Source organism: Pseudomonas sp. 14P_5.3_Bac1 (genome assembly GCF_025466135.1).
In the GTDB taxonomy this organism is placed as follows: domain Bacteria; phylum Pseudomonadota; class Gammaproteobacteria; order Pseudomonadales; family Pseudomonadaceae; genus Aquipseudomonas.
In genome coordinates this window covers 1-112,768 of sequence record NZ_JANLOF010000066.1, presented here as the reverse complement: position 1 = coordinate 112,768, position 112,768 = coordinate 1, and the positions used below count along the sequence as shown (strand labels likewise).

Below are 112,768 nucleotides of genomic sequence, written 5' to 3'. Positions count from 1 at the left end.
GATGTGTGTGTGGCGTTCCCGACGTTGTCGGCGCTGGCAGAAGGGTTTGAGGTGTTTGTGGTGACGGATGCGTCGGGCACGTTTAATACCACGGTGCAGCAGGCGGCGTGGAGCCGGATGACGCAGGCCGGTGCGCAGTTGATGAATTGGTTTTCGGTGGCGTGTGAGTTGCAGGGCGACTGGCGCAATGACATGGAAGGGTTGGGGAATTTGTTGTCTCAGCGGATTCCTAACTATCGGAATTTGATGAATGGGTATGCGGCGGTGACGGCGCGTCAGGGCTGAGGTTGAGAGCCCCCTCAAAAAACTGTGGGAGCGGGCTTGCCCGCGATGGCGGTGAATCAGTCGATATATTCGGTGACTGATACACCGTCTTCGCGGGCAAGCCCGCTCCCACATTTGATCTTAGCTGCCTTGAGTATTGGTGCAGACCCGCTCACCACAGAGGCGCTGTTTGCCCTTACTCAGTTGAGGATCAGGTGCGGCAAGAACCGGCTTGAGTCCTTGGTGATCAAACTGTTGTCTTCGCGCACGCCGATGCCGGCGGCTTGATCGCCGATCACCCAGGAGCCGATCAGCGTGTAGCTGTCACCAAAGCGCGGCAGCGGCGCAAACTCCTGGAGGATAAACGGCGCATCCGTGTAGGGGCCGTCTTCTTTTACGATCAGGCCGTCGGCGGTGTGCAGTTCGATGTTGGCGCCTTCGCGGGAGAAGAACGGCTTGCGCACCCAGCCCTTTGGCACGGCTTTGCCGGGGTCGGTATCCAGGTGGGACGCGAGCAGGTTGGGGTGGCCTTTGTTGAATTCCCACAGCAGCGGCAGGATGCCTTTGTTGGAGAGGATGGATTTCCAGGCGGGCTCGAAGAACTGGGTATCGCACTGGGCAATCGCGGCGCCGAAGGGCTCGTGGAAGATGAATTCCCAGGCGTGCAGTTTGAACAGGTGCGGGATCCAGCGATCTTCGAGGTCGACGAAACGGCCATCACTGGTCAGGCCGATGTCTTCGATGTCGATGTGGCGTGATTCGATGCCGACTTTTTCTGCGACCAGGCGCAGGTAGTCGGTGGTGCCTTTATCTTCGACCGAGTCTTTCATCGAGGCGAAGTAGAACGGCTGGTTGACCTGCAATTGGGCGAAGGCCTGATGCAGTTTGGTGTCGATGCTGTTGAACTGGTCAGCGTGCTTGGGCAGCAGGCCGCGTTCGATGCATTGTTCCAGCCAGCCCCATTGAAACGCAGCCGCCTCATAGAGGCTGGTCGGTGTGTCGTAGTTGAGTTCCAGCAGCTTGGCGGGCCCGCTGCCGTTGTAGGAAAAGTCCATGCGCCCGTACAGGTGCGGGTGGCCTTCAAGCCATGAGGTTCGAATCATGTCGAAGAACGGCGCGGGAATGCTCAGGCGTTCCAACAGCTCTTCGCTCTGAACCACGCGGGCCACGAGGTCCATGCACATGTCATGGATCTCGGTGGTCGGGTCTTCGAGGTCGCGCTCGATTTGCTTGAGCGTGAATTGGTAGTAGGCGCTTTCGTCCCAGTAGGGTTCGTCGTCGATGGTGTGGAACAGGAAGCCGAGGCTGTCGGCGGTCCGTTTCCAGTCATGACGCTCTGCACAGTGGATCTTTTTCATGGCCCGGTTTCCTTAACTGCTCGACCCGCCACCGCCCCAGCCGCTGCGGGCGCTGGCTTTGCTGCCAAAGCCGCCACGGGAGGTAGAGGACGCCACGGACACCGGCTTGCTGGAGGAGCGCAGCGTGTTGGTGTAATTGCTGCTGCCGTACCTGGCCTGGTTGGACCGGCCGAATGTCGCCCCATTCGAGACCCGCTGGTTGAGCGTCGAAGAGCCGTAATCGCCGCGATCATCGCGGTAGCGGTAGACCGGCTCGGAGCGGTAGCTGTTGCGATTGTTGCTGAGCATGTTGCCGATCAGCAGGCCGGTGAGCAGGCTGCTGGTGGAGAAGCCTGAGCCGCCACTGTTCGCTTGGGCACCGCCGACTTGCGCGTTGGCCGCATCGACCTGGGATTGCGTCACCTGGCCGGCGGCGGTCAGTTCGAAACCGCCCAGTTTGGGGATGAACTTGCCGTTGGAGTCCTGCTGACACCAGTTGGCGACAAAGTCGGCATCGCAATCGGCCTGGCTGTCGTACACCGGTGCAATGCGCCGATGCTCGGCCATGGCCGTCATGTAGGCGTCCGAGCACACGTCCACTGGAAGCTTTTCATCGGCGCATTGCTGAACCGACTGGAAGTTGTACTTCTTTTGCAAATCGTAGGTTTTTTCGGTCGGCCCGCAGCCGGATATCGCCATCGCGACCGACGCTGCCAGCGACAACTGGACGTACTTGCTTCGTTTCATCGGGAGCTCCGTGCGCGATCAGTTCTGGGTAGGCGTCATGCACGCGGCATTCAACATGCCGACGCTGATGGACACGGCGGCCACGTAGATACCGGCGGCGAGTTCGCCATTCTTGATGCGCTCGGACGTGCCTTTGAGCACCAGGCTGGTCAGCAGAAACGCCAACAGTTGGACGACGGCGGCAATCACCGCCCAGACGACGAAGTCGAGGAGGCTGATCGAGTAGGCAATCACGTTGCTGGCCGGAATGGCGAAACCGATGATAGCGCCGCCCAGGGCGACCGCAGCCGACACGTTACCCGCACGGATCAGTTCGAACTCCTTGTGCGGCGTGATGCGGGTGTAGATGAACTGGAACAGTGCAAACAGCACAGCCGCACCGAGGATGTAGGTGACAAAGCCAAACACAGCGGCTTTGTTCAGGGAGATAGAGAGAGCTTCCAGCATGGGAGTTTTCCTTTTTTAAAGCGTAGTCAGGTCGGTTGTGTACAGCGAAATGCCCAGCGACGTACTCAGGCTGACGGTGCCCTCTGCGTCTTCTTCGACGGAAAACAGCAGAAACTCGCGACGATCAGTCAGGCCGGTGTCGCGGGCGTACAGCATCGAACGGTGCTCGACGCTGTAGGCGTCCTCGGGGTTTACAACCTGTTCGGTCATCGCCACCAGCTCTGTCTGGCCTGCCTCGCTGCCCCACACTCGGGTGTACTCCACGCCGTTGTGGGTGTAGGTCGGCAGCCCGATCAGGCTCTGTGGCCCCGCCAGTCGACGCAGTTCCGCTTCACTGCTGATGGTGACGACACTGAGGTAATTGAACAGGATCACCGACTCGACCTGCCCGGCGATCTCGCCGGTGGTGTGCACCTGCAGCCAGTAATCTTCGTCGTTCATGTAGTAGCGCGACAGCCAGGTCGACTGGCCGAGATCAACGGTGCCGTTGGCCCAGATTTCCTGGGAGCCGGGGATCACTACCGTGGTTTTTTCATCGAGCAACAATTTCAGGCGCGCGTCGAACATCACGCCTTTGCCGGGTGCCAGGCCCAGTGGGCCGGTGACCGGCTGGGTGTTGCCGGCTGTCCATTGCGACGCTGTATTCGCTTTCGGGGCCTCAAGCCCCATCAATTGTTTAAACCATCCCATTGGAGATTTCCTTGAGGCGAGCGGAGGCGATGCAGAAGCGGGGAAAGAGGGAGGCGGCGCGCAGGCGCAACAAAAGAAACATCGACATTTGGCCCCTGACTCCCTGGGTATTTGATTGCGGATGACAAGATCGCCTCGGCGTGTGGAGGCTCAAGTGCGTTCACCCGGCATTAAACCTGCTGCGCGGCGAGGATAGAAGTACCTTGGCTGCAATAAACCCGGCGAACGCGCCAAAGAAGTGCCCCTCGAACGAGATCCCCTGACGAGGCAGGAAACCCACGATCAGGCCACCATACAGCACCGCTACAACACCGGCCGTTATCAGGTTGCTCCAGCTTCGGTGGAACCAGGCGCGAGACAAAAGGTAGGCCCATAGGCCGAATACCCAGCCGCTGGCACCGATATGTACGCCGCTGAAACCGAACAGCCAGACAAGCGAACCGCCCAGCAAAATAATGATCGCACTGACGGCAATGAACCGATGGATTCCTTCGACAATGACCAAGGTGCCCAGGACCAAAAAGGCAATCAGGTTTGCGCTCAGATGAGCAAACGACGCGTGCAAAAACGGTGAGGTGAGGATGCCGAGCAGCCCCTGCACCGTTCTCGGGATCAGGCCGAATGCCATGAGGCTGTAACCGGTCGCCACATTGATCAGTTGCAGCGCGACCATCAACAGCGCCACGCCTGCGATTGTCTTAAAACCCTTCAGGGCATCCATCCTGACCTCGATGTAAAAAAAGAAGGGCAGCGCCTGCCCTTCTTGCTTCGGCGCGGCTTACTCGGCCGACTTTTGCTTCAGGCGTTCCAGAATCGCATTGGCGCTGCCTGTGTCCGGCGTGATGCCGGCGTCGCGCAGCTTGCGCTCCAGGTCGGTGCCCGTGGATGCCTCAGCCAGTTCATCCTGAGCTTGCAGTTCAGCGGCACGTTGCTGCTGTTTGGCCTGCAAGCGATTCAGGGTACCGACGGCGGTTTCCAGCTTGCCGTTGGCGCCACCACTGGCGATGGACGCACTGACCTGGGCCTTCTGTACGCTTTCGCGCGCCTTGGCCATGTCCACTTGCTGGCGCAGGCTTTTGATCCGGCTTTCGGCTTTGGTGATGTCTTTGCGCATGCCGTCGGCGTAGCCGCCGAACTCGGTGGCCTGCTTTTGCTCGACGTCACGTTCGTTGGTCAGGGTCGAAATGGCTTCGGCCACTTCCATGGCCAGGTCTTCACGATTGGCCTGGATAGCGGCCATGGCCTTGGACTCCAAGTCCTTGATCTTGGCGTCGTACTCGCCGACGCGATCAGTCGCCAGTTTGTGCTTGGCCATGATGCTCACCAGCTCACGCTTGGCGTTGGCCAGCGCCGTGTCGGCGTCGCGAATTTCCTGGTCGAGGATGCGCAGGGCTTGTTGGTCGACGATCGATTCGCCGACTTCGCTGGCACCGCCACGCAGCGCGGTGAACAATTTGCTCCAGATGGACTGAGTCATTGGATACTCCCGATACTTAATTGAAGAAACGTTCGAAGGCTTCGCTGGCGCGCTGCACGTTGTCGACCAGGGTTTTCACCTCAGTCACGATGTTGGTCAGGCTGGAGTCGGAGCTCAACGCACCGAACATGTTGTAAACAACTTGGCCGTTAGGCATGGACTCGATGCCGATCGACGAAAGCGGGAACATTTCGCGGCTGCGCAGCACCGCGTCATTGAATGCCGTTACGTCATTGATGGACTCGACGTCGACCAGCACGGTGTCCACGATGATCTGTTCGCCGACCACCGCGATGTAAATCGGCAAGCCCCCGAAGTCGTTCATTTCCAGCTTGATGCTGGACTCGGCGCCCTGAACGAGAGAAAGCGTAATGTCGTTGGAAACCACTTCATCCAAGGCCTGAAGCGCTGTGAAGAGGCGATCGATATTCCAGTTAGTACCTGCGCTCATGAAATTCTCCGACATGAATGAGCCAGCCAGAATCGGTTGGCGAAGCTGTTTCTCCATTTGCTTGAGCAGGCTTCGGTTTTCGGGAAGCACCCAAGTCTCGTGTTTCACATAACCGGCGGCCGTCAGGCCCGCGCGCATCTGCTTCATGTAAAAGCTCGATGGTTTTTTCGCGGGCGACTTCAAGCGCTCTCCCTTGCGGCTTGCTGAATCAGGATCGGACCCTGCTGGCGGGCTCGATGGAGAGCTGCTTTTCATGGTGCTGACCTCGTTGTGAAAAACTCACGCGTGAGAAAATCTACAGGCAATGTTGGCGAGGCTCAATAGCTCACGCGTGAGATTTTTCCTGGTTCGTCGCGCCGGTCAAAAAGCACCCTCCGCTTAAGAATGTCTCTGCCGGCATTGAAATCTGATGAACGGTTCTTCAGCGGGAGCGGCGCACCACCACCCAGCTTGCCGCGCTCTACGTTAAGCCCGCGTTGAACGTCAGGCTCTTTTGCCAATACCCGCCCTACTCCATAAATGTTCCGAAATAACCTCGCCGTTGTGAATTGTTGTGAAGGCTTTGCGAATGGGCTAATAGTCCGTGCTAAGTTCCGTGACGTCATCTTTCACAGCAGCAACGCCCAGCGGCCAACCAACTAAGGCCGCCCTCTCGTTATTCAATAAACCGCCTCGGGTAAGTTACCTGGGAAGTTGTGCGGCCCTGCGCGTTTTAAAAGTGGCAGGCGTAATAATTAGATCAGGAGAAGTACCATGGTAGCGAAGGTAGAAACGACCCCAAAGGACGCAGCGGTCACTCAAAAAAGCTCCGTCGCTGCCTGGGAAAAATCCGTCGAAAAAGCATCAGCACCCAAGGACGAGCTGGGTAAAGGCCAGAAACGCCCCGAAGGTGATACCCGCTCGGCCCAGCAAATTATTGATGACACGCCGCTGCTCGCCCAGCTCGGTAATCAAAGCGGAGTGAAGGACAACCTTAAAAAGCAGGTCGGCGATTTTGAGAAAGACGCGGACGCCGCCTATCGCGCCTCCAAGGTGCTGGAGCATGTCGAATACATCGACGAAGACGGCAAGCTGACCGATGGCAAGGATGTGGGCAACAACAGCATCGACGGCTTCACCAGAGATGGCGAGGCGCGGCATGGCACTGAGGCGGGCCGGCTGCAGGATTTCGGCAAGTATGGCTATTCCAGCCTGCGCGGCGAGGTGGTGAAGTCGGATTTGGGCGACCAGCAGAAGCGCCCCGACGGTGACACGCGCTCGGCCAAGGAGATTATCGACGCCACACCGCTGCTGAAAAACCTCGGCAATCAGAGTGACGTGAAGGACAACCTCAAGAAGCAAGTGGGCGATTTCGAGAACGACGCCGACGCCGCGTACCGCGCCACCCAGGTGCTGGAACATGTGGTGAGCATCGATGAAAACGGCCATTTGCTCACTGGCGTCGACGCCAGGAATAAAGACAACGACAGCATCGACGGTTTCACCAAAGACAAGGAAGCCCGCCATGGCACCGAGGCCGGGCGCTTGCAGGATTTCGGCAAGTACGGCTATTCGAGCCTCAAAGGCGACCTGATGCACGTCAAAGACGCGACGCACACCGACAAGGCCGCGCCGCCTGATGAGCCCGAAGACGTGCAGGCCCTGCGCGACAAATACAACATCCCGACCTTCGGCGCCGAAGGCCTGATGGACATGGAGTTGCCCAACGACAAGACCGTGGGCGGCCAGACGGCCGAGAACTTTGTGCAGGGCATTCGCGATGACATCAAGAGCGGCAAGCTGGCCGAAGACTCGGATGAAGCCAAGATCGTCAAGCTGATGGACGCCCAGGCCGCGCTGGACAACGGCTACGACCTGTACGGCTACGCGGAGAGCATCAACCTGGGCAGCGGCACTTACCGTGAGACGGACAAGACGCCGACGCAGTTGAACGGCAAAGACGTCAAAGAGATGGTCGACGAGGACAAACTCGCCAAAGAAATTTCCACGTTGATGGGCAAGGAAGGGATTAAGGACCGCTACGACGCAGAACTACAGAAAAGTGTCGGTAGTTTGTCGCAAGATCGGTTGAATGAAGTGCGCGAACAAGTATTCCCGGCCCTCTTCAAAGACGGCACCCGTGATGCCAACTTGAACTTCGAAGAATATGTGATCGCGATGAATGACTCGGGTGATCCGAAGAAATCGGAAATAGCCGAGTTGGACGTAGATCGCTATTTCGAGTCGCTGCGCATTCTCGAACCGGACAGCTACACCGCGCGCAAACAGACGTTCGACCAGAACATGATGACGCACCAGCTCAACACCTACATGGAAAACCCCGACAAGGTCTCGCCGGAAAATACCGAAAGTGGGCTGAAGGCCTCGTTCACGATGATCAAGGGCGGTATCAACGCCGCCCTGGGTGGCCTGGACAAGGGCGACAAAGCCTACGACATGTACAAAAAGATGAAGGATGAGATCGACATCCTCGACGGCCATATCAAAGGGCTGACACCGGCAGAGAACAAACAGATCGCAGCGGCCATTCGTCTCGCGGCTGCCAGCGGCGACCCGAAAGCCATCGACAAGGTGGTCGACACTCAATTGAAGGGCCTGGGCGCCAATCGCGAAGCGGCCGCTGGCTCCCTGAAGACAGTGCTGCACACCGCCAGCTCCACCGGCGGGCTCAGTGCCATGGCGGGCACCATGAACCTGGTCAGCGGCGCGCTGCAGCTCGCCAATGGCGGCGGCAACATGACCGACGACCAGAAGATCGCCGCCGCGAAAGACCTGGTCGCCGGCTTGAGCTTCACCAACGACTTCCTCAAGTTCGGTTCGAACATTGTGGAAACCCTGGGTGGCACCAAACCCTATGAACCTGATGTGGACAAAGACGGTAAAGGCCCGGCAAAAATCAAGGCCACTGAATGGCTCGGCCTGATCGATGAGAACCTCCCGGACATCTGGGGCAAGAAAACCACAGAAAAATCTGACGCGCTGGCCGCATCCATCAGCACCCGCGTCAAGGAAGCTTCCGACACCCTCAAGAAACTCGACGTAGGCAATCTGTCGGCCGATGAGGTGAAGGAGTACGACAGCGCCGCCAAAACCCTGGGCGAACACATGGGCGTCAAGGACCTCCCCGGCAAAGGTACGCCGGCGTCCAAATCCGAAATTGCGATCGCCTCCGGGCGCTCGTTCCTGCGGTTTATGGGCGGCTCCGGCCTGGACTTGACCGGCGGCGTGATGGACATCGTTTCCGGCGCGCGCAAACTGAAAAACGCCAAGACCGCACTGGAAAAAACTGACGCTGCCTTCACGCTGGGTGGAGGTGCGTCCGGTACGGGTATGGCGATCGCCAATACCATCGCGATGTTCGCCCCCAAAGGTGCTCACCTGGCAGGCAAACTGGCCGGTGATGTTGCCGCGACGGTGATACGCGGGCTCGCCATCGGCGCGCGTGTGGCGGGTCCGGTTTTCGCCGTGGCGGGTGTGATCTTCGGGGTCGCAGGCACCCTGATTGCCGAGGCGGTCGAGCATGCCAAAATGCAAAAACTCACCGACTCCCAAGGCAAGTTCTTCAAAGACCTCGCCGACGCCGGCGTGACCAAGGACGACTGGGGCGACAAGCTCGAATACGCGCGCTATGCCACCTACATGTACGGCGGCCGCGACACGCCGGACGACAAGTCGATGTTCGAGTATCAGTCGGACGAGTGGAAACACTTCCAGGAAACCGAAGACAAAAAAGGCAGCTCGCTGGCGCGACTGGCGCCCTACCTGCACAAAGACAGCGACCCGGACAGCAAAAACCTGTGGGAGAAATTCCTCGCGGGCGGCACCAGCTCCAGCGGGCCGCATGGCAGTGAACGGCACACCGACGATTGGCGGCCTTGGGGCAGCACGGACATGGAGACGGGGAGCAAGCACACGGCTTGATGTTGCGTAGGCATTTATCAGCCAAGCCCATGCTGTTCAATCAAGCGTAAATCCCTGTGGGAACGGGCTTGCCCGCGAAAGCGCTGGTTCAGTCAACATCATTGTTTGCTGGGCCGACGTCTTCGCGGGCAAGCCCGCTCCCACAGTTGATCGTCGCTGCGTGGCGTATTGCGCTCGCCTAACTGAGCGGCCTTGAGGCGCGGCATGGTCCGGCACTTGACTCTCCCCTATACGGCACACCCTACCCTGAAAGCTCCCTTTTCAGGACATCACCCTATGCCCCAGCGCATCCTGGTCATCCTCGGCCATCCTTGCGGCACCAGCTTCTGCTCAGCCTTGGCCGATGCCTACATCCACAGTGCAAAAATCGCCGGCTACCAGGTACGCGTCCTACCCTTGGGCGACCTCACTTTCGACCCCGTGCTTCACCACGGCTACACACAGATCCAACCATTGGAACCTGACTTGCTCAGCGCCCAGTCCGACATCCTCTGGGCCACCCATCTGGCATTCGTTTTTCCGATCTGGTGGGGTGGCATCCCGGCGTTATTGAAAGGGTTTATCGACCGTATTTTCCTACCCGGCTTTGCCTTTAAATACCGCGAAGGCAAGTCGTTTCCTGACAAGCTGCTGCTCGGCCGAACCGCGCACGTGTTGGTGACCCTGGACACGCCGCCGTGGTATTACCGCTGGTTCTACCGCATGCCCGGCATTCATCAGGTGCGCAGCACCACACTGGCGTTTTGCGGCATCAAGCCGACCAAGACGTTGATGTTCGGGCCGGTGTTGGCCTCTACGCCAGCGCAGCGGGCAAAGTGGCTGACTCAGGCGGGCGGACTAATGGGAAAAGGGAGTTTTCATGTACATCGGCAAAGCCGCGCAACTGTCGGGCACGACCATCAAGGCGATTCGTCACTATGAGGCGATAGGCCTGTTGCCAGCGCCGCAGCGGGAGGGGCGTTATCGGGTCTATTCGGCGCAAAGTGTCGAGTTGCTGGCGTTGATCAAGTGCGCCCAGCAGTTGGGGTTCAAGCTCAAGGAGTTGCAGGGAATTCTGCACGGGCACGAGGGCGATGTTTTGACTTGGGAGCGTGCAGACCAGGCCATCGCCAGCAAGAAGCGCGAACTGGCCGAGCAGATTGCCAGGTTGCAGCAGATGCAGGCGGAGTTGATGGCGTTTGAAGCGCAGCTCAAGGACGCGCAGGGGCAGTGCCCGTCAATAAGCATTTTCGCTAGTTGAGGTAGCCGTCAGCCTTGAGTTGACACCGACTTTTTCGCTCTCTGCGCAGTCCCTTTCTGATTTTTCCAGCCGTTCATCCAGGCGCTTTTTCCTGCGGCATGCTCCGACGCCTTGCCCTTTTGCCGAGACGTCACGGATGACCCACGCCGCCCATATTGCCTTTATCGAACATGAGCTCAATGGCTTCCATCAGAGCCTGGATGAGTATCGCCAGCAGATGGGCGCCTGGTATGCGCGGGCGCTGGATTCGGTCAGCCATGCAGCGGACAGCACCAATGAACATGGGAAAGATAATCGGAGAAGGATACAAACGGGACGGCTACGAATATGGAAAACAGAAAAAAGTCAGAGTTTTTTTGAATGAAGACGGAAACCCCATAACAGCCTTTACGGATTTCGAATGAAAATTAAACCAAGCCTTTCAACAATCCAAGGTCTGCTTTTTACATATTGCATCGAAAATGCAAGAAACCCTGACAGAGAGGAGCTTATTGCTTTCACAGATGTTAACAACTCGAAAGAGCTTAAAGACCTGTTTGACAAGCTGACCAGACCAGAATTTATCAGATATAAATATGAAGAAAGACAGCGACACATCCAGACCCTAGAATACTTTCTAAATACTGAGGAAACATTCGAAGCTGTTTTTTACCTTTTCGACACTTACTTCAATGACGAAATCATTGATAGAAGACAGTTCATGAAAGTATTGCTTGAGTGCCTTATACGTTACAACTTAGAAGCAAACGCATAAACCGTAACGTTGTTGGCAAGCTTGCTCGCGTTGGGCTGCGAAGCAGCCCCAATAAACCCTACGCGTTTCCCAAGCCAAACCCCCATCGCCAGTTTTGAGGCTGCGGCGCAGCCCAACCCAGGGCAAGCCTGCTCGCCACAATAAGCCTGCTCATCACAACAAACCTACTCACCAGATACCAAGGTTCACCCTCAAAAAATGAGTGAACCCGGCGCCCCAATCAACTCGTCACCGAATATCGCTACGACTGTCAGCACCGGCTAATTAGCATCACCCAACCCAACGGGCAAACAGCCAGCAACCGCTATGACCCATTTGGTCGGCGCATCAGCAAAACTGTCGACAACATATAGATAACCCTTTGCCGGTCCCGAGTATCAACGGCCCACGCTCACCTCATATTGGCTACAGACTGCCGGAAAGCGCGGTAACGGAGGTGCTAAAAGAGGCCATATCTTGCTGAACCTAACCCCCGTCAACCGCTCCAGGGCTGGTATTGCACAATGAGTTACCTAGAAGCAGAGATCGACGAAAGCTTAGAAAACTTAGGTATTCAGAGTAGAAAACTTGCCCCCGAAGACTTAGATATATTAATCGCATCTCTTGGCAACGTGTTTTTCTGCGAGAGTGCCAACCATCTTATCCAACTCAGTTACGGGTTAACCGCACGGAGTACAACCCTGATTTCTGGCAAGAGGTATCAAAGCACATTCAAAGTGATCAGTTGATTTTCGTTGTGTTCGACACGTCCTATAGAGCATGGGAAATCGCCTCTCCCCAACAACTTGAGCGTATTTTATCTGATACCACTGGATACCCATTCTGGGTGACGGACATGAGCTTTGGATTTTTGATCTACATGGACGACCATGATTGCGTTAGTTGGGCTTATCCCTGGAAAAACAACTTTCCCTCACGCGGCCATCAACAACCCCGACACCGAACAAAACGGCAAATGAAAATACGTATCCAACCGCACCAACCTCCACCCGCCCAGTTTTTTAAACACCTCTCCAGCACCGAATCGCTGATCGCCCAGGCAAACATCACCACTGCTATCGCACGGACCTCCATCGCAGGGTTCATATGAGAACCGGCGAGAAATAAAACCGACCGTATCCCCCTCCGTATGCCAAAAAGACTTCTGAAGGACGACAAATGATTACTCTACTGAAAAAGTCATCAGACCCTATAACAAACCACTATAAAAAAGGAAAAGTGATAGCACTCAATAAGCATGCAAATGATGATGTGATATTTCTCATTGAGGGAACAGCTATAAACTGTTTTGTCAGCCACTGCCCCTACACTATCGAAGTTGGAGAAACCTACGACATAGAACTCACCCTAAACCTTTCCGACGACTACGAGATTGAACGGGTTGAACCGAGAAAAATACTGGTTGAAAAGGCGAATTATGGTTATTGCTACTTCCTCTACGGAGAGCTACTCAATGAGACTTTTCTTACTTTCACTTCGCTGAGCGATGAAGATATCCACTACGAACACCCCGAATGTAACGAGCACTTTATTAAATTAAAAGTTCAAAGAATTGACGCTAGCTTTCGCTGAGCCTGACAGTGAGATCAGCCCCCATCGCCTTTTTGTATTCACAAAAAGGCGTCCAGCGCAAAGCTCTAGATTTTGAAGCATATCCACGCCGAGGCTTGGAGCAAGCGGCTAATGATTCTCTCGAATAGTTTGAAAACAGCACGATGAGCCGAATAGAATGCACAATCGGCTCACTGAATGAGCCGAATAGCCCATTTATTCGGCTCACGCACCTAGGCACGCCTTCATGGATTCTCCTTCCTGGATCTGGCAACACACTGACTGGCCCCACTTCCATTGGCAGCCCGGACGCCTGGCTGTCTTGCTGCGCGAGTGCACGCAAGCCCAAGGCAAGCTGCTAGGCATGCTCGGCTCCGTTAGTCAGGCGGTCAGTGCGCAGAATGAGCTGGATGCTTTGCTGCAAAACATCCTGACATCTTCGGCAATCGAAGGCGAGCAGCTGAATGTCGGCTCCGTGCGATCCTCTTTGGCGCTCCGCTTGGGCCTGGAGGCACTGCAAGATGGCCAGGTGAGCCGCCGCAGTGAAGGCCTCGCCGAATTGATGATGGACGCCACCAAACAATTCGCACAGCCGTTCACCCTTGCGCGCTTATTGAACTGGCATCACTGGTTGTTCCCGACCCCGGAAGCGGGCTTTGCCGCGCGCGCGCTCAATGTCGGCGCTCTGAGGGGAGATGAGCCCATGCAGGTGGTCTCGGGGCGACTGGATCGGCCGAAGGTCCATTTCGAGGCGCCACCGCGCCGGGGACTGGAGCAAGCGCTGGATGACTTCCTCGAATGGTTCGAAACCAGCCGCAACCAGCCAGAGCTGGACCCGTTGGTTCGCGCAGGCGTCGCGCACTTCTGGTTTGTCACGCTGCATCCGTTCGATGACGGCAATGGTCGCCTGACCCGCGCAATCACTGACTTGGCATTGGCACAAGGCGAGCATCAGGCCATCCGTTTTTATGCCATGTCAGCCAGCATTCTTGAGGATCGCGCCGGTTACTACAACGCATTGGAATCCAGCCAGAAGGCCACACTGGATATCACCGATTGGCTGGAATGGTTCCTGAAAACCTTGCTGCGCAGCCTGGAGCAGGCGATGGCGCGAATTGACCGAGTTCTGGCCAAGACCCGGTTTTGGCAGCAGCACCGCGACCTCTCGTTATTTGCCGAACAGATCAAGGTACTCAACGGCCTGCTCGACGGCGGTGAAAAAGGCTTCGAACACGGCATCAACGCCGCGCAGTACCAGGCAGTGGCGAAGGTGTCCAAGGCCACCGCAACCCGGCATCTTACTGATCTGTTGGAAAAAAACTGCCTGGTCCGTTTGCCTGGCGGAGGCCGTAGTACGCGCTATCAAATCAATGCCTGAAGCGACTGAAGCCACCCGCTCATTTGCCCACAATCCCCATGTCTGCTAGTGTCGCGCCGGTTTACCGTCTACCGGAATAGCCGCCATGGCCCGCAAAAAAGTTGCACTCGATTTCGAACAATCCCTCGCTGACCTGCAAACACTGGTCGAGCGTCTGGAGAACGGCGAGTTGTCGCTGGAAGACTCGTTGACGGCGTTCGAGCAAGGCATCGGCCTGACGCGCGACTGCCAGAGCGCGTTGGCGCAGGCGGAGCAGAAGGTCCAGGTTCTGCTGGAACGTGACGGGGAGTTGGCCGAAGAACCTTTCGATGCGGAACAGCCGGAATGATCGACGCGTATCAGGCCAGTAGCCAAGCCCGGGTCAACGCGGCGCTCGAGCCCTTGTTTGTTGCGCCAAGCCCGGAAATGAAACGTCTCTACGATGCCATGCGCTACAGCGTGATGAATGGCGGCAAGCGTGTGCGCCCGTTGCTGGCGTATGCGGCGTGTGAAGCGCTGGGCGCGCCGGCCGAGCAGGCCAATGGCGCGGCGTGTGCGGTGGAGCTGATTCACGCCTATTCCCTGGTGCATGACGATTTGCCGGCGATGGACGACGACGATTTACGTCGCGGCCAGCCGACCACCCACAAAGCCTTTGACGAAGCCTATGCCATCTTGGCCGGCGATGGCCTGCAGAGCCTGGCGTTCAGCGCCCTGCTCGACCCGCGTTTAAATAGCGTGAATGCAGAAAACAGCCTGCGCATGGTGACCGCCCTCGCCCTGGCCGCAGGCCCGGCCGGTATGGTCGGCGGGCAAGCGATCGACATGGGTTCGGTCAGCCTCAAGCTGGATCAACAGGCCCTGGAACATATGCATCGCCACAAGACCGGCGCACTGATCGAAGCCGCCGTGCACTTGGGTGCGTTGGCCAGTGGCCGTGCCGAAGCTGCGCAATTGGCCGCCCTGCAGACCTATTCCCGGGCCGTCGGCCTGGCGTTTCAGGTGCAGGACGACATTCTCGACGTCGAAAGTGACACCGCGACCCTGGGCAAACGCCAAGGCGCGGATGCCGCACGCGATAAACCGACCTATCCAGCCTTGCTTGGCCTTGAAGCGGCCAAGGCGTATGCCCTGGAACTGCGCGACCAAGCCCTGGACGCCCTGCGACCTTTCGACGCGGCGGCCGAGCCTCTGCGCGACCTGGCGCGGTATATCGTCGAACGCCGCCACTGAGAATGGCGGCCATTGCAGCCGCATATCGGCCAAGTTCGGCGCTCTGCGTGGGCAGTTTGCACCGCTTGAGGTAAACTGCCGCCTCTTCTATACCTATAACGATTCGCCTGATGCCCACGACGTTTCAAGAGATTCCCCGCAAACGCCCGTCCACGCCACTGCTCGACCGTGCTGCCACGCCGGACGGCCTGCGTCGACTGGGTGAAGCCGAGCTGGAAACCCTGGCCGATGAGTTGCGCCTGGAATTGCTCTACACGGTCGGTCAGACCGGTGGGCATTTTGGTGCCGGCCTGGGCGTCATCGAGCTGACCATCGCCCTGCATTACGTGTTCGACACCCCGGACGACCGGCTGGTGTGGGACGTGGGCCACCAGGCGTATCCGCATAAAATCCTTACCGGCCGTCGCGAGCGCATGGGCACCCTGCGCCAGAAGGACGGCCTGGCCGCCTTCCCGCGTCGCGCCGAGAGTGAGTACGACACCTTTGGCGTCGGCCACTCCAGCACCTCTATCAGCGCAGCGCTGGGCATGGCCATTGCCGCCCGCCTGCAAGGCAGCGATCGCAAGGCAATCGCGGTGATCGGTGATGGCGCGTTGACCGCCGGCATGGCCTTCGAAGCCCTGAACCATGCGCCGGAAGTGAACGCCAACATGTTGGTGATCCTCAACGACAACGACATGTCGATTTCGCGCAATGTCGGTGGCCTGTCGAATTACCTGGCAAAAATTCTTTCCAGCCGCACTTATGCCAGCATGCGCGAAGGCAGCAAAAAGGTGCTCTCGCGTCTGCCCGGCGCGTGGGAAATTGCCCGCCGCACCGAAGAATACGCCAAGGGCATGCTGGTGCCCGGCACCCTGTTCGAAGAACTGGGCTGGAACTATATCGGCCCCATCGATGGCCATGACCTGCCAACCCTGATCGCCACGCTGCGCAACATGCGTGACCTCAAGGGCCCGCAGTTCCTGCACATCGTCACCAAGAAAGGCAAAGGCTTCGCCCCGGCCGAAGTTGACCCGATCGGCTACCACGCGATCACCAAACTCGAACCGCTCAACGCCCCCGCCGCCGCGCCGAAAAAGGCCAGCGGGCCCAAGTACTCCGGTGTGTTTGGCGAGTGGCTGTGCGACATGGCCGCGGCCGACTCGCGCCTGGTGGGCATCACTCCGGCGATGAAGGAAGGCTCCGACCTGGTGGCGTTCAGCGAGCGTTTCCCGCTGCGCTATTTCGACGTGGCGATTGCCGAGCAGCACGCCGTGACGTTCGCCGCCGGCATGGCCTGTGAAGGCGCCAAGCCGGTGGTCGCGATCTACTCCACCTTCCTGCAGCGCGGTTATGACCAACTGGTTCACGACGTGGCGGTGCAAAACCTCGACGTGCTGTTTGCCATCGACCGCGCCGGCCTGGTCGGCGAAGACGGCCCGACCCACGCCGGCAGTTTCGATTTGTCCTACTTGCGCTGCATCCCCGGCATGCTGGTGATGACGCCGAGTGATGAGAACGAACTGCGCAAGATGCTCAGCACCGGCCACCTGTACAACGGCCCGGCCGCCGTGCGTTATCCGCGCGGCAATGGCCCGAACGCAGTGATCGAGAAAGACCTGGAGCCGATCGAGATCGGTAAAGGGATCGTGCGACGCCAGGGCAGCAAGACGGCGTTCCTGGTGTTCGGCGTGCAATTGGCCGAAGCGCTGAAAGTCGCCGAGAAGATCGACGCCACCGTGGTCGATATGCGGTTCGTCAAACCGTTAGACGAAGCCCTGGTACGCGACATCGCCGCTAGCCATGAGCTGCTGGTGACCGTCGAAGAAAACGCCATCATGGGCGGCGCGGGTGCGGCAGTCAGCGAGTTCCTGGCGCGGGAGAACATCCTCAAGTCGGTGCTGCACCTGGGCTTGCCGGATGTGTACGTCGAACACGCCAAGCCGGCGCAGATGCTGGCAGAGTGTGGGCTGGACGAGGCGGGTATCGAAGCGTCGGTGCGCGCGCGCATGGCACTGCTAGGCCTGTAGAAACCGGCTCAAAAAATGTGGGAGCTGGCTTGCCTGCGATAGCATCACCTCGGTTTTACTGACAAACCGAGGTGCCTGCATTGCAGGCAAGCCAGCTCCCACATTGGTTTTGTATTGCTGATAAATGCTATGGACAGCCCATGAACCGCCTTCGCTTTGCCCTGCCCTTGCTGCTGCTGCCCGCCCCTGACCTGCTGGCCGACAGCTTCGAGCGCGATGACGCACTGAAACTCCCCGACGTGGTGATCAGCGCCAACCGCCAGGTCCAGGCACGCAACGACAGCAGCGCCGCCAACACCGTGTTCACCCGTGATGACATCGACCGCCTGCAACCCACCAGCGTGACCGACCTGCTCAGCCGCGTACCCGGCGTACAAGTGGCACCCACCGGCGGCCGTGGCAGTTTGCCGGGCATCTATATTCGTGGCACCAAATCCGCGCAAAGCCTGGTGCTGGTCGATGGCCAGCGCATCGCCAACACCACCTCCGGCGACAGCGGGCTGCAATACCTGAACGTCGATCAGATTGAACGCGTGGAAGTGCTGCGCGGCTCGCGCTCGGTGATCTACGGCAGTGATGCGATTGGCGGCGTGATCCAGATATTCACTCGGCGTAATGCCGAGCAAGGCCTGCAGCCACGCTTGAAACTGGGGTTTGGCAGCCACCAGACCTGGGAGCGCAGCGTCGGTCTTTCCGGCGGTGATGAACACACGCGTTTCAACCTGGGCGCGAGCCTGGATGACACGGCGGGTATCAACTCAACGCGTGAGTCGTTTCCCAGCGACGGCGACCATGATGCCTATCGCAACCAATCCATCAGCCTCAACCTCAGCCATGCTTTCAGCGACGAACTGGAGGTTGGTTTCAATCTGTTGGATAACCGTGGCAAGTCAGAGTACGACAACAGCTTCGGCCGCTACGACGCGGCTTCCGGGCAAACTGTCGGGCAGAAACCCTACACCGATTACACCGTGAGCAGCGCCAGCGGTTATGTCGACGCCAAGCTCAATGCGCACTGGCAGTCGCGCCTGGAACTGGGCCACAGCGAGAACCTCGATACCAAGCGCGATACGCTCAGCGATGATTTCAGCGTGTTCAATACCTATCGCGACTCGGTCAACTGGCAAAACGACCTGACGCTGAATGACCAGAACAGCTTGATCGTCGGCGGCGACTGGTACGAAGACCGTTTCCACGGTTCAACCACCTTCACCGAAAACAGCCGCTGGAACCGGGCCGCCTTTGTGCAGCATCGCTTCCACGGCGAGTGGTTCTCCACCGAACTGGGCCTGCGCCGCGACCAGAACCAGCAGTTCGGCGGCCAGAACAGCTGGAGCGGCACCCTCACTGTGCCGATCAACCCCGACAATGACGTGCTGCTGAGCTACAGCGAAGGCTTTCGCGCGCCGACCTTCAACGACCTTTATTACCCTGACACGAAGTACAGCAACCCCAACTTGCAGCCCGAAACGTCAAAGAGCTACGAGCTGCAATGGCGCAGCCAACTGAGTGACAGCACGCGCCTGGAAGCCTCGCTGTATCGCACCCAGTTAAGCAACGCGATCATCCTCGACAGCACCGGCAAGCCGCAAAACGTGGCGTCGGCGCGTGTCGATGGGTTTGAAGCGGCGCTCAAGCAGGAGCTGTTTGGTTGGCAGAGTAACCTGGGCGCCGCCTTCATCAACCCGCGCGACCGTGACACGGGCCACACCCTGGCCCGTCGTGCACGCCGCACGTTGAACCTGGATCTGGATCGACAATTTGACAAGTTGGGACTGGGGGCCAGTTGGCAGGTCATCAGCAGCAGCTACGACGACGAAAAAAACCGCAACCGCCTGGGTGGATACGCACTGCTGGGGTTGCGCAGCAGTTGGGCGGTGAGCCGTGAAATCCGTATTTCACTAAAGGTCGACAACCTGCTGGACCGCCAATACGCCCGCGCCCGCTACAGCTATAACGCTTCGGACTTTTCCAATAATCAGGACTACCGCGAAGCGGGAGAGACCTGGATGCTCGGGCTGACCTGGACCCCGAAGCTGTAACCAACGCCCCGGCGCCCCGACCTATCGATTGACCTTTCAGGCAATGGCTCGCTGTCGGAACGAGCATTGCAGTGGCAGGGTCATGTGCGCCGCCCCCCTTGGCGCCTCAACGACGCTCGCGCATGGGCTCATTCGTACTCAGATACCCGGCCTTGATGGCCTCGGCGCAGTCTATAAACCCATAGGCGTTAACACGGCCGGCCTCGGTAAAGCCGACGTAGAAGTCCTTTTTTTTGCCTTGGCTTTCCAGTTCATAGTCAAAACACTGTGAGCTGCCACTACGAATCGGGGTGATGCGCTTGGGCTGCTGGATAGCGAGAATGTCCTGCTTGGAGGTTCTTTCGCCTCGGCCAGCCTTCTCTACCAGCGGATCAGCCCAGAAATTCATCAACGTTGAGACACCTTCCAGCGTCGCGCAGCCGGTCAGCAAAAGGGCAGTAGAAACACCGATGATCAAACGACGCATGGCCACCTCCTGTAGTGGAATAATCGCCATGCGGCACGCATCGCGGGCCATAGAGTAATCCGCTGCTGGCCGAGCCACTCAACGGAAGAATCTTATTAATCGGTAGGACAACACGCCTCTCGCACGCTAGCGTTGTGGGGCAATCAACGCGCAGAGCTCGGCCACCGCCTCGACCATCTGGCCGCTGGGCCGCTCCAGGCCTTTATCCGGCACCAATAACAAACGCCCCTGCGCCACGGCGGTCACCTGCGGCCAGGCCTTCCAGGCGTCCAACTGCGGCTGATCCCCCGCCAGAATCACTTCGGGATTGCGCTGCAACACCGACTCGATGCTGACCTGCGGCGCAGGCAGCTTCAGGTCATCGAACACATTGCGCGCGCCGCACACACTCAGCGCGTCGCTGATGATCTGCCCGCCGCCCACGGTGTACAGCGGCTGGTTCCATACCTGATAAAACACCCGCAGCGGCTCGGCACGCTGATAGCGTTGGCGCAGTTCGGCCAGGCGCAGACGCAACTGCGCGGCTAATTGCCGACCGGCGTCGGCGCGGCCCAATTGCTCGGCGATCGCTTGAACCTGGGTGGTCAGTTGTTCGAGGCTATGGGGTTCGGCGACATACACGGGAATATTCAGACGCTGCAATTGCTCACGCTGCGCCGGGCCGACGCTGCCGGGCCACAACAGGATCAGGTCCGGTTTGAGGCTGAGCAGGCGTTCCATGTTCAGTTGTCCGTAATGCCCAACCGACGGCACTTCGGCCAGCACCGCCGGGCGTTCGCCGCCGTCAAGCACGCCCACCAGCAAATCGGCAGCGCCCAGTTCAACCACGATTTCAGAGAGCGAAGGCGCCAGGCTGACGACGCGCTGGACCGCCAGCGCCTGGGCACTGAATGCCAGCAGCAGCACCGCCAGCCAGTAGCGCATCATCCCAATTGACGCGGGATGCGGTAGAGGTAAAACAGCACCAGGGTGGACAGCGCCAGCAAAAACAGCGGCACCGCTTCCAGGCCGACAAACACCGCCAGCGCGCCGATCCAGGCTGGCAGGGCCGCGACCAGCAAGGCCGTGCGACGACGGGCCGCGAGGGTGATCCAGGCAGCCGGTTCTTCGGCAGTATCGAGGGCTTTGGCGGTGGCGATCAGCGCGTGTTTATAGCCGTTAAAATAACGCAGGCTCAAAAACATCGAGGCCACGCCGGCAATAAAGAACGGCATGGCCAATACGGGAAGCAGGGACTGGGCCTGGCCAAATACCAGGTTGATAACGAATAGCGGCAGCAATGCCAGGGCCAGGTACTGCCACCAGTTGAAGGACAGTCGCCGTTTCACCTGGCCACGGGTCACGCGCGGTCGACCTCGCCCTGGTGCTCGTTGCCCATCATGTGGTCGAGCTTGCTGGCTTTGGTCGCCAGGTAGAGTTTGTTGTGCGGGTTTTGCCCGGTGTGCAGCGGCACGCGCTCGGCCACGGTGATGCCCATCTCGGTCAAGGCTTTGACCTTGCGCGGGTTGTTGGTCATCAGGCGCAGGGATTTCACGCCCAGGTGCTCGAGCATCGGCAGGCAGATCGCATAGTCACGCTGGTCAGCGGCAAAGCCCAAGCGTTCGTTGGCTTCGACGGTATCGGCGCCGCCGTCTTGCAGCTCGTAGGCGCGGATCTTGTTCATCAGGCCGATGCCACGGCCTTCCTGGCGCAGGTACAGCAGCACGCCACGGCCTTCGCGGGCGATGGCGCGCATGGCGGCTTCCAGTTGCGAACCGCAGTCACAGCGTTGGCTGAACAATGCGTCGCCGGTCAGGCACTCGGAGTGCACGCGGCCAAGCACTGGCGCGCCGTCGGCGATGTCACCCAGGCTGAGCACGACGTGCTCGCGGCCAGTGGCCTCTTCGAGAAAGCCGTTCATGGTGAACGTGGCAAAAGGGGTAGGCAGCTTGGAAGCGGCGACGAAAACGACGGGCACCGTGTGCTCCTGATTTCAGATTTCACAGAGGGCGCCATTGTAACAGCAGGTTCCTACAGACGCTTAAGCTGAATTATCGCTGATAAAGATCAATCGGTTCGATTGGCCTTCGTCCCGGTTCTATGCAGGTCAGAACGGGTAAGGCTGCTTCCAGTGTCCGAAAATCGGCTTCAGTTCGCCGCTTTTGACCAAAGCCTCCATGCGCTGGTCATACACCGCCATCAAGGCCCGGCCGCGCTCAGTGTCGGCAAAGCCTATGTAAAGCGGCAGCTCGGCGATAGGCGTGAGCCTGAACTGCGAAGGATCGTCCGCCTGGCCAAGCACGTACCTGGCTTCGGTGAGCGAGTCGATGTAGAAGTCGGCGCGGCCGTGCTGCAGCATCGGCAGGATGCCGTCTCGGCGTTCGATCTGGTTGAAGTGACGCAGGTTGGGCAAGTACTCCTCGTACTTGTAGCCGCGTACCCAGGCCAGGCGGTAATTGCCCAGCGTGGCAAGGCTTGGCGTCGGCGTCGTTGCCAGCCCGAGGGCGTAGATGTGGTCCGAGTCGAAATTCCAGTGCGGGTACAACACGCCGCTGGCTTCATCGCGATAGGCACCGACCCAGCCATCCACCTCGCCGCGCTGGGCCAGGCCGACCGAGCGGGTATAGGGCTCGCTGCGGGTTTGCAGGGTGATGCCGGCGGGCTCGAAGATTTGGCGCAATACGTCCCAGGCCAGGCCGCTGCCATCTTTGTTGGTGTAGTCGTTCCATTCCTCACTGGCCAGCGTGATCTTGCCGGGGACCGGGCCTTCATCTGCTTGGACCAGCGAGGCAAGTGCACACAGCATCACCAGCAGCCAACGGCGTACATCCATAACGACACAACCCCACACACCGAAATATCCGTATAGAGGGTAGCGCAGGTCGCTGGCTTACGGTGTTTCGTGAAAATGCTGATAGCCACGCACGGCCGGTGTGATGTCTTGCCCAGTGGCATCGAGCAAGGTGACGCCCTGCCCCGCCTCGACCCGACCGATCACGTGGATCGGCCAACCAGCAGCCTGCAACGGCGCCAGCTCGGCCGGCGGCAACGTGAACGCCAATACGTAGTCGTCGCCCCCGCTCAGGGCCGCCACGCGCGCCTGGTCATCACCGAGAAACGCCAGCAAGGCCGCGGACAACGGCAATTGCTGACGCTCAATCACCAGGCTGACAGCCGACGCCTTGGCGATATGCCCGCAATCGGCCAACAACCCGTCGGAGATATCCATGGCCGATGTGGCCTTTGCCCGCAGCGCCAGGCCCAACGCCAGTTGCGGTTGTGGCGACCAGTAGTGCGCCAGCAGCGGCTCGGCGACAGCGGCGTCTGCCGTGCGTTGGCCCAGTACCAGCGGCAACGCACCGGCAGCATTGCCCAGCTCACCGCCTACACACAGCAAGTCACCCGGTTGCGCACCGCTGCGCGTCAACGCCTGCCCAGCCGGCACACGGCCAAACACGGTCAGGGTCAGGCTCAGCGGCCCGCGCGTGGTGTCGCCGCCCACCAGGCCCACGCCGCAGCTTTGCGCCATGGCGTTCAAACCCTGGGCATAGCGTTGCAGCCAATCGGCATCGACCGTCGGCGTTGTCAGGGCAAGGGTAAAGGCAAGCGGATGGGCGCCCATGGCGGCCAAGTCGCTCACTGCCACGGCCAGCGAGCGCTGGCCGAGCAGGAACGGGTCACACGGGTCGGCAAAATGCACGCCGGCCACTAACGTATCGGTGGAGATTGCCAGCTGCTCCCCGGCGGGGAGCGCCAGCAAGGCGCAGTCGTCGCCGATCCCAAGGGCAATGCCTTCGCCGCCCTGCGCACAGGGCGCGGCGGCGAAGTAGTTGCGGATCAGCTCGAACTCACCCATTGGGAAGGTCAGCGCGACTTAGCGCTTGTGTTCCTTCACTTCGGCTTCACGCAGGCGCGGGGCCAGCTTGTCGAGCACGCCGTTGACGAACTTGTGGCCGTCGGTCGAACCGTAGACTTTGGCCAGCTCGATCCCTTCGTTGATCACCACCCGGTACGGCACGTCAACGCGCTTGAGCAGTTCCCAGGTGGACAGGCGCATTACGCACAGTTCAACCGGGTCCAGCTCTTCGATCGTCAGGTCCAGGCAAGGCGCCAGCGCCGTGTCGATCTCGGTCAGGTTGGCATGCACACCGTGCAGGATGTCGTGGAAGTAGCTCTGGTCGGCAAACGTGAAGTCGTTGTCGACGCGGAACTGCGCTTCGATTTCGTTCAGCGAAGCGCCGGCCATCAGACGCTGGTACAGCGCCTGGGTCGCGAGTTGACGCGCTTTACGGCGCTTCTCGCTTTTGGACGGCTTGCCGGCATCCGCAGGGCGCGGGTCTTGGGGGTTGAACTGATCGCTCTCGTCGGAAATCACTTGGCCTCCAACTGCGACAGCAGGCTAACCATTTCCAGCGCGGACAGGGCCGCTTCAGCGCCTTTGTTACCGGCCTTGGTGCCGGAACGCTCGATGGCTTGCTCGATGGAATCTACGGTCAGCACGCCGAAAGCGACGGGCACGCCGAACTCCATGGACACTTGGGCCAGGCCCTTGGTGCATTCGCCGGCCACGTATTCGAAATGCGGGGTGCCGCCACGAATGACCGCGCCCAGGGCGATGATCGCCGCGTATTCACCCTGCTGAGCAACTTTTTGCGCAACCAGTGGAATTTCGAAGGCGCCAGGGGCACGGATGAGAGTGATATCGCTCTCGCTCACACCGTGGCGAACCAGGGCGTCAACGGCACCGCTTACCAGGCTTTCAACCACGAAGCTGTTGAAGCGGCCAACCACCAGGGCATAGCGGCCTTTGGGGGCGATGAAGGTACCTTCGATGGTCTTCAGGGTCATTCGACAAATCTCTTAAAGAGCCGGGACGCGAAAAGTGCGTCCCTCAGTGATGATTTAACCGCGAACAAGGGGCAAAAATCGCCGGCCTTTATTCGGAGGGCACGTATTCTACAACTTCCAGGTCGAAACCGGATATCGCATTAAATTTCATTGGCGCGCTCATCAGGCGCATTTTGCGTACGCCCAGGTCACGAAGGATCTGCGAACCGGCACCGACGATGCTGTAGGTGGTCGGTTTTTTCACCGGCACGTGGTCGGCGGTTTCGCGGATATGCGCCAGCAATACATCGCCGTCCAACGGGTGACCGAGCAACAGCACCACACCGCTGCCTGCCTCGGAGACCGCAGCCATGGCGGCGCGCAGGCTCCAGCGGCCGGGCTGCTTGACCATCAGCAGGTCGCGCAGCGGGTCCATGTTGTGCACACGCACCAGGGTCGGTTCTTCGGCGCAAATGTTCCCCAGCGTCAGGGCCATGTGCACGTCACCTTCCACTGAATCACGGTAGGTCACCAAATTGAATTGGCCCAGTTCGCTGTCCAGTGGCTGCTCGGCAATCCGCTGAACGGTACGTTCATGGATCATGCGGTAGTGAATCAGGTCGGCAATCGTGCCGATCTTGAGGTTGTGTTCGGCGGCAAACGCTTCAAGTTCAGTGCGACGGGCCATGGTGCCGTCGTCGTTCATCACTTCGCAGATGACGCCGCTCGGCTCGAAACCGGCCATGCGCGCCAGGTCGCAGGCGGCTTCGGTGTGGCCGGCACGCGCGAGGGTGCCACCCGGCTGGGCCATCAGCGGGAAGATGTGGCCGGGGCTGACGATGTCTTCGGCCTTGGCGTCTTTGGCGGCGGCGGCTTGCACGGTGCGCGCGCGGTCGGCCGCAGAAATACCGGTGGTCACGCCGGTGGTCGCTTCAATCGATACGGTGAACTTGGTGCCGAAACCCGACCCGTTGCGCGGCGCCATCAAGGGCAGCTTGAGCAACTCGCAGCGTTCGCGGCTCATAGGCATGCAGATCAGTCCACGCGCGTGCTTGGCCATGAAGTTGATGTGCTCAGCCTTGCAGGCCTCGGCGGCCATGATGATGTCGCCTTCGTTTTCACGGTCTTCGTCATCCATCAGGATGACCATCTTGCCTTGGCGGATGTCTTCAACCAGTTCTTCGATGCTATTGAGCGCCACGCGGCACCCCCTTGGTCAGGATTTAAGGTAGCCGTTAGCGGCTAAAAAACTTTCAGTGATGTTCCCGGCAGTAGGCTCTGCGGCCTTATCGCCCAACAGCAGGCGCTCCAGGTAACGGGCAAGCAAGTCGACTTCCAGATTCACCCGGCGACCTGGCTGGTACGAGGCCATGATGGTTTCGCTCAGGGTGTGGGGAATGATGGTCAGTTCAAATTCGGCGCCATTCACGGCGTTCACGGTCAGGCTGGTGCCGTCGACGGTGATCGAGCCTTTGTGGGCGATGTACTTGGCCAGCTCTTTGGGTGCGCGGATGCGAAATTCCACGGCCCGCGCGTTTTCGCTGCGGGACACCACTTCGCCGACGCCATCGACATGGCCGCTGACCAGGTGGCCGCCCAGGCGCGTGGTCGGGGTCAGGGCTTTTTCCAGGTTGACCGGGCTGCCGGCCTTGAGGTCGTTCATCGCGGTGCAGTCCAGGGTTTCCCGGCTGACGTCGGCGGCAAAGCCGTTGCCAGGCAGCTCAATGACGGTCAGGCACACGCCGCTGACGGCGATGCTGTCGCCCAGCTTGACGTCGCCCAGGTCCAGCTTGCCGGTTTCAACCAGCAGGCGGATGTCGCCGCCTTTGGGAGTCATTGCACGGATGCTGCCGATGGATTCGATAATGCCGGTGAACATTTCGTTCTCCTGAAAACGAGGGGCTGTCGCTCAAGCGCGGGCCGGGAATTATACGCTCGCTGCTGGCATAGGGATGGCAGTGACTCGCCAGTCGTCGCCTACAGCGCGCATGTCAGTGATCTTGAGTGGGGGGGCATCGGCCAGTTTCTCAAGCGGCCAGTCCAGCAGAGGCCGGGCGGCGGAGCCGAGGAACTTGCCGGCGACGAATATCACGTACTCGTCCACCAGCCCTTGCTGGGCGAACGCACCGGCCAGGCTCGGGCCGGCTTCCACCAGCACGTCGTTGACGCCACGGGCGGCCAGGGCCACCAGGGCCGAGCGCAGGTCAACCTGACCGTCAACGCCCGGCACCACCAGGCATTCGGGGCCACGGGGGAACTGGTTTTCCGCGGTCACGCAGGTGATGACCAACGCCGGGCCGGCCTTGAAGAACGGCGCGTTGAGCGGCACCCGCAGGCGCCCGTCGATCAACACGCGCAAGGGCGGGCGCGACATGGCAAGTGCGGTGGTTTCATCGTCCAGGCCCAACTCGTCGGCGCGTACCGTCAGACGCGCGCCATCGGCCAGCACCGTGTCGGCGCCGGTCAGCACCACACTGGCCTCGGCACGTAGGCGCTGTACGGCGGCGCGGGCAGCCGGGCCGGTGATCCATTGGCTTTCGCCGCTGGCCATCGCGGTGCGGCCGTCGAGGCTCATCGCCAGCTTGACCCGCACAAACGGCAGGCCGTGCTCCATGCGCTTGAGGAAACCCGGGTTCAGCGCGCGCGCTTCGCTTTCCAACACGCCGCTGCGGGTTTCGATACCGGCTTGCGCCAAGCGCTGCATGCCACGCCCGGCCACTTCCGGGTTCGGGTCCTGCATCCCGGCCACCACGCGCGCCACACCGGCAGTCACCAGTGCATCGGCACACGGCGGCGTGCGTCCGTGGTGGCTGCACGGCTCCAGGGTTACATACACCGTGGCACCACGCGCCTTGGCACCGGCGGCGCGCAGGGCATTCGGTTCGGCATGCGGTTCGCCGGTGCGCTCGTGCCAGCCTTCGCCGACAATCTGCCCGTCACGCACAATCACGCAGCCCACACGCGGGTTGGGGTGGGTGGTGTACACGCCCTTGCGCGCCAATTCGAGGGCGCGGGCCATGTAATGGGCGTCGAGGACAGCTTGTTCGGCAGACGGAGGGTTCATTTTTTGGCAGGCTCACGGGCCAGGCGGTCGATTTCTTCGCGGAACTCGTTGAGGTCCTGGAAGCGTCGATACACCGAGGCGAAACGGATATAGGCGACTTCGTCGAGCTTTTGCAGCTCGCCCATCACCAGCTCTCCAACCACCAGGCTCTTGACCTCGCGCTCGCCGGTCGCACGCAGCTTGTGCTTGATATGCACCAGCGCCGCCTCCAGCCGCTCGACACTCACCGGGCGTTTTTCCAGGGCGCGCTGCATACCGGCGCGCAGTTTGTCTTCGTCGAAAGGCTGGCGGCTGCCGTCGGACTTGATCAGACGTGGCAATACCAGTTCGGCGGTTTCGAAGGTGGTGAAACGTTCACCGCAGCCAGAGGCCAGGCATTCGCGCCGGCGACGTACTTGATCGCCCTCGGCGACCAGACGCGAGTCAATGACCTTGGTGTCGTTGGCACCGCAGAAGGGACAGTGCATGGTGGCAGGCAACAAAAAAAGGGAGGGCCATGGTAGCGCATCCCTGTGGCAAGACAAGCCATAGCCTTTACGGTATATAGGCAGGCTTATATGTTTCTTTATTTTAAAGCCACGGATTTTGCCCTTTCTGGAGCCGTACATGCAGTTACGACCACTTGTTTTACTCGCCCTGTTCAGTTTTCTGGTCGCCTGCAGCAGCGAAGCCCCCAAGCCTTCGGCGCCTCAACCGACGCCCGCCCAAGAGAAAAAAGTGCCCGGCATTGAAGACCTCGGCCCGCTGCCGGCTTACCAGCGCGAAATAAACGGCACCCTCAACGGCGTGCCGGCCAACGCCGAAGTCGAACTGGCCCTGCTGGTGATTGACGAGCGCAACCGCCCGCAACAGCTGCTCGCCAGCAGCGTGTTGACCGGCAATGGCAAGCCCCTGGCGTTCCGCCTGCGCTTTAACCCGGAAGCCTTCCCGGCCGGTGCGCGGGTTGAATTGCGCGGTCGCGCCAGCCAGTCCGGCCAGTTGATCCTGCACCTGCCCGCCGTGCGCATCACCCAGGCAATTACCCAGGCCACCGGCCCGCTGCAACTCGTCCCGGCGCCATGACGCCACTGCTGGACCTGCAACGCGCCCTGAGCGAGCTGATCGGCGACGCGCAACTGGTGCCCTGCCCGCTGCCGGGCACCGAGCTGTCGTTGTGGCTGCTGGACGCGGACAATATGGACCGCGCCTTCAGCCCCGAAGAAACCCGGCGCATCCTGCATGAGCCGCCCTATTGGAGTTTCTGCTGGGCCAGCGGTCTGGCGCTGGCGCGTTACCTGGCGGCGCACCCCGAATGGGTTGCCGGCAAGCGCGTGCTGGATTTTGGCGCAGGCTCTGGCGTGGCCGGGATTGCCGCCATCAAGGCGGGCGCGCTGGAAGTGGTCGCGTGTGATTTGGACCCGCTGGCGTTGGCATCCTGCAGGGCGAATGCCGAACTCAACGGTGTGACCCTGGGTTATTCAGCGGATTTTTTCGCCGAAGCCGATCGCTTCGACCTGATCCTGGTGGCCGACGTACTCTACGACCGCGCCAACCTGCCGCTGCTTGATCAATTCCTGACGCGCGGCCGTGAAGCACTGGTAGCAGATTCGCGCGTGCGCGACTTCCAGCACCCGGCTTATCAACGCCTGGAAATCCTTGAGGCACTGACCCTGCCGGACCTGGCCGAGCCTTGGGAGTTTCGCAAGGTGAGCCTGTACCATTCGCGGCGCGCTTGAGGCCATCGCGGGCACGCCCGCTCCCACAAGGGAACGGGCCAAGTGTGGGAGCGGCTTGCCCGCGATAGCGATCTGGACTCCATCACCTTATAGTTGCCCCATTCCCGCTTTATTCGAGACGCCCCATGAGTGAGCCCACGCCGTACATCTTCGATGTCACCACCGCCAACTTCGACCAGGCAGTGATCCAGAACTCCTTCGAGAAACCCGTGCTGGTGGATTTCTGGGCGGAGTGGTGCGCGCCGTGCAAGGCGTTGATGCCAATGTTGGCGAAAATTGCCGAGAGTTATCAGGGCGAGTTGCTGCTGGCCAAGGTCGATTGCGAGGCGGAGCAGGATATCGTCGCGCGTTTTGGCATTCAGAGCCTGCCTACGGTGGTGCTGTTCAAGGACGGCCAGCCGGTGGACGGGTTTGCCGGCGCGCAGCCGGAGTCGGCGGTGCGCGCAATGCTGGAGCCGCACGTGCAGATGCCACCACCGGCGGCGGCTGATCCGCTGGAGCAGGCCCAGGCGCTGTTTGCCGAAGGCCGCATCAGCGATGCCGAAGCGGTCCTGGTGACGATGCTGGGCGAAGACAACACCAACGCCGGCGCGCTGATCCTGTACGCGCGCTGCCTGGCCGAGCGCGGTGAACTGGGCGAAGCCCAGGCCGTGCTCGACGCCGTGAAAAGCGATGACCACAAAGCCGCCCTCGCCGGCGCCAAGGCGCAAATCACCTTCCTGCGCCAGGCCGCCGAGCTGCCGGACGCCGCCGACTTGAAAAGCCGCCTGGCGCAAAACCCGCAGGATGATGAGGCGGCCTATCAGCTGGCGATTCAGCAGCTGGCACGCCAGCAATACGACGCGGCGCTGGAAGGCTTGCTCAAGCTGTTTATCCGCAACCGCAGCTACAGCGAAGGCTTGCCGCACAAGACCTTGCTGCAGGTGTTTGAACTGCTCGGCAATGACCACCCGCTGGTCACCGCGTACCGCCGCAAGTTGTTTGCTGCGCTGTACTAATCGCCGATCCAGCTGTACAGCGGCGTATCCCCGCCGCTGGTCACTTTCACGCTGGCGTTATGGCGCAAGCGCACCAGCAGGCGCTTGCCTGATGCGGCGTCACCGGCCAAGCCTTCCAGCTGATCGAGCAGTTCCAGCCCGTTGAGTTGCCCGGCCTTGCGCAACAGGTCCTGGGCGTTCTGCCACAGATCATCATTGTGTTTGACCGGCGCGGCAGCGGGCGCGCTCGGCGTAGGCGCGGCCTGCAACTGGGCGCCCAAGCGCGCCCAATCGCCGTCATCCAGCTCCAGGGTCAAGTCCACCGGCATGTCGCCGACCGTTCCACGAATTCGCAACATCGTCCCTACTCCTGCACTTTTCTGACGAGCATGCTCCCACGCGGCTTGCGCAACGCCAAGCGGGCGGTCAAACTCTGGCACTATTGTTATAAGATCACATAACAAAACTTTCATGTTCTGGAGCCTTCTCATGCGCCGTCTGCTGCTTGCTTTGCCGTTTGCCCTGCTGCCACTGGCAGTTGCCCACGCTCACGATGATCACGAACATGAGCACGGCAGCCTCGGCGCCCACGAGCATGGCGTCGGCCGTCTCAATGCGGTACTCGACGGTCAGGCGCTTGAGCTGGAATTTGACAGCCCGGCCATGAACCTCGTGGGTTTTGAACACCAGGCCAGCACGCCGGCCGACAAAGCCAAAGTCGCTGCAGTGCGCAAACAGCTGGAAAACCCGTTGGCCCTGTTCAACCTGCCCAAGCCCGCCGGTTGTGTGATCAGCACCCAGGAACTCAACAGCCCGCTGTTCGGCGACAAGCCTGAAGCCGATCATGATGACGACGATGACGACGATGACCACGCCACCGACGGCAAAGGCGCAGCCGCCCACGAACATCATCATGACCACAGTGAAATCCACGCCCACTACCAGTTCACCTGCGCCACGCCGACGGCCTTGAGCAACCTCGACCTGACCCAGGTGTTCAAGACCTTCCCCGCCACTCAGAAGATTCAGGTACAACTGATCGGCCCAAGCGGCCAGCAAGGTGTGGAAGCCACGGCCACCGCAGCCACCCTGAAGTTCTGATTTGAAACACGGTCAATGTAGGAGCTGGCTTGCCTGCGATAGCGGTATAACAGACACATCCATATTGAATGTGCCGCCGTCATCGCAGGCAAGCCAGCTCCCACATTGGATCGGCGCCACGCTCTACAACCAGGCGATATTGATTTCACATGACCCAAGCACTGATCGAACTGTCTGACCTGGGCTTCAACTGGCCCGGTCACCCACAGTTGCTGGACATCCCAGCGTTTAGCCTGCAAGCCGGCGAAACCCTGTTTCTCAAAGGCCCGAGCGGCAGCGGCAAAACCACGCTGCTCGGCCTGCTCGGCGGCGTGCAAAAACCCAGCCGGGGCAGCATCCGCCTGCTCGGCCAGGAGCTGACCGAACTCTCGGCCGGCGCGCGCGACCGCTTTCGCGTGGACCACACCGGCTACATCTTCCAGCAGTTCAACCTGCTGCCGTTTCTGTCGGTGCGCGAGAACGTCGAGCTGCCTTGCCACTTTTCCAAGCTGCGCGCGCAACGCGCGGTTCAGCGCCACGGCAGCGTCGACCAGGCCGCCGCGACCTTGCTCGCGCATTTGGGCCTCAACGACAACAACCTGCTTGAGCGCCGCGCCGACTCACTGTCTATCGGCCAACAACAACGCGTCGCCGCCGCCCGCGCGCTGATCGGCCAACCGGAACTGGTGATCGCCGACGAACCCACCTCGGCGCTGGACTACGACGCCCGCGAAGCTTTCATTCAGTTGTTGTTCGCCGAATGCCGCGACGCTGGCGCCAGCCTGTTGTTTGTCAGCCATGACCAGAGCCTCGCGCCGCTGTTCGACCGCCACCTGTCGCTGGCCGAACTCAATCGCGCCGCCACGCCCGCAGAGGTTTGAGATGTATTTGTTTCGTCTAGCCATGGCCAGCCTGGCTAACCGCCGCTTTACCGCGATCCTCACCGCCTTTGCCATCGCGCTGTCAGTCTGTTTGTTGCTCGCGGTGGAACGCGTGCGCGTTGAGGCGCGCAACAGTTTTGCCAGCACCATCAGCGGCACCGACCTGATCGTCGGCGCGCGTTCGGGCTCGGTCAATTTGCTGCTGTACTCGGTGTTCCGTATCGGCAACGCCACCAACAACATCCGTTGGGACAGCTACGAGCACTTCGCCGCCAGCCCGCAGGTGAAATGGGCGATCCCGATTTCCCTCGGCGACTCGCACCGCGGCTATCGGGTGATGGGCACCAACCAATCCTACTTCGAGCACTACCAGTACGGCCGCAAACAGAACCTCGAACTGGCCAGCGGCCGCGCCTTTGCCACCGACCCGTTTGAGGTGGTGCTCGGTGCCGAAGTCGCCGAGGCGCTGCATTACAAGCTGGGCGACAAGCTGGTGCTGGCCCACGGTGTCGCGGTGGTCAGCCTGGTCAAACACGATGACAAACCGTTCACCGTGGTCGGCATTTTGAAACGCACCGGCACGCCGGTGGACCGCACGCTGCACATCAGCCTCGGTGGCATGGAAGCCATTCACATCGACTGGCACAACGGCGTGCCGGCCCAGGGCAAAGGCCGCATCAGCGCCGATCAGGCGCGCAACATGGACCTCACGCCACAGGCCATAACCGCGTTCATGCTCGGCCTGAACAACAAGATTTCCACCTTCGCCCTGCAACGCGAAATCAATGAATTTCGCGGCGAGCCGATGCTGGCGATATTGCCGGGCGTGGCCCTGCAAGAGTTGTGGAGCATGATGGGCACCGCCGAAAAAGCGCTGTTCGTGATCTCGCTGTTCGTGGTGCTGACCGGTTTGATCGGCATGCTTACGGCGATCCTCACCAGCCTCAACGAGCGCCGCCGTGAAATGGCCATTTTGCGCTCGGTGGGCGCGCGGCCGTGGCATATCGCAACGCTGCTGATCTTTGAAGCCTTCGCCCTGGCGCTGTCTGGCGTGGTGGCGGGCGTTGGTCTGCTGTACCTGTGCATCGCCGCGTCGCGCGGGTATTTGCAGGCCAATTACGGGCTGGACCTGCCGATGTCATGGCCGAGCGAATATGAATGGACCTTGCTCGCCGGCATTCTCGCCGCGGCGCTGTTGATGGGCAGCGTCCCCGCGTGGCGCGCCTATCGACAATCACTGGCCGATGGCCTGTCCATACGTTTATGAGGAAGGCTTCGATGCGTCGTGCCCTGTTTGCAATGTTGCTGTTGGTGGCAGTGCCCATCTGGGCCGAAGACCAGCCGAAGGATCTGTCATGGCAGGAGATGATCCCACCGGACGCGCCGCCGGAAATCCCCAACATGAAACCGCTGCACGACCTGTCGAACATGGCCGACGCGCTGTCGGTCGAGTCGGCGCCGGCCGCCAAGCAAGACTTGCCCAACGCGCCGGTGGTGCAAAGCCTGGACGGTAAGTACATCCGTTTGCCGGGTTACATCGTGCCGCTGGAAGTCAGCGAAGAAGGCCGCACCACCGAGTTTTTGCTGGTGCCGTATTTCGGCGCGTGCATCCACGTACCGCCGCCGCCGTCGAACCAGATCGTGCATGTGAAAAGCGAAGTCGGGGTGAAACTCGATGAGTTGTATCAGCCGTATTGGATCGAAGGCGCGATGCAGGTCAAGCCGTCATCCAGCGAACTGGCCGACGCCGGTTATCAAATGGATGCCGACAAGATTTATGTCTACGAGCTGCAGGAATAGGGGCTGATCGTCCTTTCATTGAGCTGAGTCAAAGGATCGAACGGAACGATCTTTACCATTGGACGTACAACTTTTAACGTCCTTTTGGAGCTCCCATGAACAAGTCTCTGCTCGGCGCGTCCCTCTTCGCGCTCGCCCTCGCCGCCCCGGTCGCACACGCTCACGAAGCGGGCGAAATTCTGATTCGCGCCGGTGCAATTACCGTGAATCCGGAAGCTGAAAGTGGCCATGTGAAGGTTGATCAGGGCCCATTGGCGGGCACCAACCTGGGCGGCAAGGCGACCATGAGCAGCGACACCCAACTGGGGTTGAACTTCGCCTACATGCTGACCAACCACGTCGGTATCGAACTGCTGGCGGCCACGCCGTTCGAGCACGATGTGAAGATAAAGAACACCGCCCTCGGCGCCGCCAACGGCAAGCTCGGCACCCTCAAGCACCTGCCGCCAACCCTGAGCGTTGTGTACTACCCGATGGATAGCAAATCCGCCTTTCAGCCGTACGTGGGCGCCGGTATCAACTACACCTGGATCTACGACGAGCACGTCAGCAGCCGCGCCGAACAAGCCGGTTTCAGCAACTTCAAGGCCGAAAACTCCTGGGGCTGGGCCGCGCAGATCGGCGCCGACTACATGATCAACGACAAGTGGATGATCAACGCCCAGGCGCGCTACATCGACATCAGCACCAAGGCCACCGTGGACAACAATGCGCTGGGCCAGGGCACACGTGCCAAGGTCAATGTGGACGTTGACCCGATGGTTTACATGGTGGGTATCGGCTACAAGTTCTAAGTAACACTGCATAACCCCTGTGGGAGCGGGCTTGTGTGGGAGTCGGGCTTGCCCGCGATGCAGACACCTCGGTGTATCAGTGATACCGAGGTGATGCGATCGCAGGCAAGCCAGCTCCCACACAAAACCCGCTCCCACATTTTGGTTTTGTGCGGTGTCAGCTGTGGCGGTAGAACCGATCCAGCAACGCCGGTAACCCCGCCCGCCATGCCCGAGGCTTGATGCCGAAGGTGTGCAGGATTTTCTTGCAGGCCAGCACCGCGTGTTGCGGTTCATCTGCCGCATCCGGGCGTGCCGCGTGAGCCTGGGCGGTAGGCGATTCGATCGCCAGCGGGTGGAAATTACGCGCTTCGGTAAGGATCGCCTGGCCCAGCGCCAACGGTGTGGTCGCCTCGTGCCCGGCGTAGTGATAGGTGCCCCACAGCGGCGCCGCGCAATCAAGTTGCTTGAGCACCGAGATGATCACCCGCGCGGCATCGTCCACGGGCGTCGGGTTACCCCGGCGATCATCGGCCATCAGCAACTCATCCGGCTTCTCGGCCCGCGCCAAAAAGCGCCCGAGGGTGCCGTCGACGCTGTCATCCAGCAGCCAACCAAAACGCAGCAGCACATGTTGCGGGCAGGTAGCGCGCACGCTTTGCTCGATGCGCCACAACGCCTGGCCACGCAGGCCCAGGGGCACCGGCTCGTCTTTTTCGCTGTAGGCGGTGGCGCGGGAGCCATCGAACACGCGGTAGCTGGACGGTTGCAGCAAGGTAATGTTGTGGTGCTGACACAACTCGGCCAGGCGCTCGATGGCGAATTCCTGAGAGGCCAAACGGGTTTCGCTGACCGCTTCGGCCTGAAACCAGTCGAAATAGTAGGCGAGGTTGATCAACGCATCGGGACGGGTGTCGTCGAGCAATTGGGTAAGGCTCGCGGCATCCCAGCCGTCTTGGGGCGGTTTGGGTGCGAGGAAACCGATGTCTTCCTCTGCACCGAGGCGAATCAGCGCTTGCCCGAGGGCATTCCCGCCGCCCAGTAACATAAGGCGCATTCGCATAGAGTGTGCAGGCCCGGTCTGTTTGGAACGATGGTTATTGTCGGCAGGCGGATGAAGCCGGCCGTAGGTTTATTCCAGAATCGTTGCATTTTGCGGGTTTGTAGCGCAACCGTCACGGATAAAGTGCGGGCTTGCAACTTGGCACCGCCGGTTGCATATAAGGGGTATGAACCTTCCTGAAACCACGGACACGGTCTTGAACGGCTTTCACCCCGCTGTCAGCGCCTGGTTCCGCAACGCTTTCCCCTCGGTGACCAGCGCCCAGGCCCAGGCGTGGCCGCTGATTCGCCAGCGCCGCTCCACCCTGATCGCTGCGCCCACCGGTTCCGGCAAGACCCTGACGGCGTTCCTCGCCGTACTGGATGACCTGGTGCACCAAGGCCTGGCGAATGGCGGGCAACTGCCGGACGAGACGCTGGTGGTGTATGTCTCGCCGCTCAAGGCATTGTCCAACGACATCCAGATCAACCTGCAAAACCCGCTCACCGGCATCACCGCGCAGCTGCAGGCGATGGGCTTGCCGCCCTTGGTGATCCGCACCGCCGTGCGCACCGGCGACACCCCGCAAAAAGACCGCGCACAGATGCGCAAGCGCCCGCCGCATATCCTGGTGACCACCCCGGAATCGCTCTACGTGCTGCTGGGTTCGGACTCCGGCCGGCACATGCTCGCCAGCACGCGCACGGTGATCGTCGATGAAATCCACGCCATCGCCGCCAGCAAGCGCGGCAGCCATATGGCCCTGAGCCTGGAACGCCTGCAGGGCCTGTGCGCCGAACCGCTGACCCGCATTGGCCTGTCTGCCACGCAAAAGCCCATCGAGGCGGTGTCGCGCTTTTTGGTCGGCACCGAGCGCCCCTGCGCAATTGTCGATATCGGCCACGCCCGCCCGCGTGACCTGGATATCGAAGTGCCGCCGGTGCCGCTCTCGGCGGTCATGGCCAACGACGTGTGGGAACTGGTCTACAACCGCCTCGCCGAGTTGGCGCGCGAACACCGCACCACGCTGATTTTCGTCAACACCCGGCGCCTGGCCGAACGCCTGGCACGGCACTTGAGCGAGCGCCTGGGCAAAACCGCCGTGGCCGCGCACCACGGCAGCCTGGCCAAAGAGCTGCGCCTGGACGCCGAACAACGGCTCAAGGCCGGCGAGTTGCAAGTGCTGATCGCCACTGCGTCCCTGGAGCTGGGGATTGATATCGGTGACGTCGACCTGGTGTGTCAGATCGGCTCGCCCGGCTCAATCAATGGTTTCCTGCAACGCGTTGGCCGTTCCGGGCACCAGGTCGGCGGCACGCCCAAGGGGCGCCTGTTCGCCACCACCCGCGACGACTTGATCGAGTGCGCCGCCCTGCTCGACTGCGTGCGCCGGGGTGAGCTGGACACCTTGCAGATTCCGGTCGCGCCGCTGGATGTACTGGCCCAGCAGATCATCGCCGAAGTCAGTGCGCAGGAATGGTCGGAACCCGCATTGCTCGATCTCATTCGCCGCGCCTCGCCCTACGCCGCGCTGGACGAACGCCATTACCAGGCGCTGTTGCAGATGCTCGCCGAGGGCTATAACGGCCGCCAGGGCATCCGTAGCGCCTACCTGCACCGCGACGCCGTGACCCACACCCTGCGCGGCCGCCGTGGCGCCAAGCTGACCGCCGTGACCAGCGGCGGCACCATCCCCGACAACGCCGACTACAGCGTGCTGCTGGAGCCGCAGAGCCTGAACATCGGCAGCGTCAACGAAGACTTCGCGGTGGAAAGCATCGCTGGGGATATCTTCCAGCTCGGTAATACGTCCTACAGAATTTTGCGGGTCGAAGCCGGCAAGGTGCGGGTTGAGGACGCCCACGGCCAGCCGCCGACCATTCCGTTCTGGCTGGGCGAGGCGCCGGGGCGCAGCAACGAATTGTCGGCGGCGGTGGCGCGGTTTCAAGGCCAGCTCGACGCGCTGCTCAGCGCCACGCCCGGCGACTTGCAAGCGGCCCTCGACTGGCTCACCGGCACCCTTGGCCTGAACCACGCCAGCGCCGAGCAGATCCTCGATTACCTGGCCCGCGCACGCCTGGCCCTGAGCGCGCTGCCGTCCCAGGACACGTTGATCATGGAGCGGTTTTTCGACGAGTCCGGCGGCACCCAATTGATCATTCACACACCGTTTGGCAGCCGTATCAATCGCGCCTGGGGCCTGGCGTTGCGCAAGCGTTTTTGCCGCACGTTCAATGTCGAATTGCAGGCGGCGGCCAGTGAAAATGCAATCGTGCTGTCGCTGTCGACCAGCCACAGTTTCGAGCTGGATGACGTGTGGCGGTATCTGAACAGCAACAGTGCCGAGCACGTCCTGATCCAGGCTGTGCTGGACGCGCCGCTGTTCGGCGTGCGCTGGCGCTGGAACGCCGGTGTGGCACTGGCGTTGCCGCGTTATACCGGCGGGCGCAAAGTGGCGCCGCAGATCCAGCGCATGAAAAGCGAAGACCTGATCGCCAACGTGTTTCCCGACCAGATCGCCTGCCTGGAAAACCTCGCCGGCGAGCGCGAAGTGCCCGAGCACCCCTTGGTGGAGCAGACCCTCGACGACTGCTTGCACGACGCCATGGACAGCAACGCCTGGCTGGCGTTGCTGCGGCGCATGGAAAGCGGCGAAGTGCGGCTGATCAGCCGTGACCTGCCGGCGCCCTCGCCCATGGCCGCGGAAATTCTCAGCGCGCGCCCCTACACCTTTCTCGACGACGCCCCCTTGGAAGAACGCCGTACCCAAGCCGTGCTCAATCGGCGCTGGAGCGACCCGCACAGCACCGACGACCTCGGCGCGCTGGATGCCGAGGCCATCGCCGGCGTGCGCGAGGAAGCCTGGCCGGCGCCCAATGGCCTGGACGAAATGCACGAAGCGCTGATGAGCCTGGCCTGCATTGCCACTCACGAGGTCACGCCGCAATGGGCCGAGTGGCTGCAGGCCTTGGCCAAGGGTGGGCGCGCCTATGCATTGAGCAATGGCCTGTGGGTGGCGGTGGAACGCTTGAGCTGTTTGCAGGCTATTTATCCCAACGACTTGCCGTTGCTGCCGGGCTTCGATGAACCCTGGACCACTGATGATGCGCTGGTCGAAGTGCTGCGCGCCCGCCTCGGCGGGTTCGGCCCGCTGAGCCTGATCGAGATCGCCGCGCCGTTGGCCCTGCCGGTGGCAGACGTAACCCAGGCACTCGCTCGCCTGGAGCAGGAAGGCTACGTGCTGCGCGGCCGTTTCAGCCCTGGCGCCAGCGAAGAACAGTGGTGCGAACGGCATTTGCTCGCGCGCATTCATCGCTACACGGTCAAGCGCCTGCGCCGGGAAATCGAGCCCGTGGCGCTGCAGGATTTCATGCGCTTTCTGTTCGATTGGCAGCACCTGTCCGACGGCACACGCGGCCAGGGCAGCGCCATGTTGCCGCAGATTGTCGCGCAGTTTGAGGGCTACGCCGCCGCCACCTCGGCCTGGGACAGTGACCTGCTGAGCGCGCGCCTCAAGGATTACTCATCCACCTGGCTCGATGACTTGTGCCGCAGCGGCAAGCTGGTGTGGACGCGGCTGAGCAACAAGGCTGGCGCAATGGCCCTGCGCAGCACACCGGTGGTGTTGCTGCCGCGCAGCCAAGTGCCGCTGTGGAGCGGGCTGACCGAGATGACCGACAGCACCACGCTGTCGCCCAAGGCGCAGAAAGTCCACGTGGCGCTGCGTGAACATGGCGCGCTATTTTTCGACGAACTGGTGCACGAAGCCCATCTGCTGCGCAGCGAACTGGAGACGGCGCTGCAGGAACTGGTGGGCGCAGGGCTGGTGAATGCCGACAGCTTCGCCGGCCTGCGCGCGCTGACCACACCCGCCAGCAAACGCCAGGCGCGCAGCAGCCGGCGCGGACGCGGGGCGTTTATCGGCGGCATGGACGACGCCGGGCGCTGGGCTTTGTTGCGCCGTTCACCGAGCGCCGCCGGGCCACACTCGGCCGAGACGCTGGAGCATGTGGCGATGACCTTGCTGCGCCGCTATGGCGTGGTGTTCTGGCGGTTGCTGGAGCGTGAGGCGGATTGGCTGCCGAGCTGGCGCGAATTGCTGCGTACTTTCCATCGGCTCGAAGCGCGCGGGGAGATCCGCGGCGGGCGGTTCGTCAGTGGGCTGGCGGGCGAGCAGTTTGCGTTGCCGGAGGCAATTGCGTCATTGCGCGAAGTCCGCCGCCGGCCGCATGACGGCAGTTTGATTGCGGTGTGCGGGGCTGATCCGCTGAACCTGGTGGGCACGCTGCTGCCGGGCAGTAAAGTGCCGGCGGTGAGTGGCAATCGGGTGGTGTACCGCGACGGGCTGCCGGCGGCGGTGATGGTCGGCGGCAAGCAGCAGATATGGGTGGAGGTGGATCAGTTGGCGGTGCAGGAGAAGTTGCTCAGGCATTAAGTCGCAGTGACTTCAAGGGCCTCATCGCAGGCAAGCCAGCTCCCACATTGAACGGGTTCACACGGTCAAAAGGTGGGAGCCGGGCTTGCCCGCGATGGGGCCAGCCCAGACACCTTCCCTCATTGGGTACGCGGCTGCTCGGTTAACACCACCGAAGCCGGCGCTTCCTCATCCGGCTCATCCACCTGCGCCGTGCGCTTGGGCAGCAAGACCTGCTGTGGATAAGTTTGCGCGAAGTGCACCTCATCACAGTTATCCACAAGCTTTTTCAAGCGCTGGTTGAACGCGCGGCTCACCGCGTATTGCCCGCCCGACACCGTGCGGAACTGCGCGGTCAGCACCACGCCGTTGAGGTCCATCTTGTCGACGCCAAACACCTCCAGCGGCCCTTGCAGGTTGTACTTGAGGAACACGTCATCGCGAATCGATTGCCCGGCCTCGCGGATCAGGTCCACGGCCTTGTCCACATCGGTGTCGTAGGTGAACTGCACCGAGAAGAACGCATAGGCAAATTGCCGCGACTGGTTGGTGACCGCCTTGATCTGCCCGAACGGCACCGAGTGCACAAAACCCTTGCCGTCACGCAGGCGCAACGTACGGATGGTCAGGCCTTCGACGGTACCGGCGTGGCCGGAGTCGAGTACGACCCAATCACCGATGGACAGCGTGTCCTCGATGATGATGAACAGGCCAGTGATCACGTCCTGCACCAATTGCTGCGAGCCAAAACCGATGGCCAGACCAACCACACCGGCACCGGCCAGCAGCGGCGCAACGTTTATGCCAAGGTTGGCCATGGTGGTGATCGCGCAGATCACCACCAGGATGATTTTCACCGCGTTACGCAGCAGCGGCAGGATGGTTTTGACCCGCGTACTCGGCTGACGGCTGGAGCGTTTATTGACCGGCGGTTTCAGCGCTTCCTGAATCGCGGTGTCGAGCACCACCCAGAACAGCCAGGTCATCAGCAGGATCAGGCCGATGCTGCTCAGGGAGTCGCTGATCGCGCGGCCCACCGAGTTGCGCTGGGCAAATTCGAACAGCGAAATGCCCCAGATACGCCCCAGAATTTCGATAAACGCGATGGCCATGGCGATGCGCAAGATCGCGTGCAACAGGCTGAGGAAGCGCTCCTTGTAGGCGCTGCTGCGCTGGATCGCCACTTGGCTGCGGGACTTGAACAGGTGTTGCAGCACGGTGCTGAGAAACACCGTGCCGATCAGCAAAATCGTGGTGAACAGCGCACAGCGCAGCGCCTTCTGGTTATCGTCGCCAGCGCCGATCAGGTTGATCGCCGAGACCAGCACCATCAACAGAATCGGCCAGTACCACAGCCCGGAAAACACTCGCAGCGATTGCTGCAGCGCAGGGTGTTTGAGGCGCTGGGCCAGTGGCCGATTACGGATCAAATGCGCCACCGGCCGGCGCAGGCGCACCACCAGTACACCGAAAATCACCGCCGCGAACAGGCCGGTGAAAACCGCGATGCTGCTGGTGATATTGCCACCCAACTGCCGGGCGATCTGCGGGCTGGTCAGCGCGTCGCTGAGGGCGGCCAGGAAGCCGATCAGGAACAGCGGCTTGGGGCAGTAGTTGCGAATGATCTGCACGGCCGGGCGCTTGTGGCCGAGATTGAACATGACGATCACGCACAGCAACATCGACGTGGAAAAGATGCCGCTGCTGGTGGCGTAGGCAAAACACAGCGCCAGCGCGCGGCCCACCGACGAGGCCAGGAAGTGGCTGACGTAGAGGGTCAGCGGCAGACAGATGAGCGCGGGGATCGTGTAGGGCACCACATACCCCAAGACTGCCAGCAAGCGTTCGCGTCGCTCGACAAAATGCCGCCGACTCAAGCGCTGCACAACAAAGTGCCCCAGCAGGGTCAACACCGCAAAGGCGCCAACCCAGACGCCGGACAGCAGCAGGAAGTCGCCGGCCACGCTCCACGGCGAGCGCTCAGCCGTCTGGTCGACCAGGCGCCCCACCTCATCCGCCGCGCGATCGGCACGCAAGCGCCAGGCGTCGATGAGGTTCTGGTTGAGGTCGAGCTTGTCTTGTACATCGTCAATGCTGGAACTGATGGCGCCCAGCAAGCCGCCCTCGACCAACAACTCCGGTTTGGCCGGTTCAGCCGCTGCGGCAGGCGTGGCCGGCGCTGCGGCGGCCGCAGACGTAGCAGCTTGCAGTGCGCCATTGCCACACAGCAGCAGCGCACCAAGCAGTAATGCAGTCTTTAAATTCAGCAAAACACCGGGCTCCATCAGCAGGGTCTGTAAGGAACTGACGGGTTTGAGCCTTGATCGTTCCCCGCCATTGGGCATCTTTGCGTACCGGTCAACTATCAAATGCCGATCCCTGTCTTTTTCCGCACAGGCCAAATCCCGACACTGCGCTCCTGAATCACAGCCATCGGAGTTGCAGCCATGCCCATTGCTCTGCTCGCGCTGACCCTCAGCGCTTTTGCCATCGGGACGACCGAGTTCGTCATCGTTGGCCTGTTACCCACCATCGGCGCCGACCTGGGCGTCGACCTGCCGTCCGCCGGCTTGCTGGTCAGCCTGTACGCCTTGGGCGTTGCCATTGGCGCGCCGGTGCTCACCGCCCTCACCGGCAAGGTGCCGCGCAAACTACTGCTGTTGTCGCTGATGGTGCTGTTCACCCTTGGCAACCTGTTGGCCTGGCAGGCGCCGAGTTATGAATCGCTGGTGATGGCGCGAATCGTCACCGGCCTGGCCCACGGGGTGTTTTTCTCGATTGGCTCGACCATCGCCACCAGCCTGGTGCCCAAGGAGAAAGCCGCCAGCGCGATTGCGATCATGTTTACCGGCTTGACCGTTGCACTGGTCACCGGCGTGCCACTGGGCACGTTTATCGGCCAGCACTTCGGCTGGCGGGAAACGTTTCTCGCTGTTTCGGCCCTGGGGGTGATCGCGTTTATCGGCAGCCTGATCTATGTGCCGAACAGCATCGCCCACAGCAAACCCGCCTCGTTGCTGCAACAACTGCAAGTGCTCAAGCAGCCACGTTTGCTGCTTGTGTACGCCATGACCGCCATCGGCTACGGCGGCTCGTTCATCGCGTTTACCTTTCTGGCGCCGATCCTTCAGGACATTTCCGGCTTCAGCGCCGGCACCGTCAGCCTGGTGCTGCTGGTGTACGGTATCTCGGTGGCGGCGGGGAATATCTGGGGCGGCAAGCTGGCCGATAAACGCGGTCCGATCAGCGCGTTGAAAATCATCTTCGCCCTGCTCGCGGCGGTGCTGTTCATCCTCACCCTGACCGCCAGCAACCCCTGGCTGGCGCTGGCCACCGTGCTGGTGTGGGGCGCGGTCGCCTTCGGCAATGTGCCGGGCCTGCAGGTGTACGTGGTGCGCCAGGCTGAACGTCACACTCCGCAGGCGGTGGATGTGGCGTCGGGCTTGAACATTGCGGCGTTCAACCTCGGAATTGCCGGCGGCGCCTGGGCCGGGGGCTTGATCGTGGCGCACATGGGCTTGATCCACACCGCGTGGATCGGCGGCTCAGTGGTGTTGGTGGCCCTGGCACTGACGGCGTGGAGTGGCCGACTGGACCGGTTGGGACCGGTGTATGCCGACAGGTCGACGCGCACGGTAGTCGGACACTGATTCAGCACGCCACACATCTAATATGGGCGCTGGCTTGCCGCGATTGCGGTACGCCAGCGTCGCATTCATCGCCTGACCTACCGCTATCGCAGGCAGCCCGCGCCCACATTCTTTACCTCGTACCGTCTGTAGGAACGGCGAAACTTTCCGACAAAAACCGCAGTCATCCCAAAACGGAGGTCACTTGACCCTGCATCCACGGGAGCAATTATGGCGGCGATTCACATCGGCATTTCCGGCTGGCGCTACACGCCCTGGCGGGGGGATTTCTACCCCGAGGGCCTGACCCAGAAACGCGAATTGCAATTTGCGTCACGCGCCGTCAACAGCATCGAAATCAACGGCTCGTTTTACGCCCTGCAAACACCCAAGCGTTATGCCGAGTGGTACGCCGACACGCCTGATAATTTCATGTTCAGCGTGAAGGCACCGCGCTATATCACCCACATTCTGCGCTTGCGCGATGTGCACAAACCGATGGCCAATTTCTTTGCTTCCGGGGTGCTGGAACTGAAAGAAAAACTCGGGCCGATCCTCTGGCAGTTCCCGCCCAGCTTCACATTCGACCCGCCGCTGTTTGAAGCCTTTCTTCAGCAACTCCCCACCGACACCCAACAGGCCGCCGCCCTCGCCCGCGAGCACGAGCCGCGCCTGAACGGCAAGGCGAGCATGCAAGCCCATGGCAAAAAGCCGCTGCGCCATGCGGTGGAAATTCGCCACAAGAGTTTTGCAGTACCGGAGTTTGTGCAGATGCTGGACAAGCACGGCGTGGCACTGGTGGTCGCCGATACCGCCGGCAAGTGGCCGTATATCGAAGACGTCACCGCCAACTTCCTGTACCTGCGCCTGCACGGTGACAAGAAGCTCTACGCCAGCGGCTACACCGGCGAGGCGATCAAGCGTTGGGGTGACCGCATCGATCGCTGGCGCCAGGGCAAACAACCGGCGGATGCGCATTTGGTCGACTCTAAACACACGCCACGCGCGCGCAAGCAACGCGATATTTTTTGCTATTTCGACAACGACATCAAAGTGCGCGCGCCCTTCGATGCGCGCCAACTGTTGCAGCGCTTCGAGCTGGATAAGCACTTGGCCACCGAGCCCGGCAAGTTGCCGGAACCCGGAGTGCTGCCATGACTCATCCGGAATTGATCCCCGCCACGCCCACCACCGCCATCACGCGCTTCAAAGTGCTGACGGTGAACATCCACAAGGGTTTCACCGCGCTGAACCGCCGTTTCATCCTGCCCGAGCTGCGTGAAGCGGTGCGCAGCGTGGGCGCCGACATGGTGTTTTTACAGGAAATCCACGGCACTCACGAACGCCATCCCCAGCGCTACCAGGACTGGCCGAAAATGCCGCAATACGAGTTCCTCGCCGACAGCATCTGGCCGCAGTTCGCTTACGGGCGCAACGCGGTCTACCCGCATGGCGACCACGGCAACGCGTTGCTGTCCAAATTCCAGATCGTGCGCTACGACAACCTCGACATCTCGCAAAGCGGCCATGAAAGCCGCGGGCTGCTGCATTGCGTATTGCGCCTGCCCAGCACCGGCCAAGAGGTGCATGCGATCTGCATGCACTTGGGCCTGCGCGAGGTGCATCGTCAGCAGCAATTGCGTTTGCTGGAACAGCGCATCAGCGAAATCCCGGCCGACGCGCCGCTGGTGGTGGCCGGTGATTTCAATGACTGGCGCCAAAAGGCCGACCTGAGCCAGAGCGGCCTCAGAGAAGTGTTTGTTGACGCCACGGGCAAGCACGCGCGCACGTTTCCGGCGCGCCTGCCGCTGTTACCGCTGGACCGCATCTATGTGCGCAACCTGAAAATTCACAACCCCAAGGTACTGACTACCCGGCCGTGGTCGCATCTGTCAGACCATGTGCCATTGTCGGTGGAGATCGAGTTATGACCGTCGCGGTAGAGCACATTGCCACCGACCAGCCGCCCGACGACGCCAAGGCGCGAGATGTCGATTACGGCTGGCAGAGTGGCAACCGTCTTGAGTTGCTGGAGAACGGCGAAGCTTACTTCCCCAGGGTCTTCGACGCGATGCGCGAGGCCCAGCGGGAGATCCTGCTGGAGACCTTTATTCTGTTCGAAGACAAGGTCGGCCATGAGCTCAAAGGCATCCTGATCGAGGCGGCGCAGCGCGGCGTCAAGGTGGTGGCCAGCCTCGACGGGTTTGGCTGCGGCGAGCTGAGCCCGGCGTTTCTCGGTGAGCTGGCCGAGGCTGGCGTGCTGGTGCAGATGTTTGACCCGGCGTCGAAAACGCTGGGGATTCGCACCAACTGGTTCCGTCGCCTGCACCGCAAGATCGTGGTGGTGGACGCCACCGTGGCGTTTATCGGCGGGATCAATTTTTCTGCCGACCATCTGGGCGATTTCGGCCCCGAAGCCAAGCAGGATTATGCCGTGCGCGTGACCGGCCCTGCGGTCGCCGACCTGCATCATTTCGCCCTGGCCCAAAGCGGCCGCCAGGTGCGCACGCGGCGCGGCTGGCGACGGCGCCAGCAACGGCCGACACCGTGGACAACGGCCAATGAGGACGGCCTGGTACGTTTGATTTACCGCGACAACGTGCAACACCGCGACGATATCGAAGAGGCCTATATCCACGCCTTGAGCAAGGCGCAAAAACGCGTGGTGATTGCCAACGCCTACTTCTTCCCCGGCTACCGCCTGCTGCGCGAGATTCGCAATGCCGCGCGCCGTGGCGTGCACGTGCAGCTGATCATGCAAGGCCAGCCCGACGTGCTGTTGGCCAAGCTGGCGGCGCGCATGCTTTATGACTATTTGCTCAAGGACGGCGTGGTGATCCATGAGTATTGCCAGCGCCCGCTACACGGCAAAGTCGCGTTGGTGGACGACGAGTGGAGCACCGTAGGCTCAAGCAACCTGGACCCATTGAGCCTGTCCCTGAACCTGGAAGCCAACGTGTTGATTCGCGACCGCGCGTTCAACCAGCAGCTGTACGAACGCCTGGAACTGCTCGCCCGCGAGCACTGCCAGACCATGCCGGAAAACCGCAAGCCACGCCTGTGGCTATGGCGGCTGACCGTGGGTTTTTTGGTGTTTCATGTGATGCGCCACTTCCCCGTGCTGACGGGCTGGCTGCCCGCGCACAAACCGCGTTTGAAACCCTTCGAGAGCCAGGCCCATGACCTCTGAAGCCGGTGGTTCACGACTCAAACGCTGGAAGAAGCCGCTGACCGTCGTCTTCTTCCTGGTGTTGATCGCGCTGTTCACCCTGCTCGCGCGGCGCATCGACTGGAGCGAAGTGCTGCAGACACTCGGCGACTTCAAGCTGCGCACGTTGCTGATCGCCGGCGCACTGACCCTGTGCAGTTTTCTCGTCTACGCCAGTTTCGACCTCATCGGCCGCACTTACATCCGCCAACCGCTGGGTTGGAAGCAAATCCTGCCGGTGGGAATCATCAGCTACGCGTTCAACCTCAACCTCAGCGCGTGGGTCGGCGGGATTGCCATGCGTTACCGGCTGTATTCGCGGCTCGGGGTAAGCACCGGCAATATCGCCAAGATTCTTGGGCTGAGCCTGGCCACCAATTGGTTCGGCTATATGGCGCTGGCCGGTGTGGTGTTCAGCAGCGGTTTGGTGACGATGCCGCCCGGGTGGAAAGTCAGCACCCTGGCCTTGCAAGGCATAGGTGTGTTGTTGGTGTTGGTCAGCCTCGGCTACCTGGCAGCCTGCCGGTTTTCGACAAAGCGCGCGTGGTCGATCAAAGGCATCGAGATCAACCTGCCGTCGCTGCGCATGGCCTGTTTACAGCTGGCAATGGGCGCGCTGAACTGGTCACTGATGGCGGCGGTGATCTTCACCTTGTTGCCGGCCAAGCTGGACTATCCACTGGTGTTGGGCGTGTTGCTGATCAGCGCGATTGCCGGCGTGGTTACACATATCCCGGCGGGGCTTGGGGTGCTGGAGGCGGTGTTTATCGGCTTGCTGCAGCATGAGGCGTCGCGCGGCAGCTTGCTTGCCGGGTTGATCGCCTACCGCGCGATCTACTTTATTTTGCCGCTGCTGATTGCGTTGGTGATGTACCTCGCGGTGGAGGCTAAGGCCAAGGCGTTGCGGGTTAAAAAGACACCGGCTTGATGCAGTGTTGGCAAGACCGGCGCCATCGCGGGCAAGCCCGCTCCCACATTTGGAATGCATTCCACTGTGGGAGCGGGCTTGCCCGCGATGGCGCTTGAAAGGGCAACGCTTTATCGGGCCTGGATGATGCTCAACCGCTCACCCACCACCATCTCGGTAATCCAGTCCACCAGGATTGACGTGTAGGCCTGCTGAGACACCGGATCACTCAACGAGTGATCGGCGCCGTCGATGATGCGGTGGGTCAACGAATGTGTCTGCTGGCACGCCGCGCGGTAGCTCATGATGGTGGCATGCGGCACGTGATCGTCGGTCTGCGACTCGACGATCAGCACATCGCCGGTGAATTGCGCGCAGGCATGCAGGGCGCGGTTGGTTTCGGCGTGTACCAGCGTGCTGCGGTAATCCATCAGGTCGGCCTTATCCAGGTCGCGCTTGGGCTTGAGCCATTCCTGGTCGCGGTACAGCGCCGGCACGCGCAGCGCCAGCCAGCGCACCGGGCGCAGTGAGGTGAGGATCGCCGCCAGGTAACCCCCATAACTGGTGCCCACCACCGCCACGGCCGAGGTGTCGATGGCCGGGTGCGACAGCAAGCGGTCGTAGGCCGCCAGCAAGTCGCGCAGGTTGTCTTCGCGGGTGACGCGCGACAATGGAATACCAGTGCCGGCGTGGCCGCGCAAATCAAAGGTCAGGCATACGCAGCCCAGGCCGGCAATGCCTTTGGCGCGCTCAAGGTCGCGCTCCTGGCTACCGCCCCAGCCGTGCACAAACAACACGCCTGGCACTTTGGATTTGGGGCTCAGGAATGTCCCGCTCATTTGTTCGTCGTCGATGTCGATCGCAATGCTTTCACTTCTAGCCGTCATAAGATTTAACCGTCACGTACTTGAGAAGAAAGTCGCTGTTGTCTGCAGGGCCGCGGTACACCTCGATGGCGTCCGCCGGCAGCGGTTGGTCCACGTAGGTTTCCACCGATGAAACGTGGATGGCGCGCAGGCTCGGGTTATTGATGAAGCTTTGCAGCGCCGCGACTTCCGCGCTGCTGGCGCCGCCCATGCGCCAGGATTGTTCGAGCACGCCGCTGCGGCGTTGGCCGTCACTGTCCAGGCCTTGGGCAATGTCGTAGTTGCGGCGCGAGGCATAGAAACCAGGGTAGGCCTCATCGGCGGCCGTGTCGAAAACCTGGGCTTGTTCGATGGCCTCGCACACATCGTTGGGCAGGTCGAGCTTCAACAGGTCGGCGTAGGAGCCAGGCACGACGAGCAAGTCGGAGCCGCCGTAGACCGCTTCGCCCTGCCCGTCCTCAGTGAGGTACTGCTCGCCGCAATAGCTGATGACGTGACCGCCGATAAAACTCTGGCCCACGCTGTGGGTGATCACCTCGTGCAAGTCCTGCTCGAGCACCACGCCTTCGGTAAAGAGCGTTGCCACGTCGGGCCGCGCCAGCAGCGCTTCGAACTCGTCGAGACTGTGGATAACTTCCTGCTCCCGACCGGCGCAGGCATGCACGGGCTTCAGGCGGATCGGCCCGCTGTAAAGCAAGCGCGTGGCGGCGGGCAATGCATCTTCAAGGGCAAAGACGCTAAGGCCATCAAGGACGACCGGGCGCACCCGCTCGGCAAACGCCGGCGACCAGCCTTCCGGCGCCTTCGCTTCGGGGCTGAGCAGGCCATGGGTGATGGCTTTGGTGCAGATGAAATCGTAGTCGACGTAACCGCCCCATACATCCTCTGGGCCTTTTACCTTCAGCGCCCGCGCCTGGGCGGCGCCCACCAGGGTTTGCGTTGGCAGCACATACACGTCACGCCCGGCATGTTGCTGCGGGTCGTAACTGCCGCCGAATTTCAGCCCCAGAATCTGTGCCAGCCACCGCGCCAGCGCGCGGTTGGTTTCAACCTCGTGCTGCGGCGCGCCCGCTCGCGTGGAATGAGCAACCACCAGCTTCTTGCGTTGAGTCGGGGTCATGCGTCCCCCTTGGCTATCCCGCCATGTGTGTACACCAATGGTTGCAGGGATCAGGCCAAAGCGGTTTCCGGAAAGAGCGTCTTTAAATCAATCAGTTGCTTAAAAAGCGATGGCAGTTGGCCTGTCTTATTCTGCACGACAGGCGGTTGAACAGGCGGCGTTCTGCACGATTCCCTCAGCCGCTGCGGCTGGCGCCAGCTAAGATACCGGGCCCATTCCTCTGCAACGAGACATCACCCATGGCCAAGCAAGCGCTCATCCTCATCGACATTCAGAACGACTACTTCCCTGCGGGCAAGTGGCCGCTCGACGGCGTGGACGCGGCGGCAGACAACGCAGTGCAGGTGCTGCAGGCCTTTCGCCAGGCGGGCGACGCGGTGATACACGTGCGCCATGAGTTCACCTCCGAGGACGCACCCTTTTTCACACCGGGTTCCGAGGGCGCGCACCTGCATGCCAAGGCCGTGAACGAGGCGAATGAACCGGTGGTTCTCAAGCACTTTGTGAATGCGTTTCGCGGGACAGATCTGCGGGCATTGCTGGAGCAACGGGCCATCACCGAAGTGGTTGTGGCGGGCAACATGAGCCATATGTGCATCGACGCTGTGGTGCGGGCTGCGGCGGACCTGGGCTACAAGGTCACGCTGCTGCATGACGCGTGTGCGACACGGGACCTGGAATTTAACGGGCAAGTGATTCCGGCAGCCCAGGTGCATGGGGCCTATATGGCTTCACTGGCTTTTGCCTACGCAGACGTGGTGTCGACGGATGAGTACTTGAAGGCACAAGCGGCGGCAGCATGACCGCCACTTGTGTACCGAGCCTTAACGAGTCGCGATGATGAAAAGGCGAGGGAACGGCAGCAACACAGTGCCATCGCCCAGTGCTGGATATGCTTGGGCAATCCGCGCCTGATATTCATGCAGAAAGGCGACTTTTTCGCGCTCGGTCAACGGTGCAAGAAAGGGCCGTAATGCCGACCCCTTGAACCATTCCACCACAGCGGCGTGATCCGCCAGTGGGTGCAGGTAGGTGGTGCGCCACACATCGACAGTGCTGCAGTGCTTGCTCAACAGCTCGTAGTAATAGCTCGCCGCGTGCCGTTCATTGTGTTTGACCGAACCGATCTTCGCCGCCCATGGGCCCTGGGCAGCAACTTCGCGCGCCAAGCGGTGGGCAGGCTCGTCCAGGTTGTCGGGGGTCTGCACGGCCAGCGTGCCGCCGGGCGTCAGCTGGTTGACCAAGTGCGGATACAGCGTGGCGTGGTCCGGCAGCCATTGCAGCGAAGCGTTGGCCAGAATCACATCACATGGCTGCTCCGGTACCCAGGTGCCGATGTCGGCCAATTCGAAGTTCAGCGCCGGCAGGCGTTTGCGTGCATCGATCAGCATGTCGCCGGAACTGTCCATGCCGGTGACGTGCGCCTGAGGGAAACGCTCGGCCAGCACCTCGGTGGAGTTACCGGGGCCACAACCGAGGTCGACCGCGGTTTTTACCGGGCTATCTGGAATGGCCGCGACCAGGTCACGAACCGGGCGGGTGCGCTGCTGTTCAAACATCGTGTATTGCTTGGCTGACCAGGTCATCACGGCTTTCCTTCTTTTCAAGAGTGGCCACAGCCTAAATCTTGTGAGCCATGAGAACAAATGCCAGGATTGGCAACCTCCCATACCTTGAAAGTATCCCTATGCTGGAGCTTCGCCAACTCAGAGCCTTCGTGGCGATTGCCGAGGAAGGCTATATCACTCGCGCGGCGCAACGCTTAGGCATGCAACAACCGCCGCTGACCCGAATGCTGCAAAGCCTTGAGGCCGAGTTAGGCGTGACATTGATGGAGCGCTTGCCGCGCGGAGTGCGCCCCACGACTGCCGGCCTGGCGTTGCTGGATGAAGCACGAGAAGTCTTGGCGCGTGCCGATGGGATCGCCGATATCGTGCGGCGCGCCGCCCGCGGTGAGCGTGGTCGGTTGGCTATCGGTTTTACCAGTTCGGCGGCATTGCACCCGTTCGTGCCGAGCGTTTTGCGCGTGTTTCGCGAAACGTTTGTCGGCGTCTCGGTGGCCCTGGAAGAAGCGGGTACCGGCGAGCTGCTGGACGCGCTGGCCCATGAAAGACTCGACGCAGCGTTTATCCGCTCGCCGCTCAGCGGCAGTCAAACGCTGCAGGACCAGCCCATTCTGGTGGAGCCGATGCTGCTGGCGCTGCCTACCGACCACCCGCTGGCAAACGACGCCGCAACTCCCCTGCCCCTGGCGACACTGGCCACTGAAGCCTTCGTGCTCTATCGGCGTCGCGTCGGACTGGGTTTGTATGACGCGATTCTGGTGGCCTGCCGTGAAGCGGGTTTCAGCCCGCAGGTGGTCCAGGAAGCGCCGCGCATGACCGCGACATTGAGCCTGGTGGCGGCGGGCCTTGGCGTCTCCATCGTGCCAGCGTCCATGCAGCGGTTAAGGGGGGATGGCATTGTTTATCGCGAACTGACGGACTGCCAAAGCCTGGTGGCGCCATTGCATTTGGCGACGCGGGTCGGTGACGGCTCGGCGGTGTTGCAGCGCTTCAAGCAGATGGTGATCAGCGCCGCCGCGACGGACGCCTGAGCGTCGGCGGCAGCACCTTGCCGCCAAGCGGCTTGGGATCAGTTGTTGAGGGCAAAGAAAAAGCCCCGGGAGCATGGCTCGCGAGGCTTTCAGCGAAGACGTTACCGATTAGAACGGTTGTACTCACCAAAACATCGTAAACAACTCAGATCTCCTTTCGAATCAACGCCTTGGTGATGAGTCACGTGTCATCTGCCCAAGAAATGTAAACACAACCAAGATTTAAAGCTCTGTTGTTTACACTTCTCCCCAGCCGGGCGCACTCCTAAGTCAGGACCAGAATGGCCGGATCTCCCAACCTGCCACCAGGCCTAGCTCGGCCGTGGTTCGGCCTGCTTTCCCTAAGCCGACCGTAGGCAGGGTCGACATCAACTGCTTGAACCGTACCTTCCAGTCGGAGGTGGGGTCGATTTTTTCGAGCAAAGCCTGGACGACGACTGCTCGGGCAAAAATGCGCCCTCGATCATTGTGACTGGGAAACTCACCGGCAATAGCCTTGGCGTATTTCGGCGCATCTGCGGTGATCGATGCGTTCCACAGCCTGCCATGGTGGGCGCAGACATTTCGCAGGATGGTCAGGCTTTTCAGCCAAGTCACCAACACGGACTCGTCGTACCCGAATTTGGCCGCTACAGTTTTGCGATGATCCAGGTGCAGATCACTGAACAGGCGCGAAAGCTGGCCGATGGTCATCGCCTCGAGAACCGTCCACACAGGCGGCAGGGCCGGCGTGTTGTAGTTATCGTAGTAATGCTTGATGGCCGCATTTTTTTCCGGAAGGCCCAGCACCTGTTTCATGACGTCGCGATGAGCTTTGCAATCCTTGAAGTGGATGGCGTCCATGTAGAAATGACTACCGCAGGTCTTGTCCAGAGCCAAGGTGTTGATGATCGCTGCACGGAACGCGACCTCAATGCGATCAATCGCATCCAAGAACACGAGGCGTAGCCGGCGATCGAAGTCATAAAGCTGTAGGATGTCGTCGAACTGGACGGTGGCAAAGAACCGCTTTTGAGGGTCCTGCAGCGGCCGCATGTAGATCAGCAGGCGGTGATAGCCGATGAACTCTAGGGCGTGCAACGCTTTGTCTCGCTGTCCGCGGGTGCCTAAGCCTTTGAGTCTCAGGTGGCGCAGCAGAGCGTTGGGTGGCTTCGCAGGCTTGAGGAAATAGAGGGGTGCTTGCGGCATGCCAAAGCATCCTGCGGGGGCATGGGGCCAGAAATAACTAACCCCCTGGTGCGCAGTACGGGACAAGTCCCGCCCGAGGCGTGGGGGCTATTCTTGAGATCAATACTAACACGTTCCTACTGGTTGATCAAATTTGATCAATCTGCCAGGCAAAACGAAGCCAAATCAACACGTTACCGCCCTCCAACCGGTGGTCATCGCTGTCATTGCAGGTTCCAGCTGAACCGGTAGGGATCCATGAACGGTTCTATGCACGTTGATAGCGTAAACCTCAAATCAGGGTATTGGGTACGCATAAAGATCTCCAATCAGGGAAAGTGTAAACAAAATCCAGGCGACGGGCGAGTTGTTTACATTTTGTTTATTCAACAACGGGTACCCACGTGCTCATCACGACACTTCGTTGATCACCTAGATTGCCGACACTCCGAGCACTCTACTAACAAGTCTTGCAGAAGAACATACACCGCAGATCAGAAGATCAGTCGACCGGATAGATCATTTGATGAACAACCTCAAGAAATGTAGTGTACCGCTCATCAAATGACGGAGAAGCTTCAGAGGCGCTCTCCAAAATTCGCTCATGCTCATCTATAACCTTATTTAATCCAATGAGCGAAAAACAGCTCTCCACATTCGCTTCAGCCAAAATAAATTTATGAGAACGATCAATATGCCTATCGAGACGCCATTCAACACTCACCCCTTCTTCTTGGAGTGTTAAATAAACACTAGACTCTAACGCACTACCTAGAACATCATTGCCACAGCCGCACTGACATAACAATGGGCGGTATTCCTGACCGAAAGTTTTAGCCCTGACAAACCCTATCTCTCGAAACAAACTTTGATGAACAGAAAAAGACACATCCATCATATTTTCGAAAATAGACAGCCCATCAAAAATCACATAATCAACCTCATCCGCCTCTAAGCTTTCAGAAAGAGACACGCTTCCAGACGTTGAATAAAACCCAATAAACTTCTGAGCTCCATGCTGTATCAACCTATCTAGAACCGAGCACTCATCTCCAGCATAAACAGGGCGCTGAGCTCTAGAAAAATGCTTGCAACTAACTAGATAGGTTACATCGTCTAATTGAGCAATCAAATCCTTCCCTTGATCTGGCCCGACTGATGGAGGCTCTAGTACTGTGTAACCTTGACTGGCTAAATAATAGCTCGCAAAATATTCCCATTGGTGGAAACTAAGCTGATCGAAGATATGCATCAAAACTCCTCAACCGAAAAAAAGAAGCCAGCATTGACAGATCGCATGCGCTGTAAAATTCTTGATACAAAAATTCGTTTATGACCGTGGTATTCGCTCAAATCAAAATTTGGATTTTCACGCAGATAGTCCTTAAGCTGACCATTCCAGATATTGAACTGATCGGGGTGTAATATCTGATTAACCTCCATCCAGCCACATGGAGTGTTATCCTCGCAAACTTTAAATATGTGATCTTTTACACCATATATAAAGTATAGCTTATCTTTCGACAGATGAACAAAAGCCGCCGACCACCCTATTGAACGAGGCCCCTCCAAAATATCCTTGCCGCACCCACACATACAAAAAAGCGGCTTATACTCCACCTCACTCTCTTTATTCAAATAGTAATTCCAAGTCCAATTCCAACCATCCTCCCTACCACCAAAAAACTTATCGATGAAGCTAGAACTAGAATATGGCAGAAGCACTGACACCTGCACCCCACCAATTAACTCCACATGACAATTCAAAGTTTTGAGGCGCACCTGCAGGCTTGTCGTAAACTCCCCTGAATAAAAACCAATAAACCCCTCTGCATTGGCACGTCGCATACGCGAAGTTATATCCTTTTCGATGCTAGTACCGACAGCACCACCGTTAATGTTGTGCCGTAGACTTACTAAAAATCTCTTTCCCTCCACGCTAAAGACATCAAAATCAGATATCCAATCACGATCCCATCCAGCCTGCTGAAGAAACTCTAAACCAAAATCCCGCCATTTTTCATCAGACCAATATTTTATTTCTTGTAGATAATTCATCTCAGTACCTTTGTTAAAAACTATAATTCCACTCACTAGCAGAGGCACCACTCGAAACTAGAACAGCTGATCAGGCTCCTGATGTACCGCTCACCCGCCATGCGCGTCGACTGAAGCCATGACTAAAAAGGACGGAGTTGAATACAATTACCAAGCTAATTTCCCTTACGGTAATAGGCTGGGCTATAAAATCCGTCAGCATCGGCCTCAGCTTGATATGAATAAGTGTCGAAGAAACTAGGGGCTGTTCACTATGCCCCCGCAGTTAATACTTATGGAGTTTCCCAAAGCGCGTCAAGATTGACATCATCACTCGCGGGCCTATGTCCTTCCAGCAGTGAATCTACCTTCAGGATCATCGGCAAATCGAAGGCCGTTCCAGTGAGTACGCAGCATCCTTTGGCTAAGGTAGGTATCAACGATTTGGACGAGGTGTCCAATGTACTGATCGTATTATCGAGCAACATCAAGTCACGCTCATTGACCAAACGATGAATGAAGAAATTGTGAATCTGAGAGACGATAGTGGGTGAAATGTCCGCAGGCCGTTGGCTGGAGAGCGTCAGGTACACACCATATTTTCGTCCTTCCTTGATGATTTCCTCAAACAGCTCCAACCGATAATCCTTCCAGATTTCATGCTCTCGAGTCGATTGTTCGGAGAGAATGTTATGTGCCTCATCAATGATCAGGTGCAGGGTTTTCGTCGGAGGGCTGTTCAGCCCTTCCGCTTCCTTGTGGTTCACATAAAAATTCTTGGCAATAAGCATCGGTAGAATTTTCTTCACATCGTTCTTGCATTTTTTAAGCGAAATGACATGCAACAGATCAGGTGGCGGTGCGTCATCGACGATGTGCAGCACATTACGCAATCCCGATAGAGAAGATCTCGCCCTGGCCAATACGGGCTGGATATGCTCGTATTGCGCGTAGCCCATCACGACATCGTTGGAGAGCTGTAGATAACACCGCAAAAGTAGCTCATCGAATTGATCCAGCGCCTCCAGCTTCACATGCTCAGCTAGGAACGGCTGTAAAAAGGCAGCAAATGCCTGCCCATCAGAATCGTAGTAATGGCCTTCCAGCGCTCTAAAATACTTATACTGTGCATGGTATTTGACCCCGGCCAAATGGTATTGAAGCGCTTCCGAGTCGACAATTCGGGCGACCTCGCGGGTCAGCTCCAGCGCTTCCGGTTTAGGCTCTGCGGCAGCAAATACCCGCTCAAAGGTTTTGACCAAGAAATGCGCGAGCGGAATGTCTTTAAACTTCTCCCGCCCCGATAGTACCCGCCGCAGAAACGGTGCCTGCGTGTTGGTGGTGGCCTGGAACAGCAGGCTGAGGGTTTCCGCGTCCCAGAAGTGAGCGCTTTCCAATGTGAATCTCTGCGCACCCTTCTTGGAATCTAGAATGGTCACCTTTTTATCTGCGGTCGCCAGGATCTGGCCACCCGTGTACTCACCATTGAAATCAATGATGACAAACTGACTCTTGCCCTTTAACCCCTCAAGCTTTTCCCGAAACAACGTCGTATAGAGCTTGGCTAGGGTGTTCGACTTCCCACTGCCCGTGTTCCCAAAAATGCCCAGATGGCTGTTAAAGAGGCGCGTCCAGGGGAGACTGATGGGGACGTTTTCCTTGAGCATCGCACCGATGGTAAAGCTGGCCCCATCATTCACACCGTAGATCTTTCCGACCATTTCCTCACTGAGCAAGGAGGCGCGGTCCCGGATCATCGGCATGTACTTCACGCCCTCATAGAACTGATGATTGGCGACGTAACCGATAGGCCTGACATCCACCTTCCTGACGTACACGGTGTTTTCGGCGGTTTCGTCCAGCTTTCGCTCATCCAGGTATTCGCCTTCGACCAGACAGACGATATCGATAAATCCACGCTGGATCAGCAAGTGCTCCCGGATGGAGACCCCTCGGTACTTCACCCCATCGTGAAACAGGGTCTCCTGGTTGGAGTCCTCGAATATCCTGAGGGTGATCCTGACGCCGCTGACCGCGATAACCTCACCGACCGAGATAGCCATCAGTGGGCGTCCCCAGGCTCGTAGGGCTGCGGGCTGAGCGAAAGGACATGCTTGTTGAAATGGGCAAAATTCAGGTTCGCCCCTTCGGGCGGGCCAATGACCTTCACGTTTCTCCAGGCGCCAAATTCGTCGCGCATTTTCCGCGCGCCCCCTTGGCTATAGGCACAAACAAACGTCTGGAGTTTGGGGTTTGACAGCGAGCGCTGGACAAGCTTGAGGATGTGCTCGTCCGCAAAGGAGAATCCGAAAGTGATCAGGATCGAGTTAGGTCGCTCCAGCTCGTAGCTTAGCAGCCTGAGCATTTGATAGTAGTGCTCTTCAAAAACCGTCTCGTGAAACTTCCATTTGGTAGGGTTAACGATGGGCAGCTTGTTATATTCGTACCAGAATTTTTCCATCTGATTAGGTGTAAGCTTCACCAACGGAACCTCGTCAGTGACACCCCCTTTGGTAACTAAGTACTTTGAAAACTCTGAAATCTTATTTTCAACATGCGGGGTGAGCATTTTTTTGAAATCATTCGTGTAGTTCACCTCAATCTTGTCACCACTCTTCGCCCAGTAGACCGAGCCATGCAGGTGAATGATGTTCAACTGCGGGACGCCGTAGGCAGCACGCTCGAACACCCCGGTCTGGCATTGAAAAGTGTTGAAATTCCTAGCGTGCAAATGCTTCTTGTAAAACCCTGACGTCCCATCGTTCACAACAAATTCGTGCACCCCTTTCACCAGCAAGCGATCAGCCGCGTGCGTCAGGCAGCCATCATAATTGGTGGTGAAGATGTTGATTTTGCGATTGGCATCCTTTCTTCGGTCTAGGAACCCCAATAACGTATGCAAAAGCACTTCGTAGTGTTGAAGATTCTCCAGCCCCTCAGGCGTGGTAATCGCGTCCGGAGTAAAAGTCTGTACCGGGTGGATGCACGTGTTGTAGTAGTGCATGAACAGCGCCGCGTTTTTCTCGGGGCGAAGTGCGTACTTGGTCGACAGGGTTTCAATCGTCTCCCAGTTGCCTTGCGCATCACGAATCTGCAACCCCAGGGTGGGAAACAGATCCGCCGACGCACCCGAGCCGATCAGGATATTAACGTTTTTGTTGTAGATATCCAGTGCTTCTATGGGCTCAAACATTCAACCTCCTGTCTCTAGGCCTATCGCCTTGTCCTGTACGGCGCCTTCCACGAGAGTTTTTCGATACGCCTGCCCAGCAAGCTACTGTTTTGCCATCATGGTGTCTACTCATGGCCTGTAGACTTTCTCATTGCACGACTCCCCCCGCACCCTTAGTAACCAGGCAGGCATATGACTACCTAGTCGAGTAAGACTGAGACGGGCGGCGCTAGACATTCTGGGGTCGTGCCGTTTCGGCAGTTGTCCAAACCTGGTGGAACACATCGTACTCCAGCAGTGCCAACCCAGCATGTCGATACCTGCCCAAACGGTTACACTCGAATAGGGCAAGGTGCCATCAATCAGTTTTTGCTACGGATACCCGCATGGATTACTCACGCATCAGGGGCATGGAATCAGGACAGCGCCTCGCTTTCGAAGAACTCATTTGCCAGCTGGCTCACCTTGACCGGCCAGCCGCTGACGCCGAATTCAGGCGAATTGAAGGTGCAGGGGGAGACGGCGGGATCGAGGCCTACTGGTTGCTCAAAGACACAAGCGAAATCGGCTACCAGGCGAAATACTATTTAAAGTCCAGCGAGATTGATTGGGCCAATATTGACGAGTCAGTTAAACAAGCTCTCGCGACTCATCCTTCTCTGACAAAGTATGTTATTGCCATTCCATGCGACCTTACTGATAAGACAGGTCGAAAAGGTGGAGGCATGACCGGATGGGAGCACTGGGCAACGCACAAGGCTAAGTGGGAAGGCCTTGTTCCTGCGGGGAAACAAGTAGAATTTGTTCCCTGGACAGCCTCCACCATCACTGAGCGGCTGATACGACCGAACGCTGAAGGGCTTCGTAATTTTTGGTTTGGCGATGTTGAGCTTTCGGAATGTTGGTTCAGAGAAAAGATTGAGCTGTCAGTTAAGTCTTTGGAAGAGCGCTATCATCCCGAGGATCACGTAGAAGTACGAATCGAAAAGCTATTCAGAGTAGCGCTTCATGATAAAGGCATAGCCTCTGAGATCCGGGATCAAATAGCCAAGCTCTGTGACGCGATTAGCCTGGAAAAGGTTGAGAAAACTCTAGGCGAAAAAGCAATCCCCATAACCAATATCATCCGCGACGCAGCTAAAAACCTAGAGAGATTAGCGCTAGACATAACAATAGACCCATGGCGCCCATGGCCTATTGCAGAATGCACAGAATCCGCCACTGAAATCAGTAAACAACTGTCACAGTTGTGGTCTGCCAAGTGGGAAGCTGACGAAACCAGAGCAAAGCCCAAAAACGGGCATGACCAAGATTCGAACGACTTAGAATACAGACTCGGCAGAATTGGCGGTGAAGCCGACTCTCTGCTCTCGTTACTTGAAAACCAGTATTTTGACGGAGAAAAATCACGAACTATCTTCTTATACGGCAGAGCGGGAACGGGCAAATCTCACCTATTGGGGAGTGTTGCGCAACGGGCCGTATCGGAGGGAAGAAGGGCAATATTGATCTTGGGGCAGCATCTTAGCAGTGGCAACCTCTGGAAACAGATCACGTCGAGGCTAGAGCTAGGCGATATCACCTCTGACGTCTTCCTTAAAACTCTAAGCGCTGCGTGCGAGGCTACTGGTAAACGAGGCTTACTATTAGTCGACGCCATAAATGAAGGGGCTGGCCGGAGGCTCTGGAATGGTGAGCTGGCAGAGTTTATCACCAAAATTGAAAAGTACCGTAACTTGGTACTGGTAATCAGCTGCCGAACTGAGTACACGAAGAATATAATCCCAGAGCCGGTGCTCGACAGGTTACCCTCATTTGAAGTCCGAGGTTTTGAGACGGCTGGCGAGCAAGCAAGGGCAGCCCGAATTTATCTTAGCAAGCGTGGAATATCTCAGCCAAACAGCCCCTGGCTATCTGAAGAATTTGTAAATCCGCTCTTTCTTAGAAGTGCATGTATCGCCCTTCAAAAAGACAAAAAAACTTCATTCCCACAAGGGCTAAATGGAACTAGAGACGTATTTATATTCTATCTAAAAAGCATCGCTAGAAATTTAGGGGTAGGCCAGGACGGCACCGATACTCTAGTACCGCCTACTATCCAAGCTCTGGGCGCAATAGCTTTGGACATGGCGGACAAACGCCGTGACTACGTTCCGAAGAGCCAATCCATACAAATCGTAGGGCAGAGATTTGAGGGTCATCCTGCGCCAGCAGGCACAAACTGGCTTGAAGTGCTTCAGCGCAATGGACTGTTCAGGGTAGACCCAGGCCAAAAAAGTGACAATGGCAACCTATTTGATTACCCAGAAGACATCATCCGATTCAGCTTTCAGAGGTTGCAGGATCATCTGATGGCTGACGCCCTACTCAAAGAGGTTCAAGACCCGTCAAGAGCCCTTGAGAATGGCTGTCTCAGCTTTATTCATGATGGCGAGCAACTCGATTGGGAGTGGACTGGCCTGGTTGAAGCTCTTTCTATACAGCTGCCTGAGCGTTTTAACAGAGAACTACTAGATTTATTGCCTGGCGACATCAATACCTGGGCAAACGATTATGAAGTTCGCGAATCTTTTATTGAGAGCCTAAAGTGGCGCAACAGTAGTGCTTTCACGGAGCGAACCTTCGTAATATACGAAGCACTCCAGAACCATTTCAACAATTACTTCGACGTCATTATTCAACTCAGCACCATCCCCGACCACCCTTTTAACGCACTGTTCATTCATAAAAAGCTGCTCTGCATGAAGATGGCTGAGCGCGATTCATTCTGGACTCGCCAGATCAACGATCTCTCTCTCGACGAGGGAAGTATCTCCCGACGCTTGATTGATTGGAGCGCACTTGAACAAAGTGAGGATGCGGCCCCCGAGATTCAGTATCTCTGTGCTATTACCCTGACCTGGTTCACCTCTAGCACATGTAGGGAGCTTCGGGACAAAGCAACGAAGGCACTCACCTCGTTGCTACGTCACAACCTGAGCCTCTACAAAGAACTGAGTGAGGCCTTCCAGACCGTTGATGACCTTTACATCGTTGAGCGCCTGCACACCGCCGCTTACGGTGCCTGCTGTATAGACCCAAGCAAAGAACGATTGCCGATGTTCGCAGAGGTTGCCTACCGATCCGTGTTTGATCGTGATGAGGTGCCCCTGTCAATACATCTTAGAGACTCAGCACTTGGAATTATCGAGCTTGCCAAATTCCACGAGTGCCTACCTGATAGCATCGACATCCAGCATGCCCGTCCGCCCTACCGGACGAAACCAATTCGACTCACTGTCACGGAAGAATCTCTCAAAAAAGTCGTCGAAAAGGCTGGTGATTCACAAATCAGTCGCTCCTGTACTGGATGGATTGGGGATTTCGCCAACTATGAGATTCAACCTCGGATCGGTTCATTCCTGAACATTTCGCTGAGGAAGCCTGAACCGCTTTCGGCGGATGAGTTGTATGAGCGTTTTGAAGAAGAGGTGATCAATCACTGCCAGGAGAGATCCGAGATTCTCCGTATGATGCACTCCTTCAGGGAAAATCCATTCAAGATGCTCCTAGGACATGAAGACACTGAAGAATCTGAAGAAAATAAGACATTATTCAAGCGGTCCGAAGCTCTACTTCTCTTACTGCTGAACCCGGCTGAGAATCGGAGATACACCAAGGAATACAAGCCGCGCTTTGACGCCTCAACGGGTCGACACGACAGACAGCCACACGTAGACGTCAAAGCTGCTCAGTTCTGGGTCGCGAAACGGGCTTATGGTTATGGTTGGACAGCCGAGCGTTTCCCTCATGACCAAAGCTTCCGGCATCAACATGGCCGCGAGCGCCCCGCTGGTGAGCGAATAGGCAAGAAGTACCAGTGGCTAGCTCTCGACGAGCTTCTGTGCAGCCTTGCAGACAACAATTGGATGTCTGAGACGGCCTACCATGGATCTCGTCAGTATTCAGGCCCGCTAGATATAGGGTTTCATCGAGACATCGATCCCACCATTTTGCTTCCGGACGAGGCTCGGCCCGCTCCAAAGCTCTCAATCCCCAAGCATGAAATCTCCATGAGGGATACATCTGAAGCCGAGCTGAGCAAATGGCCGTTCGAGGAAGACCCTTCTGTGAACATGAAGAATCTCACAGCCAGGGTGGATTCCGAAGGACGCAGATGGGTTGTTCTCAATGAGCATTGTTCTGTATCCGAATACTACAAGGACAAAGCTAAACGTGAGCACGGACTCAGAAAACAGGAGTGGCGGTTCCTTCTGCCAATAATCGTGAGACAGAAAGATGAGAAAAGACTCATCGAATACATGCTTGCCAAGCACGACATTGAGGTCAATGACTGGTCAACTCGGGGCTCCACCGGCTCCGCTTTCTTACTCGAGGCGCCGTGGCGTTCTATGTGGGATCAGGAGCAGTGGTCGCTGATGGAGTTCCGCGACATCGGCGAGGTTGAGATCGCCTATCCCTGCTATCGGTATTACTGGGAGTCGCACTGTGACGCATCCCTGCCTGATGGAGCTGAAGCGTTGCTGCCGGCCCCTTGGCTAGCTCACCGGCTTGGCCTCAAAGTCGATGCTGACAATCCCAACGTCTATTTGGACAGCACAGGCACGCCTTGCTTCGTGAGCGGCAAAAGCCGAGATGATGGTTCGCACGCATTCATCGATGAAAAACTTTTCGACGCCTTCCTCAAAGAGGACGGCCTCTCCTGCGTCTGGGTGTTTGTAGCCGAACGAGGTGCTTGGCCCGGAGGTGGTAATTGGCACGCATCCTGGCGCCGCTCCGAAGGCTTTGTATGGCAGAAAAAGGGAAAACCTCAAATGCACCATTGGAACGACGATACCGACAAGGGTGAGTCGCGCGATTCATCAAGCCCCGGCCTCGTGCGGACTGTCAGCGCACCTATTGATGAACCCAACGACTGCAGATCATAGGACGAGGAAAGCGCATGTCGAAGAAGAAGAAAAAAACGCATCATAGCGGTCGAAACACAACGCCGCTTTCCGGGCATAAAAGGGTAGGCAAGGCGCTGGTGCCTCCATTCATGCAAATACCGGGCATCAGCTTCGCTTCATGGTCTAACGACCGACTACCAGAAATGCTCTGGGCTTGTCTCATCATCACTGTCGTCCCTCGAGAAACGGCTTTGGAGCTGTTCCGGAAGATCGCCTCAATTGGCGTGCGCTACCGAAGGCCACCAGAGGAGAACGGCAGCAGGTGGACACTCAGGCACTCCGATCTCCAAAACCAACCCCGAGAGTTCGTAGAAGAAATTGTTGCCGTCGTGCGTCAGTCCCATACGGGTATACAGGCACTGCGCCCGTTACTCCTGCTTGAAGGCCTACCAGCACATCAGTGGTGGAAAGCTGCCTTAGCAGTTGAGCCTAACGAAAACGATTGGCAAACCCTCGGGAAAGCCGTGCAAACCACATTCGAACATCAATCGCAGGAAGCCACGGACGTCCGTTGGGTCAGCATACTTTTCAGAATGGCGCTGGGCGAAATCCACATGCCAGAGGAAGAGTGGTACGAGTTCACGGATTACCCCTACAGAGGGGATATGCGATCGGTTAGGCCGTCCATCCGCGCGATGGAAATGACCTTTGCCGACGCGGTTCTCCATCCATGGCCGAATCTATTTTGGGAGTACGTTCTGCAGCACACCACCTGCGTGGCTGCCCCACTCGACTCAAGAGAGGGCGAGTCCCATCCAGAGGACATTCAAAAGCATCTCATTGTAGTCCGAGAGGCTCTACTCGAGCACTGGTATAAATCTCTTAGCACCACTGGTCTAAATCCCAAACACGACGGCGTGTTCGGCTTCGGGTTCTACGCACTGGCCTGCCTAGCCGAGATGAGCATGGGACCACTGAGTTCCGCGATCACTGGCCGATTACTGCTCCGCTCGCTCACAGAATGCCGGATATCCCTGGCCTACCTCGTTCAAAACGGCACCGACGAGATGTGGAAAAAGTTTCGCTCATACGGTGCCGGCCAGGCCAAGTTGGCACTGCTGAAGCACGAGGAAATGTCGGGCCAAAAGCCTCGGTTCGTTACCCAAGCAACGCTCGAGGCGCTGGCGAACGAAGACTATTTCCAGGAATACGTGGAAATTGACCTGGGCCACTGGTGCGGGAAAGACCTTCGACGGCTGGCGGAGGAGTCGGGCACGAAAGAGGACTATGACCGCTACTACGGCTGGGCCTCCGGATTTGTCCACGGCCAATGGGGAGCAATGCGGGACACCAACTTCACTCACTGCCTGAATCCTCTGCATCGCTTCCATCGCATCCCACTCCCTTTCCATCGCATGTTGGAGCCCACAACAGACGACGCATTGCATCTGGTGAACTGCATACTTGATGACGTAAACACCACTTATCCAGGCTTAGACACTCGCTTCGTTCTTGCGGATGTACCAGCAGGAGACGAAGAAGAAAATCCAGAAGCTCCTGTGGCGCCAGCTTGAGGCGAAGGGATGGACGACAATCGTGCACGCTTCCGTGTATGAAAGCAGTGCCTATTTGGCTACTCATACGGGCAGGTACCCCTCCTGCCTCATAGCCGGAACCATGACCACACATAGGGTCAGAACGTCGTAATAGGCAATAGAAAAAGATTGGGTGAGGAACTTATGACTCAGAATATCCAGTCACCCTCCCCAGAGATGCCGCGTAATGACGAGTCTGGTACTGCAGCACTGATTTCATCTGCGGTGTGATGTCCTCTTCTAGGCCCCACTCGAAGGCCTTCTTATCAAGCATGTGCCGAGCGGCGAGTTCGACAGCATAAGGGGTTGGTTGGGCGGGCTTCAGCTCAGCCCATTCTCCCAAAGCCTCCCTGAGCTGAGCGGCCTTCGAACGTAGCATGCAGGGGTAACAGGTCAGTCGATCGACAACGTAGAGCAGACATCGACTTTGCTCGTCGGCCATGCCCGACCGCACCAGGTGCTCCCTAAGCAGAGGAACCAGATCCAGCTCTCCATACCAGACCTGCTTTGCGAAGTCGGTTAGGGCATCTTCAGGAACCTGTCGGGGGCTCCGCGAACAGATAGCGTTGATTAGCTGAAGGACGGACACTTCATCCTGCTGATCTAGATTCATGACCACCTCCGCAAAATCAGCTGCGAGAATAAATCACTCGAAGCGGAGTATGCTGCGGATTCTGAACATATCCGTCCCAGTAGGTCCTGCCACCTTCCAGCTTATAAACATAGGCCAAGTGCTCACACGCAGGGCCAACCGCCTCGCATAACTCCACGAGCTCCTCCATCAGCCAACCAGCACTTCGATTGAGGTGCCTTGGGCTAACAAGTAGCACATTCTCCACTCGCAGCTTCTCGGTCTGCCGGGCCAGCATGTCTTCGAACATCGACATGTCTGCAACCATCAGCATGCTGCTGAGGGTTCAGGAAGAGCTTGGAAACCTCTGACTCAACCCTTACCGCCTGCGAGTCTCTGTGCGGGTAAGCTTAGTCAGCTCTCTATCCACGCGAGGAAGGGGCGTGCTCAGAGATTCTTTCGTCATCCCTTTCAAATATGCGTTATAGGCCCAAGTCACGAATTGCTCGAGCAGACTTTCGTTCTCCACTTTCAGGCGAGCGTTCTCGGCCTCCAAGCGCTTAAGACGTTCTGTAAGCGCTCCAACCTCTGCAGTAGATAATTTTTGGTGGAGCCCCGAACCAGGCACCTTGCTAAGACGCGCCTTAGTAGCCTGGTATGTCGATTTAATACGGGCGTGCTTGTCGAGTGCCTGGCGCGTGTAACGAACACCCAGTCGCTTCTCAATTGCCTCAATGAGCAGATCCCACGAAAGCTTGCCTGACCACCCATCCAACACACAGACAATGTGTTCGATGGCATGATCATCGAGATTTCTTGCTCGCCTTTTAGCCATGCTTGCTCCGCTTCATTCGGCTCGCGTTAGTCGGCGCCAAGCGCTTTAGCGTCGAATAACCATCCAATGCGGCCCGATCCTCGAGCGCTTGCTCCACTCCCGTCGAAGAAATGATCGGAACATCAGCCAGCTGAATTACAGAGCCGGTTGGAACTGCTGGGTTATCAAGAATCTCTGTAAGCTGTATCAGACGTAGTACAGTCTTCTTATGGTGCTCCATCCAGCGATCCGCTCCGTAGTAGCCCTTCACCGTCGCAGCTTCAGCACGCGCCAGCAATTCCTGCGCATCCTGTAGCCGACGTTTCACCATCATGGCCTTGCCTTCATCGCCCTTCACGCATACGTGCTCGTTACAGTTGATGCAGTCGGCATGCCGCTCGCATGGCATCATCGTGTAGTCATGGACGCAGAAGCCAAAGTCAGTTGTATGGGCTGTCGGAATCTTAAGCCGTGCAAACTCATCTCGTGAAATCGGGATATTCTTCGGCAGCTTTGCCAGCGGGCCGAACATATGGGATTCGTCGCCAATGGACTCGCGAATCTTTGCCACCATCTGATCTGCGCTCACATGGTCATAAGCCTCGTTTTGACGAACATCCAAGCGCCCCGACCACTTCGCAATATCCAACTGGCTCATCCCCCCCGCCTGCGCCAGGGTGTTCAGGTAGTGACGGAACTGATGGGTAGATACTCGGATTTGGCTGCCATCTGGCTCAGTGAAGCCAAGGCGCTCAAACATCGACTCAAAGCCATGCTCACTTCTGGTGCCGAGTGCAGTATTCACCTGATTAATGCTGACCGGCTCAATGACACAGCCAAATGTACCTCTTGCAGAGTGGAGTTGATTACGCCGCACTACGATGAGCGCCTCCGAATATTTGAGTCCCATCTCCGTGTTTAGCAGCGGAAACCCGGATGGAAGTTGCGCTATAGCGGCCTTTTCAACATCAGCAAATCGCGCGCATACACCGCTGCCATTCCTAATCAACAACACATTATTTGCAGTGCACCATAGCCTCGCAAATGAAGCCGACCCTTCCTCCAGCAAAATCACCTGTTGAACTTCATCCATTGTCAGCAGCTCTTGCCTCCTGAGGTGTTCCAAATCGTGGGGCAGATACAGCCTTTCAGGATTAAACTCATACCATTGAGCAATACGACGAGCGTCTTCCGTCAAACGCCTAATTTTGGCGATGGCCTCAGCGACAACGGGAGCCATCGAGGGAATAATCCATTTAACCATTGGATCAGCCCCCTTAGCCGGTTGCCATCGCAGACCGTAGGCATCTTTACCGCCTGAAGTTTTGTCATGAACCTCACAGCTCTCGGCAAGCAGCAACACCTCATTGATACGATCAGGAGCAGAGCAGAGAATCGCGGCAATCGACGAAAACAGCACGTCTTTAGGTTGGGTCGCAATTTGAAACGTCTTAGGAAGCGCTTCCAATGCGGCTTGAGATGGCATTTTTTCGGTACGGCGCTTGTCAAACTCCTGCCCCACGCGAACCGTATCGAGCGGTCGATTGATCGGACTACGCCACGATAGCGGAATAGCTGTGAGACGGTGCTCAGACATAAACCTGGCAATCAACTCGAGCTGAGTCCCTACTCGATAGGCCGTAGATCCTGAGAGGCGCTCAGCGATAATTCGCGCAGCTCGATTAAACGTGTCGCCATCCATCATCACCGGGATCAAGTGACCGCTCATCCTGAAAGCGGCATCAAGGGCGCGCAGCGCAGTGACTCGAAAAGCAGGATTCTTCGTTGGCCGCATACCCTGCATGTAGCGGACGTAAGCTTTGGCAAAAGACACAAACGGCTCGGCCATCTGAGTTGGCTGTATGTCGTCCACTGTTTCTCGAGTAGAGAAGCAGATGCGGATTCGCTTCTTACCATGCGCCTTCAGTTGCATGGTGTCAGTGACATCCCACGTCATATCGTTAAAACGAAGACCAGCACCGAAAATGGTCAGTTGAGACCGGCTCATCGCGATAAAATCGCCTAAGTTCTCTGCTGCATCCCGCTCTGCCCTAGGCGTGAACACTACGAGGCTGTCAGGCATCCTTCGTCTCCCCACGCTTCTCACGAGTTAGCTCAACCACCTCGGCAACAGCCAGAATCGTTCGATCATTCACTGCTGCGATACGGGCATCTGCCACTGCGGTCAGACGCTCACGCTCGACCAGCAGATAGTCCAGCACCGCTTCGTGAGGACCATCGACCCAGGCCTGGAAGTTTTTACAGGTGTAACAGGCGATAGGCGCCATAAAACCACAAGGTCCGCCGCGTCCGCAGTTCCCCATCGGCTTCATCGTTTCGTCAAAGCGAGGATCGACAATACGACTCGTTGGATCACCGCCGCGGATCGCCGCCGACTCCTCACTGATGATGACTCCGGCAAATGCATGAGCAAGCGGCGCCATTCGAAGCGCCACAGCACGATCGATCCTTTCAATGATTTCGGGTGTGGCCTTCACATAGATTCCGACATTTTGAGTGTCGCTGTGATCGAGCAATTCAGCGATGATCAGCTCGCCGTGCCCCTCTCTTGCCGCGGACGTAGCCATCGTATGTCGCAGCCTTTTAGAGGTCACCTTGATGGGTTCGCCGGTCCTCTCTGAATACACCTGCAAAGCTTCAAATACCGAACTGATTCTGCCGCCAATCTCATCAGGCGATGTGTGATGGTGAAATCCTGGACGATTCCTTTTCCTCTTATACCTTTGAGGAAACAAAGGCGCTTGCGACGGCGCAATGGAGAATTTTCCGTCAAGCTCGAATCGTTCGCGAACACTGCTCGCGTAGCCTATAAGCATTTTTCCGATGCTGGGGGTTATCAGTCGCTCCTTGAATTGCTCCCGTCGCGCCTGGGCACTTGCTTGTTTAACCCTAGGCACTCGAAGTACGTACTCGTGGCTCCCATCCGTTTTCGCAATCTCTTTGACGTCGCAGACCTTCAACATTGCGAACTGGATGTTTCTCTGCCCCAAGAGCAAACAAAGCCAAGCCAAAAGATAGTCATCCAATGCGACCTTGTTGGCGGCAAAGGCATCGTTCAGTGCCGCTTGTGTGGCCGAGCGTTCAATGTCCGTAAGCGGCCCCTTGAGCGGATCCATCGTCAGGACTGCTGCGCCCTTGCGGTTCCCTTTGAGGCGAATACTTTTGAGAAAGCGCACAGCAGCATTCGTCACGCATGGCACTCCCAAGCTATTCCACTTTCTGAGAAAGGCGCTCAAGGCGCCTAATTTCCATTCAGTATCCGTTGAGAGGGAAGCTCGAAAACTCGCGAGCTGCGGCGCGTCAATGCTTCCAACTACCTGGCCCTGCGCAATCGATGCGGATTCGAGAAACCGCCTCAGATGGTCAAAAAGTGAAATAACTGTTGTCCCTTCAGCGTTTTCGGCATACCAGATCAAGGGGAACTTCGCTGCCGCAATTAACTCGTCCGTGGCACATCTATTCAATCTTTCGAAGTTCACACTGATTGAGTAAAGGCCGTCATGGTATGTCCATCGTTTGGTGCTCGGATCGAACACCGCTCCGCTGAGGGCCCTCACAGTAGGCGGCAGAGTCAAACCACCCAACGAATGACGGGTAATCGATCTTTTTTCAGTCATCGCTCGTCACACCGTCTACTTGCTTGGCTTGCATCGCTAAGGACACCTGCTGAGCTTTCAGTCGAACGTGTCGACGAGTGTATTGCCCAGCGGTTTTCGAGGTCGGCGCCCACCCCATCAAGAACGAGCGCATGCGTTCTTCCTCGGCGTCAGAGACCTTCGCATTGTTCATGATGTCCGAGAAGCGGTCGTTCCACGTGTGGCGAAGAACATGCGGAGTCACAGCATCGAACTCGCCATTAAAGGCATTTCGAAGTTCGGCGAAAACAGCATTCACGGCACTGAGCGACAGGGGCGACCCTGTGCCCATGGCGATGAACAGGAATGGGTGACGCCTTGCGCCTTCAGTGTTTCGGCGTGTATTCGTTATATATTCGTGCGTCAGCCTGCAAAGACCTGGGGATAACGGAATTTTTCTATCACGTGTCTTGACCAATGGCTGATCCTTTCGGGGATCCTCCGGATCGTCTGCCCGTCTGGCCACAATCAGCTCTTCCGACTGGAAGTTAATGTCGGGAATTTTTACATTTAAAAGTTCGCCACGACGTAGGCCAAGCTCGTAGAACCAGCGAACTAGGAGAGCATTTCGAATGCGTGTGCTCTTCCCCTTCCAAGGGTTGTCCGGTGATGTTGGCGACGTAACACTGAGAAGTCTCTCCACCACCTCTGGCTGAAGCCCTTCCCGCTGCCCAATAGTATTTCTCCCTTTATGGCGCGGCAGTCGCGCGCCCAGCGCATCCTTGCAAGACGTCCACTCATTCCAAAGCCTCGCGCCCTCAGTTGCACCCGGGTGATAGCGAGCCATATGGTATCGCACGAGCCAATCAAGATAGTCCCGGATGACCCGAATACGGTTAGCTGCGGTATGACCTGCCACCTCTGGTGGTGCAAGTTTTCGTTGAAAAAGGCGCACGTTTTCAGCGGCGCGTCTAAGAGCGGATGGATGGGAAGGGGAAATCGAATCGCACTTCAGTTGATCGGCGACAGGGCGCTTGCAGTACCGAACAAGCTGGTCAAGCTCGCTTAAACGAAAAACACCGCCGTTTTGAATGCGCTGCTCAATATCAATCCGATTCGAGTCGAGGAATAGATGGAGCACCATGATTGACCTCAAGATCTGGTCAATTGTATTGCTCGCTCTGTTGGTCGCCCGAATCTCGCTGAGGACGTAAACGGACGGCTCGAATAAGGGAGCACCGGAGGCCAGTGCTACCAGCACAGGCAAGCGCTCCCCAGAGCCCAAGATAATTATCTTCACCGCATACGGATTCAGAGTCATTTGTTTACACCTTCGAGAGGTAAACGCTTAACAAATGTAGCTCTTACTCCGCAAAATTCTGTAAACAATAAAAAAGCGACGCCAAATCAATGGCTTCGCTTCTAATGTTTACGGTTCTGAAAAAGCTACACTTCAGAACGGGATATCGTCATCAAAGCTGTCGAAATCCGGAGCAGGCTGTGGGGCGGCCTGTTGTGGAGGCGGCGCCTGACGCGACTGTTGCGGTGCCGACTGCTGCGGACGCGGAGCCTGCTGGCGTGGGGCGGGAGCGGACTGCTGGTAGTTGTTGCCCCCGCCTTGTTGGTCGCCCTGCTGTGGACGGCCGCCGAGCAGTTGCATGGTGCCTTGCATGTCGACCACGATTTCAGTGGTGTAACGCTTGATGCCGTCTTTTTCCCACTCGCGGGTTTGCAGTTTGCCTTCGATGTAAACCTGCGAACCTTTGCGCAGGTACTCGCCGGCGATCTCTGCAACCTTGCCGAACATCGACACGCGGTGCCATTCGGTTTTCTCGACCTTCTGGCCGGTCTGCTTGTCAGTCCACTGTTCGCTGGTCGCCAGACTCAGGTTGGTCACGGCGTTACCGTTAGGCAAGTAGCGAACTTCGGGATCCTGGCCGCATGTACCGACCAATATGACTTTGTTAACCCCACGGGCCATAACGTTCTCCTAAGCTGGGCGCGCTGTCGGCACTGGGTTGACCAGTTGCTCGAGCGTCGCGCGATCCAATAATTCGGTGTCCAATTTGATGTAAATGGCGGCTTCTTCAGCAATAACCACAGCATCCGTAACCCCAGCGACGGCCTTAAGGCGCTCAACCAGACCGGCTTCGCGGATCGCTTCTGGCGATAACGGCAAACGCAGGCTCGTCACATAGGGAGGTTCGCGCATGGTAACAGCAAAGGCTAGCCAGAGGGCAGCCAGACCTGCGCATCCCAGGAACACAACCGACAAACCGCCATGCTGGAACATCCAGCCGCCCATGATGCCGCCAAGCGCAGAGCCAAGGAACTGGCTGGTGGAATAAACCCCCATCGCCGTGCCCTTGCCACCGGCCGGTGAAACTTTACTGATCAGCGAAGGCAGCGAAGCCTCCAGCAGATTGAACGCGGTGAAGAACACCACCGTGCCGATCACCAGCGCCCGCAGGCTGTCGCCGAACTCCCAGAAGAATAGCTCAGTGAGCATCAATGTCGCGACGGCGCCCAGGAGAACTCGTTTCATTTTGCGTTTCTTCTCGCCGTAGATGATGAACGGGATCATGGCGAAGAACGAAATCAGCAAGGCTGTCAGGTAGACCCACCAGTGTTGCTCCTTGGGCAGGCCGGCTTTTTGTACCAGGGCCAGGGGCAGCGCGACGAAGCTGCACATCAGCATCGCGTGCAACACGAAGATACCTAAATCCAGACGGAGCAGGTCCGGGTGCTTGAGCGTCGGCAATAATGCCTTGCGTGCGACGCCGGACTCACGGTGCTGCAAAGTGCCGGTGGAGCGCGGCACCATGAAGGCCACGATCACGATCCCGAACAACGCCATGCCGCCCGTGGCCAGGAACAGCCCGTGCAAACCAAAGGCGCGCGTCAGCAATGGACCCACCACCATGGCCACCGCGAACGACAGGCCGATGGTCATGCCGATCATGGCCATGGCCTTGGTGCGATGTTGTTCGCGGGTCAAGTCCGAGAGCAGCGCCATGACGGCCGCAGAAATTGCGCCGGCGCCCTGCAGCACGCGCCCGGCGATCACGCCCCAGATCGAATCCGACTGCGCGGCAAGCACGCTGCCGAGCGCGAACACGATGAGCCCCAGGTAAATCACTGGGCGCCGGCCGATGCGGTCGGAAATGATCCCGAACGGAATCTGGAAAAGCGCCTGGGTCAGGCCATAGGCGCCAATCGCCAGGCCGATCAGGGCGGGGGTCGCGCCTGCGAGATCCATTCCATAGGTCGCCAGCACCGGCAACACCATAAACATGCCAAGCATACGGAAGGCGAACACCAGGGCCAGACCGCTTGCTGCTCGGGTCTCGCCGCTACTCATGCGTTCGCTGTGGGGATCGTGCATGGAAAAACCTCGTGTGAACCGGCGGCGATTCTACCAGTCCCATCGATTGAGAGGGTATATGCGGCGCTTTGCCGCGCAGCTTTCATGTAAGGCTGCAACCGGCACTTTGACAGTGTATATTCATCCAGTCTTTAGCCGTATACTCCTGCATTATTTACGCCCGCCGTGCGAGGCCATCTTGGACAAGATCCTGATTCGTGGGGCTAGAACCCACAACCTGAAGAACATCGACCTGACCCTGCCCCGGGACAAACTGATCGTCATCACCGGCCTGTCCGGCTCCGGCAAATCGTCCCTGGCGTTCGACACGCTGTATGCCGAAGGTCAGCGTCGCTACGTGGAATCGCTGTCGGCCTATGCCCGGCAATTCCTGTCGATGATGGAAAAGCCTGACGTCGACACCATTGAAGGCCTGTCGCCGGCAATTTCCATCGAGCAGAAGTCGACCTCCCATAACCCGCGCTCTACCGTGGGCACCATCACCGAAATCTACGACTACCTGCGTCTGCTGTATGCGCGTGTGGGTATTCCGCGCTGCCCGGACCACGATATTCCCCTGGAAGCCCAGACCGTCAGCCAGATGGTCGACCTGGTGCTGGCCCAGCCGGAAGGCGCCAAGCTGATGTTGCTGGCGCCGGTGATTCGCGAGCGTAAAGGCGAACACCTTTCGGTCTTCGAAGAGCTGCGTGCGCAAGGTTTTGTGCGCGCGCGCATCAACGGCAAGCTGTATGAGCTGGATGAAGCGCCGAAGCTCGACAAGCAGAAAAAGCATTCCATTGATGTGGTGGTCGACCGCTTCAAGGTGCGCGCCGACTTGCAGCAGCGTTTGGCCGAATCGTTCGAAACCGCGCTGAAGCTGGCGGATGGCATTGCGCTGGTTGCACCGATGGACGACGAGCCGGGTGAAGAGGTTATCTTCTCCGCGCGCTTTGCCTGCCCGATCTGCGGCCACGCCATCAGCGAGCTGGAGCCCAAGCTGTTTTCCTTCAACAACCCGGCTGGCGCTTGCCCGACCTGCGATGGCCTGGGCGTTAATCAGTTCTTCGACATCAAGCGCCTGGTCAACGGTGAGCTGACTTTGGCGGAGGGCGCGATTCGCGGCTGGGACAGGCGTAACGTCTACTACTTCCAGATGCTGGGGTCATTGGCCTCGCACTATAAATTCAGCCTGGAAGTGCCGTTCAACCAGCTGCCGGCCGAGCAGCAGAAGGTCATCCTGCGCGGCAGCGGCTCGCAGAATGTCGACTTCAAGTACCTGAACGACCGTGGCGATATCGTCAAACGCTCGCACCCATTCGAAGGCATCGTGCCGAACCTGGAGCGTCGTTACCGCGAGACTGAGTCGGCGAGCGTGCGTGAAGAGCTGGCCAAATTCCTCAGCACTCAGCCTTGCCCGGATTGCCGCGGCACGCGTCTGCGTCGCGAGGCGCGGCATGTGTGGGTGGGCGAGAAGACACTGCCGGCCGTGACCAACCTGCCGATTGGCGATGCCTGTGAATATTTCGGTGGGCTCAAGCTGACCGGGCGTCGTGGGGAAATTGCGGACAAGATCCTCAAGGAAATCCGTGAGCGCCTGCAATTCCTGGTTAACGTTGGCCTGGACTACCTGTCGCTGGATCGCAGTGCGGACACGTTGTCTGGCGGTGAAGCTCAGCGGATTCGCTTGGCCAGCCAGATTGGTGCTGGCCTCGTGGGCGTGTTGTACATCCTCGATGAACCGTCGATTGGCCTGCACCAACGGGACAACGACCGCCTGCTGGGAACGCTGAAGCACCTGCGGGATATCGGCAACACCGTGATCGTGGTCGAGCACGATGAAGACGCGATTCGCCTGGCGGACTACGTGGTCGACATCGGCCCGGGCGCGGGTGTGCACGGTGGCCATATTGTTGCCGAGGGCACGCCTGCCGAGGTAATGGCTCACCCGGACTCTTTGACCGGCAAGTACCTGTCTGGCCGCGTGAAGATTGAAGTGCCGGCCAAACGTACGCCACGCAACAAGAAAATGGCGCTGCACCTGAAGGGCGCACGCGGTAACAACTTGCGCAACGTCGACCTGGAAATTCCGCTGGGTCTTTTGACCTGCGTGACCGGTGTTTCCGGCTCGGGCAAGTCGACACTGATCAACAACACGCTGTTCCCGCTGAGTGCCACCGCCTTGAATGGCGCGACCACTCTGGAAGCGGCCGCGCACGACAGCATCAAGGGCCTGGAGCATCTGGACAAAGTCGTCGACATCGACCAAAGCCCGATCGGCCGTACACCACGCTCCAACCCGGCGACCTATACCGGCTTGTTCACCCCAATCCGCGAGCTGTTTGCTGGCGTACCCGAATCCCGCTCGCGGGGTTATGGGCCGGGCCGGTTCTCGTTCAACGTCAAGGGCGGGCGCTGCGAAGCTTGCCAGGGCGATGGCCTGATCAAGGTAGAGATGCACTTTCTGCCGGACATCTACGTGCCGTGCGACGTGTGCAAGAGCAAGCGTTATAACCGCGAAACCCTGGAGATCAAGTACAAGGGCAAAAGCATCCACGAAACTCTGGAGATGACCATCGAGGAAGCGCGGGTGTTCTTCGACGCGGTTCCTGCGTTGGCGCGCAAGCTGCAAACGTTAATGGATGTGGGCCTGTCGTACATCAAGCTGGGTCAATCGGCGACAACCTTGTCCGGCGGCGAGGCGCAGCGGGTGAAGTTGTCTCGTGAGCTGTCCAAGCGGGACACTGGCAAGACTTTGTATATCCTCGATGAGCCGACCACGGGTCTGCACTTCGCCGATATCCAGCAATTGCTGGACGTACTGCACCGCTTGCGTGACCACGGCAATACAGTGGTGGTTATTGAGCACAACCTGGATGTGATCAAGACTGCCGACTGGCTGGTGGACCTGGGGCCGGAAGGCGGCTCCAAGGGCGGCCAGATCATTGCGGTGGGCACACCGGAGCAGGTTTCCGAGATGCCGCAGTCGCATACCGGTTACTACTTGAAGCCGTTGCTGGCACGCGATAAAGCCTGATTTTTCGGGCGCATGAAAAAGCCCCTGTCACTTTGCGGTGACAGGGGCTTTTTTGTAGCCGGGAATCAGAACTGCGATTGCAGGTAATTCTCCAGGCCAACCAGCTTGATCAGGCCCAACTGCTTTTCCAGCCAGTAGGTGTGATCTTCTTCGGTGTCGTTGAGCTGCACCCGGAGAATTTCGCGGGTCACGTAGTCGTTGTGCTGCTCACAGAGCTCGATGCCCTTGCAGAGTGCGGCACGCACCTTGTACTCGAGGCGAAGATCGGCTGCGAGCATGTCAGGCACCGTAGTGCCCACATCCAGGTCGTCGGGACGCATACGCGGCGTGCCTTCGAGCATCAGGATACGGCGCATCAGCGCGTCAGCGTGCTGTGCCTCTTCTTCCATTTCGTGGTTGATACGCTCGTAGAGCTCGGTAAAGCCCCAGTCTTCGTACATGCGCGAATGGATGAAATATTGGTCACGAGCTGCCAGTTCGCCCGTCAGCAACGTGTTGAGGTAATCGATTACGTCGGGGTGACCTTGCATCGCCCTACATCTCCCTGCTTGAAAGTCTGTAGTTTGAACCATGATGACCCGAAGGTCACGGGACCAACGGCAGAAAAGTGAAGATTTCCGGAGAAAAGTGGCTGAAATAACGCAAAAACCGCCCAAATGAGGGCGGTTCTGCTTATCGTTTAGACTTAACTAAGCGTTACACCCAATACCTTTGCGATTGCGTCTCCATAAGCCGGGTCAGCTTTGAAGAAATGCTGCAGTTGGCGCTGAACCACATCGCTGGTGACGCCGGCCATTGCACCGGCAATGTTGCTGACCAGCAGGGCTTTTTGACTCTCGTCCATCAAGCGAAACAGTGCACCGGCATGGCTGTAGTAGTCGGTGTCCTCACGGTGATCGTAGCGATCAGCGGCACCGCTCAGGGCCAGGGCGGGTTCTGCATACTGTGGCGCTTGCTTGGGCGCATCAGCGTAACTGTTTGGCTCATAGTTAGGCGCTGCGCCACCATTGCTGCCGAAGGCCATCGAACCATCACGCTGGTAGCTGTTTACCGGGTTGCGTGGGGCGTTCACCGGCAATTGCTGGTGATTGGTACCCACGCGGTAGCGGTGAGCATCGGCGTAAGCGAATACGCGGCCTTGCAGCATGCGGTCAGGTGACAGGCCGACACCCGGCACCATGTTGCTTGGGCCAAACGCGGCCTGCTCTACTTCAGCAAAGTAGTTCTGCGGGTTACGGTTGAGCTCCAGTTCGCCGACTTCGATCAGGGGAAACTCTTTCTGCGACCAGGTCTTAGTCACATCGAAGGGGTTCTCGTAGTGAGCGTTAGCTTGGGCTTCAGTCATGATCTGAATGCAGACGCGCCATTTCGGGAAGTCACCCCGCTCAATCGCACCAAACAAATCACGCTGTGCGTAATCAGGGTCTGTACCGGCCAGGCGCGCAGCTTCAGCGGGTGCCAGGTTCTTGATCCCTTGCTTGGTCTTGTAGTGCCACTTAACCCAGTGACGCTCACCACGAGCGTTGATCAGGCTATAAGTGTGACTGCCAAAGCCGTGCATGTGACGGTAGCCGTCAGGAATGCCGCGATCCGAAAAGAGGATGGTGACTTGATGCAACGCTTCCGGAGAGTGCGACCAGAAATCCCACATCATCTGCGCACTTTTCAGGTTGCTTTGCGGCAAGCGCTTTTGGGTGTGGATAAAGTCCGGGAATTTCAGCGGGTCACGGATGAAGAACACAGGCGTGTTGTTGCCCACGATGTCCCAGTTACCTTCCTCGGTGTAGAACTTCAGGGCGAAACCGCGAGGATCGCGCTCAGTGTCGGCCGAACCGCGCTCGCCGCCGACAGTGGAAAATCGCAGAAACGTCGGTGTTTGTTTTCCGACGGACTCGAACAGTTTCGCGCTGGTGTACTGAGTGATGTCTTGAGTAACGGTGAAAGTACCGTAAGCACCCGAGCCTTTGGCGTGCACGCGGCGCTCAGGAATGTTTTCACGGTTGAAGTGTGCGAGCTTCTCGATCAGGTGGAAATCGTCGAGCAGCAGAGGACCGCGCGGGCCGGCGGTACGGGAATTCTGGTTATCGGCAACGGGCGCACCGCTGGCGGTAGTAAGGACTTTACTCATGCTCAATCTTCCTCAGGTCAGACTCGGAACTGCCGGCTAATCGGCTTGGAGGAAGTATCGACCATCAAGATGACACCATCAAATGCATTAAATCATGACCTTTGATAGAGAATAACTAATGAGCCATTCGCGCAAACGGCGATGGGTTGATAGAAGCGCGGGCAGCGACGCAGGAAATCCAGGTGTTTTTTTAGACGCGCACAAAAAACCGGGCACTAGGCCCGGTTCTTCGTTGCAGACTGTCGTCTTACTCGGCGGATACAGCTTCGCCGGCAGTAGCACGATCAACCAACTCGACGTACGCCATAGGCGCGTTGTCGCCAGCGCGGAAACCGCACTTGAGGATGCGCAGGTAGCCACCCTCACGGGTAGCGTAACGCTTGCCCAGGTCGTTGAAGAGCTTACCAACGATAGCTTTCGAACGAGTACGGTCGAAAGCCAGACGGCGGTTAGCCAGGCTGTCTGTCTTGGCCAAAGTGATCAGCGGCTCAGCAACGCGACGCAGTTCTTTAGCTTTCGGCAGTGTAGTTTTGATCAGCTCGTGCTCGAACAGCGACACCGCCATGTTTTGGAACATGGCCTTGCGGTGCGAGCTGGTACGGCTCAGGTGACGACCACTTTTACGATGACGCATGGTTCATTCCTTACCAAACTCACGTTCGGTGATTACGACGATCAGGCAGTCGCCTTGTCGTCCTTCTTAAGACTTGCAGGCGGCCAGTTGTCGAGGCGCATGCCGAGGGACAGACCGCGGGAGGCCAGAACGTCCTTGATTTCAGTCAAGGATTTCTTGCCCAGGTTCGGAGTCTTCAACAGTTCTACTTCGGTACGCTGAATCAGGTCACCGATGTAGTAAATGTTTTCCGCCTTAAGGCAGTTAGCCGAACGTACAGTCAGTTCCAGATCGTCAACCGGGCGAAGCAGGATCGGATCGATCTCGTCTTCCTGCTCGATTACCACTGGTTCGCTGTCACCTTTGAGGTCGACGAACGCAGCCAACTGCTGTTGCAGAATGGTTGCAGCGCGGCGGATAGCCTCTTCAGGATCCAGAGTACCGTTGGTTTCCAGATCAATAACCAGCTTGTCCAGGTTAGTACGCTGTTCGACACGGGCGTTTTCCACCACGTATGCGATACGGCGAACCGGGCTGAACGAAGAGTCAAGCTGCAAGCGACCAATGCTGCGGCTTTCGTCTTCATCGCTCTGACGCGAGTCGGCCGGTTCATAACCACGACCACGAGCTACAGTGAGCTTCATGTTCAGGGCGCCGTTAGACGCCAGGTTAGCGATTACGTGATCGGGGTTAACGATCTCGACATCATGATCCAGCTGAATATCGGCAGCGGTAACCACCCCCGAACCCTTCTTCGACAAGGTCAGCGTAACTTCGTCACGGCCGTGCAGCTTGATAGCCAGACCTTTAAGGTTCAACAGGATTTCAATTACGTCTTCCTGTACACCTTCGATGGCGCTGTACTCGTGGAGCACACCGTCAATCTCGGCCTCGACTACTGCACAGCCGGGCATTGAGGACAACAGGATGCGGCGCAGCGCGTTGCCCAGGGTGTGGCCAAAACCACGCTCGAGAGGCTCGAGAGTGATCTTGGCGCGGGTTGGACTGACAACCTGCACATCAATGTGGCGGGGTGTCAGGAACTCATTTACCGAAATCTGCATGGATGCACCTATTTTCTAGCCCTTACTTGGAGTAGAGCTCGACAATCAGGCTTTCGTTGATGTCGGCGGACAGATCACTGCGAGCAGGAACGTTCTTGAAAACGCCCGACTTCTTCTCAGTGTCTACTTCTACCCATTCTACGCGGCCACGTTGGGCACACAGATCGAGAGCTTGGACAATGCGAAGTTGGTTTTTTGCTTTCTCGCGAATCGCGACCACGTCACCAGCACGAACCTGGTAAGACGGGACGTTAACGGTTTGGCCGTTTACGCTGACGGATTTGTGCGATACCAGCTGACGGGATTCGGCACGAGTCGAACCAAAGCCCATACGGTATACAACGTTGTCCAGACGGCATTCGAGCAGTTGCAGCAGGTTTTCACCGGTTGCACCTTTCTTGCCAGCAGCTTCTTTGTAGTAGCCGCTGAACTGACGCTCGAGAACGCCATAAATACGACGGACCTTCTGCTTTTCACGCAGTTGGGTGCCGTAATCGGACTGGCGACCGCGGCGTTGGCCGTGGATACCAGGTGCTGCTTCAATGTTGCACTTCGATTCGATCGCGCGCACGCCGCTCTTCAGGAAGAGATCGGTGCCTTCGCGACGAGCGAGTTTGCATTTTGGACCAATGTAACGAGCCATTCTTTACAATCTCCTGGATTACACGCGGCGCTTCTTCGGCGGACGGCACCCGTTGTGCGGGATTGGCGTCACGTCGGTGATGCTGGCGATCTTATAGCCACAGCCGTTCAAAGCACGGACAGCAGACTCACGACCTGGACCTGGACCTTTGACGTTGACGTCGAGGTTTTTCAGGCCGTATTCCAGCGCAGCTTGACCAGCACGTTCAGCAGCTACTTGAGCAGCAAACGGGGTGGACTTGCGGGAACCGCGGAAACCCGAACCACCAGAGGTAGCCCAAGACAGCGCGTTACCTTGACGGTCGGTGATGGTCACGATGGTGTTGTTAAAAGATGCATGGATGTGGGCGATGCCATCAACCACTGTCTTTTTAACTTTTTTACGAGGACGAGCAGCAGGTTTTGCCATGATAATTTTCCTGTCGATTCGCTGGGGCGATTACTTGCGGATCGGCTTACGCGGACCTTTACGGGTACGCGCGTTAGTCTTGGTACGCTGACCGCGTACTGGAAGACCACGACGATGACGCAGACCGCGATAGCAACCGAGGTCCATCAAACGCTTGATTTTCATGTTGATTTCGCGACGCAGGTCACCTTCAGTGGTGAACTTCGCCACTTCGCCACGCAGCAATTCAATCTGCTCGTCGCTCAGATCCTTGATCTTAGCGGCTGGGTTTACCCCAGCAACTGCGCAAATTTTCTGCGCAGTAGTGCGACCAACACCATAGATGTAGGTCAGCGAGATAACAGTGTGCTTGTTATCTGGAATGTTAACGCCTGCAATACGGGCCATTCAGTGGGACTCCAATTGACAGCTACCTACGCCCCGGAAGCCAAGAAATAGGGCGCGAGATAATATCGCTGTAATAACAAATAATCAACCCGGCAGCGCACTAGCTGCCGGGCTTCAAGCGGATCACACTCAGCCTTGGCGCTGTTTGTGACGCGGTTCCGCGCTGCAAATTACTCGAACAACACCTTCGCGGCGAATAATCTTGCAGTTACGGCACAGCTTTTTCACCGATGCACGAACTTTCATCACCAACTCCTCGAACCTTATGGGTACTCAGCGCAACATGCCGCTGCCGTAACCCTTCAGGTTGGCTTTCTTCATCAGGGATTCGTACTGGTGCGAAACGAGGTGCGATTGTACTTGGGACATGAAGTCCATCACAACCACGACCACGATCAGCAACGAGGTCCCGCCAAGGTAGAACGGAACGTTTGCTGCAACCACCAGGAACTGGGGCAACAAGCACACGGCCGTCATATATAGAGCACCGAACAGGGTCAAACGAGTCAGAACGCCATCAATGTAGCGCGCAGACTGCTCACCTGGACGAATACCCGGAATAAAGGCACCGGACTTCTTCAGGTTTTCCGCTACGTCTTTCGGATTGAACATCAACGCCGTATAGAAGAAGCAGAAGAAAATAATCCCTGCACTAAACAGCAGAATATTCAACGGCTGACCAGGAGCGATCGACTGAGAGAGGTCCTGCAGCCAGCCCATGTTTTCAGACTGACCAAACCAGGTACCCAACGAAGCCGGAAACAGCAAAATGCTGCTCGCGAAAATTGCCGGAATAACACCGGCCATATTCACTTTCAGCGGCAAGTGGCTGGTCTGCGCAGCGAAGACCTTACGGCCCTGCTGACGCTTGGCGTAGTGAACAGCAATACGACGCTGGCCACGCTCAATGAACACCACAAAACCGATAATCGCTACTGCCAGCAAACCGATAGCAACCAGAGCGAAGATATTGATATCACCCTGACGTGCAGACTCGAAAGACTGCCCAATTGCTCTCGGAAGACCGGCGACGATACCTGCGAAAATCAACATCGAGATACCGTTACCAACACCACGCTCAGTAATCTGCTCACCCAGCCACATCATGAACATCGCACCAGCCACAAAAGTGGATACCGCGACGAAATAGAAGCCAAAGTCACCAGTGAACGCAACGCCCTGCCCTGCCAGGCCAACGGACATGCCGATAGCTTGAACCAGGGCGAGGACGACAGTGCCGTAGCGGGTGTACTGGCTAATCTTGCGACGGCCAGCTTCACCTTCCTTCTTCAACTGCTCCAACTGCGGGCTGACGGCGGTCATCAGTTGCATGATGATCGATGCCGAAATGTACGGCATGATCCCCAGTGCAAAGATGCTCATCCGTTCCAGCGCGCCGCCGGAAAACATGTTGAACAAGCTAAGAATGGTCCCCTCATTCTGTCGAAACAGGTCTGCGAGTCGGTCCGGGTTGATACCTGGAACCGGGATGTGTGCGCCTATTCGGTAGACGATAATCGCCAGGAACAGAAAACGCAGACGAGCCCAAAGTTCAGACATACCGCCTTTGCCGAGCGCTGAGAGAGCACCTTGCTTAGCCATTTATTCCTCGAACTTGCCGCCAGCTGCTTCGATAGCCGAACGCGCACCTTTGGTGGCGCCGATTCCCTTGCCGATAGTGACAGCGCGAGTCACTTCACCGGACAGCATGATTTTCACACGCTGTACGTTGACGTTGATCACGTTGGCATCTTTCAGGGTCTGCACAGTAACGATGTCGCCTTCCACTTTAGCCAGCTCGGACAGACGCACTTCTGCGCGGTCCATAGCCTTCAGGGAAACGAAACCGAACTTAGGCAGGCGACGATGCAGCGGCTGTTGGCCGCCTTCAAAGCCTGGAGCGATGGTACCACCGGAGCGGGAGGTTTGACCTTTGTGGCCACGGCCACCAGTCTTACCCAAACCGCTACCGATACCACGGCCCGGACGATGCTTTTCGCGACGGGAACCCGGCGCTGGACTCAGATCATTGAGTTTCATCGATTAACCCTCTACACGCAGCATGTAGTAAGCCTTGTTGATCATCCCGCGATTCTCGGGAGTATCCTGGACTTCTACAGTGTGACCGATGCGACGCAGACCCAAACCCTTAACGCACAGTTTGTGGTTAGGAATGCGGCCGGTCATGCTTTTGATCAGCGTTACTTTAACGGTAGCCATGATCAGAAGATCTCCTTGACAGTCAAACCACGCTTGGCAGCGATGGACTCAGGAGATTGCATAGCCTTCAAACCTTTGAAAGTGGCGTGAACCACGTTTACCGGGTTAGTCGAGCCGTAGCACTTGGCCAGAACGTTCTGAACGCCAGCAACTTCGAGGACAGCACGCATAGCGCCGCCAGCGATGATACCGGTACCTTCAGAAGCAGGCTGCATGTACACCTTCGAAGCGCCGTGAGCGGACTTCATTGCGTACTGCAGAGTGGTGCCGTTCAGATCAACTTGGATCATGTTGCGACGAGCAGCTTCCATTGCCTTCTGGATCGCAGCAGGCACTTCACGTGACTTGCCACGGCCGAAGCCAACGCGCCCTTTACCATCACCAACCACGGTCAACGCGGTGAAAGTGAAGATACGGCCGCCTTTAACGGTTTTGGCTACGCGGTTAACTTGAACCAGCTTCTCAATGTAGCCTTCGTCGCGCTTTTGGTCGTTATTTGACATAACTTAGAACTCCAGCCCAGCTTCACGAGCAGCATCAGCCAGCGCTTTCACGCGACCGTGGTACTTGAAGCCAGAGCGGTCGAAAGCCACTTGCGAGACGCCAGCGGCCTTAGCACGCGTAGCGACCAGCTGGCCAACCTTTGTGGCCGCGTCGATGTTGCCAGTGGCACCATCACGCAGTTCTTTATCCAAAGTCGAGGCGCTTGCCAGGACTTTGTTGCCGTCGGCCGAGATGACCTGGGCGTAGATGTGCTGCGACGAGCGGAACACGCAGAGACGCACGACTTCGAGTTCGTGCATTTTCAGGCGTGCTTTGCGAGCGCGACGCAGTCGAGTAACTTTTTTGTCGGTCATTTGCTATGCCCTACTTCTTCTTGGCTTCTTTACGACGGACGACTTCGTCCGCGTAGCGCACACCTTTGCCTTTGTACGGCTCTGGTGGACGGAAGTCGCGGATCTCAGCGGCCACCTGACCTACCAGCTGCTTATCAATACCCTTGATCAGGATATCGGTCTGGCTAGGGGTCTCAGCGGTGATGCCTTCCGGCAGTTCGTAATCCACTGGGTGCGAGAAGCCAAGGGCCAGGTTCAAAACCGTGCCTTTTGCTTGCGCTTTGTAACCAACACCGACCAGCTGGAGCTTACGCTCGAAGCCTTGGCTTACGCCTTGGACCATGTTGTTTACCAACGCACGCGTGGTACCGGCCATTGCGCGAGTTTGTTGATCGCCATTGCGAGCAGCGAAACGCAGCTCACCAGCTTCTTCAACGATCTCAACGGACGAATGGATGTTCAGTTCAAGAGTGCCCTTGGCACCCTTCACCGAAAGCTGTTGGCCTGCGAATTTTACTTCGACACCGGCTGGCAGCTTAACGGGGTTCTTAGCGACGCGAGACATGCTTATCCCCCCTTAGAACACAGTGCAAAGAACTTCGCCGCCGACACCGGCAGCGCGCGCAGCACGATCCGTCATCACACCTTTGTTGGTGGAGACGATAGACACGCCCAGACCGCCACGAACTTTCGGCAGATCTTCAGCGGACTTGTACTGACGCAGGCCTGGACGGCTAACGCGCTTCACTTCCTCGATGACCGAACGGCCTTCGAAGTACTTCAGCTCGATGGACAGCAGTGGTTTTGTTTCGCTGCTGATCTGATAACCCGCAATGTAGCCTTCGTCTTTCAGGACTTTGGCAACAGCTACCTTCAACTTGGAAGATGGCATGCTTACGACGGACTTTTCAGCCATCTGGGCATTACGGATACGAGTTAGCATGTCCGCTAACGGGTCCTGCATACTCATGGGCTAGACGCTCCTAATACAAAAAAATTAGCCTTGCGGCTACATATGTCGCCGAGAATCTCCGAGCATAGAAAACACGGGCTCAGGCGAGCCGGGTATTCTAGACACACTCCGGAAATGAAACAAGCCCCAAAAGGGGCTTGTTCCAGATTCAAGGTCACCGGTGGTCAGTATCTTGCGACGCAGACCACCCGGACTTCGAAAGTACTTACCAGCTGGCTTTAACCAGACCTGGTACGTCACCACGCATTGCCGCTTCACGCAGTTTGTTACGGCCGAGGCCGAACTTGCGGTAAACGCCGTGTGGACGACCGGTCAGGCGGCAGCGGTTACGCATGCGCGAAGCGCTTGCGTCACGTGGCTGCTTCTGCAGAGCAACTGTAGCTTCCCAACGTGCTTCTGGACTTGCGTTCAGATCAACGATGATTGCTTTCAGTGCTGCACGCTTCTTGGCGTACTTGGCAACCGTGAGCTGACGCTTCAGCTCGCGGTTTTTCATGCTCATCTTGGCCATGGTCCTACTCCAATCAGTTGCGGAACGGGAATTTGAAAGCACGCAACAGGGCGCGACCTTCATCATCGTTCTTGGCAGTGGTGGTCAGGGTGATGTCCAGACCGCGGAGAGCATCGATCTTGTCGTAGTCGATTTCCGGGAAGATGATCTGCTCTTTCACGCCCATGCTGTAGTTACCACGACCATCGAAGGACTTGGCATTCAGGCCGCGGAAGTCGCGAACCCGAGGCAGGGAGATCGACAGCAGACGATCCAGGAATTCGTACATACGCTCACGGCGCAGAGTCACTTTGACGCCGATCGGCCAACCTTCACGGACTTTAAAGCCAGCGATGGATTTCCGAGCGTAAGTCACAACGACTTTTTGACCGGTGATCTTTTCCAGGTCAGCAACAGCGTGCTCGATGACTTTTTTGTCGCCGATCGCTTCGCCCAGACCCATGTTCAGGGTGATTTTGGTAACGCGCGGAACTTCCATCACGTTCCCGAGCTTAAGTTCTTCCTTAAGCTTGGGGGCGATTTCCTTCCGGTAAATCTCTTGTAGTCGTGCCATGGTCTTATCTACCTAGCAGTGTTCAAGCATCAACCGCTTTTTGGGTCGACTTGAAGACACGAATTTTCTTACCGTCTTCTACTTTGAAACCAACACGATCAGCCTTGTTGGTTTCGCCGTTGAAGATGGCGACGTTAGAAGCGTGCAGTGGCGCTTCTTTCTCGACGATACCGCCTTGTACGCCCGACATCGGGTTAGGCTTGGTATGACGCTTGACCAGGTTCAGACCACCAACGACCAGACGGTCATCAGCAAGAACCTTCAGCACCTTACCGCGCTTACCTTTGTCTTTGCCGGCGATCACGATGATCTCGTCGTCACGACGAATCTTTTGCATGTCGGATCTCCTTACAGCACTTCTGGGGCGAGCGAGACGATCTTCATGAACTTCTCAGTACGAAGTTCACGGGTCACTGGCCCAAAGATACGGGTGCCGATCGGCTCTTGCTTGTTGTTCAGAAGAACAGCAGCGTTGCCATCAAAGCGGATAATGGAGCCATCTGCACGGCGTACGCCGTGACGAGTGCGGACTACAACAGCAGTCATCACTTGGCCTTTTTTCACTTTACCGCGAGGAATTGCTTCCTTGACGGTAACTTTGATGATGTCACCGATACCAGCGTAACGACGATGGGAGCCACCCAGCACCTTGATGCACATAACACGGCGAGCGCCGCTGTTATCGGCCACATCGAGCATGGATTGAGTCTGAATCATATAATTTCTCCGACCCCTAGTCCTTAGACTTCCACAGCGCGTTCGAGAACATCAACCAGTGCCCAAGACTTGGTCTTGGCCAGCGGACGAGTTTCACGAATAGTGACTTTGTCGCCGATGTGGCACTGATTGGTTTCGTCGTGCGCGTGCAGCTTAGTCGAACGCTTAACATATTTACCGTAGATCGGGTGCTTAACGCGACGCTCGATCAAAACGGTGATGGTTTTGTCCATCTTGTCGCTGACAACACGGCCAGTCAGCGTACGGACAGTCTTTTCGGCTTCAGCCATGATCACTTACCTGCCTGCTGGTTGAGCACAGTCTTCACGCGAGCGATGTCACGCTTAACTTGCGAGAGCAGATGAGACTGCCCCAACTGGCCAGTTGCTTTCTGCATACGCAGATTGAACTGGTCGCGCAGCAAGCCGAGCAGTTGCTCGTTCAGCTGCTGTGCGGATTTTTCACGAAGTTCATTCGCTTTCATCACATCACCGTCCGTTTAACAAAGGCGGTGGCGAGCGGCAGCTTTGCAGCAGCCAGGGCAAAAGCCTCACGCGCCAGCTCTTCAGTTACACCCTCGATTTCATACAGGACTTTGCCTGGCTGAATCTGGGCTACCCAGTATTCCACGTTACCCTTACCTTTACCCATCCGAACCTCGAGAGGCTTTTTGGAGATCGGCTTGTCCGGGAATACACGGATCCAGATCTTGCCGCCACGTTTTACGTGACGGGTCAGAGCACGACGCGCTGACTCGATCTGACGAGCGGTGAGACGACCACGAGCTACAGACTTCAGCGCGAACTCGCCGAAGCTGACTTTGCTACCGCGCTGTGCCAGACCACGGTTGTGGCCTGTCATCTGCTTGCGGAACTTCGTACGCTTAGGTTGCAACATTTGGCGTACCCCTTACTTAGCAGCTTTTTTACGAGGCGCTGGTGCTTGTGGTTTCAGTTCTTCTTGGCGACCACCAATTACTTCGCCTTTGAAGATCCAAACCTTTACACCGATCACACCGTAAGTGGTGTGAGCTTCGTAGTTGGCATAGTCGATGTCGGCACGCAGGGTGTGCAGTGGCACACGACCTTCGCGATACCATTCAGTACGTGCGATTTCAGCACCGCCGAGACGACCGCTCACTTGGATTTTGATGCCTTTGGCACCAATGCGCATGGCGTTCTGCACGGCGCGCTTCATAGCGCGACGGAACATTACGCGACGCTCCAGCTGCTGAGCTACGCTCTGCGCAACCAGCATACCGTCGAGCTCCGGCTTGCGGATCTCTTCGATATTGATGTGCACAGGCACACCCATTTGCTTGGTCAGGTCCTGACGCAGTTTCTCAACATCTTCACCTTTCTTCCCGATAACGATACCTGGACGAGCGGTGTGGATGGTGATACGTGCAGTTTGTGCCGGACGATGGATATCAATACGGCTTACGGACGCGCTTTTTAGTTTGTCTTGGAGATACTCACGCACCTTCAGATCAGCGAACAAATAGTCCGCATAAGTCCGACCGTCTGCGTACCAGACGGAGGTGTGCTCCTTGACGATTCCCAGGCGAATGCCAATGGGATGTACTTTCTGACCCATCTCTTCGACTCCGTTACTTGTCAGCAACCTTGACAGTGATATGGCAAGACCGCTTGACGATGCGATCAGCACGGCCTTTGGCACGTGGCATGATGCGCTTCAGCGAACGCCCTTCGTTGACGAAAACGGTGCTGACCTTCAGGTCATCAACGTCTGCGCCTTCGTTATGCTCGGCGTTGGCTACGGCCGACTCCAGCACTTTCTTCATGATCTCGGCGGCTTTCTTACTGCTGAAAGCCAACAGGTTGAGCGCTTCGCCCACCTTCTTCCCGCGGATCTGGTCGGCGACCAAGCGGGCTTTCTGGGCGGAGATTCGAGCGCCCGACAACTTAGCGGCTACTTCCATTTCCTTACCCCTTAACGCTTGGCTTTCTTGTCTGCCACGTGCCCACGATAAGTGCGGGTACCGGCAAACTCGCCTAGTTTGTGGCCGACCATGTCTTCGTTAACGAGAACTGGGACGTGTTGACGACCGTTGTGTACTGCGATGGTCAAACCGACCATTTGTGGCAGGATCATCGAACGACGCGACCAGGTCTTAACTGGTTTGCGATCGTTCTTTTCCGCCGCCACTTCGATCTTCTTCAGTAGGTGAAGATCAATAAAAGGACCTTTTTTCAGAGAACGTGGCACTGTCGTATCCCTCTATTTACTTGCGACGACGGACGATCATTTTGTCGGTACGCTTATTACCACGAGTCTTCGCGCCCTTAGTCGGGAAGCCCCATGGCGATACCGGATGACGACCACCAGAGGTACGACCTTCACCACCACCGTGTGGGTGGTCAACCGGGTTCATGGCAACACCACGAACGGTTGGGCGAACGCCACGCCAGCGTTTGGCACCAGCTTTACCCAGCGAACGCAGGCTGTGCTCGGAGTTCGAGACTTCACCCAGGGTCGCGCGGCATTCAGCCAGCACTTTACGCATCTCACCAGAACGCAGACGCAGGGTCACGTAGACACCTTCACGAGCGATCAGCTGAGCCGAAGCACCAGCGGAACGAGCGATTTGCGCGCCTTTACCTGGCTTCAATTCGATGCCGTGTACGGTGCTACCAACTGGAATGTTGCGCAGTTGCAGAGCGTTGCCCGGCTTGATCGGTGCCAAAGCACCTGCGATCAGCTGGTCGCCAGCGCTCACGCCTTTAGGGGCGATGATGTAGCGACGCTCGCCATCTGCGTACAGCAGCAGAGCGATGTGAGCAGTACGGTTTGGATCGTATTCGATACGCTCGACAGTGGCAGCGATGCCATCTTTGTCGTTGCGACGGAAGTCGACCAGACGATAATGCTGCTTATGGCCACCACCGATGTGACGAGTGGTAATACGACCATTGTTGTTACGACCACCAGTCTTCGATTTCTTCTCGAGCAGCGGTGCGTGAGGAGCGCCTTTATGCAGCTCCTGGTTGACCACCTTGACCACAAAACGGCGGCCAGGGGAAGTCGGTTTGCATTTAACGATTGCCATGATGCACCCCTTCCTTACTCAGCACTGCTGCTGAAATCGAGATCTTGGCCTGGCTGAAGGGAGATAACTGCCTTCTTCCAGTCATTACGCTTGCCCAGACCGCGAGCAGTGCGCTTGCTCTTACCCAGAACATTCAGGGTAGTAACACGCTCAACTTTCACGCTGAACAGGCTTTCGACGGCCTTCTTGATTTCCAGCTTGGTTGCGTCAGTTGCAACCTTGAAAACGAACTGGCCTTTCTTGTCAGCCAGAACCGTAGCCTTTTCGGAAACGTGCGGGCCAAGCAGAACTTTAAATACGCGTTCCTGGTTCATCCCAGCAGCTCCTCGAATTTCTTCACGGCCGACACGGTGATCAACACCTTGTCGTATGCGATCAGACTAACTGGATCGGAACCTTGCACGTCACGTACATCAACGTGTGGCAGGTTACGAGCAGCCAGGTACAGGTTCTGATCAACAGCTTCAGACACGATCAAAACGTCGGTCAGGCTCATGTTGTTCAGTTTGCCCAGCAGATCTTTGGTTTTTGGACTTTCAACAGCGAAGTCCTGAACCACGACCAGACGATCAGTACGCACGAGTTCAGCAAGGATGGAGCGCAGTGCTGCGCGGTACATCTTCTTGTTGAGCTTCTGAGTGTGATCCTGAGGACGAGCTGCGAAAGTGGTACCGCCGCCACGCCAGATTGGGCTACGGATAGTACCGGCACGAGCACGGCCAGTACCTTTCTGACGCCAAGGGCGCTTACCGCCACCACGTACGTCGGAACGGGTCTTTTGCTGCTTGCTACCTTGACGGCCGCCGGCCATGTAGGCCACGACTGCTTGGTGAACCAGCGTCTCGTTGAATTCGCCGCCAAATGTCAGTTCGGAAACTTCGATCGCTTGAGCGTCATTTACATTTAATTGCATGTCAGCTTCCCCTTAACCGCGAGCCTTGGCCGCTGGACGTACAACCAGGTTGCCGCCAGTAGCGCCAGGAACAGCACCCTTGACCAACAACAGATTGCGTTCAGCGTCGACGCGCACTACTTCGAGGGACTGCACGGTCACGCGCTCAGCGCCCATATGACCGGACATTTTTTTGCCCTTGAATACACGACCAGGAGTCTGGCACTGGCCAATAGAGCCCGGGACGCGGTGGGAAACGGAGTTACCGTGAGTGTTGTCTTGACCACGGAAATTCCAACGCTTGATCGTACCCTGGAAGCCTTTACCTTTGGACTGACCGGTTACATCAACCAGTTGACCAGCGGCGAAGATTTCAGCGTTGATCAGATCGCCAGCCTGGTAGTCGCCGTCTTCGAGACGGAACTCCATAACAGTGCGACCAGCTGCAACGTTTGCTTTAGCGAAGTGACCTGCTTGAGCAGCAGTCACGCGCGAAGCACGACGCTCGCCGACAGTGACTTGCACTGCACGATAGCCATCGGTTTCTTCAGTTTTGAACTGGGTGACGCGATTCGGTTCGATCTCAATGACCGTGACCGGAATGGAGACACCTTCTTCGGTGAAAATACGGGTCATACCGCATTTACGACCGACTACACCAATAGTCATGTTGTAAACCTCATGAGTGTACGGGGCTTTCACCCGCTATGGCCGCCCATTTCAGAGCGTTACACGACTAAGACCCAAGTCTTAGCCGAGGCTGATCTGTACTTCCACACCGGCCGCCAGATCGAGCTTCATAAGTGCATCAACGGTTTTATCCGTTGGCTGGACGATGTCCAGTACGCGCTTATGAGTACGGATCTCGTACTGGTCACGCGCGTCTTTGTTGACGTGCGGGGAGACCAGAACGGTGAACCGCTCTTTACGGGTAGGCAGTGGAATTGGACCACGCACTTGAGCACCAGTACGTTTCGCGGTTTCCACGATTTCCTGGGTGGATTGGTCGATCAGGCGATGGTCAAAAGCCTTCAACCTGATACGGATTTGCTGATTTTGCATTGGATTTCAGACTCCGGCTGCTATTCCCAGCGAGCGCAATACGCCCGTTAAAAGGAGGCGCAATTCTATAGACGGCCCAGATAGGTGTCAACCCAATAAAAAAGGCCCCCGCTGAGCGGGGGCCTCTTCAAAACATCAAGGCTATCTCAGAAGAGATAATTACTCGATGATTTTAGCTACAACGCCAGCACCAACGGTACGGCCGCCTTCACGGATAGCGAAGCGCAGACCGTCTTCCATTGCGATGGTTTTGATCAGGGTAACAACCATTTTGATGTTGTCGCCTGGCATAACCATTTCAACGCCTTCCGGCAGTTCGCAGTTACCAGTCACGTCAGTAGTACGGAAGTAGAACTGTGGACGGTAGCCTTTGAAGAACGGAGTGTGGCGACCGCCTTCTTCTTTGCTCAGCACGTACACTTCAGCTTCGAACTTGGTGTGCGGCTTAACCGAACCTGGTTTAACCAGAACCTGGCCACGCTCAACGTCGTCACGCTTGGTACCACGCAGCAGAACGCCGCAGTTCTCGCCAGCACGACCTTCGTCGAGCAGCTTACGGAACATTTCAACACCGGTGCAGGTGGTGACGGTAGTGTCACGCAGACCAACGATTTCCAGTGGATCTTGAACCTTAACGATACCGCGCTCGATACGACCAGTTACAACAGTGCCGCGACCGGAGATCGAGAATACGTCTTCGATTGGCATCAGGAACGGCTTGTCGATAACACGAACTGGATCTGGGATGTAGCTGTCCAGAGTTTCAACCAGTTTACGAACGGACGTGGTGCCCATTTCGTTATCGTCTTTGCCTTCCAGAGCCATACGAGCAGAACCGATGATGATCGGAGTGTCGTCGCCTGGGAAGTCGTAAGTGCTCAGCAGATCGCGCACTTCCATCTCAACCAGTTCCAGCAGCTCAGCGTCGTCTACCAGGTCAGCCTTGTTCAGGTAAACCACGATGTACGGAACGCCTACCTGACGGGACAGCAGGATGTGCTCACGGGTTTGTGGCATCGGACCATCAGCGGCCGAGCAAACCAGGATTGCGCCGTCCATCTGGGCAGCACCGGTGATCATGTTCTTCACATAGTCAGCGTGACCTGGGCAGTCAACGTGAGCGTAGTGACGGATCAGCGAGTTGTATTCAACGTGCGCGGTGTTGATGGTGATACCACGAGCTTTCTCTTCTGGTGCGCTGTCGATTTTATCGAAATCAACGATTGCGGAACCGAATACTTCGGAGCAAACGCGAGTCAGAGCAGCAGTCAGAGTGGTTTTACCGTGGTCAACGTGACCGATGGTGCCAACGTTGACGTGCGGTAGGGAACGATCAAATTTTTCTTTAGCCACGACAATTAACTCCTTGCCTAAAGGACTGAATCAGCCTTGTTTTTTGGATACAGTTTCAGCGATGTGCGCCGGAGCTGTGTTGTATTTTTTGAATTCCATAGAGTAGCTTGCGCGACCCTGAGACATGGAGCGAACGTCGGTCGCATAACCGAACATCTCACCCAACGGAACCTCGGCGCGAATCACTTTGCCGGAAACCGTGTCTTCCATACCCAAGATCATGCCGCGACGACGGTTAAGGTCGCCCATGACATCACCCATATAGTCTTCAGGTGTAACAACTTCTACCGCCATGATTGGCTCAAGCAACTCACCACCGCCCTTCTGGGCCAGTTGCTTGGTTGCCATGGAAGCAGCCACCTTAAACGCCATCTCGTTGGAGTCGACGTCGTGGTAAGAACCGTCAAAAACGGTTGCTTTCAGGCCGATCAGCGGATAGCCGGCAACAACACCGTTCTTCATCTGCTCTTCGATACCCTTCTGGATAGCCGGGATGTATTCCTTAGGAACAACACCACCAACTACTTCGTTCACGAATTGCAGACCTTCCTGACCTTCGTCAGCAGGAGCAAAACGGATCCAGCAGTGACCGAACTGACCACGACCGCCGGACTGACGAACGAACTTGCCTTCGATTTCACAGTTCTTCGTGATGCGCTCACGATAGGAAACCTGAGGCTTACCGATGTTGGCTTCGACGTTGAACTCACGGCGCATCCGGTCAACCAGGATGTCCAGGTGCAGCTCGCCCATGCCGGAGATGATCGTTTGACCAGTCTCTTCATCAGTCTTGACGCGGAAAGATGGATCTTCCTGAGCAAGCTTGCCCAGAGCGATACCCATTTTTTCCTGGTCATCCTTGGTCTTAGGCTCTACGGCAACCGAAATAACCGGCTCCGGGAAGTCCATGCGAACCAGGATGATTGGCTTAGCAGCGTCGCACAAAGTCTCACCCGTGGTGACGTCCTTCATGCCGATCAGGGCCGCGATGTCACCAGCGCGCACTTCCTTGATCTCTTCACGGGCGTTTGCGTGCATTTGCACCATACGACCCACGCGCTCTTTCTTACCTTTAACCGAGTTGATCACGCCGTCGCCGGATGCCAACACGCCCGAGTAAACGCGGACGAAGGTCAAGGTACCCACGAATGGGTCGGTAGCGATCTTGAACGCCAGGGCCGAGAACGGCTCGCTGTCGTCTGCATGACGCTCCATTTCCTCTTCCTCGTTATCAGGGTTGGTACCCTTGATAGCAGGAATGTCGGTTGGAGCAGGCAGGTAGTCGATCACAGCATCGAGAACCAGGGGAACGCCCTTGTTCTTGAACGAAGAACCGCAAACAGCCAAGACGATCTCACCAGCGATAGTACGCTGACGCAGAGCGGCCTTGATTTCCGCGTTGGTGAGTTCTTCACCTTCGAGGTACTTGTTCATCAGCTCTTCGCTGGCTTCGGCAGCAGCCTCAACCATGTTGTTGCGCCACTCGTCAGCCAGCTCCTGCAGTTCTGCAGGGATAGGCTTACGAACAGGAACCATACCTTTGTCGGAATCATTCCAGTAAACAGCTTCCATGTTGATCAGGTCGATCTGACCCTGGAAGTTGTCTTCGGAACCGATAGCCAATTGGATTGGCACCGGAGTATGACCCAGACGCTGCTTGATCTGACCGATCACGCGCAGGAAGTTAGCACCAGCACGGTCCATCTTGTTTACGTAAACAAGACGAGGAACGCCATATTTGTTGGCTTGACGCCATACGGTTTCCGACTGAGGCTCAACACCCGAGGTACCGCAGAACACAACGACAGCGCCGTCGAGTACACGCAGGGAACGCTCAACTTCAATGGTGAAGTCTACGTGGCCTGGGGTATCGATTACGTTGAAGCGGTGCTCGTCTTTGTACTGCTTCTCGGAACCTTTCCAGAAGGCGGTAATAGCAGCAGAAGTAATGGTAATACCACGCTCCTGCTCCTGAACCATCCAGTCTGTGGTCGCGGCGCCGTCATGCACCTCGCCCATTTTGTGACTTTTGCCGGTGTAAAACAGTACGCGCTCGGTGGTGGTGGTTTTACCAGCATCCACGTGAGCAACGATACCGATGTTACGGTAGCGGCTAATCGGAGTAGTACGAGCCATAAAGCCCTCGCAAAATTAGTGAAGCTAAGATTAGAAGCGGTAGTGCGAGAAAGCTTTGTTAGCTTCAGCCATACGGTGCACGTCTTCACGCTTCTTAACAGCAGCACCTTTACCTTCAGCAGCGTCCAACAGTTCGCCAGCCAAACGCAGAGCCATAGACTTCTCGCCGCGCTTACGGGCGAAGTCTACCAACCAGCGCATTGCCAGAGCGTTACGACGGGACGGACGAACTTCGACCGGAACCTGGTAAGTAGCACCGCCTACACGGCGCGACTTCACTTCGACCAGCGGAGCGATGGCGTCGAGAGCTTTCTCGAAGATTTCCAGGGGGTCGCTGTTCTTGCGTTCTTTAACCTTTTCCAGCGCGCCATAAACGATACGCTCGGCAACGGCTTTCTTGCCGCTTTCCATCACGTGGTTCATGAACTTGGCCAGAATTTGGCTTCCGTATTTTGGATCGTCAAGCACTTCGCGCTTGGCTGCTACGCGTCTTCTTGGCATGGATAAGCCCTCAAACGGTCTTCAGGTTCGCTCGGAATCAGTGCCCTTTCGGGACGCCTCCGACCTTACTCTTATCGACTCAGAAAATAAGATGATTCAGTTTTACAAAAAGCCGCTACTACTTAGGCTTCTTGGTACCGTACTTCGAACGACCCTGGTTACGACCTTTAACGCCGGAAGTATCCAAGGAGCCGCGTACGGTGTGGTAACGAACACCTGGCAAGTCTTTTACACGACCGCCGCGGATCAGTACCACGCTGTGCTCTTGCAGGTTGTGGCCTTCACCGCCGATGTACGAGGAAACCTCGAAACCGTTGGTCAGGCGCACACGGCATACTTTACGCAGTGCCGAGTTAGGTTTTTTCGGCGTAGTGGTATACACGCGAGTGCATACGCCACGACGTTGCGGGCAGTTCTGCAGCGCAGGTACGTCGGATTTCTCGACGATACGCTTACGCGGCTGACGTACCAGCTGGTTGATAGTTGCCATCTACTAGCTCCACTGTTGTCTTGCGACGCTATTGTCTTGCAAGAAAAGCAAAATGGCAGGAACGAATTCCCGCCAAATTTAGGGGTACAAGAGTCTAAAGAGGATCTTGTCCCCAGTCAAGGCAAGGCCCCGACCTCCCCTCTCATCGAACCGGGGCAAAATTGCCTCGATCCGACGAATGGGGCTGCCAGGGCCCAGACTTATTTACCGCAGAACTCAGTTACCGCTTGAGTTCAGCGCTTCGGTCAGTGCAGCTTCCACTTCACTGGCGCTTACGCGCAGCGGTTTGTCAGCATCACGGCGGCGCTTGCGCTCGCTGTGGTAAGCCAAACCGGTACCTGCCGGGATCAAACGACCCACGACCACGTTCTCTTTCAGGCCGCGCAGGTAATCGCGCTTGCCGGTTACCGCTGCTTCGGTCAGTACACGAGTGGTCTCCTGGAAGGAGGCCGCCGAGATGAACGACTCAGTGGACAACGACGCCTTGGTGATACCCAGCAACACACGAGTGAACTTGGAGACAAATTTGTCTTCCGCGCCCAGACGTTCGTTTTCTACCAGTACGTGAGTCAGTTCCATCTGGTCGCCCTTGATGAAACTGGAATCGCCGGATTCAGCGATTTCAACTTTACGCAGCATCTGACGCAGGATGGTCTCGATGTGCTTATCGTTGATCTTCACGCCTTGCAGACGGTAAACGTCCTGGATCTCGTTAACGATGTACTTGGCCAGCGCACTCACACCCAGCAGACGCAGGATGTCGTGTGGATCGCTCGGACCGTCGGAGATAACTTCGCCGCGGTTTACCTGTTCGCCTTCGAAGACGTTCAGGTGACGCCACTTCGGAATCAGCTCTTCATACGGATCGCTACCGTCGTTCGGGGTAATGACCAGACGGCGCTTGCCCTTGGTCTCTTTACCGAACGCGATGGTGCCGCTGACTTCAGCCAGAATCGACGCTTCTTTCGGACGACGAGCTTCGAACAAGTCGGCAACACGCGGCAGACCACCGGTGATGTCACGGGTCTTCGAAGTTTCTTGCGGGATACGCGCGATAACATCACCGATCGCGATCTTCGCACCATCCGCTACACCGACCAGGGCGTTGGCTGGCAGGAAGTACTGAGCGATTACGTCAGTACCTGGCAGCAACAAGTCCTTGCCGTTGTCATCAACCATCTTCACAGCAGGACGGATATCTTTGCCTGCAGCTGGACGGTCTTTGGCGTCGAGTACTTCAATGTTGGTCATACCGGTCAATTCGTCAGTCTGACGCTTGATCGTGATGCCTTCTTCCATGCCCACGTAGGTCACGGTACCTTTCATTTCGGTAACGATTGGGTGAGTGTGCGGATCCCACTTGGCCACGATTGCGCCAGCGTCGACCTTGTCACCTTCTTTAACCGAGATCACAGCACCGTACGGCAGCTTGTAACGCTCACGCTCACGACCGTAGTCATCAGCGATTGCCAGCTCACCGGAACGGGACACAGCAACCAGGTGGCCATCCACTCGCTCAACGTGTTTCAGGTTGTGCAGACGGACGGTACCGCCATTCTTCACCTGAACGCTGTCGGCTGCGGAGGTCCGGCTTGCCGCACCACCAATGTGGAACGTACGCATGGTCAGCTGGGTACCCGGCTCACCGATGGACTGGGCAGCGATAACGCCGACCGCTTCACCGATGTTCACCTGGTGACCACGAGCCAAGTCACGGCCGTAGCACTTGGCACAAATGCCGTAGCGGGTTTCGCAGCTGATCGGCGAGCGAACAATCACTTCGTCGATGCTGTTGAGTTCGATGAACTCGACCCACTTCTCGTCTACCAGGGTGCCGGCAGGAACGATAATTTCCTCGGTACCTGGCTTGAATACGTCACGGGCGATTACTCGACCCAGTACGCGCTCACCCAACGGCTCTACAACGTCGCCGCCTTCGATGTGCGGAGTCATCAGTAGACCGTGTTCGGTGCCGCAGTCAACTTCAGTCACAACCAAGTCTTGTGCAACGTCTACCAGACGACGCGTCAGGTAACCGGAGTTAGCGGTTTTCAACGCGGTATCCGCAAGACCCTTACGAGCACCGTGAGTGGAGATGAAGTACTGAAGTACGCTCAAACCTTCACGGAAGTTCGCAGTGATCGGCGTCTCGATGATGGAACCGTCCGGCTTGGCCATCAGGCCACGCATACCGGCGAGCTGACGGATCTGCGCAGCAGAACCCCGTGCGCCCGAGTCGGCCATCATGTACATCGAGTTGAACGACTCTTGATCGACTTCTACGCCATGACGGTCGATAACCTTCTCTTTCGAGAGGTTAGCCATCATCGCCTTCGACACTTCGTCGTTGGCCTTGGACCAAAGGTCGATCACTTTGTTGTACTTCTCGCCCTGGGTTACCAGGCCGGAGGCGTACTGGCTCTCGATTTCTTTCACTTCATCGGTAGCAGCACCGATGATCTGAGCTTTTTCATCCGGGATAACGAAGTCGTTAACACCGATGGAAACGCCGGAAATAGTCGAGTAAGCAAAACCGGTGTACATCAACTGGTCAGCGAAGATCACGGTCTCTTTCAAACCAACCACGCGGTAGCACTGGTTGATCAGCTTGGAGATCGCCTTTTTCTTCATCGGCAGGTTGACGACGTCATACGACAGACCTTTTGGCACAACTTGATACAACAGCGCACGGCCGACAGTGGTGTCGACGATACGGGTGTTGGTCACGCTGCCGCCGTCACGGTCGTTGACGGTTTCGTTGATGCGCACTTTGACCTTGGCGTGCAGTGCGGCTTCGCCGGCACGGAACACACGGTCAACTTCTTGCAGGTCAGCGAACACACGACCTTCGCCTTTGGCGTTGATCGCTTCACGGGTCATGTAGTACAGACCCAATACAACGTCCTGCGACGGAACGATGATTGGCTCACCGTTGGCTGGCGACAGAATGTTGTTGGTCGACATCATCAACGCACGCGCTTCCAACTGAGCTTCCAGTGTCAGCGGTACGTGCACGGCCATTTGGTCGCCGTCGAAGTCGGCGTTGTACGCAGCACAGACCAGAGGGTGCAGCTGGATAGCCTTACCTTCGATCAGTACCGGTTCAAACGCCTGGATACCCAGACGGTGAAGGGTCGGTGCACGGTTGAGGAGAACCGGGTGTTCGCGAATCACTTCAGCGAGAACGTCCCAAACCTCTGGCAGTTCGCGCTCGACCATTTTCTTGGCCGCTTTGATGGTGGTCGCGAGACCGCGCATTTCCAGCTTGCCGAAGATGAATGGCTTGAACAGCTCAAGTGCCATCTTCTTAGGCAGACCGCACTGGTGCAGACGCAGGGTCGGGCCTACGGTAATTACCGAACGACCGGAGTAGTCAACACGCTTACCGAGCAAGTTCTGACGGAAACGACCTTGCTTACCCTTGATCATGTCAGCCAGGGATTTCAGAGGACGCTTGTTCGAACCGGTGATAGCGCGGCCACGACGACCGTTGTCGAGCAAGGCATCGACAGCTTCTTGCAACATACGCTTTTCGTTGCGCACGATGATGTCCGGAGCGGACAGATCGAGCAGACGCTTCAAGCGGTTGTTACGGTTGATCACACGGCGGTACAGGTCGTTGAGGTCGGAAGTCGCGAAGCGACCGCCATCCAACGGTACCAGCGGACGCAGGTCTGGCGGCAGAACCGGCAGAACGGTCAGCACCATCCACTCTGGCAAGTTGCCGGAACCCTGGAAGGCTTCCATCAACTTCAGACGCTTGGACAGTTTCTTGATTTTGGTTTCGGAGTTGGTTTGCGGAATTTCTTCACGCAGACGGCCAATCTCGTGCTCCAGATCGATAGCGTGCAGCAGTTCACGGACAGCTTCGGCACCCATGCGGGCATCGAAATCGTCGCCGAACTCTTCCAGCGCTTCGAAGTACTGCTCGTCGTTCAGCAGCTGACCTTTTTCAAGGGTGGTCATGCCTGGATCGATAACGACATAGCTCTCGAAGTAGAGAACGCGTTCGATATCACGCAGGGTCATGTCCATCAGCAAGCCGATACGGGACGGCAGCGATTTCAGGAACCAGATGTGGGCAACCGGCGAAGCCAGTTCGATGTGCGCCATGCGCTCACGACGAACTTTGGCCAGCGCGACTTCAACGCCGCACTTCTCGCAGATCACACCGCGGTGCTTCAAGCGCTTGTACTTACCGCACAGGCACTCGTAATCCTTTACCGGGCCAAAGATCTTGGCGCAGAACAGGCCGTCACGCTCAGGTTTGAACGTACGGTAGTTGATGGTTTCCGGCTTTTTAACTTCACCGAACGACCACGAACGGATCATCTCAGGCGATGCCAATCCAATACGGATGGCGTCGAACTCTTCGACTTGACCCTGGTTTTTCAGCAAATTCAGTAGGTCTTTCAAGGCCTTTCCTCCTGGCGGAGCAGAGAGCGGGCTAAACAGCCCCGCTCTCGATTCGCGTCACGTGTTATTCGGTTTCCAGATCGATATCGATGCCGAGGGAACGAATTTCTTTGATCAACACGTTGAAGGACTCGGGCATGCCCGGCTCCATACGGTGATCGCCGTCCACGATGTTTTTGTACATCTTGGTCCGACCGTTCACATCGTCCGACTTCACTGTGAGCATTTCTTGCAGAGTGTAAGCAGCACCGTATGCTTCCAGTGCCCAGACCTCCATCTCCCCGAAACGCTGACCACCGAACTGAGCCTTACCACCCAGCGGCTGCTGGGTAACCAGGCTGTACGAACCGGTAGAACGAGCGTGCATCTTGTCGTCTACCAAGTGGTTCAGCTTCAGCATGTACATGTAGCCAACAGTAACCGGGCGCTCAAACTTGTTGCCGGTACGGCCGTCGAACAACTGCATCTGGCCGCTTTCTGGCAGGTCTGCCAGTTTCAGCATGGCCTTGATTTCGCTTTCCTTGGCACCGTCGAACACCGGGGTAGCCATTGGAACGCCGCCGCGCAGGTTCTTCGCCAGATCCAGGATTTCCTGGTCGGAGAAGGTGTCCAGCTCTTCGTTGCGACCGCCGATCTCGTTGTAGATCTCGTGCAGGAACTTACGCAGGTCTGCGACCTTGCGCTGCTCTTCGATCATACGGTTGATCTTCTCGCCCAGACCTTTGGCCGCGAGGCCCAGGTGGGTTTCAAGGATCTGACCAACGTTCATACGCGAAGGTACGCCCAACGGGTTGAGGACGACGTCGACCGGGGTGCCATTGGCATCGTGCGGCATGTCTTCAACCGGCATGATCACGGAGACCACACCTTTGTTACCGTGACGACCGGCCATCTTGTCGCCCGGCTGGATGCGGCGACGGATTGCCAGGTAAACCTTGACGATTTTCAGCACGCCTGGAGCCAGGTCATCGCCTTGCTGCAGTTTGCGCTTCTTGTCTTCGAACTTGTCGTCCAGCAGACGGCGACGATCAACGATGTAGGCCTGGGCCTTCTCGAGCTGCTCGTTCAGAGCATCTTCAGCCATGCGCAGTTTGAACCACTGGCCGTGCTCAAGACCGTCGAGGATTTCATCGGTGATGTCCTGACCTTTCTTCAGACCTGCGCCGCCTTCGGCCTTGTGGCCTACCAGAGCGGAACGCAGACGTTCGAAGGTCGCGCCTTCAACGATACGGAACTCTTCGTTCAGGTCCTTGCGGATCTCGTCGAGTTGAGTCTTCTCGATGGACAGTGCACGAGCATCACGCTCAACGCCGTCACGGGTGAAGACCTGTACGTCGATGACAGTACCCTTGGTACCGGTAGGTACGCGCAGGGAAGTGTCTTTAACGTCGCTGGCTTTTTCACCGAAGATGGCACGCAACAACTTCTCTTCCGGCGTCAGTTGGGTCTCGCCTTTCGGAGTGACCTTACCGACCAGGATGTCGCCTGCGCCAACTTCAGCACCTACGTAAACGATACCGGCTTCGTCCAGCTTGTTCAGTGCAGCTTCACCCACGTTCGGGATATCTGCAGTGATTTCTTCAGGCCCAAGCTTGGTGTCACGTGCCACACAGGTCAGTTCCTGGATGTGGATCGTGGTGAAGCGGTCTTCTTGAACAACACGCTCGGACAGGCAGATGGAGTCTTCGAAGTTGAAGCCGTTCCATGCCATGAACGCGATGCGCATGTTCTGACCCAGTGCCAGCTCACCCATGTCGGTGGACGGGCCGTCGGCCATGATGTCGCTACGCTGAACGCGATCACCCTTGCTCACCAGCGGACGCTGGTTAATGCAGGTGTTCTGGTTCGAGCGGGTGTATTTGGTCAGGTTGTAGATGTCGACACCGGCTTCGCCAGTTTCAACTTCGTCATCGGCAACACGAACCACGATACGGCTGGCATCAACAGAGTCGATCACGCCGCCACGACGAGCCACGACGCAAACGCCGGAGTCACGCGCTACGTTACGCTCCATGCCGGTACCTACCAGCGGCTTGTCAGCACGCAGAGTCGGTACAGCTTGACGCTGCATGTTGGAACCCATCAACGCACGGTTGGCGTCATCGTGTTCCAGGAACGGGATCAGCGACGCTGCAACAGAAACTACCTGCTTGGGCGAAACGTCCATCAAGGTGACGTCTTCCGGCGCCTTAACGGTGAACTCGTTCAAGTGACGAACAGCTACCAGCTCGTCGATCAGGACTTTCTTGTCGTTCATCGTGGCCGAAGCCTGAGCGATCACGTGATCAGCTTCTTCGATAGCGGACAGGAACACGATCTCGTCGGTGACCAGAGCGTCTTTCACTACGCGGTACGGGCTCTCGAGGAAGCCGTACTGGTTAGTGCGCGCATAAGCAGCCAGGGAGTTGATCAGACCGATGTTCGGACCTTCCGGCGTTTCGATCGGGCAAACACGACCGTAGTGCGTCGGGTGAACGTCACGAACTTCAAAGCCTGCACGCTCACGGGTCAGACCGCCCGGGCCCAGTGCGGAAACACGGCGCTTGTGGGTGATCTCGGAGAGCGGGTTGTTCTGGTCCATGAACTGCGAGAGCTGGCTGGAACCGAAGAACTCTTTCACCGCCGCAGCCACTGGCTTGGCGTTGATCAGGTCTTGCGGCATCAGGCCTTCGCTTTCAGCCATCGACAGACGCTCTTTGACCGCACGTTCTACACGTACCAGGCCAACGCGGAACTGGTTCTCGGCCATTTCGCCTACGCAGCGAACACGACGGTTACCCAGGTGGTCGATGTCATCGACGATGCCTTTACCGTTACGGATGTCGACCAGAGTCTTCAGTACCGCGACGATGTCTTCCTTGCACAACACGCCCGAACCTTCGATCTCGGTACGACCGATACGACGGTTGAACTTCATCCGGCCGACCGCAGACAGGTCATAGCGCTCAGGGCTGAAGAACAGGTTGTTGAACAGGGTCTCGGCAGCGTCTTTGGTTGGTGGCTCACCAGGACGCATCATGCGATAGATCTCGACCAGCGCTTCCAATTGGTTGCTGGTGGAGTCGATCTTCAGTGTGTCAGAGATGAACGGACCGCAGTCGATGTCGTTGGTGTACAGAGTCTCGATGCGAACAACCTGGGCCTTGGCGATTTTCGCCAGGATCTCGGTGTTCAGCTCGGTGTTGCACTCAGCCAGGATTTCGCCTGTCGCCGGGTGAACGATGACCTTGGCGGTGGTGCGACCCAGGACGTAGTCCAAAGGCACGTCCAGCGACTTGATACCGGCTTTTTCGATCTGGTTGATGTGGCGCGCAGTAATACGGCGGCCGGCTTCAACGATGACCTTGCCGTTTTCATCCTGGATATCCAGGACAGCAATTTCACCACGCAGACGCGAAGCAATCAGTTCCAGGCTGAGGGTTTCATCCTTCAGGCTGAACACGTTGGTGGTGTAGAAGGCATCCAGCACCTGCTCGGTGGTATAGCCGAGCGCGCGCAGCAGTACCGAGGCCGGCAGCTTGCGACGACGGTCGATACGCACGAACACGCAGTCTTTCGGGTCGAACTCGAAGTCCAACCACGAACCGCGGTACGGAATGATCCGCGCGGAGTACAGGAGCTTACCGGAGCTGTGCGTCTTGCCGCGGTCGTGGTCGAAGAACACGCCCGGGGAACGGTGCAGCTGGGAAACGATAACGCGCTCGGTACCGTTGATAACGAAGGTACCGTTTTCAGTCATCAATGGGATTTCGCCCATGTAGACTTCTTGCTCTTTGATGTCCTTGATCGCTTTGTTCGACGATTCTTTGTCGAAAATGATCAGACGGACTTTTACCCGCAAAGGTACGGCGTACGTAACACCGCGCAACACGCATTCTTTGACATCAAATGCCGGTTCGCCCAGGCGATAACCGACGTACTCCAGCGCAGCATTGCCGGAGTAGCTGATGATCGGGAAAACGGATTTGAAGGCCGCATGCAGGCCCACGTCGCGGAACTGATCTTTAGTCGCTCCCGCTTGCAAGAATTCACGATACGAATCCAGCTGGATAGCCAGAAGGTACGGGACATCCATGACGTCCGGCAACTTGCTAAAGTCCTTGCGGATACGTTTTTTCTCAGTATATGAGTAAGCCATCAGCGTTCCCCAGCTTGGTCACCTGCTTGTTTGGCCCCTCCCGACGGGAGCAGCCAGAAAATCTCGCAAACCCCATGGTTTGCACCACCGCATCGGGTGGCTACAGCGCGTTAGTGGCGGCGACCGAGTCGACAGCCAAGAACGGAAAAAGGCCGGTGGCAAGAGCCACCAGCCATCAGCCTTCAGCTTAACGCTTGGGCTGGAGACGCAAGGTCGATGCTTACTTCAGCTCGACTTTAGCGCCTGCTTCTTCCAGCACTGCTTTGGCTTTGTCAGCGGCGTCTTTGGACACTGCTTCCAGAACCTGGGCAGGAGCGCCGTCAACTACAGCCTTGGCTTCTTTCAGGCCCAGACCGGTCAGTTCACGAACTGCCTTGATCACGTTTACTTTCTTCTCGCCAGCTTCCAGCAGCATGACGTTGAATTCGGTTTGCTCTTCAGCAGCAACAGCAGCAACAGCTGGGCCAGCGGAAGCAGCGGCAGCGGAAACGCCGAATTTTTCTTCGAAAGCTTTGATCAGCTCAACAACCTGCAGAACCGACATTTCAGCTACGGCGTTGAGGATATCTTCTTGGGAGATAGACATTACTGTATTTCCTGAATTGGGGGACGGCCTACGCGGCCATCGAAATAAACAAAAATACGCGAAAGGAGGTGCTCAGCCTTAGGCTGCGGCAGCTTCTTTTTGCTCGCGAACTGCAGCCAGAGTACGAGCCAGCTTGCTGGTAGCGCCTTGAATCACGCTCATCAGCTGCGAAATAGCTTCGTTACGGGTCGGCAGTGTTGCCAGTACGTCGATTTGGTTAGCTGCGAGGAACTTGCCCTCGAACGCAGCTGCCTTGATCTCGAACTTATCCTGACTCTTGGCGAATTCTTTGAACAAACGGGCAGCAGCGCCTGGATGTTCTTTGGAGAACGCGATCAGAGTCGGGCCGGTGAACACGTCGTTGAGAACACTGTATTCAGTGTCAGCAACAGCGCGCTTGAGCAGGGTGTTACGTACAACACGTACGTATACGCCAGCTTCACGAGCCTCTTTACGGAGTCCGGTCATAGCGCCTACTGTCACACCACGGGCATCAGCCACGACAGCGGACAGAGCAGCTTTGGCAGCCTCGTTGACTTCAGCGACGATGGCCTTCTTGTCTTCGAGATTAATTGCCACGGGTTTAACTCCTGCTTGTTACCGTTTCATCTGGCCGAAGCCGGATGTCGTTTTGGTGTCTGATTCGGTAAGGAACCGGGAGCACCATCTGCGTAGGCTTGTGGTTTAAGACTTGCGCCGCCTACGGTCTTGGATAGCCCCCGCCAGGCAGGGACCCCAATTTTTTCAATCAGCGCGATCTCTCGCGCCAACTTGTGTCTTATACGTCCAGCGAGCCTTGGTCGATGACCAGACCTGGGCCCATAGTGGTGCTCAGGGTAACGCGCTTGACGTAGATACCTTTCGAGGAAGCTGGCTTGATACGCTTCAGATCAGCGATCAGGGCTTCAACGTTTTCCTTCAGCTTGACGGCATCGAAGCCGACTTTGCCAACGGAGGTGTGAATGATGCCGTTTTTGTCGGTGCGATAACGAACCTGACCAGCCTTGGCGTTTTTAACCGCGGTAGCTACGTCTGGCGTTACGGTGCCGACTTTAGGGTTAGGCATCAGACCACGTGGACCGAGGATCTGACCCAACTGACCTACAACTCGCATTGCATCCGGGGAGGCAATAACTACGTCGTAGTTCAGGTCGCCGCCTTTCATTTCGGCAGCCAGGTCGTCCATGCCAACGCGATCAGCGCCGGCGGCCAGAGCAGCTTCAGCTGCCGGGCCTTGGGTGAAGACAGCAACACGTACAGTCTTGCCAGTACCGTGTGGCAGCACAGTAGCGCTACGAACGACCTGGTCGGATTTACGTGGGTCAACACCCAGGTTTACAGCAACGTCAACGGACTCGCTGAACTTGACAGTCGACAGCTCGGTCAGCAGGGCAGCAGCGTCTACAAAGTTGTAGGCCTTGCCTGCTTCGATTTTGCCGGCGATAGCCTTTTGGCGCTTGGTCAGCTTAGCCATTACACACCCTCCACGTTAAGGCCCATGCTACGAGCAGAACCGGCGATGGTACGCACGGCTGCATCCATATCAGCTGCAGTCAGATCCGCGTTTTTGGTTTTCGCGATTTCTTCCAGCTGAGCACGAGTTACGGTGCCAACCTTAACGGTGTTAGGACGAGCGGAACCGCTAGTCAGACCTGCAGCCTTCTTCAGCAAAACCGAAGCCGGGGTCGACTTGGTTTCGAAAGTGAAGCTACGGTCGCTGTATACAGTGATGATCACTGGAGTCGGCAGACCTGGCTCAAGACCCTGAGTACGGGCGTTGAAGGCCTTGCAGAATTCCATGATGTTCACGCCGTGCTGACCCAGAGCTGGGCCGACAGGTGGACTTGGGTTGGCCTGAGCGGCCTTCACTTGCAGCTTGATGTAAGCGGTAATCTTCTTGGCCATGAGGCACTCCAATTACGGGTTCAAACGCCTCGAAAGGCTCCCCGGTTACTTGCGCGTTTATCCCAGTGACGACAAAACCCCACAGCCTAGGGCTGCGGGGTTGGGATGCTTGCTCAGCTAGACCTTTTCGACCTGGCTGAACTCCAGCTCTACCGGAGTAGAACGACCGAAAATGAGCACTGCCACTTGGATCCGGCTCTTTTCGTAGTTAACTTCTTCGACGGTGCCATTGAAATCAGCAAACGGACCATCTGTGACACGAACAACCTCACCCGGCTCGAACAACGTCTTCGGCTTAGGTTTGTCGCTGCCGTCAGCAACACGACGCAGAATCGCTTCCGCCTCTTTGTCAGTGATCGGAGCAGGCTTATCAGCAGTACCGCCGATGAAACCCATGACACGAGGAGTGTCCTTGACCAAGTGCCAAGTACCTTCATTCATGTCCATCTGAACCAGCACGTAGCCAGGGAAGAACTTGCGTTCGCTTTTACGCTTTTGGCCATTCCGCATTTCAACCACTTCTTCAGTGGGAACCAGAATTTCGCCGAAGCCATCTTCCATGCCTGCCAGCTTTACGCGCTCTAGCAAAGAGCGCATGACATGCTTCTCGTAACCCGAGTAAGCATGCACAACGTACCAACGCTTAGCCACGGGACACCCTTAGCCAACAATCAAGGAAACAAGCCAGCCGAGCAGGGAATCAAGCCCCCACAACAGCAACGCCATAACCAGAACAACAGCCACAACAATCAACGTGGTCTGCGTGGTTTCTTGGCGAGTCGGCCAAACGACTTTACGGATTTCTGTGCGAGCTTCCTTTACCAGGACTGCGAAAGACTTGCCTTTGGCAGTCTGCAGGCCTACAAAGGCAGCTACAGCAGCAAGGGCAAGCAAAGCAAGTACGCGGTACAGGATCGGCGAAGCAGAATAGTACTGATTGCCAACAACGCCTACGACCACCAATGCGACTACAGCAAGCCACTTGACCAGATCGAAACGAGAGCTTTGAGCTTCAGCCTTAGGAGTCATCTATGAAGATCCTGTGAAAAGAAAGCCAGACACACCACGTGAATCTGGCAGGTCAGGAGGGAATCGAACCCCCAACCTACGGTTTTGGAGACCGTCGCTCTGCCAATTGAGCTACTGACCTAAAACAAAATCAGGCCGACCATTATGCAGGCCTGAAAAAGACTTTACAACAACCAACCCCAAGAGACTTGAAACCACCCAACATCAAAGCCAGGCAAAACACCATCAAGCCGAGGTAGCTGTTAAAACAAAGGCAGATATTTTCATATCTGCCTTGTTATATGGAGCTCTTGAGCGGATTTGAACCGCTGACCTCACCCTTACCAAGGGTGTGCTCTACCAACTGAGCTACAAGAGCAAAACACCGTGCACAACCTGCAAACTTGGAGCGGGTAGCGGGAATCGAACCCGCATCATCAGCTTGGAAGGCTGAGGTTCTACCACTAAACTATACCCGCGGAGCTTGCAGCTCACGCTAAAAATGGTGGAGGGGGAAGGATTCGAACCTTCGAAGTCGTAGACGTCAGATTTACAGTCTGATCCCTTTGGCCGCTCGGGAACCCCTCCTAAGCGAGCCGGCATTCTACATCACGCCGGCCTTCTGTCAAGCATTTTCTCATTAAAAATATGAGGTTAGCTGCGTTGACCTTCGCTTCACGCTGTAGACCGTAAAGGTCTTCACTGCGAAGCGGGCGCCATTCTATGCAAACTATTCGACAGTTGCAACGCCTTCGCACAACATTATTTTATGTTTTAACTCATTGAATTCCTTAGCAAGGTTTTCAAAGGGCAGATCATCGGCCAGTCGCCTGCTTTCAGGGGACACACGGAGCCAATAGCCGGTAGTGCCCGGCACATTGAGCAGTTGCACCTTGACCTTTATATCCAGACTCATCAGACGCTGCTCAAGCAACTGCGCTTGTCGCTGATCAGCAAAGCCGCCTATGTATAAGCATGTATTTTGTGGCTCAGGGGCGTTTGCCCGATCACGGCGGACAACCGAATCAGAAGATTCACTCAATAGCCGGATGTCTTGCTGAGAGCCGCGATAGAGGCTCAGAGGCGTAACGTCCTTGGCGCGCAACGGCGCCTCTTGTTGATGCCAGATGTAATAGAAGGCATTGAGAACGAGCAAGAGCAAAAACAGCCAACGCATAAAAAACCTCAGGACAAAGGGCACGCCATCGCCAGCCCCACAAAAACGAGATCCGGTACAAAACGAGCCTGCGGTACGGCATCCGAGACCAGGTCAGCATCCCCACCCGTCAGGAAGACTGTGAAATCATCCTCCCAATAACGCCGAGCCAACTCAAGCTGGGTCAATACAAACCCTCGAAGCATGAGGGCGCAGCCACGCTCAACGGCCTCCACAGTGGTTCGACCTGGGGAAAGACGCTCCATAGCCTGCTCAGCCGCAGCATCGTCGTAGCGGATCTTGCGGGTGTGTGTTCGCAACTGACTGCGCATCAGAGGCATTCCAGGGCATATAAAGCCTCCTAGATGCTCACCATCAGCAGCGATAAAGTCCGCTGTCGCTGCGGTACCGAAGTCGAGCACCAAGCAAGCACCCGGCGCTAACTTGAAACCGCCAAGCATTGCCAACCAGCGATCAAGACCGAGGCGCTCGTATTCTTCATAACCGTTGCGCACTCCCGCCATTTCTCTCGCTGAGGCAGCGCAAGACACTGTGACACCAAAAGCCTCCTGCAATGTTTCAACCAACTTTCCAGTTTCCTCTGAAGCACGAACACTCACCAGACGGCATCGTGTCAGCAGCAGACCCGGAATGGCGGTCAGACTTTCTATTAATGCGAGATCTGAACCAACAACACCCTCTGCGCAGGCGCCAGCGCTCTGCGCCTCGAGTACCCGCCACTTAATAAAGCTATTTCCACAGTCGAGCTCAAGAATCATCGCGCAGCCTCAGGCTTAACTCACCACCGCTATATATTTTCTCGACACCATCGACGTTCAGACGCAGCGCGCCCTGGTGATCAATCCCCAGCACAACCCCATCAATCTGATTGACGCCCGCAATGAGAGTCACAGCCCTACCCTGCCACAAATGATTTCGCTCCCACTCCTCCTGCAACGCAGTAAAGCCAAAGGCCTTGTGGCGCTCCAGGTGACTTTGCAGCTGTAGACTTAGCCGTGCAACCAGGTAATTACGATCGACAGGCGAGCATGTTTCCAATTGCACCGAGGTCCACTGCTGATCTACCTCAGCAGCCTGCTGCATGTTCACGTTAATGCCTATCCCGAGAACCACGTGGCAGATGTCTGCAGGGTCACCCACTAACTCAAGCAAGATGCCGGCAATTTTCTTGCGCCCTACGAGGACGTCGTTTGGCCACTTCAGTGCCGCGCCCTGTACACCTGAATCACGCAGCGCCTGCATGACCGCCAATCCCACTACAAGGCTAAGACCCTCCAGCTGCCGCAGCCCACCCTCGATGCGCAATACAAGGCTGTAGTAGACATTCTGAGCGAATGGACTAACCCACGTGCGACCTCGCCTCCCCCTGCCGGCCGTCTGCTGCTCAGCAAGCACTAGAAATGGCGCAGCAACGCCGGCGTCGACAAGACGCAAAGCTTCAGCATTAGTGGAGTCGATAGAGTCAGAGATGTGAACGGGCCATGCCAAAGAAGCGGCATTCACTGCAATTTCTTCTTTGCTCAGGAACACCAGTGGCGAAGCCAGTTGATACCCCTTGCCGCGAATTTTATGAATGGGCAAATTCAGCTCTGCCTCAAGGTGCTGGAGCTGCTTCCAAACAGCACTGCGGCTGACACCCAGGGCGGCACCCAGCGCTTCTCCGGAATGGAATCGGCCATCTTTCAGAAGTTCTAACAACGTCAGCATGCAAGTATCGCCTCACAATGAGGCACGCATGATAGCCATGCGTAAGGCCATTGCATAGAAAGGCCGGGATTTAGCGCCCATAGCCCGGAGGTAGCGGGAAGACTGGAGGCTGCGCCTACCAAGAAAGCACACATTATCGTTGACGCGCATCGCGAGCCTTTACACCTGGGC

At 57.5% G+C, this 112,768-nt stretch carries 113 protein-coding genes, 4 tRNA genes and 2 pseudogenes (1 of these 119 cut by a window edge); 33 read left to right on the top strand and 86 right to left on the bottom strand.

The genetic code is table 11. The features are described 5' to 3' along the window. Positions 1-285, top strand: the final stretch of a protein-coding gene (gene ycaC / locus NTD89_RS17870) for an isochorismate family cysteine hydrolase YcaC (protein ID WP_262208850.1). The gene continues 348 nt to the left of window position 1, outside the view; the window shows 285 of its 633 coding nt (coding positions 349-633); the start codon falls outside the window, past its left edge; the stop codon is at positions 283-285. Positions 286-464: 179 nt separating this feature from the next. Here the strand turns inward: ycaC and NTD89_RS17865 are convergent, their stop codons facing one another. From NTD89_RS17865 to NTD89_RS17835, 7 genes are all read right to left on the bottom strand, one after another. Further along, a complete protein-coding gene (locus tag NTD89_RS17865) occupies positions 465-1,622 on the bottom strand; it encodes a glutathionylspermidine synthase family protein (protein ID WP_262208849.1) in 1,158 nt (385 codons plus the stop codon). A gap of 12 nt (positions 1,623-1,634) precedes the next feature. Next, positions 1,635-2,348, bottom strand: a complete 714-nt coding sequence (locus tag NTD89_RS17860) for a DUF1190 domain-containing protein (RefSeq protein WP_159960212.1) — start codon at positions 2,346-2,348, stop codon at positions 1,635-1,637. An 18-nt stretch (positions 2,349-2,366) separates the two neighbouring features. Further along, positions 2,367-2,795: a DUF350 domain-containing protein gene (locus NTD89_RS17855; RefSeq protein WP_106580265.1), complete on the bottom strand. Its 429-nt coding sequence runs from the start codon at positions 2,793-2,795 to the stop codon at positions 2,367-2,369. Positions 2,796-2,810: 15 nt separating this feature from the next. After that, on the bottom strand, positions 2,811-3,485 hold the full coding sequence (locus NTD89_RS17850; protein ID WP_262208847.1) for a YjfK family protein: 675 nt from the start codon (positions 3,483-3,485) through the stop codon (positions 2,811-2,813). Positions 3,486-3,645: 160 nt separating this feature from the next. Then, on the bottom strand, positions 3,646-4,206 hold the full coding sequence (locus NTD89_RS17845) for a rhomboid family intramembrane serine protease (RefSeq protein WP_262208845.1): 561 nt from the start codon (positions 4,204-4,206) through the stop codon (positions 3,646-3,648). A gap of 57 nt (positions 4,207-4,263) precedes the next feature. Next, positions 4,264-4,962 carry a PspA/IM30 family protein gene (locus tag NTD89_RS17840; RefSeq protein ID WP_145162567.1) on the bottom strand — a complete coding sequence of 233 codons (699 nt, stop codon included), beginning with the start codon at positions 4,960-4,962 and terminating at the stop codon, positions 4,264-4,266. A gap of 16 nt (positions 4,963-4,978) precedes the next feature. After that, on the bottom strand, positions 4,979-5,560 hold the full coding sequence (locus NTD89_RS17835; RefSeq protein ID WP_145162716.1) for a YjfI family protein: 582 nt from the start codon (positions 5,558-5,560) through the stop codon (positions 4,979-4,981). 606 nt (positions 5,561-6,166) lie between these two features. On the opposite strand from NTD89_RS17835, the gene NTD89_RS17830 reads away from it, so the two are divergent. The 13 genes and pseudogenes from NTD89_RS17830 (at position 6,167) to NTD89_RS17770 (ending at position 19,520) form a co-directional block, all read left to right on the top strand. Next, positions 6,167-9,334: a hypothetical protein gene (locus tag NTD89_RS17830; protein ID WP_262208844.1), complete on the top strand. Its 3,168-nt coding sequence runs from the start codon at positions 6,167-6,169 to the stop codon at positions 9,332-9,334. Between the two features lie 276 nt (positions 9,335-9,610). After that, positions 9,611-10,255, top strand: a complete 645-nt coding sequence (locus NTD89_RS17825) for an NAD(P)H-dependent oxidoreductase (protein WP_262208843.1) — start codon at positions 9,611-9,613, stop codon at positions 10,253-10,255. Further along, the gene (locus NTD89_RS17820) at positions 10,194-10,574 is read left to right on the top strand and encodes a MerR family transcriptional regulator (protein ID WP_262208841.1); all 381 of its coding nucleotides are present in this window, start codon (positions 10,194-10,196) and stop codon (positions 10,572-10,574) included. The genes NTD89_RS17825 and NTD89_RS17820 overlap by 62 nt, the downstream gene beginning before the upstream one ends. A 136-nt stretch (positions 10,575-10,710) precedes the next feature. Beyond that, positions 10,711-10,938, top strand: coding sequence for a hypothetical protein (locus tag NTD89_RS17815; protein WP_262208839.1), 228 nt, complete (start codon positions 10,711-10,713; stop codon positions 10,936-10,938). Between the two features lie 36 nt (positions 10,939-10,974). Further along, positions 10,975-11,328: a hypothetical protein gene (locus NTD89_RS17810; protein WP_262208838.1), complete on the top strand. Its 354-nt coding sequence runs from the start codon at positions 10,975-10,977 to the stop codon at positions 11,326-11,328. A 221-nt stretch (positions 11,329-11,549) separates the two neighbouring features. After that, positions 11,550-11,675: pseudogene (locus NTD89_RS17800) on the top strand (RHS repeat domain-containing protein); the annotation flags it as partial. A gap of 70 nt (positions 11,676-11,745) precedes the next feature. After that, positions 11,746-11,835 (top strand): annotated as a pseudogene (locus NTD89_RS29555) (hypothetical protein); the annotation flags it as partial. Between the two features lie 651 nt (positions 11,836-12,486). After that, entirely contained in the window at positions 12,487-12,900 is a 414-nt protein-coding gene (locus NTD89_RS17795) for a hypothetical protein (protein WP_262208837.1), read from the top strand. Positions 12,901-13,126: 226 nt separating this feature from the next. Continuing rightward, positions 13,127-14,257 carry a Fic family protein gene (locus tag NTD89_RS17790; RefSeq protein WP_262208836.1) on the top strand — a complete coding sequence of 377 codons (1,131 nt, stop codon included), beginning with the start codon at positions 13,127-13,129 and terminating at the stop codon, positions 14,255-14,257. A gap of 85 nt (positions 14,258-14,342) precedes the next feature. After that, a complete protein-coding gene (locus tag NTD89_RS17785) occupies positions 14,343-14,585 on the top strand; it encodes an exodeoxyribonuclease VII small subunit (RefSeq protein WP_003176346.1) in 243 nt (80 codons plus the stop codon). Continuing rightward, entirely contained in the window at positions 14,582-15,469 is an 888-nt protein-coding gene (ispA, locus tag NTD89_RS17780; RefSeq protein ID WP_262208835.1) for a (2E,6E)-farnesyl diphosphate synthase, read from the top strand. The genes NTD89_RS17785 and ispA overlap by 4 nt, the downstream gene beginning before the upstream one ends. Before the next feature lie 110 nt (positions 15,470-15,579). Beyond that, positions 15,580-17,478: a 1-deoxy-D-xylulose-5-phosphate synthase gene (dxs, locus tag NTD89_RS17775; RefSeq protein ID WP_242201379.1), complete on the top strand. Its 1,899-nt coding sequence runs from the start codon at positions 15,580-15,582 to the stop codon at positions 17,476-17,478. 140 nt (positions 17,479-17,618) lie between these two features. After that, positions 17,619-19,520: a TonB-dependent receptor domain-containing protein gene (locus tag NTD89_RS17770; RefSeq protein ID WP_262208834.1), complete on the top strand. Its 1,902-nt coding sequence runs from the start codon at positions 17,619-17,621 to the stop codon at positions 19,518-19,520. 106 nt (positions 19,521-19,626) lie between these two features. On the opposite strand, the gene NTD89_RS17765 is transcribed toward NTD89_RS17770, so the two are convergent. The 12 genes from NTD89_RS17765 to nrdR form a co-directional block, all read right to left on the bottom strand. Beyond that, entirely contained in the window at positions 19,627-19,986 is a 360-nt protein-coding gene (locus NTD89_RS17765) for a transcriptional regulator (RefSeq protein WP_145162603.1), read from the bottom strand. A gap of 126 nt (positions 19,987-20,112) precedes the next feature. Continuing rightward, complete coding sequence (locus NTD89_RS17760) at positions 20,113-20,913, bottom strand: cobalamin-binding protein (protein WP_262208832.1); 801 nt, start codon at positions 20,911-20,913, stop codon at positions 20,113-20,115. Beyond that, complete coding sequence (locus NTD89_RS17755) at positions 20,910-21,329, bottom strand: MFS transporter (protein WP_145162608.1); 420 nt, start codon at positions 21,327-21,329, stop codon at positions 20,910-20,912. The genes NTD89_RS17760 and NTD89_RS17755 overlap by 4 nt, the downstream gene beginning before the upstream one ends. Beyond that, the gene (gene ribA, locus NTD89_RS17750; protein WP_017135999.1) at positions 21,326-21,943 is read right to left on the bottom strand and encodes a GTP cyclohydrolase II; all 618 of its coding nucleotides are present in this window, start codon (positions 21,941-21,943) and stop codon (positions 21,326-21,328) included. The genes NTD89_RS17755 and ribA overlap by 4 nt, the downstream gene beginning before the upstream one ends. Positions 21,944-22,072: 129 nt before the next feature. Beyond that, positions 22,073-22,798: a substrate-binding periplasmic protein gene (locus tag NTD89_RS17745; protein WP_262208829.1), complete on the bottom strand. Its 726-nt coding sequence runs from the start codon at positions 22,796-22,798 to the stop codon at positions 22,073-22,075. Between the two features lie 57 nt (positions 22,799-22,855). Beyond that, the gene (gene thiL / locus NTD89_RS17740; RefSeq protein WP_242201376.1) at positions 22,856-23,821 is read right to left on the bottom strand and encodes a thiamine-phosphate kinase; all 966 of its coding nucleotides are present in this window, start codon (positions 23,819-23,821) and stop codon (positions 22,856-22,858) included. A gap of 18 nt (positions 23,822-23,839) precedes the next feature. Next, on the bottom strand, positions 23,840-24,340 hold the full coding sequence (gene nusB, locus NTD89_RS17735) for a transcription antitermination factor NusB (RefSeq protein ID WP_017135996.1): 501 nt from the start codon (positions 24,338-24,340) through the stop codon (positions 23,840-23,842). Next, a complete protein-coding gene (gene ribE / locus NTD89_RS17730; protein ID WP_003194576.1) occupies positions 24,337-24,813 on the bottom strand; it encodes a 6,7-dimethyl-8-ribityllumazine synthase in 477 nt (158 codons plus the stop codon). The genes nusB and ribE overlap by 4 nt, the downstream gene beginning before the upstream one ends. 88 nt (positions 24,814-24,901) lie before the next feature. Further along, complete coding sequence (gene ribBA, locus NTD89_RS17725) at positions 24,902-25,993, bottom strand: bifunctional 3,4-dihydroxy-2-butanone-4-phosphate synthase/GTP cyclohydrolase II (protein WP_242201374.1); 1,092 nt, start codon at positions 25,991-25,993, stop codon at positions 24,902-24,904. A gap of 15 nt (positions 25,994-26,008) precedes the next feature. Continuing rightward, entirely contained in the window at positions 26,009-26,671 is a 663-nt protein-coding gene (locus tag NTD89_RS17720; protein ID WP_145162620.1) for a riboflavin synthase, read from the bottom strand. 48 nt (positions 26,672-26,719) lie between these two features. After that, positions 26,720-27,856, bottom strand: a complete 1,137-nt coding sequence (gene ribD, locus NTD89_RS17715; RefSeq protein WP_145162623.1) for a bifunctional diaminohydroxyphosphoribosylaminopyrimidine deaminase/5-amino-6-(5-phosphoribosylamino)uracil reductase RibD — start codon at positions 27,854-27,856, stop codon at positions 26,720-26,722. Next, positions 27,853-28,323 carry a transcriptional regulator NrdR gene (gene nrdR / locus NTD89_RS17710; RefSeq protein WP_164487963.1) on the bottom strand — a complete coding sequence of 157 codons (471 nt, stop codon included), beginning with the start codon at positions 28,321-28,323 and terminating at the stop codon, positions 27,853-27,855. Before nrdR ends, ribD begins: the two co-directional genes overlap by 4 nt. A 139-nt stretch (positions 28,324-28,462) precedes the next feature. On the opposite strand from nrdR, the gene NTD89_RS17705 reads away from it, so the two are divergent. The 3 genes from NTD89_RS17705 to trxA all read left to right on the top strand — a co-directional run bounded on the left by NTD89_RS17705 (position 28,463) and on the right by trxA (position 30,569). Further along, on the top strand, positions 28,463-28,918 hold the full coding sequence (locus NTD89_RS17705) for a YbaY family lipoprotein (protein WP_145162626.1): 456 nt from the start codon (positions 28,463-28,465) through the stop codon (positions 28,916-28,918). Continuing rightward, positions 28,915-29,571, top strand: a complete 657-nt coding sequence (locus NTD89_RS17700) for a class I SAM-dependent methyltransferase (RefSeq protein WP_262208825.1) — start codon at positions 28,915-28,917, stop codon at positions 29,569-29,571. The genes NTD89_RS17705 and NTD89_RS17700 overlap by 4 nt, the downstream gene beginning before the upstream one ends. A 125-nt stretch (positions 29,572-29,696) precedes the next feature. Beyond that, positions 29,697-30,569, top strand: coding sequence for a thioredoxin (gene trxA / locus NTD89_RS17695; protein ID WP_145162632.1), 873 nt, complete (start codon positions 29,697-29,699; stop codon positions 30,567-30,569). Here trxA and NTD89_RS17690 read toward each other — a convergent pair. Beyond that, a complete protein-coding gene (locus tag NTD89_RS17690; RefSeq protein ID WP_262208824.1) occupies positions 30,566-30,907 on the bottom strand; it encodes a hypothetical protein in 342 nt (113 codons plus the stop codon). The two genes, trxA and NTD89_RS17690, sit on opposite strands and share 4 nt — an antisense overlap. Positions 30,908-31,037: 130 nt before the next feature. On the opposite strand from NTD89_RS17690, the gene NTD89_RS17685 reads away from it, so the two are divergent. The 5 genes from NTD89_RS17685 to NTD89_RS17665 all read left to right on the top strand — a co-directional run bounded on the left by NTD89_RS17685 (position 31,038) and on the right by NTD89_RS17665 (position 35,103). Further along, complete coding sequence (locus tag NTD89_RS17685; RefSeq protein WP_262208823.1) at positions 31,038-31,649, top strand: DUF2796 domain-containing protein; 612 nt, start codon at positions 31,038-31,040, stop codon at positions 31,647-31,649. A gap of 149 nt (positions 31,650-31,798) precedes the next feature. Continuing rightward, positions 31,799-32,509, top strand: a complete 711-nt coding sequence (locus tag NTD89_RS17680; protein ID WP_145162641.1) for an ABC transporter ATP-binding protein — start codon at positions 31,799-31,801, stop codon at positions 32,507-32,509. A gap of 1 nt (position 32,510) precedes the next feature. Then, positions 32,511-33,776: an ABC transporter permease gene (locus NTD89_RS17675; protein ID WP_262208822.1), complete on the top strand. Its 1,266-nt coding sequence runs from the start codon at positions 32,511-32,513 to the stop codon at positions 33,774-33,776. 11 nt (positions 33,777-33,787) lie between these two features. Beyond that, positions 33,788-34,309 carry a DUF3299 domain-containing protein gene (locus tag NTD89_RS17670; protein ID WP_262208821.1) on the top strand — a complete coding sequence of 174 codons (522 nt, stop codon included), beginning with the start codon at positions 33,788-33,790 and terminating at the stop codon, positions 34,307-34,309. A gap of 95 nt (positions 34,310-34,404) precedes the next feature. Continuing rightward, positions 34,405-35,103 (top strand): OmpW/AlkL family protein, encoded by a 699-nt coding sequence (locus NTD89_RS17665; protein ID WP_145162650.1) that lies wholly within the window; start codon positions 34,405-34,407, stop codon positions 35,101-35,103. Between the two features lie 157 nt (positions 35,104-35,260). Here NTD89_RS17665 and NTD89_RS17660 read toward each other — a convergent pair whose 3' ends face one another. Then, on the bottom strand, positions 35,261-36,145 hold the full coding sequence (locus NTD89_RS17660; protein WP_145162653.1) for a sugar nucleotide-binding protein: 885 nt from the start codon (positions 36,143-36,145) through the stop codon (positions 35,261-35,263). A 166-nt stretch (positions 36,146-36,311) separates the two neighbouring features. Here NTD89_RS17660 and NTD89_RS17655 point away from each other — a divergent pair, with 166 nt between their 5' ends. Further along, on the top strand, positions 36,312-40,559 hold the full coding sequence (locus NTD89_RS17655; protein WP_262208820.1) for a DEAD/DEAH box helicase: 4,248 nt from the start codon (positions 36,312-36,314) through the stop codon (positions 40,557-40,559). Positions 40,560-40,678: 119 nt separating this feature from the next. Here the strand turns inward: NTD89_RS17655 and NTD89_RS17650 are convergent, their stop codons facing one another. After that, positions 40,679-42,808, bottom strand: coding sequence for a mechanosensitive ion channel family protein (locus NTD89_RS17650; RefSeq protein ID WP_262208819.1), 2,130 nt, complete (start codon positions 42,806-42,808; stop codon positions 40,679-40,681). A gap of 177 nt (positions 42,809-42,985) precedes the next feature. Here NTD89_RS17650 and NTD89_RS17645 point away from each other — a divergent pair, with 177 nt between their 5' ends. The 5 genes from NTD89_RS17645 (at position 42,986) to NTD89_RS17625 (ending at position 48,303) form a co-directional block, all read left to right on the top strand. Next, positions 42,986-44,188 (top strand): MFS transporter, encoded by a 1,203-nt coding sequence (locus NTD89_RS17645; RefSeq protein WP_262208817.1) that lies wholly within the window; start codon positions 42,986-42,988, stop codon positions 44,186-44,188. A 210-nt stretch (positions 44,189-44,398) separates the two neighbouring features. Then, the gene (locus NTD89_RS17640) at positions 44,399-45,325 is read left to right on the top strand and encodes a DUF72 domain-containing protein (protein WP_262208815.1); all 927 of its coding nucleotides are present in this window, start codon (positions 44,399-44,401) and stop codon (positions 45,323-45,325) included. Next, a complete protein-coding gene (locus NTD89_RS17635) occupies positions 45,322-46,098 on the top strand; it encodes an endonuclease/exonuclease/phosphatase family protein (RefSeq protein WP_262208813.1) in 777 nt (258 codons plus the stop codon). Before NTD89_RS17640 ends, NTD89_RS17635 begins: the two co-directional genes overlap by 4 nt. Continuing rightward, complete coding sequence (gene clsB, locus NTD89_RS17630; protein ID WP_262208812.1) at positions 46,095-47,357, top strand: cardiolipin synthase ClsB; 1,263 nt, start codon at positions 46,095-46,097, stop codon at positions 47,355-47,357. The genes NTD89_RS17635 and clsB overlap by 4 nt, the downstream gene beginning before the upstream one ends. Beyond that, positions 47,347-48,303 (top strand): lysylphosphatidylglycerol synthase domain-containing protein, encoded by a 957-nt coding sequence (locus NTD89_RS17625; protein ID WP_262208810.1) that lies wholly within the window; start codon positions 47,347-47,349, stop codon positions 48,301-48,303. Before clsB ends, NTD89_RS17625 begins: the two co-directional genes overlap by 11 nt. A 110-nt stretch (positions 48,304-48,413) precedes the next feature. Here NTD89_RS17625 and NTD89_RS17620 read toward each other — a convergent pair whose 3' ends face one another. Further along, on the bottom strand, positions 48,414-49,169 hold the full coding sequence (locus tag NTD89_RS17620; protein WP_145162677.1) for an alpha/beta hydrolase family protein: 756 nt from the start codon (positions 49,167-49,169) through the stop codon (positions 48,414-48,416). Beyond that, positions 49,159-50,268, bottom strand: a complete 1,110-nt coding sequence (locus tag NTD89_RS17615) for a DUF3182 family protein (protein ID WP_262208808.1) — start codon at positions 50,266-50,268, stop codon at positions 49,159-49,161. Before NTD89_RS17615 ends, NTD89_RS17620 begins: the two co-directional genes overlap by 11 nt. A 239-nt stretch (positions 50,269-50,507) precedes the next feature. Here NTD89_RS17615 and NTD89_RS17610 point away from each other — a divergent pair, with 239 nt between their 5' ends. Next, complete coding sequence (locus NTD89_RS17610; RefSeq protein ID WP_262208806.1) at positions 50,508-51,071, top strand: cysteine hydrolase family protein; 564 nt, start codon at positions 50,508-50,510, stop codon at positions 51,069-51,071. Between the two features lie 21 nt (positions 51,072-51,092). Here the strand turns inward: NTD89_RS17610 and tam are convergent, their stop codons facing one another. Next, the gene (gene tam / locus NTD89_RS17605; protein ID WP_262208804.1) at positions 51,093-51,854 is read right to left on the bottom strand and encodes a trans-aconitate 2-methyltransferase; all 762 of its coding nucleotides are present in this window, start codon (positions 51,852-51,854) and stop codon (positions 51,093-51,095) included. A 101-nt stretch (positions 51,855-51,955) separates the two neighbouring features. Between tam and NTD89_RS17600 the strand changes: the two genes are divergently transcribed. Further along, complete coding sequence (locus tag NTD89_RS17600; protein WP_262208802.1) at positions 51,956-52,864, top strand: LysR family transcriptional regulator; 909 nt, start codon at positions 51,956-51,958, stop codon at positions 52,862-52,864. Between the two features lie 270 nt (positions 52,865-53,134). Here the strand turns inward: NTD89_RS17600 and NTD89_RS17595 are convergent, their stop codons facing one another. The 5 genes from NTD89_RS17595 to NTD89_RS17575 all read right to left on the bottom strand — a co-directional run bounded on the left by NTD89_RS17595 (position 53,135) and on the right by NTD89_RS17575 (position 59,261). Next, positions 53,135-54,052, bottom strand: a complete 918-nt coding sequence (locus NTD89_RS17595) for an Abi family protein (protein WP_114731470.1) — start codon at positions 54,050-54,052, stop codon at positions 53,135-53,137. A gap of 481 nt (positions 54,053-54,533) precedes the next feature. Beyond that, the gene (locus tag NTD89_RS17590) at positions 54,534-55,283 is read right to left on the bottom strand and encodes a restriction endonuclease (RefSeq protein WP_262208800.1); all 750 of its coding nucleotides are present in this window, start codon (positions 55,281-55,283) and stop codon (positions 54,534-54,536) included. Then, positions 55,283-56,089, bottom strand: a complete 807-nt coding sequence (locus tag NTD89_RS17585) for a hypothetical protein (protein ID WP_262208799.1) — start codon at positions 56,087-56,089, stop codon at positions 55,283-55,285. The genes NTD89_RS17590 and NTD89_RS17585 overlap by 1 nt, the downstream gene beginning before the upstream one ends. Before the next feature lie 272 nt (positions 56,090-56,361). Further along, the gene (locus NTD89_RS17580; RefSeq protein WP_262208797.1) at positions 56,362-58,131 is read right to left on the bottom strand and encodes an ATP-binding protein; all 1,770 of its coding nucleotides are present in this window, start codon (positions 58,129-58,131) and stop codon (positions 56,362-56,364) included. Further along, positions 58,131-59,261 (bottom strand): SIR2 family protein, encoded by a 1,131-nt coding sequence (locus NTD89_RS17575; protein ID WP_262208796.1) that lies wholly within the window; start codon positions 59,259-59,261, stop codon positions 58,131-58,133. The genes NTD89_RS17580 and NTD89_RS17575 overlap by 1 nt, the downstream gene beginning before the upstream one ends. A gap of 365 nt (positions 59,262-59,626) precedes the next feature. On the opposite strand from NTD89_RS17575, the gene NTD89_RS17570 reads away from it, so the two are divergent. Together NTD89_RS17570 and NTD89_RS17565 are read left to right on the top strand one after the other, a co-directional pair. Next, positions 59,627-64,168, top strand: coding sequence for an ATP-binding protein (locus tag NTD89_RS17570; RefSeq protein ID WP_262208795.1), 4,542 nt, complete (start codon positions 59,627-59,629; stop codon positions 64,166-64,168). Between the two features lie 14 nt (positions 64,169-64,182). Beyond that, positions 64,183-65,703: a DUF5677 domain-containing protein gene (locus NTD89_RS17565; RefSeq protein WP_262208794.1), complete on the top strand. Its 1,521-nt coding sequence runs from the start codon at positions 64,183-64,185 to the stop codon at positions 65,701-65,703. Positions 65,704-65,866: 163 nt separating this feature from the next. Here the strand turns inward: NTD89_RS17565 and NTD89_RS17560 are convergent, their stop codons facing one another. The 7 genes from NTD89_RS17560 to NTD89_RS17530 all read right to left on the bottom strand — a co-directional run bounded on the left by NTD89_RS17560 (position 65,867) and on the right by NTD89_RS17530 (position 74,090). Beyond that, the gene (locus tag NTD89_RS17560) at positions 65,867-66,337 is read right to left on the bottom strand and encodes a hypothetical protein (protein ID WP_262208793.1); all 471 of its coding nucleotides are present in this window, start codon (positions 66,335-66,337) and stop codon (positions 65,867-65,869) included. Between the two features lie 337 nt (positions 66,338-66,674). Continuing rightward, a complete protein-coding gene (locus NTD89_RS17555; RefSeq protein WP_262208792.1) occupies positions 66,675-67,130 on the bottom strand; it encodes a hypothetical protein in 456 nt (151 codons plus the stop codon). Next, the gene (locus tag NTD89_RS17550) at positions 67,123-69,192 is read right to left on the bottom strand and encodes an integrase (RefSeq protein ID WP_262208791.1); all 2,070 of its coding nucleotides are present in this window, start codon (positions 69,190-69,192) and stop codon (positions 67,123-67,125) included. The genes NTD89_RS17555 and NTD89_RS17550 overlap by 8 nt, the downstream gene beginning before the upstream one ends. Beyond that, positions 69,185-70,747 carry a site-specific integrase gene (locus tag NTD89_RS17545; protein WP_262208789.1) on the bottom strand — a complete coding sequence of 521 codons (1,563 nt, stop codon included), beginning with the start codon at positions 70,745-70,747 and terminating at the stop codon, positions 69,185-69,187. The genes NTD89_RS17550 and NTD89_RS17545 overlap by 8 nt, the downstream gene beginning before the upstream one ends. After that, positions 70,740-72,026 carry a tyrosine-type recombinase/integrase gene (locus tag NTD89_RS17540; RefSeq protein ID WP_262208788.1) on the bottom strand — a complete coding sequence of 429 codons (1,287 nt, stop codon included), beginning with the start codon at positions 72,024-72,026 and terminating at the stop codon, positions 70,740-70,742. The genes NTD89_RS17545 and NTD89_RS17540 overlap by 8 nt, the downstream gene beginning before the upstream one ends. Before the next feature lie 132 nt (positions 72,027-72,158). Beyond that, positions 72,159-72,686 carry a single-stranded DNA-binding protein gene (locus tag NTD89_RS17535; protein WP_010467282.1) on the bottom strand — a complete coding sequence of 176 codons (528 nt, stop codon included), beginning with the start codon at positions 72,684-72,686 and terminating at the stop codon, positions 72,159-72,161. 9 nt (positions 72,687-72,695) lie between these two features. Then, entirely contained in the window at positions 72,696-74,090 is a 1,395-nt protein-coding gene (locus NTD89_RS17530) for an MFS transporter (protein WP_262208787.1), read from the bottom strand. A gap of 178 nt (positions 74,091-74,268) precedes the next feature. On the opposite strand from NTD89_RS17530, the gene uvrA reads away from it, so the two are divergent. After that, entirely contained in the window at positions 74,269-77,103 is a 2,835-nt protein-coding gene (uvrA, locus tag NTD89_RS17525; protein WP_262208786.1) for an excinuclease ABC subunit UvrA, read from the top strand. A gap of 65 nt (positions 77,104-77,168) precedes the next feature. Here the strand turns inward: uvrA and bfr are convergent, their stop codons facing one another. From bfr to birA, 49 genes are all read right to left on the bottom strand, one after another. Continuing rightward, positions 77,169-77,633 (bottom strand): bacterioferritin, encoded by a 465-nt coding sequence (gene bfr, locus NTD89_RS17520; protein ID WP_015886133.1) that lies wholly within the window; start codon positions 77,631-77,633, stop codon positions 77,169-77,171. A 155-nt stretch (positions 77,634-77,788) separates the two neighbouring features. Then, positions 77,789-79,237 (bottom strand): catalase, encoded by a 1,449-nt coding sequence (locus tag NTD89_RS17515; RefSeq protein WP_315975611.1) that lies wholly within the window; start codon positions 79,235-79,237, stop codon positions 77,789-77,791. Between the two features lie 241 nt (positions 79,238-79,478). Beyond that, positions 79,479-79,865 (bottom strand): 50S ribosomal protein L17, encoded by a 387-nt coding sequence (rplQ, locus tag NTD89_RS17510; protein WP_003176402.1) that lies wholly within the window; start codon positions 79,863-79,865, stop codon positions 79,479-79,481. Positions 79,866-79,906: 41 nt separating this feature from the next. After that, positions 79,907-80,908: a DNA-directed RNA polymerase subunit alpha gene (locus tag NTD89_RS17505; protein ID WP_003176403.1), complete on the bottom strand. Its 1,002-nt coding sequence runs from the start codon at positions 80,906-80,908 to the stop codon at positions 79,907-79,909. Between the two features lie 22 nt (positions 80,909-80,930). Then, entirely contained in the window at positions 80,931-81,551 is a 621-nt protein-coding gene (gene rpsD / locus NTD89_RS17500) for a 30S ribosomal protein S4 (protein WP_003210056.1), read from the bottom strand. Positions 81,552-81,569: 18 nt separating this feature from the next. Continuing rightward, positions 81,570-81,959, bottom strand: coding sequence for a 30S ribosomal protein S11 (gene rpsK / locus NTD89_RS17495; protein ID WP_002555466.1), 390 nt, complete (start codon positions 81,957-81,959; stop codon positions 81,570-81,572). A gap of 30 nt (positions 81,960-81,989) precedes the next feature. Beyond that, positions 81,990-82,346 carry a 30S ribosomal protein S13 gene (gene rpsM, locus NTD89_RS17490; RefSeq protein ID WP_024077676.1) on the bottom strand — a complete coding sequence of 119 codons (357 nt, stop codon included), beginning with the start codon at positions 82,344-82,346 and terminating at the stop codon, positions 81,990-81,992. Positions 82,347-82,475: 129 nt separating this feature from the next. Next, positions 82,476-82,592 carry a 50S ribosomal protein L36 gene (gene rpmJ, locus NTD89_RS17485; RefSeq protein ID WP_002555468.1) on the bottom strand — a complete coding sequence of 39 codons (117 nt, stop codon included), beginning with the start codon at positions 82,590-82,592 and terminating at the stop codon, positions 82,476-82,478. Positions 82,593-82,619: 27 nt separating this feature from the next. Continuing rightward, entirely contained in the window at positions 82,620-83,948 is a 1,329-nt protein-coding gene (secY, locus tag NTD89_RS17480; protein ID WP_016969470.1) for a preprotein translocase subunit SecY, read from the bottom strand. Beyond that, positions 83,949-84,386: a 50S ribosomal protein L15 gene (rplO, locus tag NTD89_RS17475; protein WP_003176407.1), complete on the bottom strand. Its 438-nt coding sequence runs from the start codon at positions 84,384-84,386 to the stop codon at positions 83,949-83,951. 3 nt (positions 84,387-84,389) lie between these two features. Then, entirely contained in the window at positions 84,390-84,566 is a 177-nt protein-coding gene (gene rpmD, locus NTD89_RS17470; protein WP_003176408.1) for a 50S ribosomal protein L30, read from the bottom strand. A 2-nt stretch (positions 84,567-84,568) separates the two neighbouring features. Then, entirely contained in the window at positions 84,569-85,069 is a 501-nt protein-coding gene (gene rpsE, locus NTD89_RS17465; protein WP_003176409.1) for a 30S ribosomal protein S5, read from the bottom strand. A 3-nt stretch (positions 85,070-85,072) separates the two neighbouring features. Next, positions 85,073-85,423 (bottom strand): 50S ribosomal protein L18, encoded by a 351-nt coding sequence (gene rplR, locus NTD89_RS17460; protein WP_003186037.1) that lies wholly within the window; start codon positions 85,421-85,423, stop codon positions 85,073-85,075. Positions 85,424-85,433: 10 nt separating this feature from the next. Further along, positions 85,434-85,967 carry a 50S ribosomal protein L6 gene (rplF, locus tag NTD89_RS17455; protein ID WP_003176412.1) on the bottom strand — a complete coding sequence of 178 codons (534 nt, stop codon included), beginning with the start codon at positions 85,965-85,967 and terminating at the stop codon, positions 85,434-85,436. Positions 85,968-85,979: 12 nt separating this feature from the next. Next, a complete protein-coding gene (gene rpsH / locus NTD89_RS17450) occupies positions 85,980-86,372 on the bottom strand; it encodes a 30S ribosomal protein S8 (protein ID WP_010566853.1) in 393 nt (130 codons plus the stop codon). A 208-nt stretch (positions 86,373-86,580) separates the two neighbouring features. Then, positions 86,581-86,886, bottom strand: coding sequence for a 30S ribosomal protein S14 (gene rpsN, locus NTD89_RS17445; protein ID WP_003176414.1), 306 nt, complete (start codon positions 86,884-86,886; stop codon positions 86,581-86,583). 13 nt (positions 86,887-86,899) lie between these two features. Next, the gene (rplE, locus tag NTD89_RS17440; protein ID WP_003194642.1) at positions 86,900-87,439 is read right to left on the bottom strand and encodes a 50S ribosomal protein L5; all 540 of its coding nucleotides are present in this window, start codon (positions 87,437-87,439) and stop codon (positions 86,900-86,902) included. 22 nt (positions 87,440-87,461) lie between these two features. Continuing rightward, positions 87,462-87,776: a 50S ribosomal protein L24 gene (gene rplX, locus NTD89_RS17435; RefSeq protein WP_007896770.1), complete on the bottom strand. Its 315-nt coding sequence runs from the start codon at positions 87,774-87,776 to the stop codon at positions 87,462-87,464. A gap of 11 nt (positions 87,777-87,787) precedes the next feature. After that, the gene (gene rplN / locus NTD89_RS17430) at positions 87,788-88,156 is read right to left on the bottom strand and encodes a 50S ribosomal protein L14 (RefSeq protein WP_002555479.1); all 369 of its coding nucleotides are present in this window, start codon (positions 88,154-88,156) and stop codon (positions 87,788-87,790) included. A gap of 23 nt (positions 88,157-88,179) precedes the next feature. Then, complete coding sequence (rpsQ, locus tag NTD89_RS17425; protein ID WP_003176419.1) at positions 88,180-88,446, bottom strand: 30S ribosomal protein S17; 267 nt, start codon at positions 88,444-88,446, stop codon at positions 88,180-88,182. Between the two features lie 2 nt (positions 88,447-88,448). Beyond that, the gene (rpmC, locus tag NTD89_RS17420; RefSeq protein ID WP_002555481.1) at positions 88,449-88,640 is read right to left on the bottom strand and encodes a 50S ribosomal protein L29; all 192 of its coding nucleotides are present in this window, start codon (positions 88,638-88,640) and stop codon (positions 88,449-88,451) included. Then, complete coding sequence (gene rplP, locus NTD89_RS17415; protein WP_003232424.1) at positions 88,640-89,053, bottom strand: 50S ribosomal protein L16; 414 nt, start codon at positions 89,051-89,053, stop codon at positions 88,640-88,642. Before rplP ends, rpmC begins: the two co-directional genes overlap by 1 nt. A gap of 12 nt (positions 89,054-89,065) precedes the next feature. Beyond that, the gene (gene rpsC / locus NTD89_RS17410; RefSeq protein ID WP_003176422.1) at positions 89,066-89,752 is read right to left on the bottom strand and encodes a 30S ribosomal protein S3; all 687 of its coding nucleotides are present in this window, start codon (positions 89,750-89,752) and stop codon (positions 89,066-89,068) included. Between the two features lie 13 nt (positions 89,753-89,765). After that, positions 89,766-90,098: a 50S ribosomal protein L22 gene (gene rplV / locus NTD89_RS17405; RefSeq protein WP_003103908.1), complete on the bottom strand. Its 333-nt coding sequence runs from the start codon at positions 90,096-90,098 to the stop codon at positions 89,766-89,768. 11 nt (positions 90,099-90,109) lie between these two features. Further along, the gene (gene rpsS, locus NTD89_RS17400) at positions 90,110-90,385 is read right to left on the bottom strand and encodes a 30S ribosomal protein S19 (RefSeq protein WP_002555486.1); all 276 of its coding nucleotides are present in this window, start codon (positions 90,383-90,385) and stop codon (positions 90,110-90,112) included. 16 nt (positions 90,386-90,401) lie between these two features. Next, positions 90,402-91,226, bottom strand: a complete 825-nt coding sequence (rplB, locus tag NTD89_RS17395) for a 50S ribosomal protein L2 (RefSeq protein ID WP_003210080.1) — start codon at positions 91,224-91,226, stop codon at positions 90,402-90,404. Between the two features lie 14 nt (positions 91,227-91,240). After that, positions 91,241-91,540: a 50S ribosomal protein L23 gene (rplW, locus tag NTD89_RS17390; RefSeq protein WP_002555488.1), complete on the bottom strand. Its 300-nt coding sequence runs from the start codon at positions 91,538-91,540 to the stop codon at positions 91,241-91,243. Further along, complete coding sequence (gene rplD, locus NTD89_RS17385) at positions 91,537-92,139, bottom strand: 50S ribosomal protein L4 (RefSeq protein ID WP_017135963.1); 603 nt, start codon at positions 92,137-92,139, stop codon at positions 91,537-91,539. The genes rplW and rplD overlap by 4 nt, the downstream gene beginning before the upstream one ends. A 12-nt stretch (positions 92,140-92,151) precedes the next feature. After that, the gene (gene rplC / locus NTD89_RS17380; protein WP_003194649.1) at positions 92,152-92,787 is read right to left on the bottom strand and encodes a 50S ribosomal protein L3; all 636 of its coding nucleotides are present in this window, start codon (positions 92,785-92,787) and stop codon (positions 92,152-92,154) included. A gap of 81 nt (positions 92,788-92,868) precedes the next feature. Further along, entirely contained in the window at positions 92,869-93,180 is a 312-nt protein-coding gene (gene rpsJ / locus NTD89_RS17375; RefSeq protein ID WP_003186070.1) for a 30S ribosomal protein S10, read from the bottom strand. Between the two features lie 159 nt (positions 93,181-93,339). Next, positions 93,340-94,533: an elongation factor Tu gene (gene tuf / locus NTD89_RS17370; protein ID WP_003176426.1), complete on the bottom strand. Its 1,194-nt coding sequence runs from the start codon at positions 94,531-94,533 to the stop codon at positions 93,340-93,342. Positions 94,534-94,563: 30 nt separating this feature from the next. After that, positions 94,564-96,669: an elongation factor G gene (gene fusA / locus NTD89_RS17365; protein WP_106580215.1), complete on the bottom strand. Its 2,106-nt coding sequence runs from the start codon at positions 96,667-96,669 to the stop codon at positions 94,564-94,566. Between the two features lie 30 nt (positions 96,670-96,699). Then, positions 96,700-97,170 carry a 30S ribosomal protein S7 gene (rpsG, locus tag NTD89_RS17360; RefSeq protein ID WP_002555493.1) on the bottom strand — a complete coding sequence of 157 codons (471 nt, stop codon included), beginning with the start codon at positions 97,168-97,170 and terminating at the stop codon, positions 96,700-96,702. Between the two features lie 118 nt (positions 97,171-97,288). Beyond that, positions 97,289-97,660 carry a 30S ribosomal protein S12 gene (gene rpsL / locus NTD89_RS17355; protein WP_002555494.1) on the bottom strand — a complete coding sequence of 124 codons (372 nt, stop codon included), beginning with the start codon at positions 97,658-97,660 and terminating at the stop codon, positions 97,289-97,291. Positions 97,661-97,876: 216 nt separating this feature from the next. Further along, positions 97,877-102,076: a DNA-directed RNA polymerase subunit beta' gene (rpoC, locus tag NTD89_RS17350; protein ID WP_015886137.1), complete on the bottom strand. Its 4,200-nt coding sequence runs from the start codon at positions 102,074-102,076 to the stop codon at positions 97,877-97,879. Between the two features lie 64 nt (positions 102,077-102,140). Next, complete coding sequence (gene rpoB, locus NTD89_RS17345; RefSeq protein ID WP_053258275.1) at positions 102,141-106,214, bottom strand: DNA-directed RNA polymerase subunit beta; 4,074 nt, start codon at positions 106,212-106,214, stop codon at positions 102,141-102,143. 220 nt (positions 106,215-106,434) lie between these two features. After that, positions 106,435-106,800 (bottom strand): 50S ribosomal protein L7/L12, encoded by a 366-nt coding sequence (rplL, locus tag NTD89_RS17340; protein WP_010566858.1) that lies wholly within the window; start codon positions 106,798-106,800, stop codon positions 106,435-106,437. A 78-nt stretch (positions 106,801-106,878) separates the two neighbouring features. Further along, complete coding sequence (rplJ, locus tag NTD89_RS17335) at positions 106,879-107,379, bottom strand: 50S ribosomal protein L10 (RefSeq protein WP_010174464.1); 501 nt, start codon at positions 107,377-107,379, stop codon at positions 106,879-106,881. A 199-nt stretch (positions 107,380-107,578) separates the two neighbouring features. Next, positions 107,579-108,274: a 50S ribosomal protein L1 gene (rplA, locus tag NTD89_RS17330; protein ID WP_003232403.1), complete on the bottom strand. Its 696-nt coding sequence runs from the start codon at positions 108,272-108,274 to the stop codon at positions 107,579-107,581. Beyond that, the gene (gene rplK / locus NTD89_RS17325; RefSeq protein ID WP_003176435.1) at positions 108,274-108,705 is read right to left on the bottom strand and encodes a 50S ribosomal protein L11; all 432 of its coding nucleotides are present in this window, start codon (positions 108,703-108,705) and stop codon (positions 108,274-108,276) included. Before rplK ends, rplA begins: the two co-directional genes overlap by 1 nt. Positions 108,706-108,822: 117 nt before the next feature. Next, positions 108,823-109,356, bottom strand: coding sequence for a transcription termination/antitermination protein NusG (gene nusG, locus NTD89_RS17320; RefSeq protein ID WP_003176436.1), 534 nt, complete (start codon positions 109,354-109,356; stop codon positions 108,823-108,825). A 9-nt stretch (positions 109,357-109,365) separates the two neighbouring features. Then, positions 109,366-109,734, bottom strand: a complete 369-nt coding sequence (gene secE, locus NTD89_RS17315) for a preprotein translocase subunit SecE (RefSeq protein ID WP_003194658.1) — start codon at positions 109,732-109,734, stop codon at positions 109,366-109,368. A 45-nt stretch (positions 109,735-109,779) separates the two neighbouring features. Further along, positions 109,780-109,855: transfer RNA gene (locus NTD89_RS17310), tRNA-Trp, on the bottom strand. Between the two features lie 161 nt (positions 109,856-110,016). Then, positions 110,017-110,092 (bottom strand) — tRNA-Thr (locus tag NTD89_RS17305). A 26-nt stretch (positions 110,093-110,118) separates the two neighbouring features. Continuing rightward, a tRNA-Gly gene (locus NTD89_RS17300) sits at positions 110,119-110,192 on the bottom strand. A gap of 24 nt (positions 110,193-110,216) precedes the next feature. Next, positions 110,217-110,301, bottom strand: a tRNA-Tyr gene (locus NTD89_RS17295). A 142-nt stretch (positions 110,302-110,443) separates the two neighbouring features. Beyond that, positions 110,444-110,890, bottom strand: a complete 447-nt coding sequence (locus tag NTD89_RS17290; RefSeq protein ID WP_145162701.1) for a hypothetical protein — start codon at positions 110,888-110,890, stop codon at positions 110,444-110,446. 8 nt (positions 110,891-110,898) lie between these two features. Continuing rightward, positions 110,899-111,648, bottom strand: a complete 750-nt coding sequence (locus tag NTD89_RS17285) for a pantothenate kinase (protein WP_262208780.1) — start codon at positions 111,646-111,648, stop codon at positions 110,899-110,901. Beyond that, entirely contained in the window at positions 111,638-112,597 is a 960-nt protein-coding gene (gene birA / locus NTD89_RS17280) for a bifunctional biotin--[acetyl-CoA-carboxylase] ligase/biotin operon repressor BirA (protein WP_262208778.1), read from the bottom strand. Before birA ends, NTD89_RS17285 begins: the two co-directional genes overlap by 11 nt. Between the last annotated feature and the right edge of the window lie 171 nt (positions 112,598-112,768).

What these genes read in the sequence shown, in the direction of transcription:
- NTD89_RS17865 (WP_262208849.1), bottom strand. Translation starts at nt 1,622, where the DNA reads ATGAAAAAGATCCACTGTGCAGAGCGTCATGACTGGAAACGGACCGCC.
- NTD89_RS17860 (WP_159960212.1), bottom strand. Translation starts at nt 2,348, where the DNA reads ATGAAACGAAGCAAGTACGTCCAGTTGTCGCTGGCAGCGTCGGTCGCG.
- NTD89_RS17855 (WP_106580265.1), bottom strand. Translation starts at nt 2,795, where the DNA reads ATGCTGGAAGCTCTCTCTATCTCCCTGAACAAAGCCGCTGTGTTTGGC.
- NTD89_RS17850 (WP_262208847.1), bottom strand. Translation starts at nt 3,485, where the DNA reads ATGGGATGGTTTAAACAATTGATGGGGCTTGAGGCCCCGAAAGCGAAT.
- NTD89_RS17845 (WP_262208845.1), bottom strand. Translation starts at nt 4,206, where the DNA reads ATGGATGCCCTGAAGGGTTTTAAGACAATCGCAGGCGTGGCGCTGTTG.
- NTD89_RS17840 (WP_145162567.1), bottom strand. Translation starts at nt 4,962, where the DNA reads ATGACTCAGTCCATCTGGAGCAAATTGTTCACCGCGCTGCGTGGCGGT.
- NTD89_RS17835 (WP_145162716.1), bottom strand. Translation starts at nt 5,560, where the DNA reads ATGAAGCAGATGCGCGCGGGCCTGACGGCCGCCGGTTATGTGAAACAC.
- NTD89_RS17830 (WP_262208844.1), top strand. Translation starts at nt 6,167, where the DNA reads ATGGTAGCGAAGGTAGAAACGACCCCAAAGGACGCAGCGGTCACTCAA.
- NTD89_RS17825 (WP_262208843.1), top strand. Translation starts at nt 9,611, where the DNA reads ATGCCCCAGCGCATCCTGGTCATCCTCGGCCATCCTTGCGGCACCAGC.
- NTD89_RS17820 (WP_262208841.1), top strand. Translation starts at nt 10,194, where the DNA reads ATGTACATCGGCAAAGCCGCGCAACTGTCGGGCACGACCATCAAGGCG.
- NTD89_RS17815 (WP_262208839.1), top strand. Translation starts at nt 10,711, where the DNA reads ATGACCCACGCCGCCCATATTGCCTTTATCGAACATGAGCTCAATGGC.
- NTD89_RS17810 (WP_262208838.1), top strand. Translation starts at nt 10,975, where the DNA reads ATGAAAATTAAACCAAGCCTTTCAACAATCCAAGGTCTGCTTTTTACA.
- NTD89_RS17795 (WP_262208837.1), top strand. Translation starts at nt 12,487, where the DNA reads ATGATTACTCTACTGAAAAAGTCATCAGACCCTATAACAAACCACTAT.
- NTD89_RS17790 (WP_262208836.1), top strand. Translation starts at nt 13,127, where the DNA reads ATGGATTCTCCTTCCTGGATCTGGCAACACACTGACTGGCCCCACTTC.
- NTD89_RS17785 (WP_003176346.1), top strand. Translation starts at nt 14,343, where the DNA reads ATGGCCCGCAAAAAAGTTGCACTCGATTTCGAACAATCCCTCGCTGAC.
- ispA (WP_262208835.1), top strand. Translation starts at nt 14,582, where the DNA reads ATGATCGACGCGTATCAGGCCAGTAGCCAAGCCCGGGTCAACGCGGCG.
- dxs (WP_242201379.1), top strand. Translation starts at nt 15,580, where the DNA reads ATGCCCACGACGTTTCAAGAGATTCCCCGCAAACGCCCGTCCACGCCA.
- NTD89_RS17770 (WP_262208834.1), top strand. Translation starts at nt 17,619, where the DNA reads ATGAACCGCCTTCGCTTTGCCCTGCCCTTGCTGCTGCTGCCCGCCCCT.
- NTD89_RS17765 (WP_145162603.1), bottom strand. Translation starts at nt 19,986, where the DNA reads ATGCGTCGTTTGATCATCGGTGTTTCTACTGCCCTTTTGCTGACCGGC.
- NTD89_RS17760 (WP_262208832.1), bottom strand. Translation starts at nt 20,913, where the DNA reads ATGATGCGCTACTGGCTGGCGGTGCTGCTGCTGGCATTCAGTGCCCAG.
- NTD89_RS17745 (WP_262208829.1), bottom strand. Translation starts at nt 22,798, where the DNA reads ATGGATGTACGCCGTTGGCTGCTGGTGATGCTGTGTGCACTTGCCTCG.
- thiL (WP_242201376.1), bottom strand. Translation starts at nt 23,821, where the DNA reads ATGGGTGAGTTCGAGCTGATCCGCAACTACTTCGCCGCCGCGCCCTGT.
- ribE (WP_003194576.1), bottom strand. Translation starts at nt 24,813, where the DNA reads ATGACCCTGAAGACCATCGAAGGTACCTTCATCGCCCCCAAAGGCCGC.
- NTD89_RS17720 (WP_145162620.1), bottom strand. Translation starts at nt 26,671, where the DNA reads ATGTTCACCGGCATTATCGAATCCATCGGCAGCATCCGTGCAATGACT.
- ribD (WP_145162623.1), bottom strand. Translation starts at nt 27,856, where the DNA reads ATGAACCCTCCGTCTGCCGAACAAGCTGTCCTCGACGCCCATTACATG.
- nrdR (WP_164487963.1), bottom strand. Translation starts at nt 28,323, where the DNA reads ATGCACTGTCCCTTCTGCGGTGCCAACGACACCAAGGTCATTGACTCG.
- NTD89_RS17705 (WP_145162626.1), top strand. Translation starts at nt 28,463, where the DNA reads ATGCAGTTACGACCACTTGTTTTACTCGCCCTGTTCAGTTTTCTGGTC.
- NTD89_RS17700 (WP_262208825.1), top strand. Translation starts at nt 28,915, where the DNA reads ATGACGCCACTGCTGGACCTGCAACGCGCCCTGAGCGAGCTGATCGGC.
- trxA (WP_145162632.1), top strand. Translation starts at nt 29,697, where the DNA reads ATGAGTGAGCCCACGCCGTACATCTTCGATGTCACCACCGCCAACTTC.
- NTD89_RS17690 (WP_262208824.1), bottom strand. Translation starts at nt 30,907, where the DNA reads ATGTTGCGAATTCGTGGAACGGTCGGCGACATGCCGGTGGACTTGACC.
- NTD89_RS17685 (WP_262208823.1), top strand. Translation starts at nt 31,038, where the DNA reads ATGCGCCGTCTGCTGCTTGCTTTGCCGTTTGCCCTGCTGCCACTGGCA.
- NTD89_RS17680 (WP_145162641.1), top strand. Translation starts at nt 31,799, where the DNA reads ATGACCCAAGCACTGATCGAACTGTCTGACCTGGGCTTCAACTGGCCC.
- NTD89_RS17675 (WP_262208822.1), top strand. Translation starts at nt 32,511, where the DNA reads ATGTATTTGTTTCGTCTAGCCATGGCCAGCCTGGCTAACCGCCGCTTT.
- NTD89_RS17670 (WP_262208821.1), top strand. Translation starts at nt 33,788, where the DNA reads ATGCGTCGTGCCCTGTTTGCAATGTTGCTGTTGGTGGCAGTGCCCATC.
- NTD89_RS17665 (WP_145162650.1), top strand. Translation starts at nt 34,405, where the DNA reads ATGAACAAGTCTCTGCTCGGCGCGTCCCTCTTCGCGCTCGCCCTCGCC.
- NTD89_RS17660 (WP_145162653.1), bottom strand. Translation starts at nt 36,145, where the DNA reads ATGCGAATGCGCCTTATGTTACTGGGCGGCGGGAATGCCCTCGGGCAA.
- NTD89_RS17655 (WP_262208820.1), top strand. Translation starts at nt 36,312, where the DNA reads ATGAACCTTCCTGAAACCACGGACACGGTCTTGAACGGCTTTCACCCC.
- NTD89_RS17645 (WP_262208817.1), top strand. Translation starts at nt 42,986, where the DNA reads ATGCCCATTGCTCTGCTCGCGCTGACCCTCAGCGCTTTTGCCATCGGG.
- NTD89_RS17640 (WP_262208815.1), top strand. Translation starts at nt 44,399, where the DNA reads ATGGCGGCGATTCACATCGGCATTTCCGGCTGGCGCTACACGCCCTGG.
- NTD89_RS17635 (WP_262208813.1), top strand. Translation starts at nt 45,322, where the DNA reads ATGACTCATCCGGAATTGATCCCCGCCACGCCCACCACCGCCATCACG.
- clsB (WP_262208812.1), top strand. Translation starts at nt 46,095, where the DNA reads ATGACCGTCGCGGTAGAGCACATTGCCACCGACCAGCCGCCCGACGAC.
- NTD89_RS17625 (WP_262208810.1), top strand. Translation starts at nt 47,347, where the DNA reads ATGACCTCTGAAGCCGGTGGTTCACGACTCAAACGCTGGAAGAAGCCG.
- NTD89_RS17620 (WP_145162677.1), bottom strand. Translation starts at nt 49,169, where the DNA reads ATGACGGCTAGAAGTGAAAGCATTGCGATCGACATCGACGACGAACAA.
- NTD89_RS17615 (WP_262208808.1), bottom strand. Translation starts at nt 50,268, where the DNA reads ATGACCCCGACTCAACGCAAGAAGCTGGTGGTTGCTCATTCCACGCGA.
- NTD89_RS17610 (WP_262208806.1), top strand. Translation starts at nt 50,508, where the DNA reads ATGGCCAAGCAAGCGCTCATCCTCATCGACATTCAGAACGACTACTTC.
- tam (WP_262208804.1), bottom strand. Translation starts at nt 51,854, where the DNA reads ATGACCTGGTCAGCCAAGCAATACACGATGTTTGAACAGCAGCGCACC.
- NTD89_RS17600 (WP_262208802.1), top strand. Translation starts at nt 51,956, where the DNA reads ATGCTGGAGCTTCGCCAACTCAGAGCCTTCGTGGCGATTGCCGAGGAA.
- NTD89_RS17595 (WP_114731470.1), bottom strand. Translation starts at nt 54,052, where the DNA reads ATGCCGCAAGCACCCCTCTATTTCCTCAAGCCTGCGAAGCCACCCAAC.
- NTD89_RS17590 (WP_262208800.1), bottom strand. Translation starts at nt 55,283, where the DNA reads ATGCATATCTTCGATCAGCTTAGTTTCCACCAATGGGAATATTTTGCG.
- NTD89_RS17585 (WP_262208799.1), bottom strand. Translation starts at nt 56,089, where the DNA reads ATGAATTATCTACAAGAAATAAAATATTGGTCTGATGAAAAATGGCGG.
- NTD89_RS17580 (WP_262208797.1), bottom strand. Translation starts at nt 58,131, where the DNA reads ATGGCTATCTCGGTCGGTGAGGTTATCGCGGTCAGCGGCGTCAGGATC.
- NTD89_RS17575 (WP_262208796.1), bottom strand. Translation starts at nt 59,261, where the DNA reads ATGTTTGAGCCCATAGAAGCACTGGATATCTACAACAAAAACGTTAAT.
- NTD89_RS17570 (WP_262208795.1), top strand. Translation starts at nt 59,627, where the DNA reads ATGGATTACTCACGCATCAGGGGCATGGAATCAGGACAGCGCCTCGCT.
- NTD89_RS17565 (WP_262208794.1), top strand. Translation starts at nt 64,183, where the DNA reads ATGTCGAAGAAGAAGAAAAAAACGCATCATAGCGGTCGAAACACAACG.
- NTD89_RS17560 (WP_262208793.1), bottom strand. Translation starts at nt 66,337, where the DNA reads ATGAATCTAGATCAGCAGGATGAAGTGTCCGTCCTTCAGCTAATCAAC.
- NTD89_RS17555 (WP_262208792.1), bottom strand. Translation starts at nt 67,130, where the DNA reads ATGGCTAAAAGGCGAGCAAGAAATCTCGATGATCATGCCATCGAACAC.
- NTD89_RS17550 (WP_262208791.1), bottom strand. Translation starts at nt 69,192, where the DNA reads ATGCCTGACAGCCTCGTAGTGTTCACGCCTAGGGCAGAGCGGGATGCA.
- NTD89_RS17545 (WP_262208789.1), bottom strand. Translation starts at nt 70,747, where the DNA reads ATGACTGAAAAAAGATCGATTACCCGTCATTCGTTGGGTGGTTTGACT.
- NTD89_RS17540 (WP_262208788.1), bottom strand. Translation starts at nt 72,026, where the DNA reads ATGACTCTGAATCCGTATGCGGTGAAGATAATTATCTTGGGCTCTGGG.
- NTD89_RS17535 (WP_010467282.1), bottom strand. Translation starts at nt 72,686, where the DNA reads ATGGCCCGTGGGGTTAACAAAGTCATATTGGTCGGTACATGCGGCCAG.
- NTD89_RS17530 (WP_262208787.1), bottom strand. Translation starts at nt 74,090, where the DNA reads ATGCACGATCCCCACAGCGAACGCATGAGTAGCGGCGAGACCCGAGCA.
- bfr (WP_015886133.1), bottom strand. Translation starts at nt 77,633, where the DNA reads ATGCAAGGTCACCCCGACGTAATCGATTACCTCAACACGTTGCTGACG.
- rplQ (WP_003176402.1), bottom strand. Translation starts at nt 79,865, where the DNA reads ATGCGTCATCGTAAAAGTGGTCGTCACCTGAGCCGTACCAGCTCGCAC.
- NTD89_RS17505 (WP_003176403.1), bottom strand. Translation starts at nt 80,908, where the DNA reads ATGCAGATTTCGGTAAATGAGTTCCTGACACCCCGCCACATTGATGTG.
- rpsD (WP_003210056.1), bottom strand. Translation starts at nt 81,551, where the DNA reads ATGGCTCGTTACATTGGTCCAAAATGCAAACTCGCTCGTCGCGAAGGC.
- rpsK (WP_002555466.1), bottom strand. Translation starts at nt 81,959, where the DNA reads ATGGCAAAACCTGCTGCTCGTCCTCGTAAAAAAGTTAAAAAGACAGTG.
- rpsM (WP_024077676.1), bottom strand. Translation starts at nt 82,346, where the DNA reads ATGGCCCGTATTGCAGGCGTTAACATTCCAGATAACAAGCACACTGTT.
- rpmJ (WP_002555468.1), bottom strand. Translation starts at nt 82,592, where the DNA reads ATGAAAGTTCGTGCATCGGTGAAAAAGCTGTGCCGTAACTGCAAGATT.
- secY (WP_016969470.1), bottom strand. Translation starts at nt 83,948, where the DNA reads ATGGCTAAGCAAGGTGCTCTCTCAGCGCTCGGCAAAGGCGGTATGTCT.
- rplO (WP_003176407.1), bottom strand. Translation starts at nt 84,386, where the DNA reads ATGAAACTCAATGATCTGAGTCCAGCGCCGGGTTCCCGTCGCGAAAAG.
- rpmD (WP_003176408.1), bottom strand. Translation starts at nt 84,566, where the DNA reads ATGGCTACCGTTAAAGTAACGCTGATCAAAAGCATGACCGGCCGCATT.
- rpsE (WP_003176409.1), bottom strand. Translation starts at nt 85,069, where the DNA reads ATGTCAAATAACGACCAAAAGCGCGACGAAGGCTACATTGAGAAGCTG.
- rplR (WP_003186037.1), bottom strand. Translation starts at nt 85,423, where the DNA reads ATGACCGACAAAAAAGTTACTCGACTGCGTCGCGCTCGCAAAGCACGC.
- rplF (WP_003176412.1), bottom strand. Translation starts at nt 85,967, where the DNA reads ATGTCTCGCGTCGCTAAGAACCCCGTTAAGCTGCCAGCCGGTGTCGAA.
- rpsH (WP_010566853.1), bottom strand. Translation starts at nt 86,372, where the DNA reads ATGAGTATGCAGGACCCGTTAGCGGACATGCTAACTCGTATCCGTAAT.
- rpsN (WP_003176414.1), bottom strand. Translation starts at nt 86,886, where the DNA reads ATGGCCAAGATGAGCATGAAAAACCGCGAGCTGAAGCGTCAGCTCACG.
- rplE (WP_003194642.1), bottom strand. Translation starts at nt 87,439, where the DNA reads ATGGCACGACTACAAGAGATTTACCGGAAGGAAATCGCCCCCAAGCTT.
- rplX (WP_007896770.1), bottom strand. Translation starts at nt 87,776, where the DNA reads ATGCAAAAGATTCGTCGTGACGACGAGATCATCGTGATCGCCGGCAAA.
- rplN (WP_002555479.1), bottom strand. Translation starts at nt 88,156, where the DNA reads ATGATTCAGACTCAATCCATGCTCGATGTGGCCGATAACAGCGGCGCT.
- rpsQ (WP_003176419.1), bottom strand. Translation starts at nt 88,446, where the DNA reads ATGGCTGAAGCCGAAAAGACTGTCCGTACGCTGACTGGCCGTGTTGTC.
- rpmC (WP_002555481.1), bottom strand. Translation starts at nt 88,640, where the DNA reads ATGAAAGCGAATGAACTTCGTGAAAAATCCGCACAGCAGCTGAACGAG.
- rplP (WP_003232424.1), bottom strand. Translation starts at nt 89,053, where the DNA reads ATGTTGCAACCTAAGCGTACGAAGTTCCGCAAGCAGATGACAGGCCAC.
- rpsC (WP_003176422.1), bottom strand. Translation starts at nt 89,752, where the DNA reads ATGGGTCAGAAAGTACATCCCATTGGCATTCGCCTGGGAATCGTCAAG.
- rplV (WP_003103908.1), bottom strand. Translation starts at nt 90,098, where the DNA reads ATGGAAGTAGCCGCTAAGTTGTCGGGCGCTCGAATCTCCGCCCAGAAA.
- rplB (WP_003210080.1), bottom strand. Translation starts at nt 91,226, where the DNA reads ATGGCAATCGTTAAATGCAAACCGACTTCCCCTGGCCGCCGTTTTGTG.
- rplW (WP_002555488.1), bottom strand. Translation starts at nt 91,540, where the DNA reads ATGAACCAGGAACGCGTATTTAAAGTTCTGCTTGGCCCGCACGTTTCC.
- rplD (WP_017135963.1), bottom strand. Translation starts at nt 92,139, where the DNA reads ATGCAATTAAATGTAAATGACGCTCAAGCGATCGAAGTTTCCGAACTG.
- rplC (WP_003194649.1), bottom strand. Translation starts at nt 92,787, where the DNA reads ATGACTATTGGTGTAGTCGGTCGTAAATGCGGTATGACCCGTATTTTC.
- rpsJ (WP_003186070.1), bottom strand. Translation starts at nt 93,180, where the DNA reads ATGCAAAATCAGCAAATCCGTATCAGGTTGAAGGCTTTTGACCATCGC.
- fusA (WP_106580215.1), bottom strand. Translation starts at nt 96,669, where the DNA reads ATGGCTCGTACTACTCCGATTAGCCGCTACCGTAACATCGGTATCGTT.
- rpsG (WP_002555493.1), bottom strand. Translation starts at nt 97,170, where the DNA reads ATGCCAAGAAGACGCGTAGCAGCCAAGCGCGAAGTGCTTGACGATCCA.
- rpsL (WP_002555494.1), bottom strand. Translation starts at nt 97,660, where the DNA reads ATGGCAACTATCAACCAGCTGGTACGTCAGCCGCGTAAGCGTATCGTC.
- rpoB (WP_053258275.1), bottom strand. Translation starts at nt 106,214, where the DNA reads ATGGCTTACTCATATACTGAGAAAAAACGTATCCGCAAGGACTTTAGC.
- rplL (WP_010566858.1), bottom strand. Translation starts at nt 106,800, where the DNA reads ATGTCTATCTCCCAAGAAGATATCCTCAACGCCGTAGCTGAAATGTCG.
- rplA (WP_003232403.1), bottom strand. Translation starts at nt 108,274, where the DNA reads ATGGCTAAGCTGACCAAGCGCCAAAAGGCTATCGCCGGCAAAATCGAA.
- rplK (WP_003176435.1), bottom strand. Translation starts at nt 108,705, where the DNA reads ATGGCCAAGAAGATTACCGCTTACATCAAGCTGCAAGTGAAGGCCGCT.
- secE (WP_003194658.1), bottom strand. Translation starts at nt 109,734, where the DNA reads ATGACTCCTAAGGCTGAAGCTCAAAGCTCTCGTTTCGATCTGGTCAAG.
- NTD89_RS17290 (WP_145162701.1), bottom strand. Translation starts at nt 110,890, where the DNA reads ATGCGTTGGCTGTTTTTGCTCTTGCTCGTTCTCAATGCCTTCTATTAC.
- NTD89_RS17285 (WP_262208780.1), bottom strand. Translation starts at nt 111,648, where the DNA reads ATGATTCTTGAGCTCGACTGTGGAAATAGCTTTATTAAGTGGCGGGTA.
- birA (WP_262208778.1), bottom strand. Translation starts at nt 112,597, where the DNA reads ATGCTGACGTTGTTAGAACTTCTGAAAGATGGCCGATTCCATTCCGGA.